The 114,839-nt window shown below is 70.1% G+C and carries 104 protein-coding genes, 1 tRNA gene and 2 pseudogenes (1 of these 107 cut by a window edge); 40 read left to right on the top strand and 67 right to left on the bottom strand.

From position 1 onward, the window contains the following. Nucleotides 1-16 precede the first annotated feature (16 nt). The gene (locus LG395_RS13005) at nt 17-1,690 is read right to left on the bottom strand and encodes an MFS transporter (protein WP_225809443.1); all 1,674 of its coding nucleotides are present in this window, start codon (nt 1,688-1,690) and stop codon (nt 17-19) included. Nucleotides 1,691-1,828: 138 nt separating this feature from the next. Here LG395_RS13005 and LG395_RS13000 point away from each other — a divergent pair, with 138 nt between their 5' ends. Further along, a complete protein-coding gene (locus LG395_RS13000) occupies nt 1,829-2,443 on the top strand; it encodes a TetR/AcrR family transcriptional regulator (protein WP_225809442.1) in 615 nt (204 codons plus the stop codon). A gap of 132 nt (nt 2,444-2,575) precedes the next feature. Here the strand turns inward: LG395_RS13000 and LG395_RS12995 are convergent, their stop codons facing one another. After that, a complete protein-coding gene (locus tag LG395_RS12995) occupies nt 2,576-3,964 on the bottom strand; it encodes a cation:dicarboxylate symporter family transporter (RefSeq protein WP_308071242.1) in 1,389 nt (462 codons plus the stop codon). A gap of 154 nt (nt 3,965-4,118) precedes the next feature. Here LG395_RS12995 and LG395_RS12990 point away from each other — a divergent pair, with 154 nt between their 5' ends. The 6 genes from LG395_RS12990 to LG395_RS12965 all read left to right on the top strand — a co-directional run bounded on the left by LG395_RS12990 (nt 4,119) and on the right by LG395_RS12965 (nt 10,559). Next, nucleotides 4,119-5,738 carry a sensor histidine kinase gene (locus LG395_RS12990; RefSeq protein WP_225809441.1) on the top strand — a complete coding sequence of 540 codons (1,620 nt, stop codon included), beginning with the start codon at nt 4,119-4,121 and terminating at the stop codon, nt 5,736-5,738. After that, a complete protein-coding gene (locus LG395_RS12985) occupies nt 5,735-6,430 on the top strand; it encodes a response regulator (protein WP_171152697.1) in 696 nt (231 codons plus the stop codon). Before LG395_RS12990 ends, LG395_RS12985 begins: the two co-directional genes overlap by 4 nt. Before the next feature lie 246 nt (nt 6,431-6,676). Continuing rightward, nucleotides 6,677-8,062, top strand: coding sequence for an extracellular solute-binding protein (locus LG395_RS12980; protein WP_171152709.1), 1,386 nt, complete (start codon nt 6,677-6,679; stop codon nt 8,060-8,062). Next, nucleotides 8,059-8,922: a carbohydrate ABC transporter permease gene (locus LG395_RS12975; protein ID WP_171152711.1), complete on the top strand. Its 864-nt coding sequence runs from the start codon at nt 8,059-8,061 to the stop codon at nt 8,920-8,922. The genes LG395_RS12980 and LG395_RS12975 overlap by 4 nt, the downstream gene beginning before the upstream one ends. Continuing rightward, nucleotides 8,922-9,749: a carbohydrate ABC transporter permease gene (locus LG395_RS12970; protein ID WP_225809440.1), complete on the top strand. Its 828-nt coding sequence runs from the start codon at nt 8,922-8,924 to the stop codon at nt 9,747-9,749. Before LG395_RS12975 ends, LG395_RS12970 begins: the two co-directional genes overlap by 1 nt. A 120-nt stretch (nt 9,750-9,869) precedes the next feature. Next, nucleotides 9,870-10,559 (top strand): XRE family transcriptional regulator, encoded by a 690-nt coding sequence (locus LG395_RS12965; protein ID WP_225809439.1) that lies wholly within the window; start codon nt 9,870-9,872, stop codon nt 10,557-10,559. On the opposite strand, the gene LG395_RS12960 is transcribed toward LG395_RS12965, so the two are convergent. Continuing rightward, nucleotides 10,556-11,581 carry an ATP-dependent 6-phosphofructokinase gene (locus tag LG395_RS12960; protein WP_171152717.1) on the bottom strand — a complete coding sequence of 342 codons (1,026 nt, stop codon included), beginning with the start codon at nt 11,579-11,581 and terminating at the stop codon, nt 10,556-10,558. The two genes, LG395_RS12965 and LG395_RS12960, sit on opposite strands and share 4 nt — an antisense overlap. A 193-nt stretch (nt 11,582-11,774) precedes the next feature. On the opposite strand from LG395_RS12960, the gene pta reads away from it, so the two are divergent. The 3 genes from pta to pyk all read left to right on the top strand — a co-directional run bounded on the left by pta (nt 11,775) and on the right by pyk (nt 16,594). Further along, the gene (gene pta, locus LG395_RS12955) at nt 11,775-13,877 is read left to right on the top strand and encodes a phosphate acetyltransferase (RefSeq protein ID WP_225809438.1); all 2,103 of its coding nucleotides are present in this window, start codon (nt 11,775-11,777) and stop codon (nt 13,875-13,877) included. Further along, complete coding sequence (locus tag LG395_RS12950) at nt 13,874-15,082, top strand: acetate kinase (protein WP_225809437.1); 1,209 nt, start codon at nt 13,874-13,876, stop codon at nt 15,080-15,082. Before pta ends, LG395_RS12950 begins: the two co-directional genes overlap by 4 nt. An 84-nt stretch (nt 15,083-15,166) precedes the next feature. Then, entirely contained in the window at nt 15,167-16,594 is a 1,428-nt protein-coding gene (gene pyk, locus LG395_RS12945; RefSeq protein ID WP_171152722.1) for a pyruvate kinase, read from the top strand. A 97-nt stretch (nt 16,595-16,691) separates the two neighbouring features. On the opposite strand, the gene LG395_RS12940 is transcribed toward pyk, so the two are convergent. The 4 genes from LG395_RS12940 to LG395_RS12925 form a co-directional block, all read right to left on the bottom strand. Next, nucleotides 16,692-18,203 carry a hypothetical protein gene (locus LG395_RS12940; protein WP_372463223.1) on the bottom strand — a complete coding sequence of 504 codons (1,512 nt, stop codon included), beginning with the start codon at nt 18,201-18,203 and terminating at the stop codon, nt 16,692-16,694. Then, nucleotides 18,193-18,783 (bottom strand): DUF6114 domain-containing protein, encoded by a 591-nt coding sequence (locus LG395_RS12935; RefSeq protein WP_171152724.1) that lies wholly within the window; start codon nt 18,781-18,783, stop codon nt 18,193-18,195. The genes LG395_RS12940 and LG395_RS12935 overlap by 11 nt, the downstream gene beginning before the upstream one ends. Nucleotides 18,784-18,900: 117 nt before the next feature. Continuing rightward, a complete protein-coding gene (locus tag LG395_RS12930; RefSeq protein ID WP_225809435.1) occupies nt 18,901-19,488 on the bottom strand; it encodes a DUF6230 family protein in 588 nt (195 codons plus the stop codon). 676 nt (nt 19,489-20,164) lie between these two features. Continuing rightward, nucleotides 20,165-21,136: a tetratricopeptide repeat protein gene (locus tag LG395_RS12925; RefSeq protein WP_225809434.1), complete on the bottom strand. Its 972-nt coding sequence runs from the start codon at nt 21,134-21,136 to the stop codon at nt 20,165-20,167. 209 nt (nt 21,137-21,345) lie between these two features. Between LG395_RS12925 and LG395_RS12920 the strand changes: the two genes are divergently transcribed. Further along, nucleotides 21,346-22,053, top strand: a complete 708-nt coding sequence (locus LG395_RS12920; RefSeq protein WP_225809433.1) for a TetR/AcrR family transcriptional regulator — start codon at nt 21,346-21,348, stop codon at nt 22,051-22,053. Between the two features lie 59 nt (nt 22,054-22,112). Here LG395_RS12920 and icmA read toward each other — a convergent pair whose 3' ends face one another. From icmA to LG395_RS12880, 8 genes are all read right to left on the bottom strand, one after another. Continuing rightward, complete coding sequence (gene icmA / locus LG395_RS12915; protein WP_171152729.1) at nt 22,113-23,813, bottom strand: coenzyme B12-dependent isobutyryl-CoA mutase large subunit; 1,701 nt, start codon at nt 23,811-23,813, stop codon at nt 22,113-22,115. 75 nt (nt 23,814-23,888) lie between these two features. Further along, nucleotides 23,889-24,227, bottom strand: coding sequence for a DUF3817 domain-containing protein (locus tag LG395_RS12910; RefSeq protein ID WP_171152731.1), 339 nt, complete (start codon nt 24,225-24,227; stop codon nt 23,889-23,891). A gap of 42 nt (nt 24,228-24,269) precedes the next feature. Then, nucleotides 24,270-24,779 (bottom strand): MarR family winged helix-turn-helix transcriptional regulator, encoded by a 510-nt coding sequence (locus LG395_RS12905; protein WP_171152733.1) that lies wholly within the window; start codon nt 24,777-24,779, stop codon nt 24,270-24,272. 169 nt (nt 24,780-24,948) lie between these two features. Next, nucleotides 24,949-25,599: a TetR/AcrR family transcriptional regulator gene (locus LG395_RS12900; protein ID WP_225809432.1), complete on the bottom strand. Its 651-nt coding sequence runs from the start codon at nt 25,597-25,599 to the stop codon at nt 24,949-24,951. Continuing rightward, entirely contained in the window at nt 25,596-26,276 is a 681-nt protein-coding gene (locus tag LG395_RS12895; RefSeq protein WP_171152736.1) for a DUF4166 domain-containing protein, read from the bottom strand. The genes LG395_RS12900 and LG395_RS12895 overlap by 4 nt, the downstream gene beginning before the upstream one ends. Next, nucleotides 26,273-27,025, bottom strand: a complete 753-nt coding sequence (locus LG395_RS12890) for a hypothetical protein (protein WP_225809431.1) — start codon at nt 27,023-27,025, stop codon at nt 26,273-26,275. The genes LG395_RS12895 and LG395_RS12890 overlap by 4 nt, the downstream gene beginning before the upstream one ends. Nucleotides 27,026-27,166: 141 nt before the next feature. Then, entirely contained in the window at nt 27,167-27,460 is a 294-nt protein-coding gene (locus LG395_RS12885; RefSeq protein ID WP_171152740.1) for an MTH1187 family thiamine-binding protein, read from the bottom strand. Continuing rightward, the gene (locus LG395_RS12880; protein ID WP_225809430.1) at nt 27,457-27,801 is read right to left on the bottom strand and encodes a DUF3817 domain-containing protein; all 345 of its coding nucleotides are present in this window, start codon (nt 27,799-27,801) and stop codon (nt 27,457-27,459) included. The genes LG395_RS12885 and LG395_RS12880 overlap by 4 nt, the downstream gene beginning before the upstream one ends. A gap of 153 nt (nt 27,802-27,954) precedes the next feature. On the opposite strand from LG395_RS12880, the gene LG395_RS12875 reads away from it, so the two are divergent. The 4 genes from LG395_RS12875 (at nt 27,955) to LG395_RS12860 (ending at nt 30,614) form a co-directional block, all read left to right on the top strand. Continuing rightward, nucleotides 27,955-28,587 carry an AIM24 family protein gene (locus tag LG395_RS12875; RefSeq protein ID WP_225809461.1) on the top strand — a complete coding sequence of 211 codons (633 nt, stop codon included), beginning with the start codon at nt 27,955-27,957 and terminating at the stop codon, nt 28,585-28,587. 1 nt (nt 28,588) lies between these two features. After that, nucleotides 28,589-29,239 (top strand): AIM24 family protein, encoded by a 651-nt coding sequence (locus LG395_RS12870; protein ID WP_171152743.1) that lies wholly within the window; start codon nt 28,589-28,591, stop codon nt 29,237-29,239. Then, nucleotides 29,236-30,045, top strand: coding sequence for an AIM24 family protein (locus tag LG395_RS12865; RefSeq protein WP_171152745.1), 810 nt, complete (start codon nt 29,236-29,238; stop codon nt 30,043-30,045). Before LG395_RS12870 ends, LG395_RS12865 begins: the two co-directional genes overlap by 4 nt. A 92-nt stretch (nt 30,046-30,137) precedes the next feature. Further along, nucleotides 30,138-30,614 carry a MarR family winged helix-turn-helix transcriptional regulator gene (locus LG395_RS12860; protein ID WP_171152747.1) on the top strand — a complete coding sequence of 159 codons (477 nt, stop codon included), beginning with the start codon at nt 30,138-30,140 and terminating at the stop codon, nt 30,612-30,614. Between the two features lie 48 nt (nt 30,615-30,662). Here the strand turns inward: LG395_RS12860 and LG395_RS12855 are convergent, their stop codons facing one another. The 3 genes from LG395_RS12855 to LG395_RS12845 form a co-directional block, all read right to left on the bottom strand. Further along, nucleotides 30,663-31,940 (bottom strand): MFS transporter, encoded by a 1,278-nt coding sequence (locus LG395_RS12855; RefSeq protein ID WP_225809429.1) that lies wholly within the window; start codon nt 31,938-31,940, stop codon nt 30,663-30,665. A gap of 363 nt (nt 31,941-32,303) precedes the next feature. After that, nucleotides 32,304-33,260: a methylmalonyl Co-A mutase-associated GTPase MeaB gene (gene meaB, locus LG395_RS12850; protein WP_171152750.1), complete on the bottom strand. Its 957-nt coding sequence runs from the start codon at nt 33,258-33,260 to the stop codon at nt 32,304-32,306. A gap of 63 nt (nt 33,261-33,323) precedes the next feature. Then, nucleotides 33,324-34,532 (bottom strand): acetyl-CoA C-acetyltransferase, encoded by a 1,209-nt coding sequence (locus LG395_RS12845; RefSeq protein ID WP_225809428.1) that lies wholly within the window; start codon nt 34,530-34,532, stop codon nt 33,324-33,326. Nucleotides 34,533-34,681: 149 nt separating this feature from the next. Here LG395_RS12845 and mce point away from each other — a divergent pair, with 149 nt between their 5' ends. The 7 genes from mce to LG395_RS12810 all read left to right on the top strand — a co-directional run bounded on the left by mce (nt 34,682) and on the right by LG395_RS12810 (nt 44,922). Further along, complete coding sequence (mce, locus tag LG395_RS12840) at nt 34,682-35,122, top strand: methylmalonyl-CoA epimerase (protein ID WP_171152753.1); 441 nt, start codon at nt 34,682-34,684, stop codon at nt 35,120-35,122. Between the two features lie 206 nt (nt 35,123-35,328). Next, the gene (scy, locus tag LG395_RS12835; RefSeq protein WP_225809427.1) at nt 35,329-39,429 is read left to right on the top strand and encodes a polarized growth protein Scy; all 4,101 of its coding nucleotides are present in this window, start codon (nt 35,329-35,331) and stop codon (nt 39,427-39,429) included. 187 nt (nt 39,430-39,616) lie between these two features. Next, nucleotides 39,617-40,552, top strand: coding sequence for a coiled-coil domain-containing protein (locus LG395_RS12830; RefSeq protein WP_171152757.1), 936 nt, complete (start codon nt 39,617-39,619; stop codon nt 40,550-40,552). A gap of 274 nt (nt 40,553-40,826) precedes the next feature. Then, nucleotides 40,827-41,780 (top strand): ABC transporter ATP-binding protein, encoded by a 954-nt coding sequence (locus tag LG395_RS12825; protein WP_225809426.1) that lies wholly within the window; start codon nt 40,827-40,829, stop codon nt 41,778-41,780. A gap of 4 nt (nt 41,781-41,784) precedes the next feature. Further along, the gene (locus LG395_RS12820; protein ID WP_225809425.1) at nt 41,785-42,558 is read left to right on the top strand and encodes an ABC transporter permease; all 774 of its coding nucleotides are present in this window, start codon (nt 41,785-41,787) and stop codon (nt 42,556-42,558) included. A 130-nt stretch (nt 42,559-42,688) separates the two neighbouring features. After that, nucleotides 42,689-44,041, top strand: a complete 1,353-nt coding sequence (locus LG395_RS12815) for an ABC transporter ATP-binding protein (RefSeq protein WP_225809424.1) — start codon at nt 42,689-42,691, stop codon at nt 44,039-44,041. Beyond that, complete coding sequence (locus LG395_RS12810; RefSeq protein ID WP_171152765.1) at nt 44,038-44,922, top strand: ABC transporter permease; 885 nt, start codon at nt 44,038-44,040, stop codon at nt 44,920-44,922. Before LG395_RS12815 ends, LG395_RS12810 begins: the two co-directional genes overlap by 4 nt. Before the next feature lie 57 nt (nt 44,923-44,979). Here LG395_RS12810 and LG395_RS12805 read toward each other — a convergent pair whose 3' ends face one another. Further along, complete coding sequence (locus LG395_RS12805) at nt 44,980-45,312, bottom strand: Rv1322 family protein (RefSeq protein WP_171152767.1); 333 nt, start codon at nt 45,310-45,312, stop codon at nt 44,980-44,982. A 233-nt stretch (nt 45,313-45,545) separates the two neighbouring features. On the opposite strand from LG395_RS12805, the gene LG395_RS12800 reads away from it, so the two are divergent. Further along, a complete protein-coding gene (locus LG395_RS12800; protein WP_171152768.1) occupies nt 45,546-46,574 on the top strand; it encodes an LLM class flavin-dependent oxidoreductase in 1,029 nt (342 codons plus the stop codon). A 118-nt stretch (nt 46,575-46,692) separates the two neighbouring features. Here the strand turns inward: LG395_RS12800 and LG395_RS12795 are convergent, their stop codons facing one another. Then, entirely contained in the window at nt 46,693-47,085 is a 393-nt protein-coding gene (locus tag LG395_RS12795; RefSeq protein ID WP_030656147.1) for an SCO5389 family protein, read from the bottom strand. A gap of 275 nt (nt 47,086-47,360) precedes the next feature. Between LG395_RS12795 and nucS the strand changes: the two genes are divergently transcribed. Next, nucleotides 47,361-48,032, top strand: coding sequence for an endonuclease NucS (nucS, locus tag LG395_RS12790; RefSeq protein ID WP_225809423.1), 672 nt, complete (start codon nt 47,361-47,363; stop codon nt 48,030-48,032). Between the two features lie 97 nt (nt 48,033-48,129). Here nucS and LG395_RS12785 read toward each other — a convergent pair whose 3' ends face one another. From LG395_RS12785 to LG395_RS12775, 3 genes are all read right to left on the bottom strand, one after another. After that, nucleotides 48,130-50,754, bottom strand: a complete 2,625-nt coding sequence (locus LG395_RS12785; RefSeq protein WP_225809422.1) for an ATP-binding protein — start codon at nt 50,752-50,754, stop codon at nt 48,130-48,132. A gap of 209 nt (nt 50,755-50,963) precedes the next feature. Continuing rightward, entirely contained in the window at nt 50,964-51,287 is a 324-nt protein-coding gene (locus tag LG395_RS12780) for an STAS domain-containing protein (RefSeq protein ID WP_171152771.1), read from the bottom strand. Between the two features lie 158 nt (nt 51,288-51,445). Next, nucleotides 51,446-52,294, bottom strand: a complete 849-nt coding sequence (locus LG395_RS12775) for a 3-hydroxyacyl-CoA dehydrogenase family protein (protein WP_059252623.1) — start codon at nt 52,292-52,294, stop codon at nt 51,446-51,448. 260 nt (nt 52,295-52,554) lie between these two features. Between LG395_RS12775 and LG395_RS12770 the strand changes: the two genes are divergently transcribed. From LG395_RS12770 to LG395_RS12760, 3 genes are all read left to right on the top strand, one after another. Further along, nucleotides 52,555-53,397: a helix-turn-helix domain-containing protein gene (locus LG395_RS12770; RefSeq protein WP_225809421.1), complete on the top strand. Its 843-nt coding sequence runs from the start codon at nt 52,555-52,557 to the stop codon at nt 53,395-53,397. Then, nucleotides 53,379-53,585 carry a DUF397 domain-containing protein gene (locus tag LG395_RS12765; protein ID WP_225809420.1) on the top strand — a complete coding sequence of 69 codons (207 nt, stop codon included), beginning with the start codon at nt 53,379-53,381 and terminating at the stop codon, nt 53,583-53,585. The genes LG395_RS12770 and LG395_RS12765 overlap by 19 nt, the downstream gene beginning before the upstream one ends. A gap of 102 nt (nt 53,586-53,687) precedes the next feature. Beyond that, entirely contained in the window at nt 53,688-54,260 is a 573-nt protein-coding gene (locus tag LG395_RS12760; protein ID WP_225809419.1) for a cob(I)yrinic acid a,c-diamide adenosyltransferase, read from the top strand. 58 nt (nt 54,261-54,318) lie between these two features. Here the strand turns inward: LG395_RS12760 and LG395_RS12755 are convergent, their stop codons facing one another. Continuing rightward, nucleotides 54,319-54,960, bottom strand: a complete 642-nt coding sequence (locus tag LG395_RS12755) for a TetR/AcrR family transcriptional regulator (protein ID WP_225809418.1) — start codon at nt 54,958-54,960, stop codon at nt 54,319-54,321. Nucleotides 54,961-55,071: 111 nt separating this feature from the next. On the opposite strand from LG395_RS12755, the gene LG395_RS12750 reads away from it, so the two are divergent. Together LG395_RS12750 and LG395_RS12745 are read left to right on the top strand one after the other, a co-directional pair. Beyond that, nucleotides 55,072-55,938, top strand: a complete 867-nt coding sequence (locus LG395_RS12750) for an oxidoreductase (protein ID WP_225809417.1) — start codon at nt 55,072-55,074, stop codon at nt 55,936-55,938. 70 nt (nt 55,939-56,008) lie between these two features. Further along, nucleotides 56,009-56,737: an SDR family NAD(P)-dependent oxidoreductase gene (locus LG395_RS12745; protein WP_225809416.1), complete on the top strand. Its 729-nt coding sequence runs from the start codon at nt 56,009-56,011 to the stop codon at nt 56,735-56,737. A gap of 67 nt (nt 56,738-56,804) precedes the next feature. Here LG395_RS12745 and LG395_RS12740 read toward each other — a convergent pair whose 3' ends face one another. Next, nucleotides 56,805-57,308 carry a DinB family protein gene (locus LG395_RS12740; RefSeq protein ID WP_225809415.1) on the bottom strand — a complete coding sequence of 168 codons (504 nt, stop codon included), beginning with the start codon at nt 57,306-57,308 and terminating at the stop codon, nt 56,805-56,807. 44 nt (nt 57,309-57,352) lie between these two features. Continuing rightward, nucleotides 57,353-57,814 (bottom strand): annotated as a pseudogene (locus tag LG395_RS12735) (hypothetical protein); the annotation flags it as partial. A 2-nt stretch (nt 57,815-57,816) separates the two neighbouring features. Here LG395_RS12735 and LG395_RS12730 point away from each other — a divergent pair. Continuing rightward, a complete protein-coding gene (locus tag LG395_RS12730; RefSeq protein WP_225809460.1) occupies nt 57,817-58,446 on the top strand; it encodes a response regulator in 630 nt (209 codons plus the stop codon). A 125-nt stretch (nt 58,447-58,571) separates the two neighbouring features. Beyond that, nucleotides 58,572-60,395, top strand: a complete 1,824-nt coding sequence (locus tag LG395_RS12725) for a glycoside hydrolase family 18 chitinase (protein WP_225809414.1) — start codon at nt 58,572-58,574, stop codon at nt 60,393-60,395. Nucleotides 60,396-60,458: 63 nt separating this feature from the next. Here the strand turns inward: LG395_RS12725 and LG395_RS12720 are convergent, their stop codons facing one another. The 25 genes and pseudogenes from LG395_RS12720 to LG395_RS12600 all read right to left on the bottom strand — a co-directional run. After that, complete coding sequence (locus LG395_RS12720; protein WP_171152787.1) at nt 60,459-60,905, bottom strand: DUF2550 domain-containing protein; 447 nt, start codon at nt 60,903-60,905, stop codon at nt 60,459-60,461. A 151-nt stretch (nt 60,906-61,056) separates the two neighbouring features. After that, on the bottom strand, nt 61,057-61,431 hold the full coding sequence (locus LG395_RS12715) for a F0F1 ATP synthase subunit epsilon (protein WP_014675015.1): 375 nt from the start codon (nt 61,429-61,431) through the stop codon (nt 61,057-61,059). Nucleotides 61,432-61,551: 120 nt separating this feature from the next. Then, entirely contained in the window at nt 61,552-62,988 is a 1,437-nt protein-coding gene (gene atpD / locus LG395_RS12710) for a F0F1 ATP synthase subunit beta (protein ID WP_171152789.1), read from the bottom strand. Continuing rightward, a complete protein-coding gene (locus LG395_RS12705) occupies nt 62,989-63,906 on the bottom strand; it encodes a F0F1 ATP synthase subunit gamma (RefSeq protein WP_171152790.1) in 918 nt (305 codons plus the stop codon). Between the two features lie 21 nt (nt 63,907-63,927). After that, nucleotides 63,928-65,520 (bottom strand): F0F1 ATP synthase subunit alpha, encoded by a 1,593-nt coding sequence (gene atpA, locus LG395_RS12700; protein WP_171152792.1) that lies wholly within the window; start codon nt 65,518-65,520, stop codon nt 63,928-63,930. Between the two features lie 132 nt (nt 65,521-65,652). Further along, entirely contained in the window at nt 65,653-66,468 is an 816-nt protein-coding gene (locus LG395_RS12695) for a F0F1 ATP synthase subunit delta (RefSeq protein WP_225809413.1), read from the bottom strand. Further along, a complete protein-coding gene (locus LG395_RS12690) occupies nt 66,465-67,016 on the bottom strand; it encodes a F0F1 ATP synthase subunit B (RefSeq protein WP_171152796.1) in 552 nt (183 codons plus the stop codon). The genes LG395_RS12695 and LG395_RS12690 overlap by 4 nt, the downstream gene beginning before the upstream one ends. A 39-nt stretch (nt 67,017-67,055) precedes the next feature. After that, on the bottom strand, nt 67,056-67,301 hold the full coding sequence (gene atpE / locus LG395_RS12685) for an ATP synthase F0 subunit C (protein ID WP_059130009.1): 246 nt from the start codon (nt 67,299-67,301) through the stop codon (nt 67,056-67,058). Between the two features lie 77 nt (nt 67,302-67,378). Further along, entirely contained in the window at nt 67,379-68,197 is an 819-nt protein-coding gene (atpB, locus tag LG395_RS12680; protein WP_505016506.1) for a F0F1 ATP synthase subunit A, read from the bottom strand. A gap of 225 nt (nt 68,198-68,422) precedes the next feature. After that, on the bottom strand, nt 68,423-68,860 hold the full coding sequence (locus tag LG395_RS12675) for a Cg1360 family ATP-synthase-associated protein (RefSeq protein WP_030656103.1): 438 nt from the start codon (nt 68,858-68,860) through the stop codon (nt 68,423-68,425). A 314-nt stretch (nt 68,861-69,174) separates the two neighbouring features. After that, the gene (locus LG395_RS12670) at nt 69,175-70,500 is read right to left on the bottom strand and encodes an MraY family glycosyltransferase (protein ID WP_171152799.1); all 1,326 of its coding nucleotides are present in this window, start codon (nt 70,498-70,500) and stop codon (nt 69,175-69,177) included. Between the two features lie 129 nt (nt 70,501-70,629). Continuing rightward, nucleotides 70,630-71,868 (bottom strand): serine hydroxymethyltransferase, encoded by a 1,239-nt coding sequence (glyA, locus tag LG395_RS12665; RefSeq protein WP_171152800.1) that lies wholly within the window; start codon nt 71,866-71,868, stop codon nt 70,630-70,632. 85 nt (nt 71,869-71,953) lie between these two features. Continuing rightward, nucleotides 71,954-72,631, bottom strand: a complete 678-nt coding sequence (locus LG395_RS12660; protein WP_225809412.1) for an arsenate reductase/protein-tyrosine-phosphatase family protein — start codon at nt 72,629-72,631, stop codon at nt 71,954-71,956. Continuing rightward, nucleotides 72,628-73,275: an L-threonylcarbamoyladenylate synthase gene (locus tag LG395_RS12655; protein ID WP_171152804.1), complete on the bottom strand. Its 648-nt coding sequence runs from the start codon at nt 73,273-73,275 to the stop codon at nt 72,628-72,630. Before LG395_RS12655 ends, LG395_RS12660 begins: the two co-directional genes overlap by 4 nt. A gap of 52 nt (nt 73,276-73,327) precedes the next feature. Continuing rightward, nucleotides 73,328-74,173 (bottom strand): peptide chain release factor N(5)-glutamine methyltransferase, encoded by an 846-nt coding sequence (gene prmC, locus LG395_RS12650; protein WP_030656095.1) that lies wholly within the window; start codon nt 74,171-74,173, stop codon nt 73,328-73,330. 49 nt (nt 74,174-74,222) lie between these two features. Continuing rightward, nucleotides 74,223-75,290 carry a peptide chain release factor 1 gene (gene prfA, locus LG395_RS12645; RefSeq protein ID WP_225809411.1) on the bottom strand — a complete coding sequence of 356 codons (1,068 nt, stop codon included), beginning with the start codon at nt 75,288-75,290 and terminating at the stop codon, nt 74,223-74,225. A 106-nt stretch (nt 75,291-75,396) separates the two neighbouring features. Then, the gene (gene rpmE, locus LG395_RS12640) at nt 75,397-75,621 is read right to left on the bottom strand and encodes a 50S ribosomal protein L31 (protein WP_014675000.1); all 225 of its coding nucleotides are present in this window, start codon (nt 75,619-75,621) and stop codon (nt 75,397-75,399) included. A 164-nt stretch (nt 75,622-75,785) separates the two neighbouring features. Next, nucleotides 75,786-76,919: an LCP family protein gene (locus tag LG395_RS12635; protein ID WP_171152810.1), complete on the bottom strand. Its 1,134-nt coding sequence runs from the start codon at nt 76,917-76,919 to the stop codon at nt 75,786-75,788. Nucleotides 76,920-77,298: 379 nt separating this feature from the next. Next, entirely contained in the window at nt 77,299-79,317 is a 2,019-nt protein-coding gene (gene rho, locus LG395_RS12630; protein WP_225809410.1) for a transcription termination factor Rho, read from the bottom strand. Nucleotides 79,318-79,738: 421 nt separating this feature from the next. Continuing rightward, the gene (gene thrB / locus LG395_RS12625; RefSeq protein ID WP_225809409.1) at nt 79,739-80,656 is read right to left on the bottom strand and encodes a homoserine kinase; all 918 of its coding nucleotides are present in this window, start codon (nt 80,654-80,656) and stop codon (nt 79,739-79,741) included. A gap of 579 nt (nt 80,657-81,235) precedes the next feature. Beyond that, nucleotides 81,236-82,294 (bottom strand): threonine synthase, encoded by a 1,059-nt coding sequence (gene thrC / locus LG395_RS12620; protein ID WP_225809408.1) that lies wholly within the window; start codon nt 82,292-82,294, stop codon nt 81,236-81,238. Nucleotides 82,295-82,300: 6 nt separating this feature from the next. Continuing rightward, a complete protein-coding gene (locus LG395_RS12615; protein ID WP_225809407.1) occupies nt 82,301-83,650 on the bottom strand; it encodes a homoserine dehydrogenase in 1,350 nt (449 codons plus the stop codon). A 156-nt stretch (nt 83,651-83,806) separates the two neighbouring features. Continuing rightward, entirely contained in the window at nt 83,807-85,198 is a 1,392-nt protein-coding gene (gene lysA / locus LG395_RS12610; protein ID WP_225809406.1) for a diaminopimelate decarboxylase, read from the bottom strand. Between the two features lie 53 nt (nt 85,199-85,251). Continuing rightward, the gene (gene nrtL / locus LG395_RS12605; RefSeq protein WP_225809405.1) at nt 85,252-86,550 is read right to left on the bottom strand and encodes an ArgS-related anticodon-binding protein NrtL; all 1,299 of its coding nucleotides are present in this window, start codon (nt 86,548-86,550) and stop codon (nt 85,252-85,254) included. A 564-nt stretch (nt 86,551-87,114) separates the two neighbouring features. After that, nucleotides 87,115-87,606 (bottom strand): annotated as a pseudogene (locus LG395_RS12600) (response regulator); the annotation flags it as partial. Nucleotides 87,607-87,771: 165 nt separating this feature from the next. On the opposite strand from LG395_RS12600, the gene LG395_RS12595 reads away from it, so the two are divergent. After that, a tRNA-Arg gene (locus LG395_RS12595) sits at nt 87,772-87,843 on the top strand. Between the two features lie 341 nt (nt 87,844-88,184). Beyond that, nucleotides 88,185-88,784, top strand: a complete 600-nt coding sequence (locus LG395_RS12590; RefSeq protein ID WP_225809404.1) for a hypothetical protein — start codon at nt 88,185-88,187, stop codon at nt 88,782-88,784. Nucleotides 88,785-88,852: 68 nt separating this feature from the next. Here LG395_RS12590 and LG395_RS12585 read toward each other — a convergent pair whose 3' ends face one another. The 14 genes from LG395_RS12585 to LG395_RS12520 form a co-directional block, all read right to left on the bottom strand. Then, a complete protein-coding gene (locus LG395_RS12585) occupies nt 88,853-90,226 on the bottom strand; it encodes a tyrosine-type recombinase/integrase (RefSeq protein ID WP_225809403.1) in 1,374 nt (457 codons plus the stop codon). Continuing rightward, nucleotides 90,223-90,393 carry a helix-turn-helix transcriptional regulator gene (locus LG395_RS12580; RefSeq protein ID WP_135790125.1) on the bottom strand — a complete coding sequence of 57 codons (171 nt, stop codon included), beginning with the start codon at nt 90,391-90,393 and terminating at the stop codon, nt 90,223-90,225. Before LG395_RS12580 ends, LG395_RS12585 begins: the two co-directional genes overlap by 4 nt. Then, complete coding sequence (locus tag LG395_RS12575) at nt 90,393-91,769, bottom strand: replication initiator (protein ID WP_225809402.1); 1,377 nt, start codon at nt 91,767-91,769, stop codon at nt 90,393-90,395. Before LG395_RS12575 ends, LG395_RS12580 begins: the two co-directional genes overlap by 1 nt. A 97-nt stretch (nt 91,770-91,866) precedes the next feature. Continuing rightward, nucleotides 91,867-92,172: a SpdD-like protein gene (locus tag LG395_RS12570; protein WP_225809401.1), complete on the bottom strand. Its 306-nt coding sequence runs from the start codon at nt 92,170-92,172 to the stop codon at nt 91,867-91,869. Between the two features lie 20 nt (nt 92,173-92,192). Continuing rightward, nucleotides 92,193-92,348: a hypothetical protein gene (locus LG395_RS12565; RefSeq protein ID WP_225809400.1), complete on the bottom strand. Its 156-nt coding sequence runs from the start codon at nt 92,346-92,348 to the stop codon at nt 92,193-92,195. A 14-nt stretch (nt 92,349-92,362) separates the two neighbouring features. After that, on the bottom strand, nt 92,363-92,542 hold the full coding sequence (locus LG395_RS12560) for a mobile element transfer protein (RefSeq protein WP_030339219.1): 180 nt from the start codon (nt 92,540-92,542) through the stop codon (nt 92,363-92,365). 13 nt (nt 92,543-92,555) lie between these two features. Next, nucleotides 92,556-93,251, bottom strand: coding sequence for a DUF2637 domain-containing protein (locus LG395_RS12555; RefSeq protein ID WP_225809399.1), 696 nt, complete (start codon nt 93,249-93,251; stop codon nt 92,556-92,558). A gap of 87 nt (nt 93,252-93,338) precedes the next feature. Next, complete coding sequence (locus LG395_RS12550) at nt 93,339-94,706, bottom strand: FtsK/SpoIIIE domain-containing protein (protein ID WP_225809398.1); 1,368 nt, start codon at nt 94,704-94,706, stop codon at nt 93,339-93,341. Nucleotides 94,707-94,711: 5 nt separating this feature from the next. After that, nucleotides 94,712-95,059, bottom strand: coding sequence for an SCO3933 family regulatory protein (locus LG395_RS12545; RefSeq protein WP_225809397.1), 348 nt, complete (start codon nt 95,057-95,059; stop codon nt 94,712-94,714). A gap of 192 nt (nt 95,060-95,251) precedes the next feature. Continuing rightward, the gene (locus LG395_RS12540; RefSeq protein ID WP_225809396.1) at nt 95,252-96,073 is read right to left on the bottom strand and encodes an integrase; all 822 of its coding nucleotides are present in this window, start codon (nt 96,071-96,073) and stop codon (nt 95,252-95,254) included. After that, entirely contained in the window at nt 96,070-96,921 is an 852-nt protein-coding gene (locus tag LG395_RS12535; RefSeq protein ID WP_225809395.1) for a sigma factor-like helix-turn-helix DNA-binding protein, read from the bottom strand. The genes LG395_RS12540 and LG395_RS12535 overlap by 4 nt, the downstream gene beginning before the upstream one ends. A gap of 175 nt (nt 96,922-97,096) precedes the next feature. After that, nucleotides 97,097-97,486, bottom strand: a complete 390-nt coding sequence (locus LG395_RS12530; RefSeq protein WP_225809394.1) for an ATP-binding protein — start codon at nt 97,484-97,486, stop codon at nt 97,097-97,099. 95 nt (nt 97,487-97,581) lie between these two features. After that, entirely contained in the window at nt 97,582-98,433 is an 852-nt protein-coding gene (locus LG395_RS12525) for a helix-turn-helix domain-containing protein (protein ID WP_225809393.1), read from the bottom strand. 550 nt (nt 98,434-98,983) lie between these two features. Further along, on the bottom strand, nt 98,984-100,186 hold the full coding sequence (locus LG395_RS12520; RefSeq protein ID WP_225809392.1) for a DNA cytosine methyltransferase: 1,203 nt from the start codon (nt 100,184-100,186) through the stop codon (nt 98,984-98,986). Between the two features lie 227 nt (nt 100,187-100,413). Between LG395_RS12520 and LG395_RS12515 the strand changes: the two genes are divergently transcribed. The 7 genes from LG395_RS12515 to LG395_RS12485 all read left to right on the top strand — a co-directional run bounded on the left by LG395_RS12515 (nt 100,414) and on the right by LG395_RS12485 (nt 113,158). After that, nucleotides 100,414-102,495 carry a hypothetical protein gene (locus tag LG395_RS12515; protein WP_225809391.1) on the top strand — a complete coding sequence of 694 codons (2,082 nt, stop codon included), beginning with the start codon at nt 100,414-100,416 and terminating at the stop codon, nt 102,493-102,495. Continuing rightward, a complete protein-coding gene (locus tag LG395_RS12510) occupies nt 102,496-103,476 on the top strand; it encodes a hypothetical protein (RefSeq protein WP_225809390.1) in 981 nt (326 codons plus the stop codon). Nucleotides 103,477-103,500: 24 nt separating this feature from the next. Then, a complete protein-coding gene (locus LG395_RS12505) occupies nt 103,501-108,948 on the top strand; it encodes a DEAD/DEAH box helicase (protein WP_225809389.1) in 5,448 nt (1,815 codons plus the stop codon). Between the two features lie 127 nt (nt 108,949-109,075). Continuing rightward, nucleotides 109,076-110,623 carry an AAA family ATPase gene (locus LG395_RS12500; RefSeq protein WP_225809388.1) on the top strand — a complete coding sequence of 516 codons (1,548 nt, stop codon included), beginning with the start codon at nt 109,076-109,078 and terminating at the stop codon, nt 110,621-110,623. 86 nt (nt 110,624-110,709) lie between these two features. Next, nucleotides 110,710-111,471, top strand: a complete 762-nt coding sequence (locus LG395_RS12495; RefSeq protein ID WP_225809387.1) for an HNH endonuclease — start codon at nt 110,710-110,712, stop codon at nt 111,469-111,471. Nucleotides 111,472-111,993: 522 nt separating this feature from the next. After that, nucleotides 111,994-112,494 (top strand): hypothetical protein, encoded by a 501-nt coding sequence (locus LG395_RS12490; protein WP_225809386.1) that lies wholly within the window; start codon nt 111,994-111,996, stop codon nt 112,492-112,494. 193 nt (nt 112,495-112,687) lie between these two features. Continuing rightward, nucleotides 112,688-113,158, top strand: a complete 471-nt coding sequence (locus LG395_RS12485; RefSeq protein ID WP_225809385.1) for a GNAT family N-acetyltransferase — start codon at nt 112,688-112,690, stop codon at nt 113,156-113,158. 10 nt (nt 113,159-113,168) lie between these two features. Here LG395_RS12485 and LG395_RS12480 read toward each other — a convergent pair whose 3' ends face one another. Further along, nucleotides 113,169-113,759, bottom strand: coding sequence for a hypothetical protein (locus LG395_RS12480; RefSeq protein ID WP_171152847.1), 591 nt, complete (start codon nt 113,757-113,759; stop codon nt 113,169-113,171). A gap of 136 nt (nt 113,760-113,895) precedes the next feature. Next, nucleotides 113,896-114,839, bottom strand: the 3' portion of a protein-coding gene (ku, locus tag LG395_RS12475) for a non-homologous end joining protein Ku (RefSeq protein ID WP_225809384.1). The gene runs 124 nt beyond the window's last position; only the last 944 of its 1,068 coding nucleotides appear in the window; its start codon lies beyond the right edge, outside the window; the stop codon is at nt 113,896-113,898.

Below are 114,839 nucleotides of genomic sequence, written 5' to 3'. Positions count from 1 at the left end.
GGCGGGGGGGAGGCGGTCACTCGGCCGCGCTGTCCACCAGCTCCCTCTCCTCGGTCGCGGCCTGCGCGGCACCGGCCTCGCGGCCCGGCAGCAGGACGGCCACCAGGACGGTGCCGATACCGAGGATCACCGCCCCGACCAGACTGGTGTGGGCGACCGCGTCGGAGAAGGCGGAGCCCACCGCGTCGGCCATCTGCCGGGCACCGGCGGCCAGCTCACCGGCCTGCTGCTTGAGCTGCGCGGCCTGCTGCGGGTCGCCCGCCTGCTGGGCCCGGGCGGCGGCCTGCTGCGCCTTCTCGCCGATGCCCTGCGCGACGGCGTACCCGGCGCCGACCGAGTCCCGCGCGGTGTCCAGGGCGCTCGCCGGGAGCCCGCTGCCGGCGGTGGCGTCGGACAGGTGGTCGCCGTAGGACGTGGCGAGCAGCGAGCCGAGGATGGCGATGCCGAGCGAGCCGCCCAGTTCCAGCGAGGTGTCGTTGACGGCGCCGCCGACGCCCAGCTCGGACTCCGGGAACGCGCCCATGATGGCGTCGGTGCAGGGCGAGAGGGCGAGGCCGATGGCCAGGCCCAGGATGAGCAGGGGCGCCACGAAGTCGCCGTAGCCGGAGCCGGCGTCCACCCGGGTGAGCAGGGCGAGGGCGGTCGTACCGCCGGCCATGCCCGCGCCGACGGTCCACTTCATGCCGACGCGCGGGGTGAGCCAGCCGGTCAGGGCCGAGCCCGCGAAGACGGCGCCGGCGAGCGGCAGCATGCGCACACCGGTCTGCAGGGCGTCGTAGCCGAGGACGAACTGCAGGTGCTGGGTGAGGTAGTAGAAGGCGCCGAAGACGGCGAGGAAGAACAGGGCGACGGCGAGGTTGGAGCCGGCGAACCGGCGGCCGGTGAAGCGGCGCACGTCCAGGATCGGGCGCGGGTGGCGCAGCTCCCACAGCACGAAGGCGACCAGGCCGGCGCCCGCGACCACCGCCGCCGCGACGGCCTTGGCGCCCCAGCCGAAGTGCGGACCCTCGATGATCATGTAGACGAGCGCGCCGGTCCACAGCACCGACAGCAGTCCGCCGACGTAGTCGATGCGGTCGTGGTGGCCGGCCCGCGAGGGCGGGACGAGGACGAGGGCGCCGACGATCGCGACGGCCGCGACGGGCACGTTGATCAGGAAGGTCGAGGACCAGCCGTGGCCGCGCAGCAGGGCACCGGCGACGACCGGTCCGGCGGCGATGGCGAGCCCGGCGGTGGCGGTCCACAGCGTGATCGCCTTGGCCCGCTCGGCGCGCGGGAAGGTGGCGGCCAGCAGGGAGAGCGTGGCGGGCATGATCAGCGCGGCGCCGACGCCCATCACGGCCCGGGCCGCGATGACGGTGGCCGCGCTGCCGGCGAGGTACCCGAAGACGGCCCCGCCGCCGAACACCAGCAGACCGAGGACGAGCGCCCCGCGCCGGCTGTACTTGTCGCCGATGGCGCCGAGCAGCAGCATCAGCGCCGCGTAGGGCACGGTGTAGCCGTCGATCACCCACTGCAGGTCGGCGCTGGAGAGCCCGAGGTCCCGGGTCATGTCGGGCGCCGCGACCGTGAGGGCGGTGTTCGCCATCACGATGATCAGCAGGCTGAGGCAGAGCACCAGCAGCGCCCACCACCGCCGGGCGTAGGGGCGGTCCGTCCTCTCGACCGGTTCGGTCATGACGAGTCGCATGGCAGGGGTCGCCTTCCTCGGGTACGCGACAGGACTTGCACAGCGCCGTGCAATTGCACAACAATGTGCAATGTACGACGCTGCACAACACTGTGCAAGTCGACCGGAAGACGCCCGGCAAACCTCCGGGGAGGCACAATGACCGCCATGACCACGGGTAACACCAGCCGCGCCGACGCCAACCGGCGCCGCATCCTCGACGTCGCCCTCGCCGAACTGCTGCGTGATCCGGACGCCTCCATGGACCAGATCGCACGCGCGGCCGGGGTCGTCCGACGGACGGTCTACGGCCACTTCCCCAGCCGTGAGGCGCTGATCAGCACCCTGGTCGACGGGGCCGTCGACGCACTGGCGGACGCGGACTCCCGGGCCTGCGCCGGCGTGACCGACCCGGCGGAGACGGTGGCCCGCTCGGTGCTCGCCCTGTGGCCGGTCGCCGACCGCTACCGGCTGCTGATCGCGCTCGCCCAGCGCACCGTCACCGTGCAGGGCATCCGCGAACGCCTCGCGCCCCTGCGCGAGAACAAGATCCGGCTCCTCCAGCGCGGCCTGGACGAAGGCGTCTTCAGCTCCCCGCTGCCCGCGCCGGCCCTCGCGTACGTGCACGAGCAGATGCTGTTCGCGGTGATGGAGGCGGTGAACGACGGACTCCTGGCAGCACAGGAGGCGGGCCGCTCCGCCACGGTCGCCGTCCTGACCGCGGCGGGCGTGCCCGCCTCACGGGCCACCGAGCTGGTGGCCGGGGTGTCGTAGGAGGAGCAGCTCCCGGAGCCGCAGGAGGGAGCCGGGCGGCCGGGTACGGGGGAGCCTCGGCCGCCCGGCGGCGGTACCCGGACGCCCGGCCCGGGTTCAGGCGGGGCCGGACGTCCGGAACTACAGGATGGATCAGGCCTTGGCGAGTTCCTTCTCGCCGTCCTCCCGGGGCTCGGCAACCTCCCGCACCCCGGCCCCGCCCTCGTCCAGCAGCGTGGTCTCGTCGAACGGCAGCTCGCCGGCCAGCACCCGCCGCACCCGGACCGTGTCGATCTCCTTGGTCCACGTGCCGACCAGCACCGTCGCGACCGCGTTGCCCGCGAAGTTCGTCAGCGCCCGTGCCTCGCTCATGAACCGGTCGATGCCGACGATCAGCCCGACCCCGTCCACCAGCGCCGGCTTGTGCGACTGCAGACCGCCGGCCAGGGTGGCGAGGCCCGCGCCGCTGACGCCGGCCGCGCCCTTCGAGGCCAGCAGCAGGAACAGCAGCAGCGGGATCTGCTCGCCGACCGACATCGGCGTACCCAGCGCGTCCGCGATGTACAGCGACGCCATGGTCATGTAGATCATCGTGCCGTCGAGGTTGAACGAGTACCCGGTCGGCACGGTGATGCCGACGACCGGCCGGCTGACGCCCAGGTGCTCCATCTTCGCGATCAGACGCGGCAGCGCGGACTCCGACGACGAGGTCGACAGGATCAGCAGGAACTCCCGGGCCAGGTACTTGCACAGGGAGAAGACGTTCAGGCCCGCGACGACCCGCAGCAGCGCGCCGAGCACGACGAAGACGAACAGGAAGCAGGTGACGTAGAAGCCGAGCATCAGCACGGCGAGGCTCTTGAGCGCGTCGACGCCGGCCGAACCGACCACCGCCGCGATGGCGCCGAACGCGCCGACCGGCGCGGCCCACATCACCATGGACAGGATGCGGAAGACGAGCCGCTGGATGTGCTCGATGCCGCGCAGCACCGGCTGTCCGGCCGAGCCCATGGCCTGGAGCGCGAACCCGGCGAGCAGGGCCACCAGCAGCGTCTGGAGCACCTGGCCCTCGGTGAAGGCGGAGACGAACGTGGTGGGGATGATCGACAGCACGAAGTCGACGGGCGGCAGCGCGTCCGGGGACACCTGGTCGTGCCCGGTCGCCTTGAGGGCGTTGGTGATGTGCAGCCCGTCGCCCGGGTGCAGCACGTTGCCGACGACGAGACCGATGGCGAGCGCGACGAGCGACATCACGAGGAAGTAGCCGAGGGCGATACCGCCGACGGCACCGACCTTGGCGGCCTTCCGTACCGATCCGATGCCGAGCACGATCGTGCAGAAGATGATCGGCGAGATCATCATCTTGATCAGGTTCACGAACCCGGTGCCCAGCGGCTTCAGCTCCACCGCGGCATCGGGCCAGATCAGGCCCACGCCGATGCCGAGCGCGACCGCCACGATGACGGCGATGTACAGGTAATGGGTCCGGTCCCGCTTCACACGGGGTGCGGCAGGTGCCGTATCGGGGGTGCTGGCGGCCACGACTGCCCTCCTTGACGTCTTCGTCGGCGAACAACCGGCGTGCGGCTCACGTCCGGGCGTTTCTGGGGAATGCCGTGACTATCTCCCGGCCTGTGAGGGCGGTCACCCTTCCGTTCATTTAGTTCACGCTCGACCGGAGAGGCACACTGCTGGCATGCGCCTCCCCACCCTCCCGCGGCCCCGGAGCCTGGCCGGCCAGCTGTTCGCCATGCAGGCCGTGCTGATAGCGGTGGTCGTGGCCGGGTACGCGCTGTTCACCTACGTCAGCGACCAGCGGCAGGCCGAGGACGCCGCCGCCCGGCAGGCCACGGCGGTGGCCCGGTCCATCGCCGACTCCCCCTCGGTCCGCGAGGCGATCCGCACCCCCGACCCCACGGCCCGGCTGGAGCCGTACGCCCTCCAGGTCATGCGGGACGCCAACGTCGACTTCGTGACGATCATGAACCCGTCCGGCATCCGCTGGACCCACCCCGACTGGAACGAGATCGGCAAACGCTTCCTCGGCAACATCGGCCCCGCCCAGCACGGGCGCACCTTCACCGAGACCTACACCGGCACGCTCGGCGCGTCCGTCCGCGCGGTGACCCCCATCTCGGACAACGGCCGCATCGTCGGCCTGGTGAGCGCCGGCATCAAGGTGGAGACGATCAGCGCCCGGGTCCAGGACCAGGTCACGGCCCTGCTCGGGGTGGCGGGCGTGGCCCTGCTGCTGGGCGCGGTCGGCACGTACGTGATCAACGCCCGGCTGCGCCGCCACACCCACGGCATGAACGCCACCGAGCTGAGCCGGATGCACGACTACCACCAGGCGGCGCTGCACGCCGTCCGCGAGGGGCTGCTGATGCTGGACGGCCGGTACCGGGTGGCGCTCATCAACGACGGCGGCCGGGACCTGCTGGGCGTCGGCCCCGAGGAGGAGGTGGTCGGCCGCTCGGTGGCCGACCTGGGACTGCCCGCCCCGCTGACGGGCGCCCTGCTGTCCTCCCAGCCCCGGGTGGACGAGGTGCACCTGACGGCGTCCGGGGTGCTGGTCGTCAACACGTCCCCGGTGTCGGGCGGCGAACACCGGGGCACGGTCGTCACGCTCCGGGACGTCACCGAACTCCAGTCGCTGATGGGTGAGCTGGACTCGGAGCGGGGCTTCACCCAGGCACTGCGCTCGCAGGCGCACGAGGCCGCGAACCGCCTGCACACGGTCGTCTCGCTGATCGAGCTGGGCCGGGCCGAGGAGGCTGTGGAGTTCGCCACGGCCGAGCTGGAACTGGCGCAGGCCCTGACCGACCAGGTGGTGGCGGCGGTCGGCGAGCCGGTGCTGGCCGCGCTGCTGCTCGGCAAGACCGCGCAGGCGAACGAGCGGGGCGTGGAACTCGTGGTGTCACCGGACAGCCGCCTGGACGACGGCCTGCTCCCGGACAGCCTGTCCGCCCGCGACCTGGTCACCATCCTGGGCAACCTGATCGACAACGCCGTGGACGCGGCGCAGGGCGGCGTGCGGGCCCGGGTGACCGTGACGGCGTACGCTACGGCCGCCGAAGTGGTGCTCCGGGTGTCGGACACCGGCCCGGGGGTCGACCCCGCCCACGCCGACCTGGTGTTCCAGCGGGGGTTCTCCACGAAGCCGGCCGAACCCGGCGGACGGGGACTCGGGCTGGCCCTGGTACGGCAGGCGGTCAACCGCCACGACGGCACGCTGACCGTGGCCGAGGCGGAGGAGGGCGGAGCGGTGTTCGAGGTGCGGTTGCCGTTGCGCGCGGCCACGGGCGGCGCCGCATGACGGACGAGCAGCAGCCCATCCGCGTCCTCGTCGTCGAGGACGACCCGGTGGCCGCCGACGCGCACGTGATGTACGTCGGCCGGGTGCCGGGGTTCGTCGCGGTCGGGAAGGCGCACACGGGGGCGGAGGCACGGCGCCTGCTGGACCGCACGCCGGTCGACCTGCTGCTGCTGGACCTGCACCTCCCCGACGTCCACGGCCTGCAACTGGCCCGGTCCCTGCGGGCGGCCGGGCACCACGCGGACGTCATAGCGGTGACCTCGGCGCGGGACCTGGCGGTGGTGCGGGAGGGCGTCTCGCTCGGGGTGGTCCAGTACGTCCTGAAGCCCTTCACTTTCGCGACGCTGAGGGACCGGCTGGTGCGCTACGCCGAGTTCCACGCGGCGGTGGGCGAGGCGAGCGGCCAGGACGAGGTCGACCGCGCCCTGGCGGCCCTGCGCGCCCCGACACCGGCGGCCCTGCCGAAGGGCCTGAGCGGGCCGACGCTGGAACGGGTGACGTCCGCGCTGCGGGAGTCGGCCGCGCAGGGCCTGACGGCGGCCGGGGTCGCCGAGGCGGTGGGCATCTCCCGCATCACCGCGCGCCGTTACCTGGAGCACCTGGTGGACGCGGGACGGGCCGGCCGGAGTCCGCTGTACGGGCAGGTGGGACGGCCGGAGCTGGTGTACCGGTGGGTGTCCCAGGGGCGGTGAGGGCGTAGGCGCGGACCCGGGCGGCTCGTTCGGGGGCGTCGGCGCGGGTGCGGGCGTCGGCGGCCCGGAAGTGGTGGGCGCGGGCTCCGGCCGTCTCCTGTGCGCGAGCGCACCCGGGCTGCCGGGGTCCGCCCCGCAACCCGCCGGGGATCAATCCCGCGCAGACACATTGACCTGACTAGACCACTCCTCTTACCTTCACACGGCAGTCATCTCCGCGCCACCCCCACGTGTGCTCAGGAGGTCATGCCCGTGCGTCCCACCGCCGCCCGCTCCCGCCGCCTCCCCCTCCTCCTCACCGCCGCTCTCGCCGCCACCGCCCTCAGCGCCTGCGGCAGCGGCTCCGGCAGCAGCCCGGACACGCTCAAGGTGTCGTACAAGCAGTCCACCGACAACTCGGTCAAGGTGATGGACACCTACCTCGCCGGGATCAAGAAGCAGTTCGAGCACGAGTACCCCGGCAAGAAGGTCGAGTTCGTGCCGATCAAGGCTCCGGACTCGGAGTACTACACCAAGCTCCAGCAGATGCTGCGCTCGCCGAGGACCGCTCCGGACCTGGTCTACGAGGACACCTTCCTCATCAACTCCGACATCACCAGCGGCTACCTGAAGCCGCTCGACTCCTACCTCGCCAAGTGGCCGGACTGGGGACAGTTCATCGGCACCGCGAAGGCGGCGGCCAAGGGGCAGGACGGGAAGACGTACGGCGTCCCGGACGGGACCGACACCCGCGGGCTCTGGTTCGACAAGCGGGTGTTCGGCAGGGCCGGGCTGCCGCCGGACTGGCAGCCGAAGACCTGGGACGACGTGCTCACCGCCGCCCGGACCATCAAGCGCAAGGTCCCCGGCGTGATCCCGCTCAACGTCTACACCGGCAAGCCGGCCGGTGAACGGGCCACCATGCAGGGCTTCGAGATGCTCCTGTACGGCACGGGCGACGGCACACAGGACCCGCTGTACGACAGCGGCAGCAAGAAGTGGATCACGGGGTCGCGGGCCTTCAGGGACTCCCTCCGCTTCGTGGAGACGGTCTACAAGGACAAGCTCGGCCCCGACGTCTCCGACGCCCTCGACCCGAACTTCAACACCACCGTCAACGGCGAACTGCTCCCCCAGGGCCGGATCGGCATCGCCCTCGACGGCTCCTGGCTGCCGCAGGCCTGGCTGCCGGGCAGCGGGCACGAGTGGCCGGACTGGTCGAAGCAGCTGGGACTCGCCGCCATGCCGACGCAGGCCGGGCAGGCGCCCGGCAAGGTGAGCATGTCCGGCGGCTGGACCTGGTCCATCCCGGCCAAGGCCGCCAACCCGGACCTCGCCTTCGACTTCGTCCGGACGATGCAGACGAAGGACAACGCCCGCAAGTGGTACATCGCCAACTCCGGGATCGCCGTGCGCAAGGACGTCGCCGCCGATCCGAAGTACGCCGGCGCCCAGCCCGGTATCAAGTTCTTCACCGATCTCGTCGCGAGCACCCACTACCGGCCCGCGTACCCGGCGTACCCGAAGGTGTCGACCGCCGTGCAGGAGGCCATGGAGGCGGTCACGACCGGTGACCTGTCCGTGGAGAAGGCGGCGAGCGCGTACGACGCCACGGTCGAGGACGTCACCGGCGGCCAAGTGGTCCGCAGGTGAGGCGCCGCAACCCGGCCGTCCGGGCGCTCCCGGTCGCCCCCGCCCTGGTCCTGCTGCTGCTGTTCCTCGCCGGGCCGATCGCCTACTGCGTCTGGATCGCCTTCACCGACCTCCAGCTGACCGGCCAGGCCCACTCCTCCTTCGTCGGCTTCGCCAACTTCCGCCGGGCGTTCCGGGACGACGCGTTCCTGAACGCCGTCCGGCTCACCCTGGTGTTCACGGTGCTGTCCTCGCTCGTCGGGCAGAACACGCTCGGACTGGCCCTGGCCGCGCTGATGAAACGCGCGTCCAAGCCCGTGCGCACCCTCACCGGCGGGGTCGTGGTCACCGCGTGGGTGCTGCCGGAGGTCGTCGCCGGGTTCCTGCTCTACGCCTTCTTCCGGCGCGAGGGCACTCTCAACGCGATCCTGGACTGGCTGCACCTGCCCCGCCAGAACTGGCTGTTCACGCTGCCGATCCTCGCGGTGTCCTTCGCCAACGTCTGGCGCGGGACGGCGTTCTCGATGCTGGTGTACTCCGCCGCCCTGGACGAGATCCCCGCCGAGATCACGGAGGCCGCCGAGGTGGACGGGGCCGGCGGCTGGCGGCGGCTGTGGCACATCACGCTGCCCATGATCCGGCGCTCCATCGGCACCAACCTCATGCTCAACACCCTCCAGACGCTCTCCGTCTTCGGGCTGATCTGGGTGATGACCCGGGGCGGGCCCGGCGACCGGAGCCAGACGCTGCCGCTGTTCATGTACGAACAGGCCTTCCAGAACAGCATGATCGGCTACGGCACGGCGGTCGCCCTGCTCCTGCTGGTCGTCGGCTCCCTGTTCTCCGTCGTCTATCTGCGGCTGCTGCGGACGGAGGTCTGATGGCCCGTAACCGCGTCTCGCGGCGGATCGCCGCCGACGTCTCGCTGCTGGCGGTGGCCGCCGCCTTCGCGCTGCCCCTCGCCTGGGTGCTGCTGTCCGCCGTGGACCCGCACGCCGGCCTGCGGGTCAAGATCCCCGACGGTCTCACCCTGGCCAACTTCGACGCCGTCCTGACCCCGGGCATCACCTACACCCCGCTGCTCAACAGCCTGATCCTGTGCGGGGGCGCCACGGCGCTGACCGTCGGCTGCGCCGCCCTCGCCGCGTATCCGCTGTCCCGCTTCCGGTCCCGGCTGAACCGGCCGTTCCTGCTGACGATCCTGTTCGCGACGAGCCTGCCGATCACGGCGGTCATGGTGCCCGTGTACGCCCTGTTCGTGCGGGTGAACCTCATCGACACCCTCCAGGGCACGATCCTCTTCTTCGCCGCCTCCCAACTGCCCTTCGCCATCTGGCTGATGAAGAACTTCATGGACGGCGTGCCGACGGAGCTGGAGGAGGCGGCCTGGACCGACGGGGCCTCGGCGGCGCAGTCCCTCGTCCGGATCGTGCTGCCGCTGATGGGGCCGGGGGTCGCCGTCGTGACCGTGTTCTCGTTCGTGATGATGTGGGGGAACTTCTTCGTCCCGTTCATGCTGCTGCTCACCCCGGATCAGATGCCGGCCTCCGTGAGCATCAACGACTTCTTCGGCAACCGGGGCATGGTGGCGTACGGCCAGCTCGCCGCGTTCTCGGTGCTCTACTCGACGCCGGTGATCCTCCTGTACGTCCTGGTGGCACGGCGGCTGGGCGGCGGGTTCGCGCTCGGCGGCGCGGTCAAGGGGTGAACCGCAAGGGGGGTCGCGTCCGCTGCGTGCCGATCGGCCGGAACTGTACGTTCCGACAATCCGTGGTCCTGGCGGAACTCACCGTAGCCATCCCGTCGGCGCGCCCCTAGCTTGTGCCGGGTGCACCAACCCTCAGCTCCTCCGTTCGACGCCCCGGCGGCCCGCCGGCTGCGCGCCGCGCTCGGCATGGGCCCCGAGCACGTCGCCCACGACATGTGGGCCCTGTACGGGCTGCCGCATGTCACACCCGATCTGGTGATCGCCTGGGAACGCGGTGCCGGCACCCCGGGCCATGCCGAACTGACCGCCCTCGCGGGCGTGCTGTGGTGCTCTCCGGGCGAACTCCTCGGCCGTCCGCGGACCCTGGCGGAGCATCGCATCGCCCGTGCCGTCGCGCCCGAGGACGTCGCCCGTGCCGTGGGCATGGACGTGCGCTCGTACCTGCGCATGGAGGAGAGCGGGCAGTGGCGGGGCAACGGCCGCCAGTCGGCCGCGCTCGCCCGGGCCCTCGACCTCGCCCTGCCCGACTTCCTCGCCGTCACCGGCCGCGAGGCCCGGCTCGCCGGCCTGCTGCGCAGCGCGGTGACCACCCGCTGGCAGGCCTACGTGCGGCCGGTGCGGAAGCTGGCCCCGGTCGGCACCGGCGTCCTCGAAGCGGTGCTCCGGGAACTGCACCAGGACTACCAGGGGCACATGGCCGCCACCCTCACCTGGGGTGGCGGCGGCACCGGCGCCGGGGAGTCCGGCCAGGAGTACCTCGAACGGATCGTGGACACCTTCTGGACGGCGGTGGAGAAGCAGACCGCCTAGAAGACCGACTCGGCCTCGTCCATCCGGTCCTTGGGCACCGTCTTCAGCTCGGTGACGGCCTCCGCCAGCGGCACCATCACGATGTCGGTGCCGCGCAGCGCGGTCATCTTGCCAAACTCGCCCCGGTGGGCGGCCTCGACGGCGTGCCAGCCGAAGCGGGTGGCGAGGACGCGGTCGTACGCGGTGGGGACACCGCCGCGCTGGACGTGACCGAGGATGACCGGCTTGGCCTCCTTGCCCAGGCGCCGCTCCAGCTCGTACGCCAGCGCGGTGCCGATGCCCTGGAAGCGCTCGTGGCCGTACTGGTCGATGTCGCCCTTGCCGTAGTCCATGGTGCCGTCCATGGGGTGGGCGCCCTCGGCGACGCAGATGACGGCGAACTTCTTGCCGCGGGCGAACCGCTCCTCGACCATCTTGACCAGATCGGCGGGGTCGAAGGGGCGCTCGGGCAGGCAGATGCCGTGGGCGCCGGCGGCCATGCCGGACTCCAGGGCGATCCAGCCGGCGTGCCGGCCCATGACCTCCACGACCATCACCCGCTGGTGGGATTCGGCGGTGGTCTTGAGGCGGTCCATGGCCTCCGTCGCCACGCCGACGGCCGTGTCGAAGCCGAAGGTGCGGTCGGTGGAGGAGATGTCGTTGTCGATGGTCTTGGGCACGCCGACGACCGGCAGACCGGCGTCGGAGAGCATCCGGGCGGCCGTCAGGGTGCCCTCGCCGCCGATCGGGATCAGCGCGTCGATGCCGAACTCCTCGACCATGTCGGCGGCGCCCTCGCACGCCTCGCGCAGCCGGTCGCGCTCCAGCCGCGAGGAGCCGAGGATGGTGCCGCCGCGGGCCAGGATGCCGCTGACCGCGTCCAGGTCGAGGGTGCGGTAGTGACGGTCGAGCAGACCCCGGTAGCCGTCCTCGAAGCCGATGACCTCGTCGCCGTACTGCGCCACCGCGCGGTGCACGACCGACCGGATCACGGCGTTCAGGCCGGGGCAGTCGCCGCCTGCGGTGAGAACTCCGATGCGCATCGTGCTGTGTCTCCTGCTCGCTGTCGTGTGCCGGTGAGCCGCTGTCGATTCTTTCACGTCCACCGGGCCAATGAGATCCTGACGGGCGCCTTATCCGTCGACAGGGGTATTGTCAAGAGGGTTCTGCTCACCTCGGTGAGCGATTTTTATGCCACAGAGGCGATGAAGGCGACACGAGGAACGGAGTGGACACGTGACGCGCAGCGTGTACGTGACCGGGATCGACCGCGGTGACGGACGCCAGGTGGTGGAGCTGGGGGTCATGGAACTCCTGACCCGGCAGGTCGACCGGGTGGGCGTGTTCCGGCCGCTCGTCCACGACGGCCCGGATCGCCTGTTCGAGCTACTGCGGGCCCGCTACCGCCTCGCGCAGGACCCCGCGACCGTCTACGGCATGGACTACCACCGCGCGTCCGCGCTCCAGGCCGAGCAGGGCACCGACGAGCTGGTCTCCGCCCTGGTCGACCGCTTCCACCTGGTGGCCCGGGACTACGACGTGGTCCTCGTCCTCGGCACCGACTACGCCGACACCCAGCTTCCGGACGAGCTGTCGCTGAACGCCCGGCTCGCCAACGAGTTCGGCGCCTCGGTCATCCCGGTGGTCGGGGGCCGCGGGCAGTCCGCCGAGTCCGTGCTGGCCGAGACCCGCAACGCCTACCGCGCCTACGACGGCCTCGGCTGCGACGTGCTCGCCATGGTCGCCAACCGGGTGACCCGCGAGGACCGCGACGAGATCGCCGAGCGGCTCGCGGACCGGCTGCCGGTGCCGACGTACGTGATCCCCGACGAGCCCGCCCTGTCCGCCCCGACGGTCGCGCAGATCGCGCAGGCGCTCGGCGCGAAGGTGCTCCTCGGTGACGACTCCGGGCTCGCCCGGGACGCGCTGGGCTTCGTCTTCGGCGGCGCGATGCTGCCGAACCTCCTCGGCGCCCTGACCCCCGGCTGTCTGGTCATCACCCCGGGCGACCGCGCCGACCTGGTCATCGGCTCGCTCGCCGCGCACAGCGCCGGCACCCCGCCGATAGCCGGTGTGCTGCTCACCCTGGACGAGGTGCCGAGCGACGAGATCCTCACCCTCGCCGCCCGCCTCGCCCCCGGCACCCCGGTGCTCTCGGTGTCCGGCAACAGCTTTCCCACCGCCGAGCGGCTGTTCTCCCTGGAGGGCAAGCTGAACGCGGCCACCCCGCGCAAGGCGGAGACCGCGCTCGGCCTGTTCGAGCGGTACGCCGACACCACCGGCCTGGCCCGCCGGGTCTCGGCGCCGAGCAGCGACCGGGTCACCCCGATGATGTTCGAGCACAAGCTGCTGGAGCAGGCCCGCTCCGACAAGCGGCGGGTCGTGCTGCCGGAGGGCACCGAGGAGCGGGTGCTGCACGCCGCCGAGGTGCTGCTGCGCCGGGGCGTGTGCGACCTGACCCTGCTCGGCCCGGTCGACCAGATCCGCAAGAAGGCCGCCGACCTCGGCATCGACCTCGGCGACACCCAGCTGATCGACCCGGCCACCTCCGAGCTGCGCGACTCCTTCGCCGGGAAGTACGCGGCCCTGCGCGCCCACAAGGGCGTCACGGTCGAGCTGGCCTACGACGTCGTCTCCGACGTCAACTACTTCGGCACCCTGATGGTCCAGGAGGGTCTGGCCGACGGGATGGTGTCGGGCTCGGTGCACTCCACGGCGGCCACCATCCGGCCGGCCTTCGAGATCATCAAGACCGACCCGGAGGCGTCGATCGTCTCGTCCGTGTTCTTCATGTGCCTGGCCGACAAGGTGCTCGTCTACGGCGACTGCGCGGTCAACCCGGACCCGGACGCCGAACAGCTCGCGGACATCGCCATCCAGTCGGCGACGACGGCCGCGCGGTTCGGCGTGGAGCCGCGGATCGCGATGCTGTCGTACTCCACGGGTACCTCCGGGTCGGGCGCCGACGTCGACAAGGTGCGCGAGGCCACCGAACTGGCCCGCTCACGCCGCGCCGACCTGAAGATCGAGGGCCCGATCCAGTACGACGCGGCCGTCGAGCCGTCCGTCGCCGCCACCAAGCTGCCCGGCTCCGAGGTCGCCGGGCAGGCCAGCGTGCTGATCTTCCCTGACCTCAACACCGGCAACAACACCTACAAGGCCGTGCAGCGCTCGGCCGGCGCGATCGCCGTCGGCCCGGTGCTCCAGGGCCTGCGCAAGCCGGTCAACGACCTGTCCCGGGGCGCGCTCGTCCAGGACATCGTGAACACCGTCGCCATCACGGCGATCCAGGCCCAGGGCCCCGCCCGGAACCCCAGCGAGAAAGCGTCCCAGCAGTGACCTCCCCCACCCGTGTCCTCGTCTTCAACTCCGGTTCCTCGTCGCTGAAGTACCAGCTGCTGGACATGCGGGACAGCAGCCGGCTCGCGGTGGGCCTGGTCGAGCGCATCGGCGAGCAGACCTCCCGCGTCGAGCACACCCGCACCGGCGGCGGCAACCGCGAGCGCACCGGACCGATCGCCGACCACGACGCCGCCCTGAAGGCGGTCGCCGAGGAGCTGGCCCGCGACGGCCTGGGCCTGGACTCCCCCGAGCTGGCCGCGATCGGCCACCGGGTGGTGCACGGCGGGATGTTCTTCACCGAGCCCACCGTCGTCGACGACGAGGTGCTCACCGAGATCGAGCGGCTGATCCCGGTCGCCCCGCTGCACAACCCGGCCAACCTCACCGGCATCCGCACCGCGCGGGCGCTCCGACCGGACCTGCCCCAGGTCGCCGTCTTCGACACCGCGTTCCACACGACGATGCCGGAGCCGGCGGCGCGCTACGCGATCGACCCGAAGATCGCCGACCGCCACCGCATCCGCCGCTACGGCTTCCACGGCACCTCGCACGCGTACGTCTCGCGTCGGACCGCGCGGCTGCTGGGCAAGGACCCGTCCGAGGTCAACGTGATCGTGCTGCACCTGGGCAACGGCGCGTCCGCCTCCGCGGTCGAGAAGGGCCGGTGCGTGGACACCTCCATGGGGCTGACTCCCCTGGAGGGGCTCGTGATGGGTACGCGCTCCGGTGACCTGGATCCGGCCGTCATCTTCCATTTGGCCCGGGTTGGGGATATGTCCATGGACGAGATCGACACTCTTCTCAACAAGAGGAGCGGTCTGTTCGGTCTGTGCGGGGACAACGACATGCGGGAGATCCGCCGCCGGATCGACGAGGGCGACGAAGAGGCCGCGCTCGCCTTCGACATTTACATTCACCGGATCAAGAAGTACATCGGCGCCTATTACGCCGTGCTCGGCACGGTGGACGCGGTGGCCTTCACCGCCGGGGTCGGCGAGAACGCGGCACCGGTGCGGGAGGCGGCGGTCGCGGGCCTGGAGGGCATGGGCCTGGCGGTCGACCCGGAGCGCAACGCCGTGCGCGGCGGCGGACCACGGCTGATTTCGCCGGAGTCCGCCCGGGTGGCGGTCGCGGTGGTGCCGACGGATGAAGAACTGGAGATCGCGACACAGACCTACGCACTGGTCGGAAAGAACAACTGAATAGCACCTGAGCGGTGTGGCACTCATTTGTATCTTCCGCCAGACGGAATATTCCGTAGCGAAACAAACCGATAGGATCGCCCCATGCGCCGTTCGAAAATCGTCTGTACTCTCGGCCCCGCGGTCGACTCCCACGAGATGCTCGTCGCCATGATCGAGGCGGGCATGAACGTGGCCCGGTTCAACTTCAGCCACGGCACCCACGCCGAGCACCAGGCGCGGTACGACCGCGTCCGGGCCGCCTCCAAGGAGACCGGCCGTCCCATCGGCGTCCTCGCCGACCTGCAGGGCCCGAAGATCCGCCTGGAGACCTTCGCCGAGGGCCCGGTCGAGCTGGAGCGCGGTGACGAGTTCGTCATCACGACCGAGGACGTGCCGGGTGACAAGCACATCTGCGGTACGACGTACAAGGGCCTGCCGGGCGACGTCTCGCGCGGCGACCAGGTCCTGATCAACGACGGCAACGTCGAGCTGAAGGTCCTGGACGTCGAGGGCCCGCGGGTGAGGACGATCGTCATCGAGGGCGGTGTCGTCTCCGACCACAAGGGCATCAACCTGCCCGGCACGGCCGTCAACGTGCCCGCGCTGAGCGAGAAGGACGTCGAGGACCTGCGCTTCGCCCTCCGCATGGGCTGCGACCTGGTCGCGCTGTCCTTCGTCCGGGACGCCAAGGACATCCACGACGTCCACCGCGTCATGGACGAGGAGGGGCGCCGCGTCCCCGTCATCGCCAAGGTGGAGAAGCCGCAGGCGGTGGAGAACATGGAGGACGTCGTGATGGCGTTCGACGGCGTGATGGTCGCCCGTGGCGACCTCGCCGTCGAGTACCCGCTCGAGAAGGTCCCCATGGTGCAGAAGCGCCTGATCGAGCTGTGCCGGCGCAACGCCAAGCCGGTGATCGTCGCGACCCAGATGATGGAGTCGATGATCACCAACTCGCGTCCGACCCGCGCCGAGGCCTCCGACGTCGCCAACGCGATCCTGGACGGCGCCGACGCGGTCATGCTGTCGGCCGAGTCCAGCGTGGGCGCGTACCCGGTCGAGACGGTCAAGACCATGTCGAAGATCGTCGTGGCGGCCGAGCAGGAGCTGCTCTCCAAGGGCCTGCAGCCCCTCGTCCCCGGCAAGAAGCCGCGTACGCAGGGCGGTTCGGTGGCCCGTGCCGCCGCCGAGATCGCCGACTTCCTCGGCGCCAAGGGCCTGGTCGCCTTCACGCAGTCCGGTGACACCGCGCGCCGGCTCTCCCGCTACCGCGCGATCCAGCCGATCATCGCCTTCACCACGGACGAGGGCACCCGCAACCAGCTCACCCTGAGCTGGGGCGTGGAGTCGCACGTCGTGCCGTTCGTGAACACCACCGACGAGATGGTCGACCTGGTGGACCAGGAGGTCGACCGGCTCAGCCGCTTCGAGCGAGGCGACACCCTCATCATCACCGCCGGCTCGCCCCCCGGGGTCCCCGGCACCACCAACATGCTCCGCGTCCACCACCTGGGCACCCAGAGCAAGTGACCCGTCCCGCAAGGGTCTTGTGAGGCACCGAGGGCGCCCCCCGCGACGGGGGGCGCCCTCGGTGTCGTGCGGCTCCCGGACCGGCTTGTACGACCGCTCAGTCGGTCGTGTACACGTGCATGCCCGGCACGTGCAGGTTGCCGCCGAACTGCGCCGCCTGGGTCACCTTGACGTTGGTGAAGTAGATCAGCGGGATGTTCAGCGGGGGCGGGCTGTCGGGGCTGAAGGTCACAGGGATCAGCCCGAACAGGTTGCCCGAGATGCTCTCGGTGTACATCACCGTGTCGCCGCCGGTGATGGTGGACGTCGAACCCTTGGCGGCCTGGACGTGGTACGTCTTGTTCGCCTGCGCGTCCTTCACCGTCTGGTGCAGGTCGCCGATGTCGGTGCCGCCGGAGATGACGTACTTCAGCACCTTCTTGGTGGTGCCGCCCGCCGTCTTCACCTCGACGATGCCCTGGTAGTCGGCGCCCTTGAGGAGCAGGGAGCTGGCGTTCAGGTACCAGGGGTCGTTCGCCACCGGCACCTTGTTGTCGACGCCGCCCTCGTCGTCGGTGGCCACCGGGCAGTCGTCGGCGGAGGCTGACTCGCTCGCGGACGGGCTCGGCGTGGCCGAACCCGTCGCGTCACCGGCCGTCTTCGCGGCGTCCCCGGCCGTCCTGGAGACCGTGCCGGTGGTGCCGTCGGCGGTGTCCTCGGCCGTGTCCGTGGCCTTCTTCACCGTGTCCTCGACGGTGCCGGAGGTACCGCCGGACTCCGTGCCGCCGCCCGACTCCGTGCTCCCGCCGGACGAGGTGTCCGTGGACGGGGTGTCCGGGGTCTGCGTGGCGGACTGGGACGCGGACGGTGCCGGGGCCGGCGTCTGCGACGTCGTGCCGGAGTCCTTGCCGCCGGTGAGCAGGTCACCGAGCGTGTCGCCGATGGTGTCGAGGACGTTCCCGCCGGCGCTCCCGGTCTGGGGGGCCGCGCCTCCGGTGGTCGTGTCACCGCCCGAACCCGAACCCGAACCCGAACCGGAGTCCGAGCCCGAGGACCCGGAACCCGACGAGCCCGAATCCGACGAGCCCGAACCCGACGAGCCGGAACCCGACGAGCCGGAACCCGACGAGCCGGAACCGGAGTCCGAGGAACCGGAGCCCGAGCCGGAGTCGGAGGACCCCGAGGTCGCGGTCGGAGCGGGCGTGTCCTCGTCGCCGGAACCTGAATCCGACGAAGAGGTGCCGCCCGAGTCCTGTGTCTTCCCGCTCCCGGTGGTCTGCGACGGCGACGGCGCGGCCGTCGTGCTCTGGGACGCGGACGGCGACGGCGTGGCCGAGGGGTCCTTGGAGCCGTCGTCCAGCGCCTTCACGCAGTCCTTGTACTCGTCGGCCGTCAGGCTCTTCGCCGACGTCGACGGGGACGGGCCGCCGTTGTTGTCGGCGAGGGCGAGGGTGGAGGTGAGGCCCATGCCCATGAGCACCGCCGTGGGCATGGCCACCGAGGCTATCGCCTTGCCGGCCGGCATGTGGAACCTGGTGAACAGCGGCTTTCTGGGGGCCGCGTGGCGGGGCCCGGTTCTCGCGCGGGACCCGTCCACGTCGGTCCCGCGGGTCACCTCGTCAGCCGGCACTGTGCCTCCCGTTCGCCCCGTTGGCCGGGCTCGTTCCTGACAGGTCGTTCTCCCACGGCGCCTTGTACGGCCCGGCCGGGGCCGTGCCGGCCGCCGGGTCCGTGCCCTGGTGCGGCAGCGGGACCGTGCCGGGGGCACCGCCCTCGTCCGGGGTGGCCTCGGCCGGCGGCTGCTCCTGCGGCGGCGCGCCCGGCGCCCACGCCACGGCCAGCGCTCCGCCGACCAGGGCGAGCAGGAAGCCGACGACGAAGCCGCCGAAGTTGGACACGGGGATGGACACCAGCGCCAGCAGGATCGCGGCGACGCCCGCGAAGGTCCGTACGTGCTTCTGGAACCAGAGGCTGACGCCCAGGACGATGAGCAGCACACCGATGATCAGGGACCCGGCTCCCGCGGTGGTCGCCATGGCCAGCGTCAGGTGCCCGAGCTGCAGGTGGGCGTACGGGAAGTACATGATCGGAAAGCCGCCGAGCATGACGAACAGTCCGGCCCAGAACGGCCGCGTGCCCCGCCAGGCGCGGAACTGCAGCCTCCGGCGGGTGAACTGGCCGGGTGCGGCGGCAGGAGTCTCGGCGCTCATGGAAAACAGCTCCCTGGTGCGGCGTTGCTGTGGTGGTGATGTGTGCCGCGTGTGACGACGCGGCCGGAGTGTGGACGGGCGGGGGCGCCATCGGCTCCCCCGCCCGTCAGCGAGTGCTTAGTAGCACTCCTTGACACCCGTCGACAGCGACATCTTCAGGCCGCTGAGCTTGAAGGTTCCGGCGGTGGTCGCCCACGCCGTCTGCTTCACGCCGGACAGCGTGGCCTTGTCGGCCTGCTGGGCGAACCCGTACGGGTTGGCCTGCTCGGCGCCGCCCTTCATGCCCGGACCCTTGGAGGCGTCCTTGGCGGCCACACCGATGTCGATGTTCTCGAACGTGGCGTCGGCGTTCAGGTCGGCGACGTCGATGTAGATGTTGTCGGCCTGGACCTTCTCGGCGCCCGCGCCGCCGGCCCGCAGGATCAGGCTGACGTTGCCGAAGATCGGCACGTCGGGCGTGACCACGGACTGGCACAGGTTGGTGATCTCGGCGTGCTTGAACGCCGAGACGGCCACCGGGTGCGCCGTCTTCTTGCCGTCCAGCGTGTAACCGCTGTCGATGGCGCCGTACTGCGAGAAGCCGGTGCCGACGAGCTCGTCGGCGGACACCTTGAACGACTGGCCGGACACGCTGAACGAGGCGGCCAGAGCACCCTGCGCGAGGGCGACACCTATACACGCCGTGGCGGCCACGCTGGGCACCATGACCACAGCGAACCGCTTCCATCTGGTCCCGCCACGCACCTGGGACTCCATATTTCCTCCTTCTCGGACGTACATCTCCTGGCCCGGACTCGCCCCCGAATGAGCGGCTCAGCCGGGCAGGGATGGGAGAAGTGCTACGTCCTCGGGAAGGAGAGCGCCCGCGCTCGGCGGCGCGAACCGCGCCCGAATCACCGGCGATCACCCCCGAGCGACAACCACTGGTCGCGCCTGACACGCATCACGCACAACCCTGCTGGACAGGCTTCGCCGGCCGGCGAAGACCCCCCTGCCCTAGACCCGGCGCCACTGCCGCCGGCTCTGCTCGGTGGGGACCCAGAGTCTCCCGGTGACCCGACCGGCTGCCGGGGTACGGGAATGGACCGAGCGTCGCCGATCGTGGTGCATTCTCGGCCCTGACACAAGGGGGTTCGTTACTGGCTAGTAACGGCGGGATAACCGGAGGACGACCGACCGGTCTCGAACCGCGACGCTGGGTGTCACCGAAGGGCAGAGCAAAGCCGTTGATCCCTGGACGAATCCAGACAGACCAACGGCCTCGATTTACTCGGAGTAACAGTGGCCGCCATTACCAAGATTTGGCAAAGTGCGGCCACCGTGACGCGTCGTCGGCGAACCTTTCACCCCGGCATCACATGCCGTGGCGTTTAGCGACTGGTCAGAACAGGGCGCGCGCAAGGGCCCTGCGGGCGCCCACCACGCGCGGGTCCTCCTGGCCCACGACCTCGAACAGCTCCAGCAACCGCAGGCGTACCGCCTCGCGGTCGTCACCCGCCGTGCGCTGCACGGTCTCGATGAGCCGCCCGAAGGCGTCCTCGACGTGCCCGCCCACCAGGTCCAGGTCGGCGGCGGCGATCTGCGCCTGGGCGTCCTTCGGCTTCTGTGCGGCCTCCTGACGCACCTTCTGCGGGTCCATGCCCTGTACCCGCTGGAGCAACTCGGCCTGTGCCAGGCCCAGTTTGGCCTCCGGGTGCGCCGGGTCGTCGGCCAGCACGTTCTTGTACGCCTGGACGGCCCCGCCCAGGTCGCCGGCGTCCAGCGCCCGCGCGGCGGCGTTCAGCGCGGCGTCGTACGGCCCCTCGGCCGCCTCGGCCCGCGGGGCGCCGCCCGGCTCCGCGTCCGGGTCGACGGTCAGACCGGTCAGACCGAAGCGCTGCTCCGCGACGGCCACCAGCTGGTCGAGGGTCTCCCGGATCTGCTGCTCGGCGGCCACCCCCTGGAAGAGCGGCAGCGCCTGGCCCGCCACGACGGCGAACACGGCCGGGATGCCCTGGACCCCGAACTGCTGCATCAGCATCTGGTTGGCGTCGACGTCGATCTTGGCGAGGAGGAAGCGCCCGTTGTACTCGACGGCCAGCCGCTCCAGGACCGGGCTCAGCTGCTTGCAGGGCTGACACCACTCGGCCCAGAAGTCGATGACGACCGGGACTTCGGCGGAGCGCTGCAGGACGTCACGCTCGAAGCCCGCCTCATCGACGTCGATGACGAGATCGGCCGGGGAGACGGCACCCGTACCGCCGTGCCGGGCCGCTTCGGCGCGCGCCTGCTCCGCCTTGGCCTTGGCCTCCTGGGCCGCCTTCACCGCGGCGAGGTCGACGACACCGCTCATGGACATGTTCCGTGGCTGCATGCGTCTATCCTCCCCCGATCCCGCGCCTGATGAAAAAAACGATGTTCGGCGCCGGGTCCCCACCCCACGCCTGGTGGTCGTCGCCCGCGTACGTCCCTCGCGAGCTTTCGCTACGACCCGTAGCGTAATGCCATGAGGGCACCGCGCGACACCACACCCCGGTGATCTCCCTCACGACCGCACAGATCCCGCCGGTTATGGTCGGGGGCATGCAGAGCCGCACTCCCGCCAGCCGTACCGGACGCCCGCGCAGCGCCGCGGCGGACGCCGCGATCCTGGCCGCGACCCGGGAGGCTCTGGTCGAACTCGGCTGGTCGAAACTCACCCTGGGGGACGTCGCCACGCGGGCCGGGGTTGCGAAGACGACGCTCTACCGCCGCTGGGCCGGCAAGAACGAGCTGGTCGTGGACGCGGTGGCGGAACTCTTCGACGAACTGCAACTCCCCGACCGCGGCAGCCTCGCCGCCGACATCGAGGGCGTCGTCCTGCAGTTCGCGGCCATCCTGGCCCGTCCGGAGGCCAAGAGCGGCCTGATGGCGGTGGTCGCCGAGGCCACCCGCGACGACGCCCTGCGCGAACGCATCCGCGCCTCCATCGTGGACCGCCAGATGCGGCTGGTCCTGGCGGGCCGCGCCCGGGCCCAGCGCCGCGGCGAGCTTCCCCCGGAACCGGACCCCGGCGAGTCCGCCCGCACCCTCGACCTCATCTTCGACGTGGTCGCGGGCGCGGTGGTCCACCGCACCCTGGTCAGCGGCAAACCCGCGGACGAGGAGTGGGTCCGCAGCTTCACCCGGCTGCTGCTGCTGGGCCTCACCGCCCAGCCGGCCGGGCAGGCGGCAACGGCCCCCTCCCGGCCGGCCGGGCACGGGACGACGGCCCCTTCCCCGCCGGCCGAGGCGGGTGGTGGACGGGCATAGGGCGGCCCCCGCCAAGGGGGCTGAGCCCCTTGGCGGGGGCCGGCACGGGCCGACGGCGCCTAGAAGCCGGCCGGCTCCGTGTACACCCCCCACTCGTCCCGCAGCACCCCGCAGATCTCGCCCAGCGTCGCCTCGGCCCGCACGGCCTGAAGCATCGGCTCGATCATGTTGGCCCCGGACCGGGCCGCGGCGAGCATCGCGTCCAACGCCCCCCGCACGGCCGCCTCGTCCCGCGCCGCCTTCCGCTCGGCGAGCACCCGCACCTGCTCCCGCTCCACCTCATGGCTGACCCGCAGGATCTCCAGGTCCCCGGTGACGGACCCGGTGTGGACGTTGACGCCGACGACCTTCTTGTCCCCCTTCTCCAGCGCCTGCTGGTACCGGAAGGCGGACTCCGCGATCTCCCCGGTGAACCACCCGTCCTCGATCCCGCGCAGGATGCCGGACGTGATGGGCCCGATCGGGTGTCGCCCGTCCGGGTGAGCCCGCAGTCCCCGCTCCTTGATCTGCTCGAAGATCTTCTCCGCGTCCGCCTCGATGCGGTCCGTCAGCTGCTCGACGTACCAGGACCCGCCCAGCGGATCGGCGACGTTGGCGACCCCGGTCTCCTCCATCAGCACCTGCTGCGTGCGCAGCGCGATCTCGGCGGCCTGCTCGGAGGGCAGGGCGAGGGTCTCGTCGAGCGCGTTGGTGTGCAGCGAGTTGGTCCCGCCGAGCACGGCCGCCAGCGCCTCCACCGCCGTACGGACCACGTTGTTGTACGGCTGCTGCGCGGTCAGCGAGACACCCGCGGTCTGCGTGTGGAACCGCAGCCACTGCGCCTTGTCGGACTTCGCGCCGTACACGTCCCGCATCCAGCGCGCCCAGATCCGGCGGGCCGCCCGGAACTTGGCGATCTCCTCGAAGAAGTCGACGTGCGCGTCGAAGAAGAAGGACAGGCCGGGCGCGAAGACGTCGACGTCGAGACCGCGGCTGAGGCCCAGCTCGACGTACCCGAACCCGTCCGCCAGCGTGTACGCCAGCTCCTGCGCCGCCGTGGCCCCGGCCTCCCGGATGTGGTACCCGGAGACGGACAGCGGCTTGTACGCCGGGATGCCCGCCGCGCAGTGCTCCATCAGGTCGCCGATCAGCCGCAGGTGCGGCTCGGGCTGGAACAGCCACTCCTTCTGGGCGATGTACTCCTTGAAGATGTCGGTCTGCAGGGTGCCGTTGAGCACCGCCGGATCGACGCCCTGCCGCTCGGCGGCGACCAGGTACATGCAGAAGACGGGTACGGCGGGCCCGCTGATGGTCATCGAGGTCGTGACATCCCCGAGCGGGATGTCCTTGAACAGCACCTCCATGTCGGCGGCCGAGTCGATGGCGACCCCGCAGTGCCCGACCTCGCCGAGGGAGCGGGGGTCGTCGGAGTCCCGCCCCATGAGCGTCGGCATGTCGAAGGCGACGGACAGGCCCCCGCCGCCGGCGGCGAGGATCATCTTGTACCGCTCGTTGGTCTGCTCGGCGTTGCCGAACCCGGCGAACTGCCGGATCGTCCAGGTGCGGCCGCGGTAACCGGTCGGATGGAGCCCGCGCGTGAAGGGGTACTCCCCGGGCCAGCCGATCCGCTCGAATCCCTCGTACGTGTCGCCCGGTCGGGGCCCGTACACCGGCTCCACGGGGTCGCCGGAGAGCGTGGTGAAGTCCGCGTCGCGCTTGCGCGCGGCGTCGTAGCGGGCCTGCCAGCGTCGGCGGCCCTCCTCGATGGCGTGAGCGTCCATGCCTTCGAATTTACTTGGACGTCCTAGTAAATGTCGATGGCAGACCGCCGTACGGCGTCCGTACGGCGGTACCCGCTACGCCTTGGCGACGGCCGGGGCCTCGTCGGCGACCCGGGACTCCAGCTCGCGGCTGATCTTCCGCTCGACGAAGAACGCGGCCGTCGGGATCGTCCCCGCCAGCAGCACCCAGAGCTGGCGGCCGACCGGCATCTTGGCCTTGGAGCCCAGGTCGAACGCGACGATCAGGTAGACGACGTACAGCCAGCCGTGGGCGATGGCGACGACCCGGGTGAAGTCGGCGGCACCGTCGACGTCCAGCCCGTACTTCGCGATCATGCTCAGGCAGAGCAGCACCAGCAGCACGCCGGTGGTGTAGGCCATGACGCGGTAGCGGGTCAGCACGCTTTTTTTCATGGAGCGAGCGTAACCACCCGTTCCGGGAGATCTTGCCCCGGGTCACCGCTCCTCGAAGTCGTGTGCCGCGATCCGCAGCGGGCGCAGCAGCGCGAAGATCTCCTGGCACTCCTCGGCGTCGTACGCCCCGAGCCCGAAGTCCATGGCCATCAGGTCGCGGGTGGCCGCGTCGACCACCTCACGCCCCTTGTCGGTGATGACGGCCAGCGTGCCGCGCCCGTCGTTGGGGTTGGGCCGCTTGGCGACCAGCCCGGACCGCACCAGCCGGTCCACCGTGTTCGTCACGGACGTGGGGTGCACCATCAGCCGCTCACCGATCTTGGACATCGGCAGCTCGCCGGCCTTGGAGAAGGTGAGCAGCACCAGCGCCTCGTACCGGGCGAACGTCAGGCCGTACGGCTTGACCACCGCGTCCACCTCGGAGAGCAGGATCTGCTGGGCCCGCATGATCGACGTGATCGCGGCCATGGACGGCACCTTGCCCCACCGCTGCTTCCAGAGTTCGTCGGCGCGGGCGATGGGGTCGAACGGGAGGCTGAGAGGCTTCGGCACGTCATCAGACCCTACCGGCCGGTCATATGCCGGTCAGCTCCGTCTCGCCTTTCGGTCGCCGGCCGCTCACGAGCGCGTGCCGGACCCCCCTCGCGGCGCGGCGGACCCGGGGGTACGGCGGGCCTCCACGCGCCCGCACCCGCCCGCGCGGCCCCCACCGTCCGGGCCGTCAGCCGCGTCCCCGCCGCCGCAGATGGTGCCGGACGGCCCGCTGGGCGACCGGGCCCAGGGACTCCACCGCGGCCACCAGCGCGCCCAGCTGTTCCAGGGCGTCCAGCGCCGCGTGCGCCCCGGCCTCGTCCACTCCCTCGTACAGTTCGATGCCGACGAACGACGCGGCGACCGCCCGCGCCAGACCCGCCGGGTCGGCGAACTCGCCGAACGGGGTCGTCGCCAGCACGCGGCGGAGCACCTGCTCGATCTCGGTGATCCACAGCCGCAGCCCGTCGGCCGTCGCCGGGCCCAGTGCCGCGTGCGTCGGGGCGCCCGCCAGCAGCTGGCCGAGGAGGGCCACATGGCCGCCGGCCCGCTCGTGCTCATGGATCTCGCGGCCCACGGCGAGGAGCTCGGAGAGCGAGTCCACCGCGGCGAGGCGCTCGCGGTACCGGGCCACGGCCTTCTCCGCGCCGTACCGGCAGGCCGCGGCGAGCAGTTCGTCCACCGATCCGAAGTGGTAGAAGACAAGTGCCTGGTTGACCCCGGCCGCCGCCGCCACCGTGCGGGCCGACGTCTTGGCGATGCCCTGCTCGGTGAGCGTGCGCAGCGCGCCCTCGAGCAGCTTCGCCTTGGTCTCCTGCGCCTTCGCGGTCTCCGGGCTCACGCGCGCGCCTCCTCCCGCACCGGGCGCAGTCCGGGCCGTACGCCACGGGCGCGGACGTCGGTGTACGACGCCGTGAAGGAGCCCTCGTAGCCGAAGAGCGGGCCGAACCAGCGGTTCACCACGCGGACGCGGACGTGGAAGCGGCCGGCGGTCTCGTCGTACGACTCGCGCACCTCGGCCGTGGCGCCGACGAGTTCGGGGACGCGGACGTCCACCGGGCCCTCCCGGAACCGGTGGGCGCCGGAGCGGATGAGCAGGGAGCCGTCGGGCTCGGCGTGGAAGTGCAGGTCGGTCGCGAGGTGCTGGTGGGTGCCGAGGTAGTCGAGGACACGGTCGCCCCGCGGGCCGAGCACCATCTGGGCGTCGAAGCGGCGGGCGCGGCCGGGCAGGTGGAAGGTGCGCACGAAGCTCACCGTCTCACGCCCGAAGGTGTCCCGGTACGGCACGTTCTCGATCACGAAGGGGACGTTCCGGCCGGCCCTCGGCACCAGGATGTTCCGGGTGGCGCCCAGGGCGAGGAACGGTTTCACGAAGGCCGGTCCGTGCCAGATCCGGTCCATCACGCCCCGGCCGGTGCAGGCCTCGCCGCCGGCCAGGCCCACCGAGAAGCGGCGCCGCAGGGCGGGGTGGAGGCGCTGGAACTCCGGCCCCATGGCGGCCTGGAAGATCGAGGTCATCCGTGCTTCTCCAGGGTGCGCAGGAGCCGGGGCGCGCGGGTCCGGGTGGCGGGGGCGCGCAGGCAGCGGCGGGCGGCCGGGGTGCCGGCGAGCGGCGCCTTGAACAGTGCCAGACAGACGCCGAGGAGGAGCAGGAGCGGGCAGAGGAAGGCCAGCGAGTCGGCGAGGGGGCCGGCCGGGCCGGGCAGCGAGCCCCGTCCCAGTCCGGTCAGGCACAGGGCGAGGAGGAGCGTCCGGACCGTCAGTTCCGCCAGCCAGCGGTACAGCGCCCGCTCGGGGGTGATGCCCCGCTCCAGCCAGAGCCTGAGCCGGTCGAAGGACCAGGCGGTGGCCCAGCCCATGAGCGGACGGAACAGCAGGCGGTCGGCGAGGGCGCCGGGGGTTCCCCAGCGGGGGCGGTAGTCGTAGCCGGTGAGGAAGCGCACGCCGTGGGCGTCGGGGACGTAGCGCCAGTAGCCGCTGCCCTCGGTGATCGGGGAGAGCGGGTGGGGTGAGGAGAAGCGCAGGGCGGAGGTGCGGGTGCCGTCGGGGCGTTCCCTCTCGCCGGCGGCCACGCCGGTGCCGGAGACGGTGAGGAACGGCAGCACGCGCGTGGCGTACCGGAAGCGCTGCGGTCCGCCCTCCGCGCGCGGGAGGTACTCGATCTCGGTGAAGCGCAGGTCCCAGCGTTGGTGGCAGGCGGGGTCCTGGGTGCGGGCCCACAGTTCGTCGAGGTCGGCGCGGATGTGCGTCTCTCTGTAGAGACCCATGTGTTCCCCCACGTGAGCACGGAGTTTGAGCGACCGCTCAAATCATCTGGCGCCGAACGTACACCCTTTTGAGCGACCGCTCAAAGAGGGGGTACGACAAAACCCCGGCCCTGGGGACCGGGGTTCCGACGACGGGTACGGCTACCGGGCGAGGTGCCGTTCGACGGTCTCCACCTTGGACGTGAGGCCGTCGGTCACTCCGGGGCGGATGTCGGCCTTGAGCACGAGCGAGACGCGCGGGGCACGCGCCTCGACGGCGGCCACGGCCCGCTTCACGACGTCCATGACCTCGTCCCACTCGCCCTCGACCGAGGTGAACATGGCGTCGGTGCGGTTGGGCAGGCCCGACTCGCGGACCACGCGCACGGCGTCGGCGACATACTCCCCCACGTCCTCACCGACGCCGAGGGGCGTCACGGAGAAGGCGACGATCATGCGTTCACGACCCCTTCCTTGCGGGCACGGGCGGCGATGACGGCGTCCTCGGCCTCGCGGCGCAGCTTGCGCTCGGCGAAGAAGCCTCCGGTCGGCAGCACCGAGAGGACGAAGTAGAGGGCCGCCGTCCTCAGCGGCCACTTGGCGCGGTTCCAGGCGTCCGCCCAGAAGATCACGTAGAGGATGAAGAGGACGCCGTGGACCGCGCCCATCACGGGGACCGCGTTGAAGTCCGTGGTCCGCTTCAGCACCGAGCAGAGCAGCAGGATCAGGAAGGACACGGCCTCCGGGGCCGAGACCAGCCGGAGACGGCGGAGGGCGGTGGCTGTCTTGATGTCCACGGGTCACCTTCGGTGGGAGAGTCGTTTGTGAACGCACGCACAAGCGTTCCCCCATTGTGGCAAACCGCGCCCGTAGGGGTCCGCTCAGGGTGGGTCTCCACCCATGGGCCCTGTTCCGTCCACCCGCCCGGCCGCTACTTTCACAACGTGGCGATGTTCCGGCTCCAGGGGAGCAAGGTCCTCGCTGTCGACATGACCGGGGACGCCGTGAAGGCGAAGAACGGCTCGATGGTCGCGTACGACGGGCAGATGACCTTCAAGAAGCTGAGCGGTGGCGGCGAGGGGCTGCGCGGGATGGTGACCCGGCGGCTCACCGGTGAGCAGATGACGGTGATGGAGGTGAAGGGGCACGGGACCTGCTGGTTCGCGGACCGCGCGTCGGAGATCAACCTGGTGAGCCTCCAAGGCGACAAGCTCTACGTCGAGGCGGGCAACCTGCTGGCCACGGACGCGGGGCTCAGAACGGGCACGACGTTCACGGGGCTGCGCGGGGCCTCACAGGGCAACGGCCTGTTCACGACGACCGTGGAGGGCCACGGCCAGGCGGCGATCGTCTCGGACGGGCCGGCGGTCGTGCTCCGGGTCGGTCCGCAGTACCCGCTGATCGTCGACCCGGGCGCCTACGTGGCCCACCAGGGCAACGTCCGGCAGAGCTTCCAGTCCGGTGTGACGTTCCGCACGCTCCTCGGGGAGGGCGGCGGCGAGGCCTTCCAGATCCGCTTCGAGGGCGACGGACTGGTGTACGTGCAGCCGAGCGAGCGGAACACGATCGCGGGGGACCTGTGAGATGACCTTCCGGGAGATCAACTCGAAGATGGTCGAGGCGACGGTGGCCCCGGGGCAGCGGCTGTTCAGCCAGCGCGGCGCGATGCTCGCCTACAAGGGGGACGTGTCCTTCACGCCCAACGTCCAGGGCGGACAGGGCGGGCTGATGTCCATGATCGGGCGCCGGGTGGCCGGCGAGGCGACCCCGCTGATGACCGTGGAGGGCAGCGGCACGGTGTTCTTCGGGCACGGCGGCCACCACGTCCATGTGATCACCCTCGCCGGCGACACGCTCTACGTCGAGGCCGACCGGCTGCTCGCCTTCGAGGGCACGCTGCGGCAGGGGACGATGTTCATGGGCTCGCAGGGCGGGGTCATGGGCATGGTGCGCGGGCAGGTCACCGGCCAGGGCCTGTTCACGACGACCCTCCAGGGACAGGGCTCGGTGGCCGTGATGGCGCACGGCGGAGTCTTCGAGATCCCGGTCACCCCGCAGCGCCCGGTCCACGTCGACCCCCAGGCCTACGTCGCCCACCACGGCGACGTCCGCAACAAGCTGTCCACCGCGCTCGGCTGGCGCGACATGGTGGGCCGGGGCTCCGGCGAGGCCTTCCAGCTGGAACTGAGCGGCAACGGCACGGTGTACGTCCAGGCGTCGGAGGAGAAGCTGTGAGCACCTACGCGAGCCCCGGCGCCGGGCCGGCCGTGCACGACCCCATGACGCTGCCCGCCGACGACAACGTGAACAAGTACACCTTCTGCGTGGAGCTCAAGGGCGGGCAGTGGTTCCTGCAGAAGGGGAAGATGATCGCCTACTACGGGACGATCGAGTTCAACGGCATCGGGCACGGCCGACTCGACCGACTTGTCCGTACGTCCTTCCATTCGCCACTGCACGCGAGCGACTGGGTCGTGGCCGGGGGCTCCGGCAAGATGCTGCTGGCCGACCGGGCCTTCGACGTCAACTCCTACGACCTGGACGACGGGAACTTGACCATTCGCGCGGGCAACCTGCTCGCTTTTCAGCCAAGTCTCGCGCTCAAGCAGTCGATCGTGCCGGGTTTTCTGACCCTTATCGGAACCGGAAAGTTCGTCGCCGCATCTAACGGGCCGGTGGTGTTCATGGAACCTCCGATCCGGGTCGACCCCCAGGCGCTTGTCGGGTGGGCCGACTGCCCGTCCCCGTGCCATCACTACGACCACGGATACATGACGGGTGTACTGGGCGGTCTACGTGCGATGACGGGCCTCGGCGGGGTATCCGGGGAGGAGCACCAGTTCGAGTTCGTGGGCGCCGGGACGGTTCTGCTGCAGTCGACGGAGACCCTTATGGCCGAGGGGGCCACGGGGGTTGTTCCTCCCGAACCGGGGGTGCCGGGCGGTGGCGGAACGGGGCCGGGCGGACACGGTCCGCAATCGTCGGGCACACCGCGCCTTCCCGGACAGCTGGGGGACCTCCAGCGTCGCTTCGGGCTGTGAGCGGTAGTCTGCGGAGTGTGACGTCGAACGCGTGCGCACTGTCACACCACCCGAAGTAGTTCGCCATTCAACTTCTTAGGTAGACTTCATTCATGGAGACCGAGACGGCCACGCGCTGGCTGACCGATGCGGAGCAGTGCGCTTGGCGCACCCACCTGGAGGTCAACAGGCTGTTGACGTACCAGCTCGAGAAGGATCTCCAGCCGTTCGGCCTGACAATGAACGACTACGAGATCCTGGTGAACCTGTCCGAGTCGGAAGACGTGCGGATGCGGATGAGCGACCTCGCCTCCGCGACGATGCAGTCCAAGAGCCGGCTCTCGCACCAGATCACCCGCATGGAGAACGCGAACCTGGTGCGCCGGGAGAACTGTGACACGGACCGGCGGGGACTGTTCGCCGTGCTCACCGATCACGGCATGGAGACGATGAAGAAGGTCGCGCCGCACCACGTCGCGTCGGTGCGGCGCCACTTCATCGACCTGCTGTCACCGGACACGCTGATGGAACTCGACAAGGCGCTGAAGCCCATCGCCGAGCATCTGCGGGGGCAGCGGGGGCGTCTGTGATCCGGGCCGGCCGGCCCGGATCACGGTAGCCCGGCGGGGGGGACGCGCTCACCGGCGCAGGCCGGGCGCCGCGCCCGCCCGTACCGCTCCCGCGACACGGCCGGCCGCGGCCGCGGCGGCCAGCAGTGCGGTTCCGCCCGCCAGGGTGAAGCACACGGGCAGCGGCAGTCGGCCGATCACCAGCCCTGCCGCCATCGCCCCGCCCGAGCTTCCCGCGTTCACCGCCATGTTCACCCACGCCCCGGCCTGCGTACGGGCGCCCTCCTGGGCCGATTCGTCGGCCAGCAGGTAGGCCGTCGTCAGGACCGGGGCGATGAACGCTCCCGCGCAGGCCATGGCCGCCGTGAGGGTCCACAGGTCGGGCGCCAGGCCCGCCGCCGCGAGCACCAGACCGAGGGCCGCCGCGAACCGGCACAGGCGGGTCCGGGCGCTCGTGCGCCACCGCACCACCCCGTTGGCCAGACCGCCCAGCGCGCTGCCCGCCGAGAGCGCGCCCAGGACCCAGGGGACCAGGGCGGGATCGTAGGAACGCTCCGTGGCGAAGGCCAGCACCAGCAGTTCCACGGCACTGAGCGCCAGTCCCGCACCCAGGGCGACCACGACCGGGGGCAGCACGCCCCGGACCAGGGCGGTCCGTGACCGCCCGGACCGCGCGCCGGTGGCCTCTTCCCCAGCGACCCGTGCCCCGGTGGCCTCCTCCTTCGCCGGGGACGGGCGCCGGGCGGTCATCGCCGGGGAGGTGACGAAGGCGCACGTGCCCCCGACGTTCAGGGCCGCGCTGAGGAGGATTCCCGCTGCCGGCGGGGCGAAGCCGCCGAGCACGGCGATCAGGGCGGGGCCGGAGACGTAGAGCAGTTCCTCCGCGACGCCGTCCAGACTGTAGGCGCGCCGCAGCAGGTCCCGGTCCGTCACCAGGTCGGACCACAGGGCGCGCATGGTCGGGCCGAGCGGGGGCGCGCAGCCGCCCGCGAGGGCGGCGGTGAGGGCGATCGCGACGGCCGGCGCGCCGGGACGCCAGGTCAGGACGGCCAGGACGCCCAGCAGAGCGCCGTACAGCGCGGACATGGGCGGCAGGACCCGGCGCGGGCCGTGGCGGTCGATCAGGGAGGCGCGCAGGGGCATCAGGAAGACCGTCGTGGCGCCGAAGAGGGAGAGAACGGTGCCGGAGACCGCGTAGGACCCGGTGGCGTGGGTGACGGACAGCAGGACCGCCAGCGAGACCGTGCCGTAGGACAGGCGGGCTGTCAGGGCCGCGGTGAAGGTGCGGCGCGCATGCGGGACGCGCAGGACGGCGGCGTACGAGGGCCGCGAAAGGGGCGTGGACACGCGAGGTTCCTCTGGGAGAGGCGGAAGAGGGGACACCGAAGGGCGCGAAGGCCGTCTGTCCGGCCCCGCGATCCCGGGTGCGCTCTACGCCAAGGAGAGGAACATGCGGGTCAAGGTAGCAGCGCGATCACCGCCCCGGCGACCCTTGGCCCCGCCCGGGTTCACGGCCCGGAGGGCGCGACCCCACGGCACGGGTGCGGTGCGCCGCGCCCACCGGCGACGGTCCGCTCGCCGCCTCGGCCAACGGCCCGCCCGGCCCGTCCCCGGCACCGTAAGACGTGCTCACGGCGCCCGGCCCATCCCTGTGCGGGCGACGTCGGCGGTAACCCCGTCCGCCCGTGACTCGCCGATCCCGCGGTGCGGTCAGCTTTCCGTCAGGCCCGCGACCAGTTCGTCCGCCGCGCGGTACGGGTCCAGTTCGCCGGTGACGATGCGTTCGGCGAGGGCGCCGAGGCGGCGGTCGCCGTGCAGGTCGCCGATGCGTTCGCGCAGGGCCGTCACCGCGATGGTCTCCACCTCGCGGGCCGCGCGGGCCGTGCGCCGCTCCGTGAGGATCCCGCGCTCCTCCATCCAGGCCCGGTGCTTCTCCAGGGCCTCCACGACCTCGTCGACGCCCTCCGCGCGGGCCGCGACCGTCTTCACGATCGGCGGGCGCCAGTCGCCGGGACCCCGGGCCTCGCCCAGGCCCAGCATGTGGTTCAGTTCGCGGGCGGTGGCGTCGGCGCCGTCCCGGTCGGCCTTGTTGACGACGTACACGTCGCCGATCTCCAGGATCCCGGCCTTCGCCGCCTGGATGCCGTCGCCCATGCCGGGGGCCAGCAGGACCACGCTGGTGTCCGCCTGGGAGGCGATCTCCACCTCCGACTGGCCCACACCGACCGTCTCGACCAGGATCACGTCGCAGCCGGCCGCGTCCAGCACCCGGATGGCCTGGGGGGCCGCCCAGGCCAGACCGCCGAGGTGACCGCGGGTCGCCATGGAGCGGATGTAGACGCCGGGGTCGGAGGCGTGCTCCGACATCCGGACCCGGTCGCCGAGCAGGGCGCCGCCGGAGAACGGCGACGAGGGGTCGACGGCCAGGACGCCGACCCGCCTGCCCTGCTTGCGGTAGGCGGTGACGAGCGCGGAGGTGGAGGTGGACTTGCCGACGCCCGGCGAGCCCGTCAGGCCGACCACGTACGCGTTGCCCGTCAGCGGGGCCAGTGCCGCCATGACCTCCCTCAGCTGCGGGGACGCCCCCTCCACGAGGGAGATCAGCCGGGCCACGGCCCGCGGCCGGCCGTCCCTGGCCTGGGCCACCAGAGAGGAGACGTCCTGCATCACAGCTCCGTTCAGTTCACCACGTACCGGACACCGGCGTACCGGAAACAGACTTTCGGGGCCTCAGGCCTTCGGTACCCGCACGATCAGCGCGTCACCCTGGCCACCGCCGCCGCACAGCGCCGCCGCGCCGACGCCGCCGCCGCGCCGCTTGAGCTCCAGGGCCAAGTGGAGCACGAGCCGGGCGCCGGACATGCCGATCGGGTGACCCAGGGCGATCGCGCCGCCGTTGACGTTCACCTTTTCCGTGGAAACGCCGAGGTCCTTCATTGACTGCACGGCGACGGCGGCGAAGGCCTCGTTGATCTCGATGAGGTCCAGGTCGGAGACCTCCAGGCCCTCCTTCTTCAGGGCGTGCAGGATGGCGTTCGACGGCTGGGACTGCAGCGAGTTGTCCGGGCCGGCCACGTTGCCGTGCGCGCCGATCTCGGCGAGCCAGGTCAGGCCCAGTTCCTCCGCCTTCGCCTTGCTCATCACGACCACGGCCGCCGCGCCGTCCGAGATCTGCGAGGAGGAGCCGGCGGTGATCGTGCCGTCCTTGGCGAAGGCCGGGCGCAGCTTGGCCAGGGACTCGACGGTGGTGTCGCCGCGGATGCCCTCGTCCTTGCTGAACAGCACGGGCTCGCCCTTGCGCTGCGGGATCTCCACGGGGGTGATCTCGGCCTCGAACAGGCCGTTCTTCTGCGCGGCGGCGGCCCGCTGGTGGGACAGGGCGGCGATCGCGTCCTGCTCGGGGCGCTTGATGCCGAGGCGGGTGTTGTGCCTCTCCGTGGACTCGCCCATCGGGACGTTCTCCCACGGGTCGGTCAGGCCGTCGTAGGCCATCGCGTCGAGCATCTGTACCGCGCCGTACTTGTACCCTTCGCGGGACTTGGGCAGCAGGTGCGGGGCGTTGGTCATGGACTCCTGGCCGCCCGCCACGACGATGTCGAATTCACCCGCTCGGATCAGCTGGTCGGCGAGGGCGATGGCGTCGAGGCCGGAGAGGCACACCTTGTTGACGGTGAGCGCCGGGACGTTCATCGGGATGCCGGCCTTGACGGCGGCCTGGCGGGCCGGGATCTGGCCGGCGCCGGCCTGCAGGACCTGGCCCATGATGACGTACTGCACCTGGTCGCCGCCGATCCCCGCACGGTCGAGGGCGGCCTTGATCGCGAAGCCGCCCAGGTCGGCTCCGGAGAAGGACTTCAGCGAGCCCAGCAGCCGCCCCATGGGCGTCCGGGCGCCCGCGACGATCACCGAGCTGGTCGTTCCAGAAGATCCAGAAGACATGAGGTGCGATCCCCTTCCAGCTGCGCACAGCCGAGGAGTGAACGAGGGTTTACTTCGAATGTACTGAGCGGTTGGACACGGCGTCATCGGCCCGTCGGTGTGATCGCGCGCACGTTGCGTAACCACCCGGTGCGCGCTGCACTGAATCCATGCTGACGCGAATCGACCACATCGGGATCGCCTGCCACGACCTCGACGCGACCGTCGAGTTCTACCGGGCCACGTACGGCTTCGAGGTGTTCCACACCGAGGTCAACGAGGAGCAGGGCGTGCGGGAGGCCATGCTCAGGATCAACGGGACCTCGGACGGCGGAGCCTCCTACCTCCAGCTGCTGGAACCGACCCGCGAGGACTCGGCGGTCGGCAAGTGGCTCGCGAAGAACGGGGAGGGCGTCCACCACATCGCCTTCGGCACGGCGGACGTCGACGGGGACGCCGCGGACATCCGCGGCAAGGGCGTCCGGGTGCTGTACGACGAGCCACGACGCGGCTCCATGGGATCGCGGATCACCTTCCTGCACCCCAAGGATTGCCATGGCGTTCTGACAGAACTGGTCACTTCGGCCCCTGTTGAGTCACCTGAGCACTGACCCCCGTACATAAGGGCCGGTAGGGTTGGGGGCGGTCGTCCCCGAAACGGGGACGACCGCATGCCGGGGTCCGGGTTTCGGGGGACGAGCGTCGGGGCAGCAGCCCGTGCTCCGCCGTCTGTCTGACACCATTCCCCGGGGGCCCCGTTCGGCGGATGGACGGAGCTCGTTGCAGAAGCTGACCAGGGGACGGATGGGACCGCGCAGTGCGGGGCTACGAGAGCCAGGAGCGAGAGCCGGCGGCTGACGTCGACCACCTCTCTCGGTTCGAGGCCGAGATGAAGCGGCTGAGGACCGAGCGCGAGAAGGCGATCCAGCACGCCGAGGACCTCGGCTACCAGGTCGAGGTGCTGCGCGCCAAGCTGCACGAGGCGCGGCGCACCCTGATGACCCGGCCCGCCTACGACGCGGGTGACATCGGGTACCAGGCCGAACAGTTGCTCCGCAACGCCCAGATGCAGGCCGAGCAGCTGCGCCAGGACGCCGAGCGGGAGCTGAGCCAGGCCCGTGCGCAGACCCAGCGCATCCTCCAGGAGCACGCCGAGCAGGCCGCGCGGCTCCAGGCCGAGCTGCACCAGGAGGCGGTGACCCGGCGCCAGCAGCTCGACCAGGAGCTGGCCGAGCGCAGGGCCACCGTCGAGTCGCACGTCAACGAGAACGTGGCCTGGGCCGAGCAGCTGCGCGCCCGCACCGAGCAGCAGGCCCGGCGGCTGCTGGAGGAGTCCCGCGCGGAGGCCGAGCAGGCGATGGCCGCCGCCCGCGCGGAGGCCGAACGGCTGACCCGTCAGGCCCGGGAGCGGCTGCAGAGCGAGGCCGAGTCGGCGCGCGCGGAGGCCGAGCAGATCCTGCGCCGCGCCCGCGCGGACGCCGAGCGGCTGCTGAACGCGGCCTCCACGCAGGCGCAGGAGGCCACCGAGCACGCCGAGCAGCTGCGCACGGCCACGGTCACCGAGTCGGACGCGGCCCGTCGGCAGGCCGCCGAGCTGAGCCGGGCCGCCGAGGAGCGGATGACGGCGGCCGAGGAGGCGCTGCGCAAGGCGCAGGCCGAGGCCGAGAAGGTGGTCACGGAGGCGAAGGAGGCCGCCGCCAAGGCCCTCGCCACCGCGGAGGCCGCCAACGAGACGCGGACGCGCACCGCCAAGGAGCAGGTCGCCCGGCTGGTCGAGGAGGCCACCAAGGAGGCCGAGCACACCAAGTCCGAGGCCGAGCAGCTGGTCGCGGACGCCCGCGCCGAGGCCGAGAAGATCGTCGCCGAGGCCGCCGAGAAGGCCCGCTCGATCACCGCCGAGGAGACGGCCACCCAGCTGTCCAAGGCGGCCAAGACCGCCGAGGACGTCCTCAACAAGGCGTCCGAGGACGCCCAGAAGACCACCAGGGCCGCCGCCGAGGAGGCCGAGCGGATCCGCTCGGAGGCCGAGACCGAGGCGGACCGGCTGCGCGCCGAGGCGCACGACATCGCCGAGCAGCTCAAGGGCGCGGCGAAGGACGACACCAAGGAGTACCGCGCCAAGACGGTCGAGCTGCAGGAGGAGGCCCGCCGGCTGCGCGGCGAGGCCGAACAGCTGCGCGCCGACGCGGTCGCCGAGGGCGAGTCGATCCGCGCCGAGGCCCGCCGGGAGGCGGTGGCGCAGATCGAGGAGGCGGCCAGGTCCGCCGAGGAGCTGCTGGCCAAGGCCAAGGCGGACGCCGACGAGCTGCGGCAGACCGCGACCGCCGACAGCGAGAAGGTCCGCACCGAGGCCATCGAGCGGGCCACCGGCCTGCGCCGGCAGGCCGAGGAGACCCTGGAGCGCACCCGCAAGGAGGCCGAACGGCTGCGCGCCGAGGCCGCCGAGCAGGCCGAGACGGTCCGGTCGGACGCCGAGAAGGCCGCGCGGGAGCTGCGCGAGGAGACCGAGAAGGCCGTCGAGTCCCGTCGGGCCGAGGCCGCCGAGGAGCTGAGCCGGCTCCAGACCGAGGCGCAGGAGCGGCTGGCGTCGGCCGAGCAGGCACTGACGGACGCCCGCGCCGAGGCGGCCCGGATCCGCCGGGAGGCCGCCGAGGAGACCGAGCGGCTGCGCGCGGAGGCCGCCGAGCGGATCCGTACGCTCCGGCAGCAGGCCGAGGCCGAGGCCGAGCGGCTGCGGGACGAGGCCGCGTCCGACGCGTCCGCCTCCCGCGCCGAGGGCGAGGCCATCGCCGTACGGCTGCGGTCCGAGGCGGCCGCCGAGGCCGAGCGGCTGAAGGCGGAGGCGCAGGACACCGCCGACCGGGTGCGCGCGGAGGCGCAGGCCGCCGCCGAGCGCCTCGGCACCGAGGCGTCCGAGACGCTGGCCGCCGCGCAGGAGGAGGCCGCCCGGCGCCGCCGCGAGGCCGAGGAGCTCCTCGGCGCCGCCCGCGAGGAGGCCGACCAGGAGCGGCAGCGGGCCCGCGAGCAGAGCGAGGAACTGCTGGCCTCCGCGCGCAAGCGCGTGGAGGAGGCGCAGGCCGAGGCCACCCGGCTGGTGGAGGAGGCCGACCGGCGCGCCACGGAGATGGTCGGCGCCGCCGAGCAGCACGCGCAGCAGGTGCGGGACTCCGTCGCCGGGCTGCACGAGCAGGCGCAGGAGGAGATCGCCGGGCTGCGTTCGGCCGCCGAGCACGCGGCGGACCGTACCCGCCGGGAGGCCGAGGAGGAGGCGGACCGGGTCCGCGCCGACGCCTACGCCGAGCGGGAGCGGGCGAGCGAGGACGCCTCCCGGATCCGGCGCGAGGCGAACGAGGAGTCGGAGGCCGCGAAGGCGCTGGCCGAGCGGACGATGGCGGAGGCCGTCGCGGAGGCCGAGCGGCTGCGCGCGGACGCGGGCGAGTACGCCCAGCGGGTGCGCACCGAGGCGTCGGACGCGCTGGCCGAGGCCGACCAGGCGGCGGCCCGCACCCGGGCGGACGCCCGCGAGGACGCCAACCGCATCCGCTCCGACGCGGCCACCCAGGCCGACACCCTCATCACCGAGGCCCGCAACGAGGCCGAACGCCTCCAGACCGAGACGCTCGCCGAGGCCGAACGGCTCCAGACGGAGACGGCGGCGGAGGCCGAGCGCGTCCGCACGGAGGCGGCTCAGACGCTCACCGAGGCCACCGAGGCGGCGACCCGCACCCGGGCCGACGCCCGCGAGGACGCCAACCGCATCCGCTCCGACGCGGCCACCCAGGCCGACACCCTCATCACCGAGGCCCGCAACGAGGCCGAACGCCTCCAGACCGAGACGCTCGCGGAGGCCGAGCGGGTGCGCGCGGAGGCGCTGAGCGAGGCGGACCGGGTCCGTGCCGAGGCGGTCGCGAGCGCCGAGCGGCTGCTCGGGGAGGCGACCGACGAGGCCGAGCGGCTGCGGGCCGAGGCGGCCGAGACCGTCGGTTCGGCGCAGGCGCACGCGGAGCGGCTGCGGACGGAGGCCGAGCGGACGAAGTCGCAGGCGCGGGCGGAGGCCGAACGGCTCGTCGGCTCCGCGCGCCAGGAGGCCGAGCGGACCCTGGACGAGGCCCGAAAGGAGGCCAACAAGCGGCGTTCGGAGGCGGCGGAGCAGGTCGACACGCTCATCACGGAGACGACGGCCGAGGCCGACAAGCTGCTCACCGAGGCGCAGCAGCAGGCGCTGAAGACCACGGCGGACGCCGAGTCGCAGGCCGACACGATGGTCGGCGCGGCCCGCAGCGAGGCCGACCGGATCGTCTCCGAGGCCACCATCGAGGGCAACTCCCTGGTGGAGAAGGCCCGGACGGACGCGGACGAGCTGCTGGTCGGCGCCCGCCGGGACGCCACCGCGATCCGGCAGCGCGCCGAGGAGCTGCGCGACCGCATCACCGGCGAGATCGAGGAGCTGCACGAGCGGGCCCGGCGCGAGGCCGCCGAGACGATGAAGTCCACCGGCGACCGCTGCGACGCGCTCATCAAGGCCGCCGAGGAGCAGCTGGCGAAGGCCGAGGCCAAGGCCAAGGAGCTGGTGTCGGACGCCAACTCCGAGGCGGGCAAGGTGCGCATCGCCGCGGTCAAGAAGGCGGAGGGGCTCCTGAAGGAGGCCGAGACGAAGAAGGCCCGCCTCGTCAAGGAGGCCGAGGAGCTGAAGGCGGAGGCGATCCGCGAGGCCCGGCGCACGGTCGAGGAGGGCAAGCGGGAGCTGGAGATCCTGGTGCGCCGGCGCGAGGACATCAACGCCGAGATCTCCCGGGTCCAGGACGTGCTGGAGGCGCTGGAGTCCTTCGAGGCCCCGGCGGCCGGCAAGGACGGCGGAGTCAAGGCGGGCGCCACGGTAGGTGCCCCCCGTTCGGGTGGCAAGTCGTCAGAGAGCTAGCGTACGAGGTACGTTCGGGTGTCTTCTGGGGGCTTTGCCCGGCTCCTCGGCAAACCGTCCGACGGTCAGCCACCCAAATGGAGTGCCATTCTCCAGATCAAAACCGTATCTGCACGATGACACACCGCTTCGGCCCCTAGGATTCCCCTTATCACCTCACTCACCGGTCTCATTCGACAGGAACCCCATGAGCGACACTTCCCCCTACGGCTTCGAGCTTGTGCGGCGTGGATACGACCGCGCTCAGGTGGACGAACGTATCTCCAAGCTCGTCTCCGACCGTGACAGCGCTCTCGCCCGCATCACCGCCCTGGAGAAGCGCATCGAGGAGCTCCACCTCGAAACGCAGAACGCCCAGGCCCAGATCACGGACGCCGAGCCGTCGTACGCGGGTCTCGGCGCGCGGGTCGAGAAGATCCTGCGCCTGGCCGAGGAAGAGGCCAAGGAGCTGCGTGAGGAGGCCCGGAGGGCGGCCGAGCAGCACCGCGACCTCGCCGAGTCGGCGGCCCAGCAGGTCCGCAACGACGCCGAGTCGTACGCGGCCGAGCGCAAGGCCAAGGCCGAGGACGAGGGCGTCCGGATCGTCGAGAAGGCCAAGTCCGACGCCGCCCAGCTGCGCACCGAGGCGCAGAAGGACGCGCAGTCCAAGCGCGAGGAGGCGGACGCCCTCTTCGAGGAGACCCGCGCCAAGGCCGCGCAGGCCGCCGCCGACTTCGAGACGAACCTGGCCAAGCGCCGCGAGCAGTCCGAGCGCGACCTGGCCTCGCGTCAGCAGAAGGCCGAGAAGCGCCTCGCCGAGATCGAGCACCGGGCCGAGCAGCTTCGCCTGGAGGCGGAGAAGCTGCGCACCGACGCCGAGCGCCGCGCCCGCCAGACGGTGGAGACCGCCCAGCGCCAGGCCGAGGACATCGTGGCCGACGCCAACGCCAAGGCCGACCGGATCCGTTCGGAATCCGAGCGCGAGCTGGCGGCGCTCACCAACCGCCGCGACAGCATCAACGCCCAGCTGACGAACGTCCGCGAGATGCTCGCCACGCTGACCGGTGCCGCGGTCGCCGCGGCCGGCACGTCGACCGACGACGAGCCGATCTCCCGGGGCGTTCCGGCGCAGCAGTCCCGGTAGGTCCGGGCAGTCGTACGACGCTCAAGGGGCGGTGGGACCTGTTCCCGCCGCCCCTTCGGCATCGCCGGCCACCACGACGCCGTCGTCCTCGCCGGTCCGGTCGCCGCCGGGGGCGCCGCCCGGGCCCCGCGCCACCCCGCGCGTGGTCTCCCGTCCTGGACCACCGTCTCCCCCACCGTGCCCCGCCCCGGCGCCCTCGCGCCGTTCGAGGGGGCTGGAGCATGCCGCGCCCGCTCGGGTGGCAGCCGCCCCGAGCCCGTCTTAGCGTGGCCGCATGATCGAGCTGGAGGGGCTGACGAAGCGGTACGGCGCGAAGGTGGCGGTCGACCACCTCACCTTCGCCGTCCGGCCGGGCATCGTGACGGGGTTCCTCGGGCCCAACGGGGCCGGGAAGTCCACGACCATACGGATGATCCTCGGGCTCGACCGCCCCACCGCCGGCGATGTCCGGATCGACGGCACGCACTACGACCGGCTCAGGGACCCGCTGACGTACATCGGCGCGCTGCTGGACGCCAAGGCCGTGCACGGCGGCCGGAGCGCCTGGAACCACCTGCTGTGCCTCGCGCAGAGCAACGGCATCCCGGAGCGCCGGGTGGCGGAGGTCCTGGAGACCGTGGGGCTGACCGCGGTGGCCCGCAAGAAGGCCAAGGGGTTCTCGTACGGCATGGGGCAGCGGCTCGGGATCGCCGCCGCACTGCTCGGGGACCCGCGCATCCTGATGTTCGACGAACCGGTCAACGGCCTGGACCCGGAGGGCATCCACTGGATCCGGAACCTGATGAAGTCGCTGGCCGCGGAGGGCCGGACGGTGTTCGTCTCCAGTCATCTGATGAGCGAGATGGCGCTGACGGCCGATCACCTGGTGGTGATCGGACAGGGTCGGCTGCTCGCGGACACCTCCATGGCCGACTTCATCCGGACCAACTCGCGGTCGTACGTGCGGGTCCGCTCCCCCCAGCGCGAGCGGCTGCTCGACGTGCTGCACCAGGCCGGGATCACCGTCGTGGAGGCGGACGGCGGGGCGCTGGAGGTGGCGGGCGGCAAGGCGGAGCAGATCGGTGAGCTGGCCGCGCGCTACGGGCTCGTGCTGCACGAGCTGAGCCCGCGGCAGGCCTCGCTGGAGGAGGCGTTCATGCAGCTGACGGCGGAAGCGGTGGAGTACCACGCGCAGGCCGGTCCCGCTCCGACCCCGCAGGACTGGGGCGCCGGCTGGAAGGGGGTCTGAGACCATGGCGGCCGTTCAGGTCATCCGGTCCGAGTGGACCAAGATCCGGTCGGTGGCGTCCACCGTGTGGACACTGTCGCTGGCCGTGGTGGTCACCGTCGCCCTCGGGACGCTCATCTGCGCGCTGTCCAGCCGGCAGTTCGCGAACATGCCCGCGCGGGAGCGGTTCTCCTTCGACCCGACGGCGGTCAGTTTCGCGGGCATGACCCTGGGCCAGCTCGCGATGATCGTGTTCGGGGTGCTGGTGGTCTCCACGGAGTACAGCACCGGCATGATCCGGGCCTCGCTGGCGGCCGTGCCCCGGCGCGGCACCTTCCTGTTCTGCAAGGTCGCGGTGGCCGCCGCGCTCGCGCTCGCCGTCGGCATGGTGACGAGCTTCGCCGCGTTCTTCCTCGGCCAGGCCGTGCTGGGCTCGCACCGGGCCGCGATCGATGATCCCGGTGTGCTGCGCGCGGTCTTCGGCGGCGGGCTGTACATGACCCTGATCGCGATGTTCTCCATGGGCGTCGCCACGATGCTGCGCTCGCCGATGCTGTCCCTCGGCATCCTGATGCCGTTCTTCTTCCTGATCTCCAACATCCTCGGCAACGTCGACGCGACCAAGAAGGTCGGCCGCTTCCTGCCCGACCAGGCCGGCAGCCGGATCATGCGGGTGGTGCCGCGCGTGGCCGACGACACGCCCTACGGCCCCTGGGGCGGGCTCGGGATCATGGCGCTGTGGGTGGTCGCCGCGCTGGCGGGCGGCTACCTCCTCCTCAGGCGCCGGGACGCCCAGTAGGCGGCGCGGTCACACGGCGTCGCCTCCGGCTTTACTTTCTTTTGGGCGGAACCGTCAGCGCCTCGATATCCTCCTAACCCTTACGGGGGCGTGTGCCCCGCTGTCCTGAACCTTTCGATGGGTGCGGAGCATGATCGAGGCTGTCGGCCTGACCAAGCGCTACGGCGACAAGACCGCCGTGTACAACCTTTCCTTCCGGGTGCGGCCAGGAGCCGTGACCGGCTTCCTCGGGCCCAACGGCTCGGGCAAGTCCACGACGATGCGGATGATCCTGGGGCTGGACAACCCCACCTCCGGGGCCGTCACCATCGGCGGCTACCCGTACCGCAAGCTGCCCAACGCCCCCCGGCAGGTCGGCGCGCTGCTCGACGCCAAGGCCGTGCACGGCGGCCGGAGCGCCCGCAACCACCTGCTGAGCCTCGCCCAGCTGTCCGGCATCCCGGCCCGGCGCGTGGACGAGGTGCTCGGCGTGGTCGGCCTCCAGGACGTGGCCAGAAAGCGTTCCAAGGGCTTCTCGCTCGGCATGGGCCAGCGCCTCGGCATCGCCGCCGCGCTGCTCGGCGACCCGCAGGTGTTGCTCTTCGACGAGCCGGTCAACGGCCTCGACCCCGAGGGCATCCTCTGGGTCCGCAACCTGATGAAGGCCCTCGCCGCCGAGGGCCGTACGGTCTTCGTCTCCTCCCACCTGATGAGCGAGATGGCGCTGACCGCCGACCACCTCATCGTCATCGGGCGCGGGCAGCTGCTCGCCGACATGAGCGTCACGGACTTCATCTCGGCCAACTCCGCCGACTTCGCGCGCGTGCGCACGCCGGACACCGAGCCGCAGCTGCGCGAGAAGCTGTCCTCCGCGCTCACCGAGGCGGGCGGCCACGTGCTGCCGGAGCAGGACGGAGCGCTCCGGGTCACCGGACTGCCGCTGCCCCGGATCAGCGACCTCGCGCACGAGTCGGGCGTCCGGCTGTGGGAGCTGTCCCCGCACCAGGCCTCGCTGGAGGAGGCGTACATGCGGATGACGCAGGGCGCCGTGGACTACCGCTCCACCATCGACCAGAAGGCGGGACTGCAGCAGCCGCTGCCGCCCGGCGTCCAGCCGCCCGTGCCGGTACCGGGCCAGGGCCAGCCCGGCTGGTACGCCCCGCCGCCGCCCCAGCAGGGCGGCCAGCCCTTCGGGATGCCTCCGGCGGGCCCGTACGGGGGCGCCCCGGCGGCCGGGTACGGCGCACCGGGCACGGCCGCGGGCACGGCGCCCGGTGGCCCGGCGGGAGCGGCCAACCCGTACGCGCAGCCCGGCGCCCCGGCACAGGCGCCGGCACCGGTTCAGCCGGCCGGGCAGGCGCCGCAGGCTCCCGCCGCCGGGGAGGCGCCGCAGAGCCCGCCGCCCGCCCTGGTCAAGGCGGCTCCCCCGGCCCCCGCCACGAGCCCGGCCGCCGACGCGGCCCCCGCCCCCGCCGACCCGACCCAGCCCGAGGACGCCCGATGAGCACCCACCAGCCCCCCATGCCGCAGGCCCCGGCCGCCGCGCCTGACTGGCAGGCGGCGCCCGGCGGGCCGTACCCCGGCTACACCTCGCCCATCCCGGTCGTGCGCACCCACCTCGGGCACGCGCTGGCCTCCGAGTGGACGAAGATCAGGTCGGTGCGCTCCACGATGTGGACGCTCGGCGTCTTCGTGCTGCTCGTCGTCGGCATCGGCCTGCTGACCGGCGCGCTGGTCGAGGCCAACTCCGACTCCACCAGCCTGTCCGGCGAGAACCCGCTGTCGTTCGGCTTCTTCGGCCTGCTCCTCGGCAGCATCTGCGTCATCACCCTCGGTGTGCTGACCACGGCGTCGGAGTACGGCACCGGCATGATCCGGACGACGATGACCGCGTGCCCCAGCCGGGGCCGGGTGCTCGCCGCCAAGTCGATCGTGTTCTTCGCCGTCGCCTTCGCCGTCACCCTGGTCACGTCCGGCTTCGTGGCCATGGTCCACGCGTCCCTGCTGGGGGACACCGGCGCCCGCACCCCGAGCGGCGGCGACTGGTTGAAGGCCACCGTCGGCGTCAGCCTCTACATGGCGCTGCTCGGCCTGCTCTCGCTGCTCATCGGCTCGGTCATCCGGCACTCGGCGGGCGCCATCACCATCATGATCGGCGTGGTGCTCGCGCCGCTGGTGCTCGCGCTGTTCATGGTGGCGGAGTCGCTGGACAAGGTGCGCGAGTGGCTCTTCGAGTACTCGATCCCGAACCAGCTGAGCGTGTTCTACACCAACTCCCTGACCGAGTCCGGCCCGTCCGGCTGGGACCCGCTGTGGATCATGCTCGTCCTGACGGCGGCGGTGTACGCGGGCGCGTACGCGCTGCTCCAGAACCGGGACGTGTAAGAACCGGGACGTGCAAGAGCCGGGGCTGGTGAGAGCCGGGCCGGGTGGACGTACGGCTCAGAACCTCGGCGCGTTACGGGACCGCTGCACCCGCGAGGTGCGGCGGTCCTTCGCGTTCCAGCAGGCCTTGTGCCAGTGCCGGCGGTCGTCGACGCCCGCGTACTCCGGCCAGGCCACCACGTGCGGGACGCCGGAGGGGATCAGCTGGTCGCAGCCCGGGCAGCGGTAGGTCTTCCCCTGCGCGCCGGCCCCGGCGACGTGGCGCACGCTCCACTCCTCGCCCTGCCAGCTCTCCGTGGACTGCCAGCCGCCGTACCGGCCGGCGGGGTCGTCCTCGGCGCTCCGGCCCGACGATCCGGCTGCCTTCGGTCGGTTGCGACGCGGGGACACGGGACACCTCTCGGGGCTGTACGGGAAGCTCGGCTCCGTCCAGCCTACGCGCCGCCGGGGCGGGTAGGCGTGGAGTAGGGGCAGGGAACCAACCCGTACAAGTCCCCCTCCCGTGCGACCCATTCTGCAGACAATCCGTAAATCCCTCCGGCCAGGCCGTGTCCTGGGCACGTGTCAGACGGTTATGCCGGGTGGGGGAGCTCCGGGTCGGAGCCAAGGAAGCAGGAAATGCGATGCACGTAGGAAGTTTTGTGCTGGCGGCCCAGTTCCCGGGCCAGGGTCCGGGGGAGGCCCTGCACCGGGCCGTCCGCTCGGCGGAGGTCGCCGAGCAGTCCGGGCTGGACGCGGTCTGGCTCGCCGAGCACCACTTCGTGCCGTACGGCACATGCCCGTCCGCGGTCACCCTGGCCGCGCTGCTGCTCGGCCGCACCCGCCGCATCCGGGTCGGCACGGCCGTCAGCGTACTGCCCACGGCCCACCCGGTCGCCCTCGGCGAGCAGGCCGCCCTGCTGCACCTGACCAGTGGCGGGCGGTTCACGCTGGGCGTCGGGCGCGGCGGCCCCTGGGTGGACCTGGAGGTGTTCGGCGCGGGACTGGAGGCGTACGAACACGGGTTCCCGGAGTCACTCGATCTGCTGCTGCGCTGGCTGGGCGAGCCGTCCGTGGCGGCCTCCGGGAAGCGCTACGCCTTCCGCGAGGTGCCGGTCGTCCCCCGCCCGACGGAGGCCCTGACGGACGCGCCGGGCCCCGAGGTCGTCCTCGCCTGCACCTCACCGGCGAGCGTACGGCTGGCCGCCGAGCGCGGGCTGCCGATGCTGCTCGGCATGCACGTCGGGGACGAGGAGAAGGCCGAGATGGTCGCCCTCTGGCGGCGCTGCGCCCGCGCGGCGGGCCGGCCCGCGGAGGAGATCGCGGGCGCCGCCCATGTCTCCGCCGGGGTCTGCCAGCTCGCCGACCGGCGCACGGACGCGGTGGAGACGCTGCTGAAGGCGATGCCCGGGTGGCTGCGGCAGGGCCTGGACGCGCATGTGACGGTGGACGGACGGGCGCGCGCGATGCGCGACCCGTACGCCTACACCGAACTGCTCTGCGGACTGCACCCGGTGGGCACCCCGCGGCTCGCCGCCGACCGGCTCGCGGCGACCTCGGAGCGCACCGGCATCTCCCGTTTCGCCCTCCTGGTGGAGGGCTCGGGCGACCTCGCAGCCACGGAGGAGAACCTACGGCGCCTGGGCGCCGAGGTGCTGCCCCACTTGCGCTGACCGGCCCGCCGCGCGGGGGCCGCCTGGGGGGCTTGCCGCCCTGGGTCTCGATGCACCTCCCCCGCGGGTGGAGCGGCAAGCCGGCGGCTGTCCGTCCGGGCCGTACCGGAACCGCGCGTCAGCAGTCCCGGAGCTCCGGCGACTGGTTGAGCAACTGGCTGCGCACCGACGTGAAGCGGGCCAACGTCTCGTCCACCGAGGCGTCCAGTGGGAACACCGCCACGCGGTGGCAGTTCTGGAAGGCCAGTCGCACACCGAAGTGCCGCTGCAACGCGCCGCGTATCGCGTCACTCGCGAGCGCACGCAGCAGCTGACCGCGTGCCTGCTCGTCCGGCGGGGGCGTCTGGTTGTCGGCGAAGGGGCCGCCGTCCACCTTCAGCTGGGCCACCAGGGAGCTGATCATCTCCCATGCGTAGGGCAGGGAGGTCCGGACGCAGTCGACGAATGCTGCTTCGTCGACCTCGCCTCGCTCGGCCTGTTCGAGTAGGGCCGGTGAGACGTCGAGCGACATGGGTTCTCCTCTCGCACCCCCGAACAGCAGGGGTTGCCGGACAGATAAGGGAGTTCGCGATTTCGAACACGCTCGGTACAGGGGCCGCAACCTCCCGTACCTACGGTAGGCAACCGTAGGTGACCACACCAGCAGAATGCGTATATGAACCGATCCCGTTACGCCCACAATCGGCCAGGGATGAACAAGAGTTTGAAGGGACAATTGGGGCGATCCACTGGGAGCTGGGCGGACGGATCGCGAGCACCGGCGGGCGTCGAGTAGCGTTGCCGACCATGCGTCTCGTCATTGCCCGCTGCTCGGTCGACTACGCCGGCCGGCTCACCGCCCACCTGCCCTCGGCCCCGCGACTGATCCTGGTCAAGGCGGACGGCAGCGTCTCCGTCCACGCCGACGACCGGGCCTACAAGCCGCTCAACTGGATGTCGCCGCCCTGCACGCTGAAGGAGGGCACCGCCGAGGACGAGGGCGTGTGGACGGTCGTCAACAAGGCGGGCGAGAAACTGATCATCACGATGGAGGAGATCCTCCACGACTCCTCGCACGAACTGGGTGTGGACCCGGGACTGATCAAGGACGGCGTGGAGGCCCACCTCCAGGAACTGCTCGCCGACCGCATCGAGACGCTGGGCGACGGGTACACCCTCATCCGCCGCGAGTACATGACGGCGATCGGGCCCGTGGACATCCTGTGCCGGGACGCGGACGGGCAGACGGTGGCGGTCGAGATCAAGCGGCGGGGCGAGATCGACGGCGTGGAGCAACTGACGCGCTACCTCGACCTGTTGAACCGCGACCCGCACCTCGCCCCGGTCCGCGGCATCTTCGCCGCCCAGGAGATCAAGCCGCAGGCCCGCGTCCTCGCCACCGACCGCGGCATCGACTGCCACGTCCTGGACTACGACGCCCTGCGCGGCATCGAGGACGACAAGCTCCGCCTGTTCTGACCGGCGGCTCCGCCCGGCCCTGCCGCCGCGCACCGCCCCCCGGGCACCCCGGGAGCCACCGTCGCGGCGCGGAGGCAGGTGTCCGCCGTGGCCGGGGTCACATCAGCGTGCCGGTCGTTCCCGGGGCCGTTTGCGACGCCGACGCGCTGCTCGACGTTCCGCCGGTGGTGCCGTCCGTGGAGCCGCCGGTCGTCGTACCGCCGGTGTCGCCGCCCGTCGTGGTGCCCCCGGTGGTGCCGTCCGTGGAGCCGCCGGTCGTCGTGCCGCCCGCGTCGCCGCCGGTGCTCCCGGTGGTGTCGCCCGTCGTGCCGGTCGAGCCACCGGTTCCGCTGCCGCCCGTGGACGTACCGCCGCCGGTCGTCGTACCGCCCGTGCCGCCGCTCGTCGAGCCACCGGTCGTCGAGCCGCCCGTGGAACCGCCCGTGGAACCGCCGGTCGTACCGCCCGTCGTGCCACCGGTCGAGCCACCGGTCGAGCCCCCCGTCGTCCCGCCGCCCGGCCCTCCCGGCTTCGGCGACTTGGACGGTGAGCCGGAGGAGGAGTGCGAGCCGGAGGGCTCGACGCTCTCCGACGGGCGGGAGGGGGCCACGGGCGGTGCCGGGTCGTCCGCGGTGCCGTACGTGCCGTCGGGCCCCGGTGACGTGGGCCGGCTGCTCGCCGAACCGGTGCCGCCGCCGTCCGCCGGCCCCGAGCCCGGGCCGCCCTCGCCGATGTCCTGACCGGCGGACGGGTTGGCGTCGACCTTGCCGGCCGGGTTGCGGCCCGCGTCGTCGGGGGAGGTCACCCCGAGCGCGACGACCGTACCGAGCACGGCGGCGAGCAGCGCGCCGGAGCCGGCCGCCACCATGTTGCGCCGGGCCAGGCCCCGGACGCCGCCCCGCGGCCGGGGCACCGGGACCCGCTGGGTGACCGCGGTCTCGTACGGCGCCGGCGCCCGCTCCTCCTGCCGCACGTCCGCCGGCTCCTCCCCCGCCGCCACCGGCGGGAGCCCGGGCGCCTCGCCCGCGCGGTCGGCGAGCAGAGCCAGGGCGCGGCGGCCGGCGACCGTGCCCCGCTTGTCGGCGAGGGCGCCGCGCAGCCCGCTGGACGCCTCCAGTTCGGCCCGTGCCCGGTCGAGCCGGCCGGTGCAGAGCGCGAGTATGCCCAGCTCATGGTGGAAGTAGGCCTGTTCGGTCACCTCGCCGGACAGCAGGGAGGCCTCCGCGCCGGACCGCAGGGCCCGCTCCCAGGCGTTCCAGTGGAGCCCGGCGGCGAAGGCGGGCGCGGCCGTGCGGGCCAGCCGTACGGCGCTGCTCTCCTCGCCCTCGACGGGCGGGACCGTCCGCGGGACGACGGCGGCGAGCGCGGCGAGGACCGCGTCGGCCTCCGCGCACACCCGCTCCGGGGTGACGGAGGGGTGGCCGGCCCACCAGGCGTAGTGCCGGGCGGCGGTGTCGGCGTGGCCGGGGGCGTCGTCGGCGTACCCGGCGGCCTCCAGCTGGGTCTGCACGCCGGCCGCCAGGCGGTACCGGGAGCCGACCGGGGAGACCAGGCCGCAGCCCGCCAGCTCACCGAGGGCGGCGTCCGCGTGGGTGTCGCCGACCAGCGCGGGCAGGTGCGCCTGGTGCGGTACCTCACCGCCGAGGGCGACGGCGAAGCGCAGGGTGGCGCGGGCGGAGGCGCTGAGCCGGGAGGCGAGCAGCGGGGCGGGGGCCGCGGCCTCGCCGAGGGAGGGCAGCGGGACCTCGTCCTCCAGGTCCACGGGCGGGTCGGCCGGCAGGCGCACGTCCTCGAAGACGCCGTACTCGTCGACCGCGCCCGTGCTGGCGCGCAGTCGGTCGCGCTGCCGGAGCAGGGCACCGGCCTGGACGAACCGCAGGGGCAGCCCCTCGGACTCGAACCAGAGGTCGCCGGCCCAGTTGGCCTCCTCCTCGGTGAGCACCCGGCCGACGGTCCGCTCCAGGATCTCCACGCCGGCGGCGCGTTCGAGGCCGCCGAGGAAGACCTCCTCGACGTCGGAGCCCGCGGAGGGCGCGGGCACGTCGGGGGTGGCGGCGAACAGGAACGCGCACTCGGGGGTGGCCTCGAGCAGTTCGTCCAGCGCGGCACCGCCGAACTCCAGGTCGTCCAGGACGACGACCGCGCCGATCTCCTGGACGGCGGCGAGGAGTTCGTCCCGGTCGGGGCGGTGGCGGGGGGCGTCGTGAACGGCGTGGAACAGGTCGTGCAGGAGGTCACCGGCCGTGCGGTGGAAGCCGTTGAGGCGGACCACGCCGTCGGGGGCGAGGTCCAGGCAGTCCTCGGCGACCAGTTCGAGCAGGGCGGTGCGGCCGGAGCCGGCCGGGCCGGTGAGCCGGACCGAGCGGCCCCGGGCCAGGAGGCGGACCAGGCGCTCGCGTTCGTCCTGGCGTTCCAGCAGGGAGAGCGCCGGCTGGGCGGGGCCGGCCGGCACGGGCGGCAGGGCGGCGCGTTCCGTACCGGCGCGTTCGGCGGCGGTGCGCTTGCGGGGCCTGCCGGGGAGCTCGGCCGGCGGGCAGGGCTCTATCTCGCTGCCGTCGACCGGATTGACGGTGAGTTGCAGGTCGCCGGTGACGAGCTGGGCCATGCGGGCGGGCACGGCCGGGCCGGCGGCGAAGTCGGAACCGAGGGAGTCCCGGGGCGGGCGGCGGCTGTGCGCCTGGCCGTGTTCGTCGGAGCCCGGGGTGACCGGGTTGGCCGGGTCGATCGGCTCGATCGGGTCCATGGGTTCAAGCCCCCCAAAAGCGTCGTGTGCCCGTGTTCGCGGCCCCTCCCGGCCTTGTCGCACACCGCGCTGTCGCTTCTGGTCCGGGCCCGCTCGGTCGAGGGGTGCGAGGTGGCGGGCGACCGCACCCTAAACCTTTCCTCAGTGTCTACGACAGGGCGGGGTGCCCTGCGGTCCGAGACGTCACGGTCTTGTGAGGATTGCGTGCCTCACACCCGGGGCAGTGACTCCACCCCGATGCCGCCCTCGATGGCGAGGATGCGGTGCAGCCGGGTCGCCACCAGCAGACGCTGCATCTGCGCGGGTACGCCCCGTAGCACCAGCCGGCGCCCGCAACGGCCGGCCCGCCGGTGGGCACCCATGATCACCCCGAGTCCGGTGGCGTCCCAGGAGTCCAGTTCGGACAGGTCGAGCACCAGGTCGCCGACTCCGGTGTCGACGGCCGAGTGCAGGGCCGTACGGGCGTCCGCCGCGCTGCGGACGTCGAGGCGGCCCCCGACGACCAGCTCGGCGTGGTCGCCCCTGATGTACATATGCGCTCCCCGTTGAGTGCGATTGGCGTACTCGGTGACGGTGCTGTGCAACGTCTGACTGTTCGGGTGGCGGTGCGGTTGCTGCTTGTAAGCGAACCGATACCGAATTCACCCCGGGGAGTGACGCTCCCGGGGTGGTCGTGCGTGATCGGGTTGACTCAGTACGTGTAGAAGCCCTGCCCGCTCTTGCGCCCGATGTCACCGGCGTCCACCATCCGGCGCATCAGCTCCGGCGGGGCGAACTTCTCGTCCTGCGACTCGGTGTAGATGTTGCTCGTGGCGTGCAGCAGGATGTCCACGCCGGTGAGGTCGGCCGTGGCGAGCGGGCCCATGGCGTGGCCGAAGCCCAGCTTGCAGGCGAGGTCGATGTCCTCGGCGGTCGCGACGCCGGATTCGTACAGCTTGGTCGCCTCGACCACGAGGGCGGAGATGAGCCGGGTGGTGACGAAGCCGGCGACGTCCCGGTTGACGACGATGCAGGTCTTGCCGACGGACTCGGCGAACTCCCGCGCGGTGGCGAGGGTTTCGTCGCTGGTCTTGTAGCCGCGGACGAGCTCGACGAGCTGCATCATCGGCACCGGCGAGAAGAAGTGCACGCCGACGACCCGCTCGGGGCGCTCGGTGGCCGCCGCGATCTTGGTGATCGGGATGGCGGAGGTGTTGGAGGCGAGCACGGCGTCCTCGCGCACGAGCTTGTCGAGCGCGCGGAAGATCTCGTGCTTGACCTCCAGCTTCTCGAAGACGGCCTCCACCACGACGTCGGCCTCGGCGGCGGCGTCCAGGTCGGTGGTCGGGGTGATGCGGGCGAGGGCGGCCTCGGCGTCCTCGGCGGCCAGCTTGCCCTTGCCGACGAACTTGTCGTACGAGGCCTTGATGCCGTCGGTGCCGCGCTTCAGCGCCTCGTCGGTGACGTCGCGCAGAACGACGTCCCAGCCCGCCTGCGCGGCGACCTGGGCGATGCCGGAACCCATGAGACCGGCCCCGATGACGGCGAGCTTCCGTGCCACTCCGACTCCCTATGAACGCGGTGAAAGGTCTGCCTCCTCGGCGGACCATAGCGCTCCGGCGCCGCTGTGTGACCGGTAAGTAACGCGCGTCACGTCCCATTTGACGGAGATCACACCGGCAGGGGTACGGGGGCCGGCGGCGGCTGAGTGTGCGTCAACCCGTACCGGTACGGCACGGCCTCTTCCGGCGCCGCGATCGCGTACGCGCCGATACTCTCTGCGTCCGGACTGTCACACGGCGACCACGAAGGGGGTGCCCCATGCCGATGCGCAGGGCGATCACCGGACGCAGTCAGGAGCCCCGCCGGCGCTACGCGGAGGAACTTCGCCTGCTCCGCACATCCAGGGGTCTGAGCCTGCGCGAACTGGCCAAGGCGGCCGGCTGGGACCCCTCGCTCTTCAGGAAGCTGGAGAGCGGGGAGACGCTGGGCGGGCCGGAGGTGGCGGAGGCGCTGGACCGGTACTACGGCACGCCCGGCCTGCTGCTGGCGATGTGGGAGATGGCGGTGGCGGACCCGACGCAGTTCAAGGAGCAGTACCGGCGGTACATGACGCTGGAGGCGGAGGCGGTGAGTCTTTGGCAGTACTCCGTGAGTATCCTGCCCGGCCTGTTGCAGACGGACGCCTACGCGCGCGAAGTGCTCGCACTCGGCGGCTACAAGGGCGCTCGATTGGACCAGCAAGTGACCGCGCGTACCGGTCGGCGGCTGCTCCTGGAGGGCGAGGACGCCCCGCCGTTCCGCGCCCTGATCGCCGAGACTGCGATGCGCACGCCGTTGCGCGACGAGGCGGCATGGCGGGAGCAGTTGGGCTACCTCCTGGAGGTGTCCGAGCACCCCAACATCACGCTCCAGGCACTGCCGGACCGCTCGGGTCTGCACGGTCTGGTGAGCACCGACGTCATGTTCCTCCGGCTGACATCCGGTACTACGGTGGCGTACACGGAGAACGCGCACCGTGGCGAACTGCTGGAGGAAAACGCGGCGGTCGAGCGGCTGCAACGTGCGTACGATGCGATGCGCGACCAGGCACTCGGTCCCGCCGAGTCGCGGAAGTTCATCCTGCGGATGTTGGAGGAAGTGCCGTGCGAGCCATCGACATGACCACCGTGACCTGGCGCAAGAGCAGCTACAGCAACCCCGACGGCGGAAACTGCCTCGAAGTCTCCGACGACCTCTCCCCCGCCGTCCCCGTCCGCGACAGCAAAGCCCCCGACCGGCCCGCCCTCCTCTTCGCGGCCGGGTCCTGGTCGTCGTTCGTCGCCGCCGTGCGGACCGGAGCGCTCCGCTAGCGTCCTCCCCGCCGGCCGGCAGGCTGATCCGCTTCGCCGTCCCGGCCGTGACGGCGGGCACACGGGTGTCCCGGACGGCCGGCGCATCACTACGCTGGCCGCATGGTCAACCTGACGCGCATCTACACGAGGACCGGCGACCGGGGCACCACCAGCCTCGGTGACATGAGCCGCGTGCCCAAGACGGACCTCAGGATCTCCGCCTACGCGGACGCCAACGAGGCCAACGCGGTGATCGGCACCGCCGTCGCGCTGGGCGGCCTGGACGAGGAGATCGTCGCTGTCCTCACCCGCGTCCAGAACGACCTGTTCGACGTCGGCGCGGACCTGTCGACGCCGGTGGTGGAGAACCCGGAGTTCCCGCCGCTGAGGGTGGAGCAGTTCTACGTCGACCGGCTGGAGGCGGACTGCGACCGCTTCAACGAGCGGCTGGAGAAGCTGCGCTCCTTCATCCTGCCGGGCGGCACCCCGGGTGCCGCCCTGCTGCACCAGGCGTGCACGGTCGTCCGCCGGGCCGAGCGCTCCACCTGGGCCGCCCTGGAGGTGCACGGCGAGACGATGAACCCGCTCACCGCGACCTACCTGAACCGCCTCTCCGACCTGCTGTTCATCCTGGCCCGCAGCGCCAACCGGGAGACCGGCGACGTGCTGTGGGTGCCGGGCGGAGAGCGCTAGCTGTATTGCCCTGTGAGGTTGGGGACGCGGCCGGCGGGTGGCGGCCGGCTCCTCGGCCTCACGCGTCCGTGCCGTGCGGCCGACCGGCGGTGCGCGGAGCGGTGATGCGGCGCACGGCCTCCAGGAAGGCGGCGCGGTGCTCGGCGAGCCGGTCGTCGGAACGGGGGTCCGTTCCGACGGCGGCGGCCAGGGCCGGGGGTGCGTCCAGCCAGCTCTCGGTGATGCGCAGGACCATCGCGAACAGGTCCACGGCGGGGATGCCGTCGTTGACGCGCCCCGCGCGCTGGGCGGCGGCTATGGCGTCGACCTTGGCGCGGTAGCTGTCGATCTCGGCGCGGCTGGGTTCGCCGTGGCGCTCGAAGCGGCGCCAGGCCGCCAGGCGGGCGGTCTCCGGGTGGGCCAGCATGAAGTCGAAACGCGCCGCGGCATAAGCGACCAGGTCGCCGTTGACCAACGGCGTCTCCTCGGCCAGCCTGCCGATCTGCTCGCGCAGGACGGCTTCGAACAACTGATCCTTGTCCCCGAAGTAGACGTAGAGCAGGCGCTTGTTGGCACCTGCCCGCTCCGCGATCCGGTCGATCCGGGCCCCGGCCAGGCCGAAGTCCGCGAACTCCGCGGTGGCCGCCGCGAGCAGCAGTTCCTTGGTCGCCGCGGAGTTCCTCGGCCTGGATCCCTTCGGCGCCGTCCCGTTCGTGTCCATGTGGCCATCGTAGCCGTGTAACTAACTTTTGACTTACTCCGACTTCCGGGGCTACTTTGTATCTATCCAGTTAGATACTGCTGGGCAGAAGCACTCCGGAAGGACGCACGCGTGACCACCCCCGCCTCCCTCGAGACCCTCACCCCGGCCGCAGGCCTGACCATCACGCGCATGGGCTACGGCGCCATGCAGCTCGCCGGCCCTGGCGTCTTCGGCCCGCCGAAGGACAAGGACCAGGCCATCGCCGTACTGCGCGCGGTGGTCGACGCGGGTCTCACCCACATCGACACCAGTGACTTCTACGGCCCCGTCGTCGTCAACGAACTCATCAAGGAGGCCCTGCACCCCTACCCGGCCGACCTGCACATCGTCACCAAGGTCGGAGCGCGCCGCGACGACAAGGGCGCCTGGATCCCCTCCCTCGACCCCGCCGACCTCAAGGCTCAGGTCCACGAGAACCTCCAGCACCTCGGCCTGGAGACTCTGGACGTGGTCAACCTGCGCACCGCCGCGCTGGAGGCGGGCTCCACCGACTCGCTGGCCGAGCAGTTCGGTGCCCTGGCCGAGCTGCGCGAGCAGGGACTGATCCGCCACCTCGGCCTGAGCGGCGTGTCCGACGCCCAGCTCACCGAAGCCCAGGCCATCGCCCCGGTCGTCACCGTGCAGAACCTGTACAACCTGGCCAACCGCGCCGACGACGCCCTGGTGGACCGCTGCGCCGCGGAGAACATCGCCTACGCGGCGTTCTTCCCCCTCGGCGGCTTCAGCCCCCTGCAGTCGCAGGCCCTCGCCGACGTGGCCGAGCGCCTGGGCGCCTCCGAGCAGCAGGTCGCCCTGGCGTGGCTGCTCCAGCGCTCGCCGTCCATGGTCCTCATCCCGGGGACCTCGTCGGTGGCGCACCTGGCGGAGAACATCGCCGCCGCCGGCCTGACCCTGCCCGCCGACGCGGTGTCGGAGCTCGACGCCATCGGTAAGTGACCCGTACGCCGCACATCCGGGGGTGCGACCCAGCCGCGCACCCCCACCCTGAAAGGAAGGGCAGTACACAGTGAAGCCCGTCGTCGTCGTTCTCGGGGCATCGGGCGGCATCGGCCGCGCCGTCACCGCCGAGCAGGTCTCCCGAGGACGCCACGTCATCGCCGCCGCCCGCAGTGACCAGATCCTGACCCTCCGGGGGGAGAACGTCACCGCGGTACGCGCGGACGCCTCCCGGCCCGAGGACCTGGAGAAGGTGTTCGGCATCGCCGCCGAAACCGGCCGGGTCGAAGCCCTGGTGCACAGCGTCTTCGCCGACCGGCGCGTCCCGCTGGAACAGCTCGGCGTCCAGGACATGCAGCAGGTCTTCGCGGCCGGGGTCACCTCGGCCCTCCGGTCCGCCCAGCTCCTCGAGCAGCACCGCAGCGGTCCCGCGGCGTGCGTGCTGGTCGGCTCCATCCACGGCGGCTTCGGCGAGGCCGGGATGGCTGCCTACACCACCGCGAAAGCCGCGCTGCGCGGGCTCACGCTGTCCCTCGCCGTCGAATGGGGACCGAAGGGGCTGCGGACCAACCTCGTCGAACCCGGCTTCGTACCCGTCCCCCGCAACGAGCACCTCGCCGACCGGACAGTACTCAAGGCGCTACAGCGCGCCTACCCCAGCCCGCGCCTGTGCACCCCGGCGGACGTCGCCCACCTCACCGGCTTCCTGCTGAGCGACGAGGCCGGCTTCATCAACGCAGCCGTCATCCCCATCGACGGCGGAGCGAGCGCGCTCCTGCCCGAAACCCTCGCGCGCTGAGCGTGTCCGGCGGGCCGCCGGACCGCTGCGGCAGACGCCTGAGCACCGACCGGGGAGCCCGGCTCCCTCAGTCGCCGGTCCGGCCGTCGATCTGTTCGCGCAGGATGTCGAGGTGGCCGTTGTGGCGGGCGGTCTCCTCGATGAGGTGGAGCAGGATCCAGCGCAGGTCCACCGCGCTGCCGTCGTCCCGCTTGGTGCGCGCCCTGGTGTCCAGGTCGTGCGCGGCGACGAGTTCGTCGTGCCGGGCTGCCTCCTCGGCGTACTCGGCGAGCAGCCGGGACAGCGGGATGTCGACGGCGATCCGCATCTCGCGGTCGGGGTCCTCGTCGGTCCAGGGGCCCTCGTCCGGCTCCCCCAGAAAGACGACCCGGAACCAGAAGTACTCGACCCAGCGCAGATGGCTGATCAGTCCGCTCAGGGTCATCAGCGGTGAGCCGGGGAGGATCGCCTTGACGGCGTCCTCGTCGGAGAGTCCCTCGCACTTGGCGCGCGCGGTGGCGCGGACATAGGTGAGGAAGGTGGTCAGCTGGGTGCGCTCGTCCCAGGCGGAAGGCGTGTCGGTGCGTGTCATCGGGGCGATCATGTCCCGGCGCCCGGCCCGGTGTCGACGGAGTTTCAGCCCGCCCCGCGGTTCGGCTCCCGCTTGGGGAACAGCGTGTAGCTCGCGGCGACGACCACGTTGACGCCGATCACCCACAGCATGCGCTGCTGCCAGGCGCGCAGCGAACCGGTGTCGCCGGAATCGCCGACGTACCAGACCGCGCCCTGGAGCAGGGCGAGGGCGACGGCCGAGGCCAGGATCCAGCGGGCCGCGACCCTCCACTCGTGGACGGCGCGGGCCGTGCCGTACCGGGGCGGCCTGACCGGGGGCGGGCCGCCGGCGAAGCGGTGGGCCACCCGGGCGTCCGCCCACCTGATGCTGGAGTGGCCGAGGCCGACCGTGAAGCCGATGTAGACGGCGGCGAGCCCGTGCCGCCAGTTTGGTTCGGCTCCGCCACGCAGGTCGATCGCGGTGACGGCGAAGAGCACGACCTCCAGCAGCGGCTCGCACAGCAGCAGGGCCAGGCCGGTGCGCGGCCCTGGTCGCCGAGGACCAGTCCGCCGTCCGTGCCGGGCTCGTGCTGATCCTGCGCAGCGCGCCGGACATCGAGGTGGTCGGCGAGGCGGCGGACGGCGAGCGGGCGGTCGAGCTGGCCCGGAGCCTCGGCCCCGATCTGGTGCTGATGGATGTGCAGATGCCCCGGCTCGACGGGGTGTCCGCGACCCGGCGGATCGTCGCCGAGCGGCTCGCGGACGTGCTCGTGCTGACCACCTTCGACCTCGACGAGTACGTCTTCGGGGCGCTGCGGGCGGGCGCGGCCGGGTTCCTGCTGAAGAACGCCGAGGCGCGGGAACTGCTGGAGGCGGTGCGGACGGTCGCGCGCGGGGAGGGGATCGCGGCGCCGGCCGTGACACGGCGGCTGATCGCGGAGTTCGCCGCGGCCCCGGCGCGGGGGACGGAGGCCGGCCGGGCCGAGCTGGAGGGCCTCACCCGGCGGGAGCGGGAGGTGCTGCGCTGTATCGGCGAGGGGCTGCCGAACGCGGAGATCGCGGCCCGGCTGGACATGGCGGAGGGCACGGTGAAGACGCACGTCAGCCGGTTGCTGGCCAAGCTGGGCCTGCGCAGCCGGGTGCAAGCGGCGGTTCCGGCCCGGGAGTTGGGGGTTTAGCGAGGCTCGCCGGGAATGGTCCAGACCTATTGACGGGTGGTCCAGACCTTTCTACCCTCGCAGCACCGTGGGGCATGAAGGCTCAGTCATGCCCCTGACATCCCCGATGACGAGGGAGGCGCAGCATGCGCTTCAGAAACAGAGCCGCGGCAGGGTTCGCGACCCTGTTGCTCCCCCTGGCCGGCCTGATCGGACTCACCAGCCCCGCCCAGGCGGCGAGCGGGGGAGCGACCGCCGGCTTCACCAAGACGAGCGACTGGGGCACCGGCTTCGGTGGCCAGTGGACCATCAAGAACACCGGCACCAGCAGCATCAGTTCCTGGACCGTCGAGTGGGACTTCCCCTCCGGCACGTCCGTCACCTCCGCCTGGGACGCGGACGTCACGGGCTCCGGCACCCACTGGACCGCGAAGAACAAGTCCTACAACGGCACCCTCGCCCCGGGCGCCTCCGTCTCCTTCGGCTTCAACGGCGCGGGCTCCGGCTCCCCGTCCAACTGCAAACTGAACGGCGGCAGTTGCGACGGCACGACCGTCCCCGGCGACGCGGCCCCCTCCGCACCCGGCACCCCGACCGCCTCCTCGGTCACCGACACCTCGGTGAAGCTCAGCTGGAGCGCGGCCACCGACGACAAGGGCGTCAAGAACTACGACGTCCTGCGCGACGGCTCCAAGGTCGCCACGGTCACCACCACGTCGTACACCGACACGGGCCTGACCGCCGGCACCGACTACTCCTACACCGTGCAGGCCCGTGACACCGCCGACCAGACCGGCCCGGTCAGCGGCGCGGTCAAGGTGCACACCACCGGCGGCGGCACCACTCCCCCGCCCACCGGTGACAAGGTCAAGCTCGGCTACTTCACCGAATGGGGCATCTACGGCCGCAACTACAACGTCAAGAACCTGGTGACGTCCGGCTCCGCGGCCAAGATCACGCACATCAACTACGCCTTCGGCAACGTCACCGGCGGCAAGTGCGCGATCGGCGACTCCTACGCCGACTACGACAAGGCCTTCACCGCCGACCAGTCGGTCAGCGGCGTCGCCGACACCTGGGACCAGCCGCTGCGCGGCAACTTCAACCAGCTGCGTCAGCTGAAGGCCAAGTACCCGAACATCAAGGTGCTGTGGTCCTTCGGCGGCTGGACCTGGTCCGGCGGCTTCGCGGACGCGGCCAAGAACCCGGCCGCCTTCGCCCAGTCCTGCTACGACCTGGTCGAGGACCCGCGCTGGGCCGACGTCTTCGACGGCATCGACATCGACTGGGAGTACCCGAACGCCTGCGGTCTGACCTGTGACACCAGCGGGGCCGCCGCCTTCAAGAACGTGATGTCCGCGCTGCGCGCCAAGTTCGGCTCGAACAACCTGGTCACCGCGGCCACCACCGCCGACGGCTCGGCCGGCGGCAAGATCGAGGCCGCGGACTACGCGGGCGCCGCCCAGTACGTCGACTGGTACAACGTGATGACGTACGACTTCTTCGGCGCGTGGGACGCCAAGGGCCCGACCGCCCCGCACTCCCCGCTCACCTCGTACGACGGCATCCCGAAGGCGGGCTTCACCACCGCCGACGCGATGGCCAAGTTCAAGGCGATCGGCGTGCCCGCGAAGAAGCTGCTCATCGGCATCGGCTTCTACGGCCGCGGCTGGACCGGCGTCACCCAGGACGCCCCGGGCGGCACGGCCACCGGACCGGCGACCGGCACCTACGAGCAGGGCATCGAGGACTACAAGGTCCTCAAGACGTCCTGCCCGGCCACCGGCACCGTCGCCGGCACCGCCTATGCGCACTGCGGCAGCAACTGGTGGTCGTACGACACCCCCGCCACCATCGCCTCCAAGATGGCGTGGGCCAAGAACCAGGGCCTCGGCGGCGCGTTCTTCTGGGAGTTCAGCGGTGACACCGCGAACGGCGAACTGGTGAACGCGATCAACAGCAACCTGTAAGAGCGAACGGCACCACACCCGTTCACCCTCCCCCGGGCCGCGTCCGGGGGAGGGTGAACGTGCTTACGCCACGTTCACCCTCTGTCCGGGCGGGGCGGCCTCCAGCCACGCGAGGAAGCCGGTCAGCGCGTCCTCGCTCATGGCGAGTTCCAGGCGCGTGCCCCGGTGCGCACAGGCCAGCACCACCGAGTCGGACAGCAACGCCAGTTCCTCCTCGCCCTCGGGCAGCCGGCGGCCGGCCACCTCGATCTGCCCGCGCTCCAGGACGCGGCGGGGGCGGGGGGCGTAGGAGAAGACCCGGTACCACTCGATCCGGTCGCCGTTGTAGCGGGCGACGCCGTAGGACCAGCCCTTGCCGCCCGTGTCCGGTTTCTCGGGCAGGTCCCAGCGCAGCGAACAGTCGAAGGTGCCGCCGGAACGCTGGATGAGCCTGCGGCGCAGCCCGAACAGGAACAGTCCCACCACCACGAGTGCGACCACGATCCCGCACACAGTCAGAGCGAGGACCATCGGCACCGACCTCCTCGTCTCCTAGGTAGAACTGCTTCTACGACTGAGTAATGAAACGGAAAAAACACCCACATCTGCCTCAGCCGCGACCGGCACCGGATTGCTCCGGGCCGGCCGCGGCTGAGTGGCGTCAACGTACGGCGCGGCTGGTTCAGCGCGCCGTCGCAGCACGCAGTCGGACGTCCGCGCGGCGCTCGGCGACGGCGTCGCCTTCCGCCTTCGCACGCTCCAGTTCCCGCTCCGTGCGCTGGACATCGATCTCGTCCGACAGCTCGGCGATCTCGGCCAGCAGGGACAGCTTGTTGTCCGCGAACGAGATGAAACCGCCGTGCACGGCGGCGACGACCGTGCCGCCTTCACTCGTACGGATGGTCACCGGGCCCGACTCCAGCACACCGAGCAGCGGCTGGTGACCGGGCATGACGCCGATGTCGCCGGACGTGGTGCGCGCGACGACCAGGGTGGCCTCGCCGGACCAGACCTGGCGGTCGGCGGCGACCAGCTCGACGTGCAGCTCAGCAGCCAAGGGTGGCTCCTCGGGTCACCACCCGGCAGGGGTGCCGGGTGTTGGGGTCAATTCTAGTGGGCGTGAGTGAGGGGGCGGGACGCACCCCGCCCCCCTCACGACTCAGGCGTGTGCCCGAAGTCAGGAGACGCCCAGCTCCTTCGCGTTCTTCTTCAGGTCCTCAAGACCACCGCACATGAAGAACGCCTGCTCGGGGAAGTGGTCGTACTCGCCGTCGCAGATCGCGTTGAACGCGGCGATCGACTCGTCGAGCGGCACGTCCGAGCCGTCCACGCCGGTGAACTGCTTGGCGACGTGGGTGTTCTGGGACAGGAAGCGCTCCACACGACGGGCACGGTGGACGACGAGCTTGTCCTCCTCGCCGAGCTCGTCGATACCGAGGATCGCGATGATGTCCTGGAGGTCCTTGTACTTCTGCAGGATCGTCTTCACGCGCATGGCCGCGTTGTAGTGGTCCTGCGAGATGTAGCGCGGGTCCAGGATCCGGGACGTGGAGTCCAGCGGGTCCACGGCCGGGTAGATGCCCTTCTCGGAGATCGGACGGGACAGAACCGTCGTCGCGTCGAGGTGGGCGAAGGTGGTGGCCGGGGCCGGGTCGGTCAGGTCGTCCGCGGGGACGTAGATCGCCTGCATCGAGGTGATCGAGTGACCGCGGGTCGAGGTGATGCGCTCCTGGAGGAGGCCCATCTCATCGGCCAGGTTCGGCTGGTAGCCCACCGCGGACGGCATACGGCCGAGCAGCGTGGAGACCTCGGAACCGGCCTGCGTGAAGCGGAAGATGTTGTCGATGAAGAACAGCACGTCCTGCTTCTGGACGTCACGGAAGTACTCGGCCATGGTGAGGCCGGCCAGCGCGACGCGCAGACGGGTGCCCGGGGGCTCGTCCATCTGACCGAAGACCAGCGCGGTCTTGTCGATGACGCCCGAGTCGGACATCTCCTCGATCAGGTCGTTGCCCTCACGGGTGCGCTCACCGACACCGGCGAACACGGAGACACCGTCGTGGTTGTTGGCGACACGGTAGATCATCTCCTGGATGAGCACCGTCTTGCCGACGCCGGCGCCGCCGAACAGACCGATCTTGCCGCCCTTGACATACGGGGTCAGCAGGTCGATGACCTTGACGCCGGTCTCGAACATCTCGGTCTTCGACTCGAGCTCGTCGAAGTTCGGGGCCTTGCGGTGGATGGACCAGCGCTCGCCCTCGTAACGCTCGTCGACGTTCAGCACCTCACCGAGGGTGTTGAACACCTTGCCCTTGGTGAAGTCGCCGACCGGGACGGTGATGCCGTCGCCGGTGTCGACGACCGGGGCCTGGCGGACCAGACCGTCGGTCGGCTGCATGGAGATGGTGCGGACCAGGCCGTCACCCAGGTGCTGGGCGACCTCCAGGGTCAGCGTCTTCTTCTCGCCCGCGTTGGCCGGGTCGGCGACCTCGACGTGGAGGGCGTTGTAGATGTCCGGCATCGCGTCGACGGGGAACTCCACGTCGACGACCGGGCCGATGACCCGGGCGACGCGGCCCGTAGCCGTCGCGGTCTCAACAGTGGTGGTCATTTATCGGTCACTCCCCGCGGTCGCGTCGGCCAGGGCGCTCGCGCCACCGACGATCTCGCTGATTTCCTGGGTGATTTCGGCCTGGCGGGCCGCGTTGGCAAGACGGGAGAGCGTGTTGATCAGCTCGCCCGCGTTGTCGGTGGCCGACTTCATCGCGCGCCGCGTGGCGGCGTGCTTCGAAGCGGCCGACTGAAGCAGCGCGTTGTAGATGCGGCTCTCCACGTAGCGCGGCAGCAGGGCGTCGAGGACGTCCTCCGCCGAGGGCTCGAAGTCGTACAGCGGGAGGATCTCGCCCTTGGGGTGAACCTCCTCCGCGACCTCTTCGAGGCGCAGCGGCAGCAGCCGGGCGTCGAGCGCCGTCTGCGTCATCATCGAGACGAACTCGGTGAAGACGATGTGGAGTTCGTCCACGCCGCCCTCGGCCGTCTCCTTCTCGATGGCCTCGATCAGCGGCGCCGCCACCTTCTTGGCGTCCGCGTACGTCGGCTCGTCGGTGAAACCGCTCCACGACTCCGCGATCTTGCGCTCACGGAAGTTGTAGTGCGCCACACCGCGCCGGCCGACGATGTACGTGTCGACCTGCTTGCCCTCGCGCTCCAGGCGCTCGGTCAGCTGCTCCGCCGCCTTGATGGCGTTGGAGTTGAAGGCGCCGGCCAGACCGCGGTCGCTCGTGAGGAGCAGGACCGCGGCACGGGCCGGGTTCTCCGCCTCCGTGGTGAGCGGGTGCTTGGTGTTCGACCCCGTACCGACCGCCGTGACCGCGCGCGTGAGCTCCTGCGCGTACGGCGTGGAGGCCGCCACCTTGCGCTGCGCCTTGACGACGCGCGAGGCGGCGATCATCTCCATCGCCTTGGTGATCTTCTTGGTCGCGCTGACGGATCGGATGCGACGCTTGTAGACCCGGAGCTGGGCTCCCATGAGTCAGGTCCCTTCCTTACGTCACTTGGCGGCAGCGGCAGGAACGTCCTCGCCGAGCAGCTTGCCGTCGCTCGTCTCGAACTGCTTCTTGAACTCCGCCACGGCGTCGTCGATCGCCTGGATCGTGTCGTCCGACATCTTGGCGCCCTCGCGGATGGAGGTGAGCAGGCCCTGGTGCTTCCGGTGCAGGAAGTCCAGCAGCTCCTTCTCGAAGCGGCGGATGTCGGCGACCGGTACGTCGTCCATGCGGCCGTTGGTGCCGGCCCAGACGGAGACGACCTGGTCCTCGGTGGCCATCGGCTGGTACTGGTCCTGCTTCAGCAGCTCGACCATGCGCTGACCGCGCTCCAGCTGGGCCTTCGAGGCCGCGTCCAGGTCGGAACCGAAGGCGGCGAACGCCTCCAGCTCACGGAACTGGGCGAGGTCCACACGGAGGCGGCCGGAGACCTGGCGCATCGCCTTGTGCTGCGCGGAACCACCGACTCGGGAGACGGAGATACCGACGTTCAGCGCGGGACGCTGACCGGCGTTGAACAGGTCCGACTCCAGGAAGCACTGGCCGTCGGTGATGGAGATGACGTTGGTCGGGATGAACGCCGAGACGTCGTTGGCCTTGGTCTCGACGATCGGCAGACCGGTCATCGAACCGGCACCCATGTCGTCGGAGAGCTTGGCGCAGCGCTCCAGCAGCCGGGAGTGCAGGTAGAAGACGTCACCCGGGTAGGCCTCACGGCCCGGCGGGCGGCGCAGCAGCAGCGACACGGCGCGGTAGGCGTCGGCCTGCTTCGACAGGTCGTCGAAGATGATCAGGACGTGCTTGCCCTGGTACATCCAGTGCTGGCCGATGGCCGAACCGGTGTACGGCGCCAGGTACTTGAAGCCGGCCGGGTCGGACGCCGGGGCGGCGACGATGGTCGTGTACTCCAGCGCGCCGTTCTCCTCCAGCGCGCGGCGCACGCCGGCGATGGTGGAGCCCTTCTGGCCGATGGCGACGTAGATGCAGCGGACCTGCTTCTTCGGGTCGCCCGAGCGCCAGTTGTCGCGCTGGTTGATGATCGTGTCGACGGCCAGGGCGGTCTTGCCGGTCTGGCGGTCGCCGATGATCAGCTGACGCTGACCACGGCCGATCGGGGTCATCGCGTCGACGGCCTTGTAGCCGGTCTCCATCGGCTCGTGCACCGACTTGCGCTGCATGACCGTGGGGGCCTGCAGCTCGAGGGCGCGGCGGCCGTCGGTGTCGATCTCGCCGAGGCCGTCGATCGGGTTGCCGAGCGGGTCGACGACACGGCCGAGGTAGCCCTCGCCGACCGCCACGGAGAGGACCTCGCCGGTGCGCGTGACCGGCTGACCCTCCTCGATGCCGCTGAACTCACCGAGGACGATGGCACCGATCTCGCGCTCTTCCAGGTTCAGCGCGAGGCCGAGGGTGCCGTCCTCGAACTTCAGCAGTTCGTTGGCCATGGCCGAGGGCAGGCCCTCGACCTTCGCGATGCCGTCGCCGGCAAGGGTGACCGTACCGACCTCCTCGCGCGAGGCCGCGTCCGGCTTGTACGACTGGACGAAGTTCTCCAGCGCGTCCCGGATCTCCTCCGGCCGGATCGTGAGCTCCGCCATCTGGGTTCCCTGCTCTCCTTGTTGGGCCCGAAGTTTCACTTTGGGGGTCTGGGGGCGACCCCCAGGAATCCTCTGCACGGCCCAACCAGGGCCGTAAGTACGTACTGCTGTTCTCGGAATATCGAGTTGCTGCTAGCTCGCCATGCGGCGGGCGGCCTCGTCCAGCCGGTCCGCGAGGGAGCCGTTGATGACCTCGTCACCGACCTGCACCCGGATCCCGCCGACGACCTCGGGGTCGACGTCGAGGTTGAGGTGCATCCGGCGCCCGTAGAGCTTGGCCAGAGCGGCGCCGAGGCGGTCGCGCTGCCCGTCGCTCAGCGGCACCGCGGAGGTGACGACGGCGACCATGCGGTTCCGGCGCTCGGCCGCCAGCTTGGACAGGGACTCCAGTCCCGTCTCCAGGCTACGTCCACGCGGCGCGGTCGCGAGGCGCGTCACCAGCCGCTCGGTGGCCGGCTTGGCCCGCCCGCCCAGCAGCCGGTGCAGCAGCTCGGTCTTGGCCGAGGTGCCGGCGGCACGGTCGGTGAGCGCGGCGCGCAGCTCGGTGCTGGAGGAGACGATCCGGCCGAACCGGAACAGCTCGTCCTCGACGTCGTCGAGGGTGCCCGTCTTCTCCGCGGCCGTGAGGTCGGCGATGTTCGCCAGCTCCTCCAGCGCGTCCACCAGGTCGCGGGGCTGCGACCAGCGGGACCGGGCCATTCCGGACACCAGGTCGGCGGCGGTGCCGCTGACCTGGCCGCCGATCAGGCGCTGGACCAGCTGCGCCTTCGCCTCCCCGGGCTGCGCCGGGTCGGTGAGGACCCGGCGCAGGCCGGCCTCGCGGTCGAGCAGCGCGGTGACGGCCGCCAGCTCGTCCGCGAGCTTCGCGGCGTCGACGGACGTGGAGTCCGTCAGCGCGTCGAGACGCTCACGTGCGGCTGCCAGGGCCTCGCGGCTCGCTCCGTTCATCGCGTGGCCTCGGCCTTCTCCTCGAGCTCGTCGAGGAAGCGGTCGATCACACGGCTCTGGCGGGCGTGGTCCTCGAGGGACTCGCCGACGAGCTTGCCGGCCAGTTCGGTGGCGAGCTTGCCGACGTCCTGACGCAGCGCGGACGCGGCGGCCTTGCGGTCGGCGTCGATCTGGGCGTGGCCGGCGGCGACGATCTCCTCGCGCTGCCGCTGGCCCTCGGCCCGCATCTCGGCGATGAGCGCGGCACCCTGCTCCTGCGCCTCCTGGCGCAGGCGCGCGGCCTCGTGCCGGGCCTCGGCGAGCTGGGCCTTGTACTGCTCAAGGACGCTCTGGGCCTCGACCTTCATGGCGTCGGCCTCTTCGATGCCGCCTTCGATCGCCGCGCGCCGCTCCTCCAGAACCTTGTTGATGTTCGGAAGCAGCTTCTTCCAGAAGAAGAAGAACACGATGGCGAAGGCGATGGTGCCGACGAGCAGCTCAGGACCAGCCGGGACGAGCGGGTTCTGCTCCGTCTCCTCGGCCGCCAGCTGTGCCAGGTTGGCGATCACATCAGTGCCTTTCGTCGATTCGTGTCAGGTAAGGGGTGATTACTTACCGAACACGAACGGCATAACGATGCCGATGAGGGCGAGCGCCTCACAGAAGGCGAAGCCCAGGATCTGGTTGGCGCGGATCAGACCCGCGGCCTCGGGCTGGCGGGCCAGGGCCTGGGTGCCGTTACCGAAGATGATGCCGACGCCGATGCCGGGGCCGATGGCCGCGAGGCCGTAGCCGATCGAGCCGACGGAGCCGTGGACACCAGCGGTGGCGGCGAGGGTCTCAAGAGCGGACATGCCGGATCTTCCTTCTCTTTACTGGACCGGTGGGGGTTGGCCACCGGACGTCTGGGGGTTGGCGGGAGTGGTTCGGCTCAGTGGTGCTCGGCGAGAGCGCCCTGAATGTAGGAGCAGGCCAGCAGTACGAAGACGTACGCCTGGACGGCCTGGACGAAGAGCTCGAAGCAGATCATGGCCATCGTCATCACGAAGGAGACGCCGGCGCCGACGACCAGCCAGCTGTTCAGCAGGTACCAGGAGGCGACGGTGAACATCACCAGCATCAGGTGGCCGGCGAACATGTTGGCGAAGAGTCGCACCGCGTGCGTGAACGGGCGGACCAGCAGGTTCGAGAAGAACTCGATGACCATGACCAGCGGCAGAACGGCACCGAGCGACTTGTCGTAGCCCGTGACGTTCTTGAAGAAGCCGACGAAGCCGTGCTTCTTGAAGGTCAGCACGACCCAGGTGAGGTAGACGATCGCGGCGAGCACCGCCGGGAAGGCGATCACCGAGGACACCGGGAACTGGGCCAGCGGGATCACGGACCACACGTTCATGATCCAGATGAAGAAGAACAGCGAGACCATGAGCGGGACGTACTTCTCGCCCGCGCGCTTGCCCAGCGTCTCGTACACGATGCCGCGGCGCACGAAGTCGTAACCGGCCTCGCCGACCATCTGGAGCTTGCCCGGGATGACCTTGGCCTTGCCGAAGGCGGCCCAGAAGAAGGCGACGATCAGCACGGTGGTGACGAGCGCGAGCAGCATCACCTTGTTGAACTCGAAGCCCCCGACCGTGACGAGCGGCTTGAACAGGAAGGACTGCAGGCCCGGGGCCGGGAAGCCGCACCCGTTGTCGGACATGACCCGACAACTCCAGTCAAAGGCGAGCTGGGTCTGGTCAGCACTCACCGCGGGCTCCTTCGGCGTGACGCATGGGTTCGGCAACCTCGTTGTGTCGGCGCGGCGCACGGCCGCGGATCGGCACCGGACTGGTGTTACGGATGTGGGGGCGGCTGGGGGGCATCGAGCCTCGCGATCGAGCAGGCGTCAGCTCGGATGCCCGCGCCCGCGATGCCGCAGTTGGCACCGGACGATAGCAGGAGATCTCACAAGCCTTTATCCCGCCCCTACCCCTCACGGCTTCGGCCCTGTCTTCTCGGGCTTCTCACTCTTCGCGGAGTCCGGGTCGATGTAGAAGATCTTGGCCTTCATGTGTGCGCGTGCCTGCGCGGCCATCCACACGACGGTCGCGACGACGAGCGACACGGCGAACGTCTTCGCGTTGAAGAGGGAGGTGTCCTTGAAGACAGCGACGAAGATCAGGAGGAGCAGCAGCTGGGCGACGTAGAGCAGCAGCCCCATCGCCTGGAAGAGCTGCGGGAGCGTTTTTGCCGTCCACTGCAGCACGTAGAGGCCGAGTCCCATGAACAGGATGGCCAGCACCGTGCCGACGACCGCGCCGAGCGCGCCCTTGCCCCCCGCGACCGCGGCGCTCACGGCGACGGCGATCACGCCGGCAGCCGCTGTGGGCACAGCGATCTGCGCAAGGTTCCGGACGTCATTGGACGGCATGGCGGCAACTCCGCTTTTCACAGGGGGCAGGGTGTCGTCATGGACGAGCGTAGTCCCGGGCTGAGTGATCGAGACCTCACACCAATGGACCGTCGCACTCGGGTCCTTCGGTTCTATCCGGGGTTCTCGTGAACCGTATCACAAACTATTTGATGAGGTCTTTACCTGGTGGGTGTGCTGGCTGTCACACATGAGAGTGACAGTGCGCGTCTGTGCAAAAACCGCGCCCACTTGTCTGGTATTAGGGGCCTTTGCTCCCCCACGAGTTGGCAATGCTCTAGTCAGATTCTTACCTTGCGCGTCAACGCCGATCGTCAACGGCGATCGAGGAATCGTGACCTGGCGCCGAGCGCGGTCGCCCCGTTGACACCGGAGACACCGGCCGTGACCGGGGTCCGCTCCTCGCCGCCCGGGGCCTGCGCCTGCGAGGCGGTGGCGGCCTCCGCCGCCGCGGTGGCCTCCGGAGCCCGGCGCCGCCTCCGGTACCGCGGCGGCACGAACCGCTGGGCCCACACCGGCACGCGCGGGGTGAAGCGCGGGAGCAGCAGCAGGACCAGACCGACCGCGCTCAGGAACACCACGCCCAGCACGATCCACATCGACGCCGAGTTGACCGAGTACGCCAGCGCCCCGAAGCCGATCAGCGCCGACCAGAAGTACATGATCAGCACGGCCCGGCTGTGCGAGTGGCCGATCTCCAGCAGACGGTGGTGCAGATGGCCGCGGTCGGCGGCGAACGGCGACTGGCCTCGCCAGGTGCGGCGCACGATCGCCAGCACCAGGTCGGCGGCCGGTACGGCGATGATCGTCAGCGGCAGCAGCAGCGGGATGTACACCGGGACCGTCTGGTGGACCGCCGCCTTCTCCGAGCCCGCGTACAGGTTCAGCGCGTCCGGGTCCACCTGGCCGGTGATCGAGATCGCGCCGGCCGACAGCACCAGGCCGATGAGCATCGACCCCGAGTCGCCCATGAAGATCCGCGCGGGGTGCATGTTGTGCGGCAGGAAGCCCAGGCACATGCCCATCAGGATCGCCGCGAACAGCGTGCCGGGGGCGGCGGCCTCGATGCCGTACGAGTACCAGATGCGGTAGGCGTACAGGAAGAACGCGCCTGCCGCGATGCACACCATGCCGGCCGCGAGGCCGTCCAGGCCGTCCACGAAGTTGACCGCGTTGATGGTGATGACCACCAGCGCGACCGTCAGCAGCGTGCCCTGCCACTGGGTCAGCGCCACGTTGCCCACGCCCGGGATGGGCAGCCACAGGATCGTCAGCCCCTGCATGACCATCACACCCGCGGCGATCATCTGGCCGCCCAGCTTGATCAGCGCGTCGATCTCGAACTTGTCGTCCAGGACACCGATCAGCCAGATCAGGGCCGCCCCGGAGAGCAGTGCCCGCGGCTCGTTGGACTTCGCGAAGACCTCGTTGAGGTTGGTGAGGTGGTCGGCGACCAGCAGCCCCGCGCACAGCCCGAAGAACATCGCGATACCGCCGAGGCGCGGAGTGGGTTCCCGGTGCACGTCCCGGGCACGGATCTCCGGCATCGCCCCGGCCACGATCGCGAACTTCCGTACCGGTCCGGTCAGGAGGTACGTCACCGCAGCCGTGATGCAGAGCGTCAGCAGGTATTCACGCACGGGCTTCCCCACAGGTCTCGCTGGCCATCACAGCCCCACACCCTAGCGACGGACGCATATGGATGAGGACTTCCGGGTAGCGACGATGGTTGCACGAGTGGCTGTGCACCCCCGTCGGCCACCCCCGGTTCAGCGGGGATACGGCGGAAACCGGCCGGTGAGCGCGCGGGCCTCCTCCCGCGCCGCGACCGGCTCCGTCTCCCCGCGCAGCACGGCCGCCAGCAGCGCCGCGATCCGCACCATCTCCTGCTCGCCCATGCCCTGGGTGGTCACCGCGGCCGTGCCCAGGCGCAGCCCGCGGCCGTCGCCGTGCGGCAGCGCGCAGCAGTCCAGCACCAGGCCGGCCGCCAGCAGCCGGCCACGCGCGGTGCGGCCGTCCACACCGAGCGGGGCGGTGTCGGCGGTGATGAGGTGGGTGTCCGTGCCGCCGGTGGTGACGGCCAGGCCCTCCGCGGCCAGATGACCGGCCAGCACGCGCGCGTTGGCGACCACCTGGTGGGCGTACACGGCGAACGCCGGGGTCGCCGCCTCGCCGAACGCGACGGCCTTGGCGGCGATGGTGTTCATCTGGGCGCCGCTCTGCGTGAAGGGGAAGACGGCCCGGTCCACGCGCTCGGCGAGCTCGGCGCCGCACAGGATCATCCCGCCGCGCGGGCCGCGCAGCACCTTGTGGGTGGTCGCGCACACGATGTCCGCGTACGGCACCGGGCTCGGCGCCGCTCCCCCGGCGACCAGGCCGATCGGATGCGCCGCGTCGGCGATCAGATACGCCCCGACCTCGTCGGCGACCTCGCGGAAGAAGGCGTAGTCCAGGTGCCGGGGGTAGGCGATGGAGCCGCACACGATCGCCTTGGGCCGGTGGTTGCGGGCGAGGTGGCGCACCTGGTCGTGGTCGATCAGCCCGGTCTCGGCGTCGACGCCGTAGCCGACGAAGTCGAACCAGCGGCCCGAGAAGTTCGCGGGCGAGCCGTGGGTGAGGTGGCCGCCGTAGGGCAGGCCGAGGGCGAGGACGGTGTCGCCGGGGCGCAGCAGGGCCGCGTAGGCGGCCAGGACGGCCGAGGAGCCGGAGTGGGACTGGACGTTGGCGTGCTCGGCGCCGAACAGGGCCTTGGCCCGGTCGATGGCCGCGCGTTCGGCGACGTCGACGAGCTCGCAGCCGCCGTGGTGCCGGGCGCCGGGATAGCCCTCGGCGTACTTGTTGGCGAGCGCGGAGCCGAGGGCGGCGAGCACGGCCGGCGAGCAGAAGTTCTCGGCGGCGATCAGCTGGAGCGTGGTCGACTGCCTCTCCAGCTCGGCCAGGAGGATCTCGGCCATGGCCGGATCCTGTCGGCGCAGGACGTCGGTCTCGAGGGAATGGGTGACCGACATGGCGGGCTCCCGGGGCGGTCGGCGGTGACGTATCCCCAATGTAGGCCGGGGAGGTGCGGGACGCCCGGTATTGCCGCCGGGCGCCCTACGTTCGTGCCGGAACCCCGGTCAGCGCCGTCACCACCGGGTCCAGGGCGTCCCGTATCTCGTCGCCGATCGAACGGAAGAAGGTGAGCGGGGCGCCGTACGGGTCGTACACCTCGTCGGCCTCGGCGGTCGGGGCGAGCAGCCAGCCGCGCAGTGCCGCCGCCGCGCGCACCAGCGCCCGGGCCCGCATGACCACGCCGTCCTCCAGGGGCGGCAGGGTGGCCGGATCTATCGCCCGGACCAGGCGGGTGAACTCCTTCAGGGTGAAGGTGCGCAGGCCCGCCGAATGGCCCATGGAGATGACCTGGGCGCGGTGGTCGCGGGTGGCGGTCAGCACCAGGTCCGCCCTGATCACGTGCTCGTCCAGCAGTTCCCGGCCCACGAAGCCGGAGGCGTCCGCACCGAACTCGGACAGCACGGTCTCCGCGTGGGACTCCATCGGCGCGCCCTCGTGGCCCCACGTGCCGGCGCTCTCCACGATCAGCCCGCCGCCGAGTACGCCGAGCCGCTCCGCGACGAAGTGGCGGGTCAGCCGCTCGGTGATGGGCGAGCGGCACACGTTGCCGGTGCTGACGTGGAGGATGCGGAAGGTGTCGCGGGGGAACCCGAACGTGGTCGTCTCCTCCGCGCTGTAGCCCCCGCCGCCTATGCCACGCCCCGCTTCAGGGGCCGTCAATTCGCCACCTCAAGGTCGGGTACGACCTTGCGCAGCTCCTCCGCGGAGAGCGCGCCCGCGCGCAGCAGCACCGGCACCTCGCGGGAGACGTCCACGATGGACGACGGCACGTTGCCCGGGGTGGGGCCGCCGTCGAGGTAGACGGAGACGGAGTCGCCGAGCATCTCCTGGGCGGCGTCGCAGTTCTCCGGCGCCGGGTGGCCGGTGAGGTTCGCCGAGGAGACGGCCATCGGGCCGACCTCGGTGAGCAGTTCGATGGCGACCGGGTGCAGCGGCATGCGGACGGCGACCGTGCCGCGGGTGTCGCCGAGGTCCCACTGGAGGGACGGCTGGTGCCTGGCGACGAGCGTCAGGGCACCCGGCCAGAACGCGTCGACCAGCTCCCAGGCCAGCTCGGAGAAGTCCGTGACGAGGCCGTGCAGGGTGTTCGGGGAGCCGATGAGGACGGGAGTGGGCATGTTGCGGCCCCGGCCCTTGGCGGCGAGCAGGTCGGCGACGGCCTCCGAGGAGAACGCGTCGGCGCCGATGCCGTACACCGTGTCCGTCGGCAGGACCACCAGCTCGCCCCGGCGGACGGCGGACGCGGCCTCGCGCAGACCCGTCACACGGTCGGTCGCGTCGTTGGTGTCGTATCGCCGTGCCATGTCTAGCTGGCCTCCTCGTACACGTACTGCTGGGTTGAGAACTGGGGGGTGCTCACGGCAGCGCCTTGCGGGCGGTGGCGAACCGCGGGCGGTTGTTGAGGTCGGGGTGATCGGCCGCGTCGGCCCAGCCCCGCTCCTCGGTGAAGATCCACGGCACCTGGCCGCCCTGGGTGTCGGCGTGCTCGATCACGACGACGCCGCCCGGGCGCAGCAGCCGGTGCGCGGTGCGTTCGATGCCCCGGATGAGGTCCAGGCCGTCCTCGCCGGAGAACAGCGCCATCTCCGGGTCGTAGTCGCGGGCCTCCGGGGCGACGTACTCCCACTCGGTGAGCGGGATGTACGGCGGGTTGGAGATGACCAGGTCGACCTGGCCGTCGAGGTCCGGGAAGGCGGTCAGCGCGTCCCCCTGGCGCAGGTCGACGCGGGAGCCGGCCATGTTCTTGCGGGTCCACACCAGGGCGTCCTCGGACAGCTCCACGGCGTGCACGCGCGAACGCGGGACCTCCTGGGCGAGGGCGAGCGCGATGGCGCCGGAGCCGGTGCACAGGTCGACGATGCAGGGCTCGACCACGTCCATGGCGCGCACGGCGTCTATGGCCCAGCCGACCACCGACTCGGTCTCCGGCCGGGGCACGAACACCCCCGGCCCGACCTGGAGCTCCAGGTACCGGAAGTAGGCCCGCCCGGTGATGTGCTGCAGCGGCTCGCGCTGCTCGCGCCGGGCGATGACCTCCCAGTACCGGGCGTCGAAGTCGGCGTCCTTCACGGAGTGCAGTTCGCCGCGCTTCACACCGTGCACGAACGCGGCCAGCTCCTCCGCGTCGGTGCGCGGCGAGGGCACGCCGGCGTCGGCCAGCCGCTGGGTGGCCTGGGCCACCTCCGCGAGCAGCAGGTTCACGCGAGTCCTCCGTGTCGTACTCGTGCTCGTGCGTGCGTGCGTACGGCTCTCAGGCGGCGGCGAGCTTCGCCGCCGAGTCGGCGTCGACGCAGGCCTGGATGACGGCGTCGAGGTCGCCGTCCAGGACCTGGTCCAGGTTGTACGCCTTGAAACCGACGCGGTGGTCCGAGATGCGGTTCTCCGGGAAGTTGTAGGTGCGGATCTTCTCGGAGCGGTCCACGGTGCGGACCTGGCTGCGGCGGGCGTCGGCGGCCTCCCTCTCCGCCTCCTCCTGCGCCATGGCGAGGAGCCTGGAGCGCAGGATACGCATCGCCTGCTCCTTGTTCTGCAACTGGCTCTTCTCGTTCTGGCAGGAGGCGACGACTCCGGTCGGGATGTGCGTGATGCGCACGGCGGAGTCGGTGGTGTTGACGGACTGGCCGCCCGGGCCGGAGGAGCGGTAGACGTCGATGCGGAGGTCGTTGGGGTTGATCTCCACGTCCACCTCCTCGGCCTCGGGGGTCACGAGGACACCGGCGGCGGAGGTGTGGATACGGCCCTGGGACTCGGTGGCCGGGACCCGCTGCACGCGGTGCACCCCGCCCTCGTACTTCAGCCGGGCCCACACGCCCTGGCCGGGCTCGATCTGCCCGCGGGCCTTCACCGCGACCTGGACGTCCTTGTAGCCGCCCAGCTCGGACTCGGTGGCGTCGATGATCTCGGTCTTCCAGCCGACGCGCTCGGCGTAGCGCAGGTACATGCGCAGCAGGTCGCCCGCGAACAGCGCCGACTCGTCGCCGCCGGCACCCGCCTTGATCTCCAGGATGACGTCCTTGTCGTCACTGGGGTCGCGCGGGACGAGCAGCAGGCGCAGCTTCTCGGTCAGCTCCTCGCGCTGCTTCTCCAGGTCCTTGACCTCGGCGGCGAAGTCGGGGTCGTCGGCCGCCAGCTCGCGCGCGGTCTCCATGTCGTCGCCGTTCTGCTTCCAGGAGCGGTACGTGGCGACGATCGGGGTCAGCTCGGCGTAGCGCTTGTTCAGCTTGCGCGCGTGTCCCTGGTCGGCGTGGACGGACGGATCGGCGAGCTTCTTCTCCAGGTCGGCGTGCTCGGCGACGAGTTCCTCGACGGCCTCGAACATCTTGGGCTCCTGTACTGCGGTGAAAGGGAAGGGCGGGCGACCAAAAACGCCGGTCCCGGGCACACCCCCGTGAGGGCGTGACCGTGGACCGGCGAAATGGGGCTCGCTACTTCTTGGAGCCGGCGGCAGCCTTGCCGAAGCGGGCCTCGAAGCGGGCCACACGGCCACCGGTGTCGAGGATCTTCTGCTTGCCCGTGTAGAACGGGTGGCACTCGGAGCAGACCTCGGCCCGGATGGTGCCGGACTCGATGGTGCTGCGGGTGGTGAACGACGCGCCGCAGGTGCAGCTGACCTGCGTCTCGACGTACGCGGGGTGGATGTCGCGCTTCAAGGTGTCTCCTAGGTTCCGGGAGGGCGCCGGGTCGCTGCCGCGGGATGCGGAGGCGTGAACCGGAGCCGACGTACCAGTCTGCCAGGACTGGGGCCATCCCCCAAAACCGGGGGTGCGGCTGTTCTATTCCGGCGCGCGGTTCCCGGGGTCCCGGGACAGCACACCTAGCCGGCGCTCACGACGCCCTTGGCCTCGCCCGTGGCCGTGCCCTGCGTGGCCGACCCCGGGATCGGCCGGTCGTTCTTCAGGGCGTTCCAGACCAGTTGGGCCTTGGCCTCGGCGATGAGGACGCGGTTGGGGTTGGCCGGGTCGTACCGGACCGGCATCGTCACCATCGTCATGCGGGACGAGCCGATGCCCTTCAGGCCGCCGGCGAAGTCGATCAGGGAGTTGACCGAACCGAGGTCGGAGTCGGTGGTGACGGCCTTGGTGGCGGTGTCGGCGAGGTCGTAGAGCTTCTTCGGGTTCGTGAGGACGCCGACGTGCTTGACCTGGTCGATCAGGGCCTTGACGAACGCCTGCTGGAGCTGGATGCGGCCCAGGTCGGAGCCGTCGCCCACGCCGTGCCGGGTGCGGACCAGGCCGAGCGCCTGCTCGCCGTTCAGGGTGTGGGTGCCGGCCTGGAGCTTCAGATGGCTCTGCCGGTCGTCGATGTCCTTGGTGGTGGTGACCCGGACCCCGCCGAGGTCGTCGATGAGCTTCTGGAAGCCCTGGAAGTCGACCTCCAGGTAGTGGTCCATGCGGATGCCGGTGAGGGACTCGACGGTCTTGACCGCGCAGGCCGCGCCGCCGGTGGAGTACGCCTCGTTGAACATCACGCCGGACGCGGCGGGGTGGGCGGTGCCCTTGGTGTCGGTGCACCGCGGACGGTCCACCAGGGTGTCCCGGGGGATGGAGACGACACTGGCGCGCTGGTGGCCCCGGTACACGTGGACGATCATCGCCGTGTCGGAGCGGGCGCTGCCGTCGTCGGCGCCACCGCCGAGCTTCTTGTTCGTGCCGGAGCGGGTGTCCGAGCCCAGGACCAGGATGTTCTCGGAGCCGTTGTCGGCCTTCGAGGGCCGGTCCGCGCCGAGCGCCTGGTTGATGTCGACGCTGTGCAGGTTGCCGTTGAGCTTGAAGTACAGGTACCCGGCGCCGGACCCGCCCAGCACCACCACGCCGGCCGCCGTCCAGGCGGCCGCGTGCAGGGCCTTGCGCCCCGTGCTGGGCGCCTTGCGGCGGCGGCCCTTGCTCCGGCGGCGCGAGGCCGTGCCCGGCTCGGATATGGCGGGCTGAGGCGTACTCTCGGCGGCCACGTCGCTCCTAGGTCTCGTCGTTCGGTTACCCCCTGCGGTCAGGGTCAGGCGCGGTCGTCACCGCTCCATCGTCGCTCCGCCCGATCAGACGGGGGAACTCGGGAAAGGGTTGCACGACGCACAGGGCCCACCGCGTACGGCGGCGGGCACGCTGCGTGGTCACCGGCTCCGGGAACACGGCGCTCACCTGCGGATTCGGCGCCCGTGATCGCGCGCCTCGGAGCCGGTGCCCACCGTGCCCCCTGTGGCAGAGATCTCGCTCGCGGCCTGTGTGGCGAATGCCCTGCCCTGTACGCCGAAGGCCCTGTACGCCGAAAGCCCGCCCCCGTCGCTGTGACGGGGACGGGCTTCCTCGAGGACGAGCCGTCGGGCGGATGCGTCAGTCGCCGTTGCCGGGCGTCGGCGTCGTCTTCTGGATCTGCATCAGGAACTCGACGTTCGACTTCGTCTGCTTCATCTTGTCGAGAAGCAGCTCGATCGCCTGCTGCTGGTCCAGCGCGTGCAGGACGCGGCGGAGCTTCCAGACGACGGCCAGCTCCTCGTTGCCGAGCAGGATCTCCTCCTTGCGGGTGCCGGACGCGTCCACGTCCACCGCCGGGAAGATGCGCTTGTCGGCGAGCTTCCGGTCGAGCTTGAGCTCCATGTTGCCGGTGCCCTTGAACTCCTCGAAGATCACCTCGTCCATGCGGGACCCGGTGTCCACGAGAGCCGTGGCCAGGATGGTCAGCGAGCCGCCGTCCTCGATGTTGCGCGCCGCGCCGAAGAACCGCTTCGGCGGGTAGAGGGCGGTGGAGTCGACACCACCGGACAGGATGCGGCCGGAGGCGGGCGCGGCCAGGTTGTAGGCGCGGCCCAGACGCGTGATCGAGTCGAGCAGCACGACCACGTCGTGGCCCAGCTCCACCAGGCGCTTGGCCCGCTCGATGGCCAGCTCGGCGACGGTGGTGTGGTCCTCGGCCGGACGGTCGAAGGTGGAGGAGATGACCTCGCCCTTGACCGACCGCTGCATGTCGGTGACCTCTTCCGGACGCTCGTCGACGAGGACGACCATCAGGTGGCACTCGGGGTTGTTGTGCGTGATCGCGTTGGCGATCGCCTGCATGATCATGGTCTTACCGGTCTTCGGCGGGGCCACGATCAGACCGCGCTGGCCCTTGCCGATCGGCGAGACCAGGTCGATGATGCGGGTGGTGAGCACGCCCGGGTCGGTCTCCAGACGGAGCCGGTCCTGCGGGTACAGCGGGGTCAGCTTGTTGAACTCCGGGCGGCCACGGCCGTGTTCGGGCGCCATGCCGTTGACGGAGTCGAGGCGGACCAGCGCGTTGAACTTCTCGCGGCGCTCGCCCTCCTTCGGCTGGCGGACGGCACCGGTGATGTGGTCACCCTTGCGCAGGCCGTTCTTGCGCACCTGGGCGAGGGAGACGTACACGTCGTTCGGGCCGGGCAGGTAGCCGGAGGTCCGGATGAAGGCGTAGTTGTCGAGGATGTCCAGGATGCCCGCGACCGGGATCAGGACGTCGTCCTCGGCGACCTGCGGCTCGGCGATCTCGTCGCGGCCACGGCGGCCCCGGCGGTCGCGGTAGCGGCCGCGACGGCCACGACGGCCGCCCTCGAAGTCGTCGTCGTCCTGCGGACCGGTGTTGCGGTCCTGACGGCCGCCGCCCTGCTGCTGACCCTGCTGCTGCCGGTCCTGGCGGTCCTGCCGGTCCTGCCGGTCCTGGCGGCCGCCGCCCTGGCCCTGCTGGTCGTCGCCCTTGTTGCGGCGGTCGCGGTCCCGGCCGCGCTCGCGGCGGTCCCGGCGGCCACGGCCCTCGCCGTCGGCGTCGCCCCTGGCCTCGCCCTGCGGCTGCGACTGCTGCTGCGCGGGCGCCTCGGTCCTGGACTCGCCCCTGGCCTCGGCGGCGACGGTCTCGGCGCCGCCCGCGGCCGGGCTGCCCGCCTCGGCGGTGGCGCGGCGGCGACGGCGCTCGGCCGGGGCGTCGTCGGACGCCGGCTGGCCGGGGATCTCGATCTGCTGCTGGGCCACGGCCTTCTCGGCGGGCGCCTCGTTCCTGGCCTCCGCCTTCTTCTCGGCGTCCTCGCCGGTGCGAGCCTTGGAGGTGGCCCGGCGCTTCGGCTTGGTCTCGGTGGCGGTGTCGGCCTTGGCGGCGGCGGGGGCACCCCCGGCGGCCTGCGCCTCCTTGATGACCTCGATCAGCTGGCTCTTGCGCATCCGCGCGGTGCCCCTGATCCCGAGGCCCGAGGCGACCTGCTGCAGCTCGGCCAGCACCATGCCCTCGAGGCCGGTACCGCGGCGCCGCCGGGAGCCGGCACCGGTGGCAGGCGCGGAGGCGTCCGTGGCGGGCGCGGCAGCGGTCTCCTCGACACGTGCGCCCATCAGATCGGTGGTGTCGCTCACGAAGGGTCCTTCCCTGGAGCGGACGTCGGCCTGTCTGGCTCGGCGACCGGTTGTGCTGTCCGGCTACGGTCCTGTCTTCTGTGGACCGTGCCGGGGCGGTGGTCCGCCAAAGCGGCGGAGGAAATGTGCGGTGATGGCGCTTCCGCGAGCCGTGGCACCCAGTGTCACGTGGCGTGGTAGCACCGATTCCGGAGCTCCCCCAGAGGGGATACCCCCACCGGCGGCCCGCTCAGTACTCGCATACGACGTACTGCCCAGGTACGACGCAAGGAACACGGAGTGGCGCGGGGGGCTCCCGGAAGAATGTCTGTCCCGGACGGGGACACGAGGCACCTCGCCATGGTGGGGTCGGGTGCAGACTTGAGATTAACACTACCGGATCCAACAAACATTCCCCCTCTCCAAATCCGGCAACCGTGTGTCAGGTCGCAAGCGGCAGCACGCTCGCTCCCTGGACGTCCAGGTCCAGCCGGTTGGCGGCCCATCCCTCACCCGCGAGGTGGGACACCTTGTCCGCGCTGTCGGCGTCGGCGAGTGCCATGACGGTGGGCCCGGCGCCCGAGATCACGGCCGGGATGCCGTCGGCCCGCAGCCGCTCCACCAGCGCGGCGCTCTCCGGCATGGCCGGGGCGCGGTACTCCTGGTGCAGCCGGTCCTCGGTGGCGGGCAGCAGCAGCTCGGGGCGCCTGGTCAGGGCCTCGACGAGCAGGGCGGCGCGGCCCGCGTTGACAGCGGCGTCGACGTGCGGCACGGAGCGCGGGAGCAGACCGCGCGCGGTCTCGGTCAGGACCGGCTTCCCGGGCACGAAAACCACCGGAACGATGGAATCGTGCGGCTCCATCCTGATGGCCCGGGCGGCGCCGGCCTCCATCCAGGACAGAGTGAAGCCGCCGAGCAGACAGGCGGCCACGTTGTCGGGGTGGCCCTCGATCTCGGTGGCCAGCTCCAGCAGCGCGGCGTCGTCCAGGCGGGCCTCGCCGCCTATGGTCACCGCGCGGGCGGCGACGATGCCGGCGCAGATCGCGGCCGAGGAGGAGCCGAGGCCCCGGCCGTGCGGGATGCGGTTGGCGCAGACGATCTCCAGGCCCCGGGGCTGCCCGCCCAGCAGGTCGAAGGCGGTGCGCAGGGAACGGACGAGGAGGTGGCTCTCGTCCCGCGGCAGGGTCTCGCTGCCCTCGCCCGCGATGTCGATGTGCAGCCCGGAGTCGGCCACCCGGACGACCACGTCGTCGTACAGCCCCAGCGCGAGGCCCAGGGCGTCGAAGCCCGGACCGAGGTTGGCGCTGGTGGCGGGAACGCGCACCCGGACGGCGGCGGCGCGGAACGCTGGACCGGCCATCGCTCGTTGACTCTCCTTGAGCTGCGTGACTGTCGAAGACATTCGATACGTACGGGAGACCCTCGGGCCGCGCGGCGGGCGCGGCGTCGCCCGTGTGCGGGGGGCATGTGCCACGGACGGGGTTCGGTACAGCCTATCGAAGGAAGGTTCTGCGGCGACATAGGGCGCACGGGAGGCGCACGATGCGTGTCGCAAGCCCCTTGTGCACCCTGTCAGGGGGAGGTCCCGGGCGCGGAGCGCCCGGGCCGGCGCACCGGCGGCCGGGGCTCGGGCGCCGGTGCGGTGGGCTCGGGCGCCGGTGCGGTTTTGCTCAGAGGCCGGTGCCGTACTGCCCGGACGCCGGTGCGGCCGGCGCCGCGCGCTCGGACGCCGGCGCCTCGGCGCCCGGCCTCGGGCGTCCGGCCTCGGGCGTCCGGGCCCTCAGACTCCGGCACCCGTCGGGCTCCGACTCCCCTCAGGCTCCGGCACCCGCCGGGCTCCGGATCCCCTCAAGCTCCGGCACCCGTCGGGAGCCGGCCCCGACTCAGACACCCTTTCGGCCCCGGCCCCCTTTCGGCCCCGCCTGCGGCTCGCCGGCGTTCAGGCCAGGCCGAGGCGCTCGGCCGCGGTGGCCGCGTCGACCGGGACGGTGACCGGCTGCGGGGCGCCGGCGACGGCCCAGTCGGGGTCCTTCAGGCCGTTGCCGGTGACGGTGCACACGATGCGCTGGCCCGGGTCCACCTTGCCCTGCTCGGCGGCCTTGAGCAGACCGGCCACGGAGGCGGCGGAGGCGGGCTCCACGAAGACACCCTCCTGCGCGGCCAACAGGCGGTAGGCGCGCAGGATCTCACGGTCCGTCACCTCGTCGATGGCGCCGCCGGACTCGTCGCGGGCGGCCAGCGCGTAGCTCCAGGACGCCGGGTTGCCGATGCGGATGGCGGTGGCGATGGTCGACGGGTCCTTGACGACCTCGCCCCGCACGATCGGGGCACTGCCGGAGGCCTGGAAGCCCCACATACGGGGGGTCTTGCCGGAGACGCCGTCGGCGGCGTACTCCTTGTAACCCTTCCAGTAGGCCGTGATGTTGCCCGCGTTGCCGACCGGCAGGACGTGGATGTCGGGCGCGTCGCCGAGCATGTCCACGATCTCGAAGGCGGCCGTCTTCTGGCCCTCGATGCGCACCGGGTTGACCGAATTCACCAGCGCCACGGGGTAGTTGTCGCTCAGCGCCCGCGCCAGGGTGAGGCAGTCGTCGAAGTTGCCGTCGACCTGGAGGATCTTCGCGCCGTGCACGAGGGCCTGGCCCATCTTGCCGAGGGCGATCTTGCCCTGCGGCACGAGCACGGCGGAGACCATCCCGGCCCGCACGGCGTAGGCGGCGGCGGAGGCGGACGTGTTGCCCGTGGAGGCGCAGATGACGGCCTTCGCCCCCTCCTCCTTGGCCTTGCTGATGGCCATGGTCATGCCGCGGTCCTTGAAGGACCCGGTGGGGTTGGCCCCCTCCACCTTCAGGTGGACCTCGCAGCCCGTGCGCTCGGAGAGCACCTGCGCGGGCACGAGGGGCGTGCCGCCCTCACGGAGCGTCACGACCGGCGTGGTGTCGGATACCGGCAGCCTGTCCCGGTACTCCTCGATGATTCCGCGCCACTGGTGGGTCATTGCTGGTTACTCTCCTTCAACCCGCATGATGCTGGCGACACCCCGCACGGTGTCGAGCTTGCGCAGCGCCTCGACGGTCCCGGAGAGGGAGGCGTCGAAGGCCCGGTGGGTGACGACGACGAGGGAGGCCTCGCCGCCCTCCCGTGGCCCGCCGCCACCCTGTTCGATGGCGACTGTGTCGCCGCTGCCTGGATTCCTGCTCTGCTGCCGAACCGTGTCGATCGACACGCCGTGCTCGGCGAAGACGGTGGCGACCTGGGCGAGCACGCCCGGTTTGTCGGCCACGTCGAGGCTGATGTGGTACCGGGTGACGACCTCGCCCATCGGGGAGACGGTCAGGTCGGCGTACGCCGACTCGCCCGGCCCGGTGGCGCCGTTCAGCCGGTTGCGGCAGACGGCGACCAGGTCACCGAGCACGGCCGAGGCGGTGGGCGAACCGCCGGCGCCCGGGCCGTAGAACATCAGCTGCCCAGCGGCGTCGCTCTCCACGAAGACGGCGTTGTACGCGCCGCGCACCGAGGCGAGCGGGTGGCTGAGCGGGATCATCGCGGGGTGCACGCGCGCGGTGACGGCCGTACCGTCCGCGGAGCGCTCGCAGATGGCGAGCAGCTTGATGGTGCAGCCCATCTCCTTGGCGGAGCGGAAGTCGGCGGCCGTGACCTCGGTCATGCCCTCACGGTGCACGTCGTCGAGGCGTACGCGCGTGTGGAAGGCGATCCCGGCGAGGATGGCGGCCTTGGCGGCGGCGTCGAAGCCCTCCACGTCCGCGGTCGGGTCGGCCTCGGCGTACCCCAGCGCGGTGGCCTCGTCGAGGGCCTCCTGGTAACCGGCGCCGGTCGAGTCCATCTTGTCGAGGATGAAGTTGGTGGTGCCGTTGACGATGCCGAGCACGCGGTTGACCTTGTCACCGGCGAGCGACTCGCGCAGCGGCCGGATCAGCGGGATGGCGCCGGCGACGGCGGCCTCGTAGTAGAGGTCGCGGCCGTGCTCCTCGGCGGCGGCGTGCAGGGCGGCCCCGTCCTGGGCGAGCAGGGCCTTGTTGGCGGAGACGACGGAGGCGCCGTGCTCGAAGGCGGCGGTGATGAGGGACCGGGCGGGCTCGATGCCGCCGATGACCTCGACCACGACGTCGATGTCGCCGCGTTTGACGAGGGCGGTGGCGTCGGTGGTGACGAGGGAGGGGTCGATGCCCTCACGCACCTTGGCGGGCCGCCGTACGGCCACGCCCGCGAGCTCCACGGGCGCCCCGATCCTGGCGGCGAGGTCGTCGGCGTGCGTCGTCATGATGCGCGCCACCTCTGAGCCGACCACTCCACAGCCCAGCAGCGCCACCTTCAGCGGACGCGTACGCATCATCCGACCTCGTTTCCTCTCACCGTCTACGGTTGGACCAGTCTCACTCACCGGACGGGAGTTTCTACCCTTCGTCCGGATCGTGAGACATCTATTTCATTTGTACGGGACCGGGAGACCGCAGATCTTCCGGCCCCTTCCCCGGGGCGGCCGGCCGGGTCACCCGACGTCGAGACGCAGGAGGTCCTCCTCCGTCTCCCGGCGGACGATCACCCGCGCCTCCCCGTCCCGCACGGCGACGACGGGCGGCCGCAGCACGTGGTTGTAGTTGCTGGCCATGGACCGGCAGTACGCGCCCGTGGCCGGTACGGCGATCAGGTCGCCCGGCGCCAGGTCCGAGGGCAGGAACGCGTCCTTGACCACGATGTCCCCGCTCTCGCAGTGCTTGCCGACGACCCGGGCGAGCATCGGCTCGGCGTCGGACGCGCGGGACACGAGGGCGACGCTGTACTCGGCGTCGTACAGCGCGGTGCGGATGTTGTCCGACATGCCGCCGTCGACGGAGACGTACGTGCGCAGCCCGTCGAGCGGCTTGACCGTGCCGACCTCGTACAGCGTGAAGGCGGTGGGGCCGACGATGGCGCGCCCGGGCTCGACGGAGACGCGGGGGGTGCGCAGCCGGGCGGCCTCGCACTCCCGCGTGACGATCTCGGTGAGCGCCTTGGCGATCTCGTGCGGCTCGCGGGGATCGTCGTCGCTGGTGTAGGCGATCCCGAGGCCGCCTCCCAGGTCGATCTCCGGCAGCTCGACCCCGTGCTCGTCCCGGATGTCCTTCAGCAGCCCGACGACCCGGTGGGCGGCGACCTCGAAGCCCGACATGTCGAAGATCTGCGACCCGATGTGGGAGTGGATCCCGATCAGCTCGAGCCCGTCGAGCTGAAGGGCCCGCCGCACGGCCTCGGCGGCCTGCCCGCCGGCGAGCGGGATGCCGAACTTCTGGTCCTCGTGGGCGGTGGCGATGAACTCGTGGGTGTGCGCCTCCACGCCCACGGTGATCCGGATCTGGACGCGCTGGCGGGTGCCCAGCTCCCGGGCGATGTGGGCGACCCGCACGATCTCCTGGAAGGAGTCGAGCACGATCCGCCCCACACCGGCCTCGACGGCCCGGGTGATCTCCGCGACGGACTTGTTGTTGCCGTGGAAGGCGATGCGCTCGGCGGGCATCCCGGCGGACAGCGCGGTGGCCAGCTCGCCGCCGGAGCAGACGTCCAGGTTGAGGCCCTCCTCGTTCAGCCAGCGCACGACGGCCCGGGAGAGGAAGGCCTTGCCGGCGTAGAAGACGTCGGCGTCCGGCCCGAACGCGGTGCGCCAGGCACGCGCGCGGGACCGGAAGTCGGCCTCGTCGAGGACGTAGGCGGGGGTGCCGAACTCCTCGGCGAGCCGGCTGACCGGAATCCCGCCGACGGTGACCACGCCGTCGTCGCCGCGCGTGACGGTCTGGGCCCACACCTTCTGGTCGAGGACGTTGAGGTCGGCGGGCGGCGCGGAGTAGTGCCCCTCGGGCAGGACGTCGGCGTGGCGGGGCCCGGCGGGATGGGCGGAACGGCTCATGACGTGACTCTCAGACTCTCTGTCTCTCTTGGGGGCGCATCGGAACGCGCGCCTCAGAGGTGTTCGGGTGCGTCGATGCCGAGCAGGGACAGGCCGCCGGCCAGCACCGTCCCGGCAGCTTCGGCGAGGGCCAGCCGGGCGCGGTGGGCGGCCGAGGGTTTCTCCTCGCCGACGGGAAGCACACAGGGCAACAGAGGCAGCACGGCATCGGCGACGGTGACGAGATGCCGGGCAAGCCGGTCCGGGGCACGACGGGTGGCGGCCACGGCGAGGATGCGGGGGTGATCGGCCAGGGGGGTGAGGAGAGGGGTGGGGACGCCTTCATCGACCACGGCGGCGGGGGCGCTTGCGCGGGGGCCGAGCGGAACGGGGCCGGCGAGGGCGAGGGCGGGGGCTGTGGAAGGGACGAGGGGGCCGGCGAGGGCGGGGGGCGCGGGAGAGGACGAGGGGCCGGTGCCGGTGTCCGCGGGGTTGGTCAGCGCGGCGGCGTCGGCGGATGCGAGGGCCCCGAGGAGGCTGCGGCCACCGGCGCCGGCGGAGGTGCCGAAGGGGTCGACGGCGGCCTGAGCGGAAGCCCCCGGAGGGCGAACGGCACCCAGTGCCCGGGTGCCGAACGGCCCGGCGGCGGAACGGTCGACGAGTCCGACCGGGCCGGGCTCGGCGGAGAAGCCGAGGCGGGCGGCGTTGCGGCTGAGGGCGCGGACACGGGCGTGGGCGTACCGCACCCGGAACAGCGGATTGCTCTCCCGCTGGATCAGGTGATCGGCGGTGATCCGGGGCCGGTCGTGCGGGGCGGGGTGGAGGAGGGCCCACCGGGCGGCGTCGGGTCCGAGCGGGGCGGGGTCCTCCGGCGCGGGCACGGGCCGCAGGTTGACGGGCTCGCCGTGCTCGACGGTGGCGCGTCCGCCCTGGGTGGCGACGAGCCGTACGACGGCGTCGGCGACGACCTCGGCCCGCACCTCGTACGGTACGCGGAGGGCGACGACCTGTCCGGCGAGGGCGTCCCCGTAGCCGTACCGGGCGCCCTTCTCGCGGATCTCCCGGACCAGCCCGGCAACGGGATCCACCTGCTCGTCGAGGCTGATGTTGAGAAATCCGGGCCCGGTGACGACGACATCCCGGACGCCCTCGGCCTCGGCGAGGCGGGTACGCAGGATCTCGGCGACCCGCAGCGCCGGCTGCCCGGCCGGCCGGGCGAGCTGGAGCGCGATGGTGGTGGCGAAGTCCCCGCACCCTCCGGGCCCCGGCTCGGTCACCACGGCCCGCTCGGGCACGGTCACGCTCAGCTCCCCGTCATCGACAGCACGACGCACCGCGCGCAGCACGGTGCGGGAGAGCTCGACGGGGGTCACGGGACAAGCGTAGGGGAGGAGGGGGGTGGGTACGCGAGGCGGTTATCACTACCCGCCCTCGCCGGCCTAGGAGAGACCGCCGCCCAGGGAGCCACGCCCGTCGAGCACCGCGGAACCCTCGGAGGATCCGGGGGGCGGGGTGACCGGGTGAGCGGGGACACCTGGGTGGACGTAGGGGGTTGCGCGGGGGGAGGGGGTGTTGGGAGGGGGTGCGGGTGTTTGGGGTGGGGAGGCGTTGGGAGGGGGCGCGGCTGCTTGAGGGACCTGAGGGAAGGGGGCGTTCTGAGGGGGTGCGGCTGCTTGAGCGGAGGGGAGGTCGGGGACGGAGGCGGCTCCCTGGTGGGTGGGGACGCCGGAACCGGAATCGGATCCCTGGGCGGAGGGGACGCTGGGAACGGAAGCGGAAGCAGTCCCCTGAACGGCCGGGACGTCGGGAACGGAAGCGGCCTCATGAGCAGGAGAGCCCTCATCACGATCGACCTCTCCCTCACCACCTCCTCCCTGCATTCCGCCGCCGGGAGCTCCCGCGGGACCTCCACCGGAGCCGCCCCCACCGGGACCTGTACCCCGGTCCCCTCCCCCGGAGCCGCCGGGCGCCCCAAACGACCCAGGCAGCGCGCCGCCCCCAGAGCCGTCACTGCCCTCACGCCCCGCATGCCCTCCATATCCCCCAGGCCCGGTCCGCCGCTCCAAAAGCTGCTTCACGAGCCGTACCAGCTCGGTCGGCTCGAAGGGCTTGGCAAGGAAGGCGTCCACGCCGACATCGAGGCCGGTCTCGACCTCGTACTGCGAACACGCGCTGATGATGGCGAGGGGCAGGTGGTGCGTACGGGGATCAGCCCGGAGGCGGGCGGCGGTGCGGAGGCCGTCAAGGCGGGGCATGACGACGTCGAGCGTCACGACGTCGGGCCGCACCTCGTGCACCACGTCCAGACACTCGGCACCATCGGCCGCGGTCACGACCTCTAGCCCTTCCAGTTCGAGGTTGACCCTGATCAGCTGCCGGATGACCTTGTTGTCGTCCACAACAAGCACCCGACCCGAAGCGCCTGGCACACGTCGAGAGTAGGTCCGGACCGGCCACCGCGTCCGGGTTTTCCCCACTTCCACCCCGTACAGGAGACCCGCCGACCCCGACCCGGGGAAACGGGTTCCTGATCACCCCGCCGGACCTGCTAATGTTCTACCCGTCGCCGCAAGCGAGAGCTCAGCGCCCGACACGCCCCCGTAGCTCAGGGGATAGAGCAACGGCCTCCGGAGCCGTGTGCGCAGGTTCGAATCCTGCCGGGGGCACCCAGCATGAGGTGCCCAAAGACCCCGTCACCAGCGGAAACGCTGAGGCCGGGGTCTTCGCGTATGTGCAGACGTGTGCCGCTCGTAGCGGCCGTATGTCGGGGTCTGTGGACTATTCGTGGACAGGATCTTGAGACGTCTGCCCAGGTCAGGACCAACAGAAGCGTGAGCCCCCGGACCGGCTGGGAGACGGGCGACAGACACCCCTCGCCGAGGACGGCCGGCAGCGCCAGGCCAACAACAGGCTCCTAGATGATCGCCGCGGTATGGCATGAGCCGTGGGGGAGCGTCCGCTACGGTCTGCGCATCAGGGGAACTCAGGTGAGTGCCAGGGGGTGGGGATGTCCGGCGCAATCATCTCTGTGATCATCGCGGTCGTAGGCGTGGGCGGCACGCTGGCTTCGGCAGTGGTCACACAAGTACTAGCGCATCGTGCTGAGTTACGGAGACTGGAGGAAGAGAAAGGGATCCGCCTCGCAGAGCAGCAGGCTTCTGCGGATCAGCGCAAGATAGATCAGCTCCGGAACTGCTACGTTCAGTTGAATGCCCACGATCGTCATTACAGAGACGTAATGCTGGCGTACGCCTATGCGCTCAAATCGGGATCCGCCGAGGCGGAAGCGGCGGAAGTAGGTAACGCTCGGCGGGCACAACGAGACACACGCGCGGAAGCCCAGCTGGTGGCGAGCGATGAAGTACTTGAGCTTGAGAGCCGAGTGAATGACCGGCTGACGACCGCCTACAGGTACCTAATGAAAGCCGCAGGCGAGTCGGACTCACCCGCTCGTCGAACGAGACTCAACCAGGTCATCGGCCTCCTGGACTCAATCATCCCGCAACAGGGACACGTACGGGCGCTCATGCGCCTCGAGGTGGGAACCACTCAAACACTTCCCGACTGGTACAGCCCTGAAGGCGGATTGGCAGCGCACGATTCTTGACCATCTAGGGCTGACACCAAAACGCAGCGCCCGGACACATCCGGGCGCTGCGCCTGACGAAGCTGAGATCACTCGTACTCGCGTAACAGCTCCTCGATCTTGCGATTGGCGATCTCTTGCCGACCGTCGATGCACTTGGCGTAACGGCTCAGCAGGACCTCGACACTGTTGCCCGCGCGCTCGGCGACCTCGGTCGGGTCCACCCCGGAGTTGAGCCAGGTCGACAGCGCCGAGTGCCGGAGATCGTACGGCCGCGCAGCTAGCGGAGAGGCAACCGCGGCCGGCGGAAGCGCCAGCGCTCGGGCCTCCTGCCAGACGCGATAGTAAGTCGAGGAGCCGACCACTCCCCCGCGCTCGTTGGTGAACAGCCGCCCGTCCTCGGCGGTGCCGAAGGTGTCGAGGTGCCGCCGGAGGATGGCGACGAGCTGGGGCGGGATCGGCACGATGCGGACTTCCTCTGCCGGCCGATTCTTCAAGCCCCGGTGGTCATGGGTCTCGCCGGAATCCGTCCACTGCTTGCCGACACTGGGACGTGTCCGATGCAGCAGGACTGCCCCCCAGCCGGTCTCGGGCAGCTTCACGTCCGCGCTGGTGAGGCCGACCGCCTCAGCCGGACGCAGGGCACCGTAGTACATGAGCGCGAACAGACCGACGAGCCGACGGCCGCGCGCACGGCTGTACCCACCGACGTACGAAACGGCAGTCAGCAGGGAACGAGCCTGCTCGGGATTGGCGACCACCCGGGGATCGACCTCCCCGGCAACCTTCGGCTTCTTCCAGCGAAGACCCGTGATCGGGTTCTCCTTGAACTCGCCCAGGTCCACCGCGTAGTGCAACGCGTTGACGAGCGTCCGACGCTTGCGCCGGACGGTCTCCGCGGCTGCCGCCGTCCCGTCGAGCTTGAGCCTGAGCGAGTCCAGGACGGCCCTGCCGATAGCGGCGTCCCCGAGGTCCGAGAGCGGGCGCGACGCCTTGGCCACCCAGTGCAAGACGTTCGCGACCTCGGTCGGCAATTCACGCTCGTCCGGACCGGGGAGGCCAAAGGCCCAGTTGCGAAGCGCCTTCCTGACCAGTTCCTCGGACGGCTGCCCCGGACGCTCGTCGAGAAGGGCCATCGTCACGGCAGTCAGCGCTTCATTGATCCCGTTGCGCGTGTTCGGCGCCGCGTGCGGCCACTTCATGGCGAGATACTTCAGAGCGAAGGCATACCAGGTCATCGAGGCCGCCTTCTCGACCATCGATTCCGGCAGCCCCGTCACCGTGTCGAACTCTTCGCCAGCATGGGTCGCGCGGAGCAACTTGGACCGGTAGTGGTCCGCCAGCCCTTTAGTGCGGAACTGCTCGGAGAAGACCTTCCCGGCGACCATCCATCGGACGTCATAGGACGGATTCTTGGTGTTTCGCTTTCGGACGCCCCACACCTTCACGTCGAGAGACTTCACGCCGCCGCCTCCAGCTGCCGCAGCCAAGCGGCGAAGTCAGCCCGCCACACCCGAAGTTCGCCGTTGGGCAGCTTGAACGCAGCTGGCCCCTGACCCAGTTCACGCCACCGGTAGAAGGTGCGGCGAGACACCCCACCCAGCTCCGCGAGGATCTGCGGGACGGTCATCAGTTCGTCGCGTCGGTGGTCCACGTCAGGGCTCCTTCCGTGTCGTCGTCTGCCTGGCCTGCAGAGGCGCCAGTGCCGTGAGTGATGAGGTGTTCTGCTGCAGTTAGTCCCGTCCCTGCGAAGACCCAGTGGGAGAGGACGAGGACGGTGTCCGGGTCGGGCAGCGGGTGGCCAGCCTCGGCCGCACGTTCGCGGGCCAAGGCTTCGTTGTGGTCGGCGCGTTCCTGGCGGAGGGCGCCGAGGGTCACGGAGTAGGCCCGGGACTTGGTGGAGAAGTGGCCGCGGAAGCCGAGCATGTGGGCCCACTTGCGCAGGCGCAGGGCTTCGAGTTCAGGGAGCCCACCGAGGTGCCAGCAGGTGAGGATCATCCGGCGGGCGTGGTCGGTGACGCCGGAGCCGATCAGGTCCGTGATCGGGTTGCGGACGGGACGGTCCAGGGTGCCGGCGGTCTCGGCGCCCTTGGTGGCGTACTTGGCGATGTAGGCGGCCACAGCCCGGCTGGAGAGCTCCGAGCTGCCTGCGAAGTCAGTGGAGCGGATGGGGCGGATGTCGAGCTGGTCACCGAAGCGGAAGGCGTACGTGCGGCCGTCGAGCACGGGGCCGGGTGCCTCGGCGAGGCGGACCGCCGAGCGGATCACGTCGCTGAGGAGTTCGGTCGTGGCCCAGGGCGGTGGGGTGGACTCGGCGCCTTCCGGGCCGTCGAGGCGGATCACCGCGTGGAAGTGGACGGCACCGCGCCGCTGGTACTCGGCGACCTTGGCGTACGACACCTTGAGGCTGTCACGCAGCGCGCTGCGGGTGACGCCAGCGCGGGAGGCGAGCTGCTGGCGCAGGTAGGTGGTGAAGCGGGCCCAGAGGGCACCGGCGTGGGCGTTCCAGAGGACGGCTGCCCGGTAGTCGTACCGCTCCGCGTTCAGTGGTGTGCCCAGGGCGGGGTCGTCCTCCGGATGGGAGCGTCCGCAGCGGCAGCGGCCACCGGCGGGGCGGTTGTGGACGGGGCCGAAGGAAGGGGCGGTGAACGTGGCGAAGACGCGCGGGTGTTGGGCGACGGCCGGGCCGATGCCCTTGCCGCCGCTCAGGCCGGCGGTGACCAGGTGGAAGGTGTCCTTGCGGTATGTCTCGGCGCAGGCGGCGCACCGGGTGGCGCGGCGGTTGTTGCAGCGGATGAGGAGCTGTCCGGCAGGCAGGTCGCGGCCGATGACTTCCCGGACGATCTCGCCCGTGGCGGCGTGGACGTCGAGCCGGTGGCCCTCCATTCGGACGGGCCGCTCACAGCCGCCGAGACGCTGGATCTGCCGGGCGTAAGCACTGACGTCGCCGTGCCGGGCGAGGGCGGCCAGGTGACGGATGGCTCCCAGGGGAGCCGGCGGGCGCATGTGCGGGTTCCTCCTTGAGTGGTCTGGGGCGTCCACCCGGCCTGCCTGTCCAGGGGACTAGACATCACAGGCAAGCGGGGCGGAAGCAGCCGTTGAATCAGCGGCGGATGAGCAGGGAGCGGATGACGACGGCGCAGACGGCGACCGAGGTAGCGGTCAGGGCGACGGCGAGGAGCATGGAGACGAGGACGGCACCGACGACCAGGACCACGGCGGTGCCGCCGCCGACGAGAGCGAGCACGGTTCCGGGCGTGTGCTGGACAGCCGGACGGGATGCGACCGGAGCCTGGGAGGCCGGCGGCGTGGCCGAGCGAGCCGGGCTGACCGTGCTCGGCTGGATAACGGTGGGCGGGGCGGCCAGGCTGGTCGGCTGCGGCATGGTCGGGATCTTCGGCCGGAACATTAGGGATCTCCTTTCGCGGGTTACTTGACGAGGAGGTTGATGACGGGCGCCAGCAGGCTGTCGGCGAGGAGGTAGCCGCCGAGGAGGAGTACGGCAATGAGCCACCAGGGCGGGCGGATGAGCTTGACGCCGAGGACGCCGACGACGAGAAGGGCGAGCCAGAGCGGAACGTCCATGGGGTGGTCTCCTGTCAGGCCGAGCAGCGGTGGGTACGGGCGGCGAGTTCGGCGGCGGCGCGGGAGTCGTACTCGGCGGAGAAGTCGCAGCGGGGCGCGGTGCAGGCGGCCAGGTGGCGGTTCCTGCCCCGGTCGACGTAGGAGGCGACGTTCACGGGGCCGATGCGGCGGACGTTGCGGAAGCGGCGGTGCATGGCGGTGCTCCTCTCAGAGGTGGGCGGCGACGGACGCGGTCATGGACGGGGGCAGGCCGAGCCGGGCGCGTACGGCGTCGGGGTCGGCGGGGCGGCCGGTGGTCGAGCGGTGTTCGTCGGCCAGGGCCCGGACACGGTCGATGAGGACGGGCGGCAGCGCGACGGCGGGGCCGGGCGGCGGAGCCGGGACGGTTTCCGGCTCGGACGTGGTGGGCTCGCGAGCCGCTGCTGATAGCGCGTCCGGTGCGGGAGTGTCAGCGGCGGCCGGTGTAGTGGCCTCTTCCTCGGGCGGGTCAGTGGTCGACGACTCCGGGACCGCCGACGTGTCCGGGCTGTGCGGCGTGTGCGCCAGGAGGGTGCCGCCGAAGAAGGCGACGGCGGGCCAGCCCGCGACGACGACGCGGAGCGAGGCGGGGACGTGGTCCAGGTCGAGGAGCCCGGCGGTGGCGACGTTGGCGCCAAGAGATGCGGCCAGTGCCACCAAGAACCACAGCCGCGGGCTCCCGGCCGCCTGCCCTGCTCGCTGCTGTTGCCTCATCCGGCGCCATGCGGCGACCAACAGCAGATCCACGCTGATGGGGTAGGCCCACGCCTTCCAGCCGCCCTGTCCAGCCGCCGCCGCGAGGTCGTGGAGGTGGGAGAAGGACAGGGCACCCGCGATGACGGCCTGGACGATCACGGCGTCCACGCGGACCAGGTGGGCACGCATCGGCTCCGGTTCCTTCCTGCTTTGGGCATGGGAGGGGTAGGGACATGGCGCGAGGCGGTCACGCCGGCCGTGAGGTGATGGAGCGGGCTACTCGGTCACCGGGCACGCGGTGGGCGCAGCAGCGGGCGTGGAGGACGATCCGGCGGATTCGACGGCAACGGCGGGCCGGAAGGAGTCGAGCCGGGGCAGTTCCGGGACCAGGGCCGACGTGTCGCGGCAGACGGCCGCCGCGTCGGTGAGGGTGAGATGGGGCGAGCGGACGCGGGACCAGCCGCCGGAGGAGTCGCCGACGACCGCGACACCGGGCCGCTCGGCGGGGATGGAAGTGGCGGCCAGCGCAGCCTCAGGGGAGATGTCGGCCAGGGCCATGTTCGCCGAGGCTTCGTCGTTGACGCGGTGGCAGACGCGGCCGGTCAGCTGAGCGCGCAGCATGGTCGCGCCTTTGCCGAGTTCGGCTCCGAAGCGCTGCCCACAGACTTCAAGGTAGATGCCGGCCGCGCGGCCGAGCTGGGCGAGGCGGATGAGCTTGGTGACCATGGCGTCCCGCCGCTTCTCGTCGTCCTTGTTCGCGGCGAGGAAGAGTTCCGCCACCTCGTCCACGACCACCACGACCGGCACCGGCCGCACCGTTTCCGGCAGCCCCCACACGTCCGAGGTGAGGACGGCGTCCGGACCGGTCCCGCCACTGAGACCGATCAGTCGGAACCGCGCCTCCATCTCTTCCACCAACACGTCCAGGAGTTCGGTCGCCCGGTCCGGGTCGTCGGCGAGCGCGGACAACCGGGGCGCGAACGGCGCCAGTTCAACGCCCCACTTGCAGTCGATCCCGACGAGCACAACCCGTTGCCGGGCCAAACCGCACAGCAGGTTGCGCAGGTACACCGACTTGCCGGACTGTGTAGCGCCCAGAATCAGTTCGTGCGGCACGGTGCGGAAGTCCCGTACGTGCCAACGGCCGTCCTCCCGTAGGGCCAAGGGCAGGCAGAGCGGCTCGGCCGCCAGTCGACGGCGAGCGGGGCGTACCTCGGCGAGCACATCCCAGCCGACCAGCCGCAGTTCGAGCCACCCCGGTTTCGTGGGGCGCACGTACACGGCATGGGCTCCCCAGGCGTGCCGCAGCCGGTCAGCGGAGGCGGTGAAGTCCTCGGGTGCCTGTCCGGTCGCCATGCGCAGTCGCATCACGAGGCCGGACCCGGTCGGCAGTGGGAAGGTCCGCCGGGGTGGTACGGGCGCCGCCTGCCGCCCCATCATCCGGGCAGTGGCCCGGCGGACGGCCGAAGCGGGGACCGTCAGGCCACACGCGTCCATCGTCGCCCGGTACGAGATGAGCAAGCGCAGGGCGACGACCGGATACCCGACCAGCCACCAGAACACCACCGGCATGCGGCGGCGCGCCACCAGGAGCACGACCAGGACCAGCAGGACCGGTAACAGCGCTCGCACTGTGTCAGCCATGGCGATCAGCCCTGCGCCGCAACCGGCGCGTTGACCATGACGGCGTCGGCCCGGTAGGCGATGCCGTGACGGGCCCGCCCACCGAACTCGCTCTCCCAGGGCCGGGCCACCAGGCCCGACAGGATGACCGGCGCTCCCATGACCAGACCGTCTCCGATGCCCTGCTCCGGAACGGTGACCTTGATCATGTCCGAACCGCCGGCCGCGATGAACACCAGCTCCAGCGTCATGAGCCGCTGATTGGTCGCAGGGTCGACGGCGACCTCACCGGTCTGCCGGTCCCTGACCTTAACCTCGGGCAGCTTGGTGACGAGCAGCGTGGCGGCCGAGGTGTCTACGGGGATGACTCGCATCAGTACCTCACTGAGTTGTCAGCGCCTTCGGTGATGGGCGCCGCTTGGACTGGATACCCCCCTAGACAGCACAGGGAGGTGACCACCCGACTGTCTAGGGGGGTCGATAGTAAGGTAACCGACACCCCGTCAACTGTCTAGGGGGGTATACGAGCGTGGGTGAGTCGCCCGTCTCAACCTCTGCCGTAACCGCTACGTCAGGGACCAGTGAAGGACGGTCGCATCGTCGTGCGCCTTGCCGCGGGGCCACCGTCGACCGTCGGGGTCGCCGGCCTCGGCTTCACGTACGCGGCGGATCAGCTCATCAGGGCCCGACGAGTTGAGGAGCGCCAGGGTCTCTTTCCAGTCGGCCAGCTCGAAGCTGTCGACGAGTCGCGTCGCACCATCACTCAGCAGTGTCACGGAGGCGAGCGAGTCCAGAGGCACAGTCCCGGCCAAGGCGTGATCGGCCGCCTCTGGCGTGGGTCCTGCGATCCAGAATCCGCCCGGCCGGTTGCGGAGCCCGGTCAGAGCATCGCGGTATTCGGCGAGCGCGGCGGAGTGTTCGGATGAGCCGGTGGGCAGCGTGTCGACCGGTCCGCGCAGCCGCTTGCCGACTTCGTCCAAGCGCTGGTCGGTGATGGCGGTCGTACTCCCGTCGGCCTCGGCGAGGAGGAGGGTGGAGTCTCCCAGGACGAGATAGTCCAGGACCTCCCCGTGGGCCCGGACAGCGACGACCGTGCTGGTGGGACTGGCCCGGTATGTCAGGTCGCACGTATCTTCGTGCAAGGAGCGCACAGCGCGGATCGAGTCGGCGAGACAGTCGCTGAGCGGCCGGGCGGGGACCGCCGCGATGGAGCTCAGCAGCAGTCCGCCTAGCGTCGAGGAGAACCATGCGATGCCGTGCACGCATCCGGTCTCCGCACCGGCCACGCCGGCGCCGTCGAGGAGAACGGCCGCACCGAGACCGGCAGCGGCGAAGTCCTCGTTCGCCCGTGCCGGTTCGGCCGGTTGCGATCCCAGAGCGACGATCACGCCGTTGCCCCCTCTTCGTGCAGGTAGAGGGGGCAGAGCAGTTCGACGGATTGCGGTTCGTCGGTCTCGGGGTCGTATTCGACGCTCACCAGCGTGGAGAAGTGACGTTCCCCCACCTGCCCCCAGAGCGTGTTCAGGTCCGAGGTCAGCAGGTGGACCACACCGAGGGAGCCTGCGGTGTGGATTCCGGCGATGGCGAGGACCGAGCCGTTACCGTCCGGCCGTGGCAGCCGGCCGAGGTATCCGACGTCATGCGGACGACGGGGCTCGATGTCGGCTCCCGCGTTGTACCTCGCGCCGGTCCGCCGGTCCACCAGAGCCCACGGTTCACCTTCCGGGTGTTCCCAGCCGAGTACCGGGTCCTGGGCGTACAGGTCTCTCATCGCCTCGGACATGCCGGGCCCGCATACGACGATCAGACCGTCACGGTTGAGATCGACCTCGCCACTCACGAGAACGTGACCGGAGCTGACGGCGAGCCCGTAGGACTTGGCCAGCTCCTCCAGCCGCTTGCCCGAGTTCATGTCGGCCATGGCGACGACCGGCCGCTTCTTCTCGGCGTCCCATCGCAGCGGAGTCACAACAGTGACGGCGCCCATACCGAGGAAGGCTCCCTCTGGCGCCGGCCCGGTGTGCCGGATCTGATGAATCCTTCCCCGGCTCAGGCCGGCCTTCTCTGCGATCTGCGCATAGGACAGCCCTTGCGCGTGGAGGTCCTGGACCACACGGCGACGGAGCCGGGCGAGTTCGGTCACCTCTTGCTGCGCGTCGGCCAGCCTCTTCGTGACCTCACGCAGAAGCAGATACGGATCATCGATCGCGGTGATCCGTTGCAACTCGTCCGACATGGCCGCACCTCCTGGAAGTACCCAGGAGTCTAGGGCCCTAGACGGAATGGGCGGGAGGCGCCGCCCTGTATGAACGCCGATCACGAAGAACCGGGACCTCCGGCGAGGGACACCCCGCGGGCTCACTCATCACCGCCAGCGACGGGGGCCCGAAGGGACATCGCACCCGACGCGCTCACGCACTCGCTCGCGCCAGTTCAGCCCACACCGAGCGCCCGTCGCGCCAGACCGTGTAGCCCCAGTTCTTCGCGAAGGCTGCGATCAGCCGGAGTCCACGGCCACCCTCTTCCCGGTCGGTGGCATGGCAAAGGTGCGGCACCAGCTCACCGCCTTGGTCGACCACCTCGATCCGCACGACATCGTCGCCGAGGCCGACGATCACGAAGAAGCGGCCACCCTCCGAGCCGCTCAGCGTGTGCCGCAAGGCGTTGGTCGCAAGCTCACTCACGACCAGGACGGCATCATCCACCGGCCCACGATCGGCCAGCAGGGACGCGACGAAGTGACGAGCATGGGGCACCTCTTCTGGCAGGCCTTCGAAAGCACGGCACCACTTGGTGAGCACGGGGACTCCTCCGTACGTCTAGGGGGCTAGACAGCGCAGCGGCAGAGTATTCCCAGGGGCGCACAGCGCGCCAGGCATTCAGAGGAATTATTCCTCTAAGGAGTGAGGGGGTCTCCGAGCTCGCGGAACTCCTTCATCACCAGCAACAGCAGTTCTCGCACCTCAGGACCGAAGACCGCAGCACGCTCGAAGTGAGCGAAGGTCCCCTGATAGGCAGCCAGCTCCTCAGCGTCGGTGGACACCCGCTCGCTGTCGAACGTCTCCACCACGACCGCCCGCTGGTCGCACAACGTGAAGCCATGACGCGGCAGCACCGGCACCGGCCGACGCCAGGGGATGACCCCGAGCCGTACCGTGCTCAAGCTCTCGACGGCCAGGAGCCGGTCCAACTGAGCGAGCATCAGCGCGGGAGTTCCCGGCCAGGTCCGCAACACGGCTTCCGTGAGCACGAACACCGATTCACGCCCCGGCTCGTACAACACGCTCTGCCGGTCCACGCGGGCAGCGACAGCCCGACCGACAGCCTCGGGGGCCGACGCGGGTGCACTCTCGAAGACGTGCCGCGCATACTCCGCGCTCTGCAACATGGCCGGCAGAACCACGCACTGGAAGGAGCGCACCAGCCGCGCGGACCGAACCGCTTCATCCACCGCCGCGCCGGTCCCCGTTGAGTCGTCCGCGGCCGAGCCTGAGTCGGTGGCGGCCATCACGGCGGCCAGGAGGTCGCGTAGCTCGCGGCTGGTTGACTCGTCCAGGTCGAGGGCCCGCGAGAGCCTGTCGAGCACGTCCGGGCTGGGGACCATACGGCCGGTCTCGACCTTGGACACGGACGGTTGTCCCACGCCGGCCCGCTGCGCCAGCACAGCACCGGTCAGGCCAGCCTGTGTACGAAGCACTCGCAGACGCGCTCCCAGCGCCTTCATCAGCTCCCGCCGCTCACTCCCCATGCCCAGGGTTCTACACCACGAGCCAGCAGGCGCTGGTACTGCCAGCCGCAACGATCAGCAGCACGAGCATGATTCAAACTTTCTCTACTGGTTCAAGTCGGCTCGCTCCGCTCACCGCGCGCGGCCCGGCCCCCGGCCGGGCCTGCGCTCCTGTCTCCGCCCCGCTCCAGCCCGGCCGGCGCCCGTGCCGCGCTCATGGCAATCAGTCGCCTGATGCCAGAGAAGGGGTACGTCGTGGCTGGGGCGGTCGGCTCCGCGGCTTTACGGAGCCACTTTGGCGCGAGCCTCGAAGATCATGGCCCCAACGTCGTGCTTTACCGGGCAGGTCCACAGACTGCCCGACGAGGCACTCAACCTCCAGAACGCCGGCATCGCCATCCAGCACGTACGAAGCAACCTCTACGCCTCAGCAGCCACGCTAGTGGCAGCGCACCAGCCGACACTCGAGAACCCGCACCCGCCACAGCCCGCCTGCCAGGCCGAGCCATGCAGGCGCTCCCCTCCGGGCGAAGGTTGGCCCAGCAACAGAGTTCACAGAACGGGCCGGAGGTCAGCCTCTCGTCGCCAACCGTCGAGGGGAAGGCCCAATCCCCTCGCCTGGGTGAGCCTCCTTAGCACCCACGTGGGGTTGGTACGCCTCAGGAATCGGGACAGGCGCGACGGCACGCGGGACCCTCAGCTGACGCACGGGCAGCAGAGACGGCGCTCCCGCCAAAAGACGAGACCTGGCTGAAGCCCCGCCCAGCTCAAGGTCTCTCACGATCGTCCGCCCCAGTACCTCTGCAAGTAGCGGAGGGGTCGCGTTACCCACCATCCTCCGACCAGCGCGGAACGGCTGATCGATGATCCATTCATCAGGGAAGGTCTGCAAGCGCATCTGCTCACGCACAGAAAGGGGCCGATTATCCCAGTGGAACGGCCCCGTGCTCGGCCCAGGAGAGGCCGGCAAGGTCCAGGACGGTCGATCCTTGGCCAGCTTCAGCAGAAACGACCAGTACCGGGTTCGCCAGCCGAAGAGTTCCTCACCGTCGCCACGAGCCGTGAGATGGAGATAGTTGCCACCTTCTGGGATGGAAGGCAGTAGCGCCGCCCATTGCCCTGTAGCAACAGGCTTCTCATCCTCTTCAAGATCCCAAAGCACGTCCCAGGCCCGCATCGGGTCGCCTGCGTGAGTCGCCTCCGGCAGGTGAACCTCTGCACCGTCCCGGTACGCAATACCGATAGCCCGACGTCGATGCTGAGGCACCCCGTAGTCAGCTGCATCAACGACCTTGGCCACCATCCTGTAGGAGGTGCCATGCCGATCGTTGATACCCGCGAGCCCCTCGTCTATGACCTCGGAGGCGTTCCCGTTCCCTCTCAAGAACCCCTCAACGTTCTCGACGAGCAATGCCCTAGGGAGGAAACCCTCAACCAGGTCGAGCATCCCATGCACACACTTGGCTCGGTCGTCCTCCATGCCACTGCGGGCAGTCGAAGCCCACTGCGCAGCCTTTGAAAACGGCTGACAAGGCGGCCCCCCCGCAATGAGGTCGAGTTGCCCGCGCTTCATCCCTAGCGCTCGGGGAGTGAGGTACTGGGCAGCAGTGTTGACATCGCCGTTGCCAGGCATGGCCCATCCCGGCCGATTGGCTGCGAGCACGGCCCTGGCTTCAGCGTCAACTTCCAGGCAAGCGACGGTAGCCAGCCCGGCCCTCTCCAGACCCACGTCAAGGCCACCCGCTCCGGTAAACAGAGAGAGCACCTTCCCCATGGGCCGGGTTCGCGCTGACGATCGTGCGGCGGTCAACGGAGGCACTCCCCGAAGTAGATCTGCTCAGTGTCTTGACAGAGGGAGCTCACCGGAGAAAACCGCAGTTGTCAAGGCAGCCGGGCAGTTCAGCGAGCACAGACACCGAAGGATATCCGACAGACGTTCGAAAAGCGACCAATGTCCTACCGATGGGCTAACGTCTTCCTACGCAGACGAGGGGGTTGCCCATGGACTATGACAGCTGGAACAGAGTTCTCACGGAACACTTCTTCCCCCTCCGTGAGGCAGCAGCCCCTGTGTACTTGTCGGTAGACGATGCCCTGCTCACCGAACTTCTGACCAGACACACCCAGACTGCCACAACGCCCACGACTGCAGCCGAGAACTTCCAAACTGCCATCAGGAGCCGGGTCTTCGGGCGCGACCCCTTCGAAGGCATCGCCTCCAGTGCTCGCCGCTGGCGCCGACACGGGGCCGCGGGCCACCCGCCTTTCATCGCACTCCTCGCAGCAACAGTGCTCGCAGCCTCCAGGATGAACCGCTCCGACAGCACTGCAGCCGGCAGGTTTTCCTACTATGGTCCGCTGCGCGAGCTGCTCGGCCTGCACGAAGGCTCCGGCATGCCGGACGGCTACGACGTGATCGTCCCCACCCTGTGGGGTCACCTGAAGTGGTGGCTGACCGAGCATGAACAGGGCCGCCGCGGTCTGCCCTCCGCTATTCCCCATCCGACCCAGGTCAACATCGGCTGGTCCCTGTCCCAAGCCGTTCTGGTCGGATCGGACCGCGTGCAAGTCGGGCTGTTCCTGTCAGCGATCGGAGCACAGCCGGGAGATTCGGTCCCCGAAGCGGAACTCCTCGACCGGTTCCAGGAGTGGGTACGGCTCAACCGGCCCAGCCCGCGAGTCCAGCGCGCTCTGGCATCGCCGGAGTTGCGACCGATCCTGGCAAGCATCCTGCAGCAGGAACTCACCCACTACGACGGGCTCCCGAGAAACTCCGCTGGCCTGCCGTGTGTGCCCTTGTCTCTCACGACCGATGCAGGCGGTGTCCCGTACGGCATCGCGGCCCGCATCCCCTCCCACCTCCGTCTCGAATCGCTCAGCCTGAGCGGCGACGTCATCACGGTTCCCTCCGGCGCGGAATGGTTACCTCTCACGCCTCCGGACCAGAAGCTCACTCCGGGATCGGCACTCGAACTGGCCGCCGACAACGCCACGCTGATGCTCCCCGCTCGCGACCTCTACGTCCTCCAGGCCAACGACTTGGTCGGGAAGTGGACGTCCGTCAATACAGCGGAAATCGGGGTTCCGCATCGGGTATTGGTGAGGACTGACTTCGCAGCGCAGGCGGAGGCGGTGATGCTTGCCTGTGGGTCAGACGCCGTACGCCAGCCCCGCAGAGTTAAGGTGCCGCCCGGCTGGACGTTGTTCAAAGACTACACACCGACCCGATCCGCGACGGTCTCCGGCGTCGTCGGCCCGCTGGCCCCACTGCACCAGCAGCTGGCCCGCCTGTCCGGCGGCCTCCGCATCGATGGCGGCAGACAGACCTACCTCCTCGGGTACGCACCCGATCTGGTTCTGCCAGCGATTCACGATGACCATCCGCCTGCCGTCACCATCAACGGGGCGCCCTTGCCGCCGATTTCCCCGGCCTCGACGGACACGATCACGATTCGGCTAGCGGATCGAGTGCACTCCGTCGGCGAGCACCAGATCGGGGTTGGGAATCGCAAGCTCACCTTCACCCTGGTCGAGCGCTACCGGGAGAGCGTTGCCCTGCCGCTACTGGCGCTCCCTCCAAGGAGCAACAAGCTGGCCACAATCCCCAGCAAGGTCCAGAACACGGCAAATCCGTCGGCGCGCGCCGCCTGGCTGCCGCCCGGTCATTTGTCCGGCTCGTTCTTCGGAGACTACCAACCCGACCTGCTTCCTTCTACGAGCCTCCTGCGCCTCGGCGGCTCGATCTACGCCCTAGGCGAGAATCGCCTCGCTGCCCAGCTCGTTCCCGAAGCGCCAGCCTGGATCGCCACCATGGACCAAGTGCCTCACGCGATCGACATCGAACCGCTGCTCGTTGCTCTGCCTTTCCAAGCTCTATGGCTGCTTCAGGTAACCGGTTCCCAGAACGCCAGGGCCTGGCGAGCCCCGATCGTCCAAACCGGATCCAGTGGCCCGTGTGACGCACCTTCAGGGAGCTGGACAATTCTCAGCCAAGCCGCCTGGCACAGGCTGACCTCTGGGAACATCACCACCACCGCACTGGCTTGCGCACAAGACTGGACCGACTACACGGCAGGGAAGTGAATGTTGCACGACGAGCTGCTCCTGTGGTGCTCCGAACGCGGTGCCGGGAGCCTCGATGCCTTCCACGCCACGTACACATGGCTGGGGAAGGGCAAGCAGGAAAGTTCCACGCTGGACTGGCGCATCGCGTTGTACAACCTGCAGGTTCTCGGCCATGTCGAAGTGGACTGGGAAGCCCGGATCTGGAGTGTGACACCACCGGTCCTCACTACCTTGCCCAATTCCGGAGGGCACGCGCTCCTGGTGGGGCAAAGGCCGCTCTGGCTCATACAGCGGCTGGAACGGCTGCACGAAGACCCTGACCCTGGTACGGCCGCACTCGCGCAGTCCGTGGTAGCACTTCCGCCACTTCGACAGGCCAACGGCCCGTCGGTGCGGATGGTGACACTGGCGGATCCTGAGGAATGCCGCGCTCTCTGCAAGGTACTCGGCATCGCCTTCGAGGACCGCGCCGCGGATCAACTCGTTCTGCGTCTTCCCCGCTTCCAAGAAATGCTTACCGAGCGTGGCGTACAGCGGGGGCCCGGCGGCGTCGATCCCCAGAAGATGTCCGAGGGGGGCAGTGACCTCTGGACAGATGTCGAAGGCCACGGCGAACCACCTCTCCACGGCGCCTACAGATATCAGCGCTACAACACCCACCGCTATATCTACTGGATCGGCATGAGCGGCTTCATCGCCGACAAGCGCACGGTGATGTACGCGGAACTCGCGCGCGCAGAACGCTGGGTGCTGCGATACAGCCCGCTACGGCGGGAACTCTACGCCCCGAAACGCATGCAACTACCGCATCTCCACGCCCGCGCCGCAGTGCTGCGCAGCGGGCTGCTGCCGCAACTAACCGCGCTCGACCCGCAGACAGATCCAGACCGGCAGTCGATTCCTGGGCACAAGAGCTACGTCAAATACGTGAACATTGACGAGGCATTCGCCAGAAAATTGGCCGAATCCCTATACCAGAAACTTCAACTCGTCCCCTAAGTCCGGACCCCCGTGAGGATCTTGATGTCTGGCATCTCTCCGTCGGCCGTCCACGGCCGACTTGCCGAGTACTTCCAGCGGTACTACGACACCGCCTACTCCCTTCGCGACTCATCGGTGGGCGAGGAACTCAGAGGGCTACTCCGCACTCCCGGGGTCCTCTTTCAGGAGCCGTATCTGGAGCTGTTGCCCCAATACGTGCAGTCAGCCCAGACCCTGGAAGATCTGACGGCGGAAATAGGGATTCCGGAGTTCGCCGGACTTCTAGGAACCGGTCTTCTCCGAGGAATCCCCAGGCTCTACACCCACCAGGCGGACGCGCTGAGGGCAAACAACCGCGGACGGGACATCGTGGTGACGTCCGGAACCGGTTCCGGGAAGACCGAAGCCTTCCTCGTCCCGGTGCTGGCCAGGCTGACCAATGAATCCCGCCAGTGGGCACCGGCAGGGCCCCAAGGTACCGAGCAGCCCTGGTGGCGCACGTCACAGCACTGGCAGGCTCAGCGCCGCGGAAGCGGTCGCCCCTCGGCCATGCGCGCCATGTTCCTCTATCCAATGAACGCGCTGGTGGAGGACCAGCTGATCAGGTTGCGGCGTAGCCTGGATGCACCAGACGTACGCGACTGGTTCGACAGGCACCGTGCCGGCAACCGCTTCCACTTCGGACGCTACACCGGCCGCACCCCGGTTGCCGGCCCGCTGGAGCTAGCTTCCAAGCCGAACTCCTCCAAAATGAAGGAGTTGCGCAGGACTCTGGCCTCGATGGAAGACCGAAGTCGCCAACTGGAGCAGCGCATCGCGGACGGCCTTGTGGAGGACGAGGAAGCCCGCTACTTCCTCCAGCGCCCCTTCGGGGCCGAAATGCGTTCTCGCTGGGACATGCAGGTCGCTCCGCCGGACATCCTCATCACCAACTACAGCATGCTCAACATCATGCTCATGCGCCGAGACGAGGATCCCATCTTCGATCGGACCCGTGACTGGCTGAAGAGTTCCAAGGACCACGTCTTCAGCCTGGTCGTGGACGAACTCCACATGTACAGGGGAACTCAGGGCACTGAGGTCGCCTACCTCCTACGCAAGCTTATCGACCGGCTCGGGTTGTCCACCGATTCGGACCAACTGTCCGTGATCGCCACCTCCGCTTCTATGGATCCGGAAAACCCGGTGGACCGGAAGTTTCTGAGCGACTTCTTCGGACGGTCAGCTGACCGCTTCTCCGTGCTGGCCGGTGAACGCGTCCGGACCAAGGGCAGGACTGATCTCATGCCCTGGGCAGACACTATTGCTCAAGGAACAGGCGCCCTGCCGCCTCTTCCTGACCGGCACTCGGCGCTCCAGGCCGCGTTCAGCGTGAGCGACGAGGACGACTCCCCCCGAGCGAAGCCCCTGACCGATGTATCCGTCAAGCTCTTCCCTGGCCTCGCACCCGACAAGGCTCTGAAGGCCACCGACGCACTCATCTCGCGCCTCGACGGGGAGGCGGATGCTGGCTCGCGATTCCGGCTCCATCTGTTCTTCCGGAACGTCACCGGCATATGGGCGTGCGCGGATCGCAACTGCTCCAAGGTACAACCGCGCACCGCGGAGTCACCGGCGGACCGGCTGGTCGGAAAGCTCTACAGTCGGCCCAGGTATGCCTGTGAATGCGGCGCTCGCGTCCTGGAATTGCTGTACTGCGACACGTGCGGGGAGGTCTTCCTCGGCGGATTCAATTCTCCGACCATCGGCCCTGATCCCACCAGGCGCTACCTGGTCTCCACCGCAACCGATCTCGAATCCCTCCCGGACAAAGCGCGCTTCGATCGCACCGCAGATGTGTACAGCATCTTTCTGCCCACTGCGGGAGAACGCTGCGATCTCGACATATCGCCGCACAAACACAAGGGTGGCCGACCGGGGGCGAAGAATCGGCCGGAGTACACGTTCACCTTTGTTCCGGCCGTGCTGGATCCCGTGAGCGGCAAGGTTGGCAGCTACCCGGACGAGGAGAACAACGGATACCTGCTGGTGGCACAGAGCCAACCGCAGAACCACCTCGGTAAAGTCCGCGCCTTTCCCACGGTCTGCCCCTGCTGCGGGGAAGACAAGGAGATCTTTAAGAACGTTCGCCAGTTCGAGGACCCGTCGCGGTCCAGGTCCCCCATCCGCACCATGGGTACAGGTTTTGAGAAGTCCAACCAGGTCCTGACCGATGCCCTCAAGAGGCAGCTGCAGACGAAGATCGTCGTCTTCTCGGACAGCCGACAGGACGCGGCCCGCATCTCGGCGGGCCTGGAGCGGTCCCACTATCAGGACTTGGTCAGGCAGCTCGTGATCGCCGCCCTCGATCATCCGAAGGATCTCGTGGCCCTGGCAGCAGAGTTCTTCAAGGGGAACCAGGCTGGCCAGGCCGCGCTAACCCAGCTCACAGCGACTGGTTCACCCGATTTGGTTGCAGCAGTGGTCGCCTTGGCCCACGACAACCTCACCCCCGAGCACGAACGCGTGCTGGCGGACTACCGGGCCCAGCAGAAGGGCCCCACACTTGTCGAACTCGGCAACGGAGTCAGCTCGCAAGCAGTCACATACGGCGTGCATCCCGGTGGGCCCTCGTTCTCGCTGAGCGCAAGCACCGAGTCACGGAGCTGGACCAATCTCTACGACTGGACCAGTGGCGTCCCGGTCCCACGGCCCGATGCTTCCCTCACCAACGATCTGCGCGTCCTGAGTTCCGAAATCCACCGAACAGTGCAAGCACAGGTCCAGCAGGCGGTCTTCGCGGGAGGCGGCCGTGACCTGGAATCGCTCGGCATCGGCTATGCCTCTCAGGACATCACCTTCAAGAGCCGGTTGCTCGATGAAGAGGTCTTCCACCAGGTGTGCCTGTCCACGCTGAGGCTGCTGGGTGTGCGCCGCCAGTTTCAGGAGCAGCGGCCTGAGCCGCCAGCGAATCTGCACACGGCAGCGAGAAAATACATCAACGCCGTCGCACGACGTCACGACGTATTCCCGGACGCACTGGTCCAAGAGGTAAAGAATGCACTGGGTCTGAGCGACGCCGAGCCCAGGATCGAAGGGCAAAAGATCAGGATCGTCCTGGCCGGCGGGACGGAATGGCGCTGTGAACGATGCACCAGGAGGCACCTGCACGGCTCCGCCGGCGTCTGTGCCTTCTGCCTCAGCGCACAACTCGTAGCCGAACCCCTCGACCCGGATTCCGTCACCCTGGACGACTACTACACCTTCCTGGCCCGCGAGGCCGGGATCCCCTTCAGACTCCACTGCGAAGAGCTGACGGGCCAGACCGACAACGACGACGCGCAGACCCGGCAAGCCCTCTTCCAGTCAGTCTTTCTGAGCGGGAAGGACATCGAGTTGGTCGATGAGGTCGACCTGCTCAGTGTCACCACCACGATGGAGGCCGGCGTCGACATCGGCGCGCTCCGCGCGGTGGTAATGGCGAACATGCCACCACAGCGCTTCAACTACCAGCAGCGTGTGGGCCGGGCCGGCCGCCGACTCGATCACCTGTCCATCGCCCTGACACTGTGCCGTGGCACCAGGACCCATGACGACCACTACTTCCAGCACCCCCATCGGATCACCGGCGATCCCTCACCGAGCCCATACGTGGATCTCGATCGCCTGGAGATCCTGCTCCGTTGCTACGCCGCAAGCCTGCTGACTCTCGCCTTCCGGTCGGTCGAGGGAACGTCCGACTGGGATCCGGGACGCAATGTCCACGGGCCATTCGGGACCGTCAGCGGATGGCTCTTGGTGCGGGATGACATCCGTACCTGGCTGGCCGGGAACGACATCGCTAAGAGACACGCGGGCCAGGTACTCCTGCAAGGGGCGTCTCCTGGCGCGCCTTCGCTGGATGATCTGGTCTCCTGGGCCACTTCCCGCCTCTACTCCGAGATCGAGGAGGTGGTGACGAACGCGCCGGACGCGGGTCCGCTCAGCCAGTCGCTCGCGGAGCACGGAGTGCTCCCCATGTTCGGATTCCCCACCCGAGTTCGCAACCTGCATCATCAGAGGCCGCACGGACCGGAACTCACCGACGTCATCGACCGGGACATCGACATCGCCATCTCGGAGTGGGCGCCCGGCGGTGAAGTGGTCAAGGACAAGGCGTTGCACACAGCAGTCGGCCTCGTGACGTACGAGCCCGCGGGCGGGCAGTGGCTGCCAGGCAAGGCTCCGGACAGTGATCGCCTCATGGTGGGCATCTGCGCCAAGTGCCTCTCCGTCAATCTCCGCGAATCCGAGCATTCGTGTCCTGTGTGTGGGGCCACCGCAGGAGAAGCCGGCGACTACCGGATGCTCCCGTCGTGTCAGCCGCTCGGATTTCGTACCAGCTACAAGGCTCAGGATTACGACGGCACCTTCGAGTTCACACCACGCGCGTTCTCCGCACGCCTCACCCTCGACACGACATCAGCGCTCGTCCCACGCTGCACTAAGGCCGCTGAATTCAGGAGTGGCCAGGGACGCATCGTGGTGGTCAACGCAGGAACTGGCGAGGGATACCAATTCGGCAAGGTCAAGGGATACGACGGTCTGCTGGACACAAAACTCCTGGCCGATGCCGACCGCGCGAGAGATCTGGGCCTGCCCACACAGCCTTCGGTCAGCCACGAAGAAAAGCTGGCACTGGCCTCAGTGAAACTCACCGACGTTCTCCTGGTCGGCCTCCGCGAGCAACCCGTCGATCTGGCCCTCGACCCAAGACGCATGGCCGCAAGGGCTGCTTGGCTCTCACTCGGTACGGTTTTCAAACTGGCTGCCGTCAGGCTGCTGGACATTGACGGAAGAGAACTCTCGGCTGGCCTGTATCCCGACCGAGGAGAAGAGGAGGGCAGTGTCAAGGCACAAGTCTTCCTCTCGGACACCTTGGAGAACGGAGCCGGATATTCGACCTGGCTGGGGAAGCGCCCTACCGACTTCCTGCTCGCCGCGCGAGAGGTCGCAGCCGATCTCACCCGACACCGCTCCGGTAGCTTGAAGGCCGGGCCATGCGACTCGTCCTGCTACGACTGCCTGCGGGACTACAGCAACAGCGCCTACCACCCGCTGCTCGATTGGCGCCTTGCCACACAGATGGTCGAACTGCTCGATGGGGAGAACCCGGACTTCACGGCTGAGGAGGACTACGCGTTCGAGCGTGTCGAGCAGTTCGCCAGAAGCTTCTCGCACTGGAAGGCGGATTCCTCTCACGGCCTGCCAGTCCTGAAAGACATCAAGCACGAGGATCTCGCTGTCCTCATCACCCATCCTCTTGAGTCCTGGACCGGTCCCGCCCGCTCGAAGCGTGTGGCCCGAGCTCTAGCCTCACTGGAAGCAGAGGGCTTCGAGGTGTTCGAGTCGTTCGAGAACCCGGTCCTGGACAGCGAACCGCCACAGCGCGCGATCGTCGCGGTCGACACGTTCGAGCTGCTTCGGCGGCCCGGCTGGATCGAGTCGAGACTGCAGAGCCTCTTCGATTGACCGGTTGGGCAAAGGGCAGGGACCCTTTTCTGGACCCCTGCCCTCTACCACCGACCCTCCTACGCTTTCGCGCACCTGGCAGTTCCGTTCATATCAGTTCTGGTGGATACACGTCTGGAGTACGCTGATGCATTTTCTTGTAGTGCCTCGCAGCGCGGGCTTCACCGTGCCGTCCAGCCTTCCGGCACTCGTCCTTCGGCGCGACCTTTGGGATGATTTTGGATTCAAAACCATGTTCGATGCCTATCTGTACCCTTCCCGAACAGAAGCATCTGTTGACTTGGGATCCGTCAAGATCATAAAAAGAGGGCAGAGCGGCGGCGCCACCGAGATCCCCGAAAGTTTCGTCCAACTCGATGATAGTTACTGCTCACTCGGGCAAGCTTTTTCCTACTACGAAGCGCTGCACGGACTTCCAGAAGAACTACGCGACAGCATTCTGTTCGGCCTCCGCGATATCGCAATCGATCCCTCACTCAGGGAATCGTTTGCCAATGAGCCGGCGATGAGCGCCTCACTCCTGCGCTACGGGAACGCCGAACTCGCATTGAGAGACGCCACGGCCCTGTTCGGAGGAACGATAGCCTCGCAGGACAGCAAGCTCGCGTTCAAGTTCAGAACGAGTGTCGGAGGAGATCCCTTCTCCATTCACTTTGGCTTCGCGGACCGCCTCCCCCTGCCAGGCCGCATCAACGTCGTCGTGGGCTATAATGGATGCGGAAAAACGCAACTCCTTGCGAACCTAGCAAACATCGCGCATGCAGACCTTACCGACCGAGCCGACGAGAACTTTATCAGACGGTATGGAGAATTCCCCGAAGGAAGCGGTGCGCCACGTTTCTCTTCGGTCATAGCTATCTCATATAGCGCTTTCGACACGTTCGACCTACCGGGGAAGAACCGGCAAGAAGAGGAACGGCTGGAATCCAGCGGCGAGGTCTCCGGATACACCTATTGCGGCCTTAGGAGATATAATCTCAGCCTGGGTTCCAATGCGCCCCGCACCGGGTCACTCAAGGGTGCTGAGGAGATCCAGGGTGACATCATGTCCGCCCTCGTTAGGGCTAGTACGCCCGAGCGTAAACAGAGACTGGCAGCAGCCCTCTCTCCGCTGAGCCGAGAACCTTCCTTCAAACGAGTTGAGTTGTCCGACACCTTCGCCTTCGACAGTGATTCGTGGCGGGATTCCTTTTCTGGTCTCAGTACCGGACACAAACTCGTGCTCAACATTGTCGTGCAGCTTGTGGCGCACCTGGAACCCGGATCGCTGGTTCTGATCGACGAACCCGAATCCCACCTGCACCCTCCGCTCTTGGCTGCCTTGCTGAAGAGCATCAACATATCCCTGGATCAGTTCAACTCCTACGCCGTGATAGCGACGCACTCTCCGGTCGTCCTCCAGGAAGTCCCCAGACGTTACGTTAGGGTCCTGCAGCGATTTGGAGATCTCACACTCGTTGCAGATCCAGAGATCGAAACTTTTGCAGAAAATGTAGGACTGCTCACGCGCCACGTATTCAACTTGGACAGCAGCGCGACCGACTATCATTCAACCCTCCGATCCATGCAGGAGAGTTTGAACCTGGATGAGATCATGGAACTGTTCGACGGCGAGATGAGCGCACAGTCCATTTCCTACCTGGCGAGCATCAGTCGCGATCGGCCCGGTAGATGATTCGGCTCCCTCGCCCGGAAAGAGATTGCCTGGCCGACCTCGATCTCGCCGTGAGCCGTCGACGGCCATCCTCTCGACGTGTCCTCATGGGAGTACGCGCGGGAATCATCAACGCCTATGGCGACTACGAGGACGTTCTGCGAGATATTCGCCGTTTTACATCGCTTGCCCACGGTTCCGATGTGCTCACCAAGGCCCTTCTGGGGAATTACGCTCTCCTCGACAGAGGCCGCCCCCTGGAAGATCTCAGAAACTCGATCTTCCGGACAGCACTGACCCGCAACTCTCGGTGTCCACTGTGCGAAAGAGCCCAGGTTTGTGCCCTCGACCACTTCCTTCCAAAGAATGAATTCCCAGAATATTCGATCCTAGCCGATAATCTCATCCCTGTCTGCGAAAGGTGTAATCGACTAAAGGGGGATGAGTGCGACAAGATAGACGGACTGCTCATGTTTCACGCATACTTTGATGAATTCCCGGACTGCGAAATACTGCTCACGGACGTAGGTATCGAAAACACTGTGTCAATCAGATATTCGTTGCATCGCTCCGACAAAATCGACAACCTCACCTTCACGAGAATCGAAAAGCAATTCAAAATACTTGGACTTTTCGACTTCTACCAGATGGAGGCCGTAGCCGAGCTAACGGACCAAATCGATCTTTATGATGAGACATACGCTTCCCTTGGCGATTCAGGATTGCGCTCAACCCTTAGCGCCTTGGCTCGAGGGGCCGAGAGAAAGGGCGTAAACCACTGGAAGGCAGCACTTTATCGTGCCCTATCTAGAAATGCAGAATTTTGTAGCGGCGGTTATCGGAAGCTACTCACATCGTCGATGACTTGACGGCGTCAAATCTTGCGGACACCGTAATAGTAAGTACTGGAGTGCTGAGGACAGCTTGGGTTGCGTCGGCGGTTCGTAACCGTGCGGCTCCAGATACGGCTGGCAGGCCCCGTCGCCGCACCGCTGGCCAGCGCGCGGAGCGCGGCAACGAGCCAGCGCAATGCCCGACCCAGCTCCTGTGACACCTCCATAGACCCCCGGATCGACTCCGACGGCGGTTCGTGGACTATCCATGGACGACTGATCGCGAACTGACCGGCAACAAGCTTGTGACCTGTATAGACGTCCCGTACCGAAGTGCCCTCCGGAGGCGTGTGCGCGGGTTCGAAGCCTGCCGGGGGGTTCTTCCACCGAGCCTGAGCACAGCCTCATAGTTGAATGCAGGGCTCTCCGCGCGTCAGTGCAGGTGGAGGCCGTCGGCAGGTCAGGAGTCGGTTCGTACGTGGCTTCGGCGCTGGCGGCAGGGATGCGTCCTCGAGCCCCTCTGGTCCCACCGCCACGGCATAGCCCAAGCTGGCCCCCATGGACTGGTTGCCGTTGCTCTCCACCCTGGTCGGGGCCGCGATCGGGATCGTCGCTACTGTCATCGCCGATCGGAGTCGGTGGAAGCGTGAGGACGCCAAGGACGCTCTGCGGCTGCGGCTCGACGTCTACACGCAGTACGCGACCGCCGTGAAGGTCCTCGGGGAGACCCTGCGGGCCCTGGCCGAGCGGGAGCACCCGTCCGATGAGGAGCGGGCGCTCGCGCTGCGCGAGGCCTTTCGGGCGTCCGGCATAGCCATCGCTTCCGAACGGATGTGGCTCATCGCGCCCCAGCCTGTCGTCAAGGCGTCCAACCGCGTGTTCCACTGCCTTCGCGGCATCTGCGACGGCTACGTCGACGGCACCGCTGTCAGCAGTCCGGAGGATCGCGCCCGTTGGGAAGCCCGCGGCAAGGCAGCCGCCGAGATGCGCAAGCTCATGCGCGAGGATCTCGGCGTTGGTCCACTCGCCGAACGCCACAGCCCCCTGCTGAATGATTAGGACAACCCCGTGCGCGGCTACTTCGGGGCGGCCATCGTCCGGCGTGCCGGTCCTGCTTCGGTGCACGTGCCGCTTACGCTGCCAGTACGTCCGATCTGGCGTTCCTGATCGTGCGCGCACATGACTGACTGCCGCGCGGCGGCGGCTCCTCGCTTCGGCCGGCGCAGCCGCCGCGTGAAGGAAGGGGTGTGGCATGCGGCCTTCACGCGTGCACCTGCGCGAAGTCACCGACGACAACCGGGATGCCGTTCGTGCCCTCCGTGTCCGGCGTGATCAGAAGCAGTTCGTCGCCTCCGTGTCCAAGTCGCTCAAGCAGGCGGCGCGGCACCCGGAGGCCAATCCCTGGTACCGCGCCGTGTACGTCGGTGACGAGCCGGTCGGGTTCGTGATGCTGTCGTGGAAGCCGCCGGCTGGTCCCTACAAGGGGCGGCACTTCATCTGGCGTCTCCTCGTCGACAAGCGGCACCAGAGGCGGGGGATCGGGCGGGAGACTCTCACGCAGATCGCCGCCCTGGTGCGTGCGGACGGCGCCACCGAGCTGCTGACCAGCTACGACCCCGGCGAGGGTGAGCCGTGGCCCTTCTATGAGAAGTTCGGCTTCGAGCCCACCGGGGAGATCGATGACGGCGAGGTCGTACTGCGGCTCGTCCTCCCCAGCCGTTGAGCTCACACGTCTAGTCGTTGGCTCCGCTCCTGGGTGACAGGAGTCTGGCGCGGGTTTCTCTCATGAAGTCGGGTTCGGACCAGGGGGTGCGCCGGTGGCGTAGGAGGCGTATCTGACGGTGGGTGTGGGGGCGCAGCAGCCAGCCCCAGGGGGTCAGTTCCCTTCTCATCGCCAACAGGCAAAGTTCCTGCTCCGGTTGGTTGTCGTAGGGGAAGTACGCCCTTCCGGACATGTCCGAGTCGGTCGCGACGGGGGGTGTGTTCCAGGCCTCCAGGCGGTGGGGGCCGGCGTGGCGGCGGGTCTGCTGGAACAGGTCGGCGTACGCCTCGCCGACTGCGTGGGAATCCATGAGCAGGAGGTTCTGGTGCAGGTTGATCTTCGTGAAGACGTCGCTGATCTGCTGGGCCAGCGCCGCCCTGGTCGCCGGGTCTGACGCGGGGCGGCATCTGATCAGGTAGGGGAGGTCTTCGTAGGAGTGGATGACCTGGAGCGCCTCCGCGTACATGCGGCTCTTCTGCTCACGGCGCTTGGCGTGCTGGTTGATCCAGTAACCCATGAGCGCCACCAACGCGGTGGTGAGCGCGGCCAGCAGTGTGGCCATGGAAGCAGCGTCCATCGTCGCCGGCGCCCGGGCAGGCGCCTCCCCCCTTCGCGCGACCGAACCCTGTGGGCAGGTTCGGCAGAGGGAGGGTCTGTGTAAAGAGCGTGAATCGGACAGAATTGCCCCGGGAAGTCCCTCACGCCGTCCTTTTCCGTGACGCCGTCTTCTTCGTCGTCTTCGTCGTCTTCGTCGTCGCCTTCGTCGTCGTCTTCTTCGCCGCCGTGCTCTTCGAGGGCTCCGCGTTCCTCGTGGTCGCCGTGCTCTTCGTCCCCTCCCCCGTCCTGGCCGTCGACTTGCGGGCGGGTGCCGTCTTCTTCGTCGCGGCCGTCTTCCTCGTGGACGTCGACTTCTTGCCCTCCGTCTCCTTCGGCTCGGGCCGGCCCCTGCGCAGGGGTCTGACCTCGGCCTCCTCTCCGGGGGGCGGGGTGCCGCGGGACTCGCGGGCCGCGCGGACGCTGTTCTCCAGGGCGGCCATCAGGTCCAGGACCTTGCCGCCGGCGGCGGGCTCGGGGGTTTCGGGCGGGGCCTCGCCGGAGGCCTTCGCGGCGATGACCTCCTCCAGCGCCTCCCGGTACTCGTCGTGCAGGTCCTCCAGGTCGACCTCGCCGAGGGTGTCCATCAGGGCGTCGGCGAGGTCGAGTTCCTTGTCGCGGATGGTGACGTCGGTGTCGGGGGCGACGCCCTCCGGGGAACGGACCTCGTCCGGCCAGAGCAGGCCGTGCATGGCGATGGCGTCTCCGACCACGCGGAGCATGCCCAGGCGTTCCCGGCCGCGCAGGGCGTACTTCGCAATGGCGACCTTGTTGCTGCGTTTGAGGGCCTCGCGCAGGAGCGTGTACGGCTTGGCGGCGGGGGCTCCGCCGGCGGCCAGGTAGTAGGCCGCGCCCATCTGGAGCGGGTCGATCCGCTCGGCCGGTACGAAGGCGACGATCTCGATCGTGCGGGCGGTCGGGATCGGGAGGTGGGAGAGGTCCTCGTCGGTGATCGGGATGATCGAGCCGTCGGCGTCCTCGTACGCCTTGCCGATCTCTCCCTGGCTGACCTCGCGGTCCTCCAGTTCGCACACCTTGCGGTAGCGGA

This window comes from Streptomyces spinosus (genome assembly GCF_020400655.1).
In the GTDB taxonomy this organism is placed as follows: domain Bacteria; phylum Actinomycetota; class Actinomycetes; order Streptomycetales; family Streptomycetaceae; genus Streptomyces; species Streptomyces argyrophylli.
The sequence above is the reverse complement of the archived record's forward strand: the minus strand, read 5'-3'. Positions and strand labels throughout refer to the sequence as shown.

Coding starts and splice junctions, on each gene's coding strand:
- LG395_RS13005 (WP_225809443.1), bottom strand. CDS start 1,690: ATGCGACTCGTCATGACCGAACCGGTCGAGAGGACGGACCGCCCCTAC.
- LG395_RS13000 (WP_225809442.1), top strand. CDS start 1,829: ATGACCGCCATGACCACGGGTAACACCAGCCGCGCCGACGCCAACCGG.
- LG395_RS12990 (WP_225809441.1), top strand. CDS start 4,119: ATGCGCCTCCCCACCCTCCCGCGGCCCCGGAGCCTGGCCGGCCAGCTG.
- LG395_RS12985 (WP_171152697.1), top strand. CDS start 5,735: ATGACGGACGAGCAGCAGCCCATCCGCGTCCTCGTCGTCGAGGACGAC.
- LG395_RS12980 (WP_171152709.1), top strand. CDS start 6,677: ATGCCCGTGCGTCCCACCGCCGCCCGCTCCCGCCGCCTCCCCCTCCTC.
- LG395_RS12970 (WP_225809440.1), top strand. CDS start 8,922: ATGGCCCGTAACCGCGTCTCGCGGCGGATCGCCGCCGACGTCTCGCTG.
- LG395_RS12960 (WP_171152717.1), bottom strand. CDS start 11,581: ATGCGCATCGGAGTTCTCACCGCAGGCGGCGACTGCCCCGGCCTGAAC.
- pyk (WP_171152722.1), top strand. CDS start 15,167: ATGCGCCGTTCGAAAATCGTCTGTACTCTCGGCCCCGCGGTCGACTCC.
- LG395_RS12935 (WP_171152724.1), bottom strand. CDS start 18,783: ATGAGCGCCGAGACTCCTGCCGCCGCACCCGGCCAGTTCACCCGCCGG.
- LG395_RS12930 (WP_225809435.1), bottom strand. CDS start 19,488: ATGGTGCCCAGCGTGGCCGCCACGGCGTGTATAGGTGTCGCCCTCGCG.
- LG395_RS12925 (WP_225809434.1), bottom strand. CDS start 21,136: ATGCAGCCACGGAACATGTCCATGAGCGGTGTCGTCGACCTCGCCGCG.
- LG395_RS12920 (WP_225809433.1), top strand. CDS start 21,346: ATGCAGAGCCGCACTCCCGCCAGCCGTACCGGACGCCCGCGCAGCGCC.
- icmA (WP_171152729.1), bottom strand. CDS start 23,813: ATGGACGCTCACGCCATCGAGGAGGGCCGCCGACGCTGGCAGGCCCGC.
- LG395_RS12910 (WP_171152731.1), bottom strand. CDS start 24,227: ATGAAAAAAAGCGTGCTGACCCGCTACCGCGTCATGGCCTACACCACC.
- LG395_RS12895 (WP_171152736.1), bottom strand. CDS start 26,276: ATGACCTCGATCTTCCAGGCCGCCATGGGGCCGGAGTTCCAGCGCCTC.
- LG395_RS12890 (WP_225809431.1), bottom strand. CDS start 27,025: ATGGGTCTCTACAGAGAGACGCACATCCGCGCCGACCTCGACGAACTG.
- LG395_RS12885 (WP_171152740.1), bottom strand. CDS start 27,460: ATGATCGTCGCCTTCTCCGTGACGCCCCTCGGCGTCGGTGAGGACGTG.
- LG395_RS12875 (WP_225809461.1), top strand. CDS start 27,955: ATGTTCCGGCTCCAGGGGAGCAAGGTCCTCGCTGTCGACATGACCGGG.
- LG395_RS12870 (WP_171152743.1), top strand. CDS start 28,589: ATGACCTTCCGGGAGATCAACTCGAAGATGGTCGAGGCGACGGTGGCC.
- LG395_RS12860 (WP_171152747.1), top strand. CDS start 30,138: ATGGAGACCGAGACGGCCACGCGCTGGCTGACCGATGCGGAGCAGTGC.
- meaB (WP_171152750.1), bottom strand. CDS start 33,260: ATGCAGGACGTCTCCTCTCTGGTGGCCCAGGCCAGGGACGGCCGGCCG.
- LG395_RS12845 (WP_225809428.1), bottom strand. CDS start 34,532: ATGTCTTCTGGATCTTCTGGAACGACCAGCTCGGTGATCGTCGCGGGC.
- mce (WP_171152753.1), top strand. CDS start 34,682: ATGCTGACGCGAATCGACCACATCGGGATCGCCTGCCACGACCTCGAC.
- LG395_RS12830 (WP_171152757.1), top strand. CDS start 39,617: ATGAGCGACACTTCCCCCTACGGCTTCGAGCTTGTGCGGCGTGGATAC.
- LG395_RS12825 (WP_225809426.1), top strand. CDS start 40,827: ATGATCGAGCTGGAGGGGCTGACGAAGCGGTACGGCGCGAAGGTGGCG.
- LG395_RS12820 (WP_225809425.1), top strand. CDS start 41,785: ATGGCGGCCGTTCAGGTCATCCGGTCCGAGTGGACCAAGATCCGGTCG.
- LG395_RS12815 (WP_225809424.1), top strand. CDS start 42,689: ATGATCGAGGCTGTCGGCCTGACCAAGCGCTACGGCGACAAGACCGCC.
- LG395_RS12810 (WP_171152765.1), top strand. CDS start 44,038: ATGAGCACCCACCAGCCCCCCATGCCGCAGGCCCCGGCCGCCGCGCCT.
- LG395_RS12800 (WP_171152768.1), top strand. CDS start 45,546: ATGCACGTAGGAAGTTTTGTGCTGGCGGCCCAGTTCCCGGGCCAGGGT.
- LG395_RS12795 (WP_030656147.1), bottom strand. CDS start 47,085: ATGTCGCTCGACGTCTCACCGGCCCTACTCGAACAGGCCGAGCGAGGC.
- nucS (WP_225809423.1), top strand. CDS start 47,361: ATGCGTCTCGTCATTGCCCGCTGCTCGGTCGACTACGCCGGCCGGCTC.
- LG395_RS12785 (WP_225809422.1), bottom strand. CDS start 50,754: ATGGACCCGATCGAGCCGATCGACCCGGCCAACCCGGTCACCCCGGGC.
- LG395_RS12780 (WP_171152771.1), bottom strand. CDS start 51,287: ATGTACATCAGGGGCGACCACGCCGAGCTGGTCGTCGGGGGCCGCCTC.
- LG395_RS12770 (WP_225809421.1), top strand. CDS start 52,555: ATGCCGATGCGCAGGGCGATCACCGGACGCAGTCAGGAGCCCCGCCGG.
- LG395_RS12760 (WP_225809419.1), top strand. CDS start 53,688: ATGGTCAACCTGACGCGCATCTACACGAGGACCGGCGACCGGGGCACC.
- LG395_RS12755 (WP_225809418.1), bottom strand. CDS start 54,960: ATGGACACGAACGGGACGGCGCCGAAGGGATCCAGGCCGAGGAACTCC.
- LG395_RS12740 (WP_225809415.1), bottom strand. CDS start 57,308: ATGACACGCACCGACACGCCTTCCGCCTGGGACGAGCGCACCCAGCTG.
- LG395_RS12725 (WP_225809414.1), top strand. CDS start 58,572: ATGCGCTTCAGAAACAGAGCCGCGGCAGGGTTCGCGACCCTGTTGCTC.
- LG395_RS12720 (WP_171152787.1), bottom strand. CDS start 60,905: ATGGTCCTCGCTCTGACTGTGTGCGGGATCGTGGTCGCACTCGTGGTG.
- atpD (WP_171152789.1), bottom strand. CDS start 62,988: ATGACCACCACTGTTGAGACCGCGACGGCTACGGGCCGCGTCGCCCGG.
- LG395_RS12705 (WP_171152790.1), bottom strand. CDS start 63,906: ATGGGAGCCCAGCTCCGGGTCTACAAGCGTCGCATCCGATCCGTCAGC.
- atpA (WP_171152792.1), bottom strand. CDS start 65,520: ATGGCGGAGCTCACGATCCGGCCGGAGGAGATCCGGGACGCGCTGGAG.
- LG395_RS12695 (WP_225809413.1), bottom strand. CDS start 66,468: ATGAACGGAGCGAGCCGCGAGGCCCTGGCAGCCGCACGTGAGCGTCTC.
- atpE (WP_059130009.1), bottom strand. CDS start 67,301: ATGTCCGCTCTTGAGACCCTCGCCGCCACCGCTGGTGTCCACGGCTCC.
- LG395_RS12675 (WP_030656103.1), bottom strand. CDS start 68,860: ATGCCGTCCAATGACGTCCGGAACCTTGCGCAGATCGCTGTGCCCACA.
- glyA (WP_171152800.1), bottom strand. CDS start 71,868: ATGTCGGTCACCCATTCCCTCGAGACCGACGTCCTGCGCCGACAGGAT.
- LG395_RS12655 (WP_171152804.1), bottom strand. CDS start 73,275: ATGGCACGGCGATACGACACCAACGACGCGACCGACCGTGTGACGGGT.
- prfA (WP_225809411.1), bottom strand. CDS start 75,290: ATGTTCGAGGCCGTCGAGGAACTCGTCGCCGAGCACGCCGACCTGGAG.
- thrB (WP_225809409.1), bottom strand. CDS start 80,656: ATGGCCGGTCCAGCGTTCCGCGCCGCCGCCGTCCGGGTGCGCGTTCCC.
- thrC (WP_225809408.1), bottom strand. CDS start 82,294: ATGACCCACCAGTGGCGCGGAATCATCGAGGAGTACCGGGACAGGCTG.
- LG395_RS12615 (WP_225809407.1), bottom strand. CDS start 83,650: ATGATGCGTACGCGTCCGCTGAAGGTGGCGCTGCTGGGCTGTGGAGTG.
- lysA (WP_225809406.1), bottom strand. CDS start 85,198: ATGAGCCGTTCCGCCCATCCCGCCGGGCCCCGCCACGCCGACGTCCTG.
- LG395_RS12590 (WP_225809404.1), top strand. CDS start 88,185: ATGTCCGGCGCAATCATCTCTGTGATCATCGCGGTCGTAGGCGTGGGC.
- LG395_RS12580 (WP_135790125.1), bottom strand. CDS start 90,393: ATGACCGTCCCGCAGATCCTCGCGGAGCTGGGTGGGGTGTCTCGCCGC.
- LG395_RS12575 (WP_225809402.1), bottom strand. CDS start 91,769: ATGCGCCCGCCGGCTCCCCTGGGAGCCATCCGTCACCTGGCCGCCCTC.
- LG395_RS12570 (WP_225809401.1), bottom strand. CDS start 92,172: ATGTTCCGGCCGAAGATCCCGACCATGCCGCAGCCGACCAGCCTGGCC.
- LG395_RS12565 (WP_225809400.1), bottom strand. CDS start 92,348: ATGGACGTTCCGCTCTGGCTCGCCCTTCTCGTCGTCGGCGTCCTCGGC.
- LG395_RS12560 (WP_030339219.1), bottom strand. CDS start 92,542: ATGCACCGCCGCTTCCGCAACGTCCGCCGCATCGGCCCCGTGAACGTC.
- LG395_RS12555 (WP_225809399.1), bottom strand. CDS start 93,251: ATGCGTGCCCACCTGGTCCGCGTGGACGCCGTGATCGTCCAGGCCGTC.
- LG395_RS12550 (WP_225809398.1), bottom strand. CDS start 94,706: ATGGCTGACACAGTGCGAGCGCTGTTACCGGTCCTGCTGGTCCTGGTC.
- LG395_RS12545 (WP_225809397.1), bottom strand. CDS start 95,059: ATGCGAGTCATCCCCGTAGACACCTCGGCCGCCACGCTGCTCGTCACC.
- LG395_RS12535 (WP_225809395.1), bottom strand. CDS start 96,921: ATGTCGGACGAGTTGCAACGGATCACCGCGATCGATGATCCGTATCTG.
- LG395_RS12525 (WP_225809393.1), bottom strand. CDS start 98,433: ATGGGGAGTGAGCGGCGGGAGCTGATGAAGGCGCTGGGAGCGCGTCTG.
- LG395_RS12520 (WP_225809392.1), bottom strand. CDS start 100,186: ATGGGGAAGGTGCTCTCTCTGTTTACCGGAGCGGGTGGCCTTGACGTG.
- LG395_RS12515 (WP_225809391.1), top strand. CDS start 100,414: ATGGACTATGACAGCTGGAACAGAGTTCTCACGGAACACTTCTTCCCC.
- LG395_RS12510 (WP_225809390.1), top strand. CDS start 102,496: ATGTTGCACGACGAGCTGCTCCTGTGGTGCTCCGAACGCGGTGCCGGG.
- LG395_RS12505 (WP_225809389.1), top strand. CDS start 103,501: ATGTCTGGCATCTCTCCGTCGGCCGTCCACGGCCGACTTGCCGAGTAC.
- LG395_RS12500 (WP_225809388.1), top strand. CDS start 109,076: ATGCATTTTCTTGTAGTGCCTCGCAGCGCGGGCTTCACCGTGCCGTCC.
- LG395_RS12495 (WP_225809387.1), top strand. CDS start 110,710: ATGGGAGTACGCGCGGGAATCATCAACGCCTATGGCGACTACGAGGAC.
- LG395_RS12490 (WP_225809386.1), top strand. CDS start 111,994: ATGGACTGGTTGCCGTTGCTCTCCACCCTGGTCGGGGCCGCGATCGGG.
- LG395_RS12485 (WP_225809385.1), top strand. CDS start 112,688: ATGCGGCCTTCACGCGTGCACCTGCGCGAAGTCACCGACGACAACCGG.
- LG395_RS12480 (WP_171152847.1), bottom strand. CDS start 113,759: ATGGCCACACTGCTGGCCGCGCTCACCACCGCGTTGGTGGCGCTCATG.